This window comes from Streptomyces sp. NPDC047706 (genome assembly GCF_043204795.1).
Taxonomy (GTDB): domain Bacteria; phylum Actinomycetota; class Actinomycetes; order Streptomycetales; family Streptomycetaceae; genus Streptomyces.
The window spans coordinates 1-89029 of the sequence record NZ_JBIDCW010000032.1; the positions used below are offsets into that span (position 1 = coordinate 1).

The window sequence follows — 89029 nt, forward strand, 5'->3', positions numbered from 1 at the left end:
GGGGCTGCTGCACACGCAGGCCCTGCTCGCGCTCGCCCGGCGCCGCGTCGACGTGCTGTGGGCGATGCTGCGTGACAAGAGACTGTTCACCCCCGACCCACCGGTCACGCAGACGGCTTGACTTCGTCATTGAGATTCTCCTTCGCTGCTGTCACTGCCGCCTGCGCGGTCGGGGGCGGCGCCGTGGCCGGGACGGCGACCGCCGCCGCGCGCCCATCCGTCGCGGTAGGCCGCCATACGGTCGCGTACGAGTTCGGGGGTGCGCCGGTCGTCGTCACGGGGGGCGGACGACTGCTGCGGGTCCGAGGGGCGTCGCTCGCGCAGTTGCGGGGCGAGGCTGGCCTGCCGTACCCGGCGGGGCAGGTCCTCGGATCCTTCGTCGGGGTCGGGGGGGCGGTGCAGGCGCAAGGCGGTGACTCCGGGGGGCGGGGTTTCGGGGCCGGTCTGCGCCGGGTCCGGGGCGGGGGCCACCAAGGCGGGCCGGTCACCGGTGGTCGGGACGACTTCCTGGTGGAGGGGGCCGCCTGGCACGCGCGCGTACTCGTGTTCCGGGTCCGCAGCCTGGTTGCTGTAACGTTCCGGCACGCCGCTGTGCAGCAGGGCGGTGGGCAGCAGAACGACCGCGGTGGTACCGCCGTAGGGGGAGGTGCGCAGGTGCACCTTGATCTCGTGACGTGCGGCGAGCCTGCTGACGACGAAGAGGCCGAGCCGGTCGCTGTCGAACAGGTCGAGGGCTTCGGACTGGGCGATACGGCGGTTGGCCTCGGCGAGGGTGTCGTTGCCCATGCCCAGGCCGCGGTCCTCCACCTCGATGGCGTAGCCGTTGCCCACGTGTTCACCGGTGACGCGCACGCGCGTGTGCGGGGGTGAGAACTGGGCGGCGTTCTCGACGAGCTCGGCCAGCAGATGGGTCAGGTCGGCGACGGCGGCGCCGATGACGAGGGCCGCGGGGAGCTGCCGTACCTCCACGCGTGCGTAGTCCTCGATCTCGGAGACGGCCGCGCGGACCACGTTGGTCAGGGAGACCGGCATGCGCCAGGCCCGGCCGGGGGCCGCGCCGGAGAGGATGATCAGGCTCTCGGCGTGGCGCCGCATCCGAGTGGTGAGGTGGTCGAGCCGGAACAGGTCGCTCAGTTCGTTCGGGTCGTCGGAGCGGCGTTCCATGCTGTCCAGGAGACCCAGCTGACGGTGGACGAGGACCTGGCTGCGGCGGGCGAGGTTGACGAACACGCCGGAGATGCCGCTGGCGAGTTCGGCGCGTTCCACGGCGGCGCGCAGCGCGGCCCGGTGCACGGTGCCGAGGGCCTCGGCGACCTGCCCGACCTCGTCCTCGGCGGGCGGCCCGGGCGGTGCCTCGGCCCGGACGTCGATCTCCTCCCCGGCGCGCAGTTTGCGCATGGCCTCGGGGAGTTTGCGCCGGGCGATCTCCAGGGCGCTGTTGCGCAGGCTGATCAGTTCGACGACGAGGCCGCGCCCGATGCGCACCGAGATGACGAGGGACGCGGCGACGGCGGCGAGGCCGAAGAGAACAGCCGCGCCCGCGGGGGTGAGCAGACCACGGGCGAAGGGGTCGGCCCGGTCGGCCACTCCCCGGGCGGCGTCCTGCTCGATGGTGCGCATACCGTCCTGTACGCGCGCGTGCGCGGGAGCCCACGTGGTTTCGGGCGCGGCCTTGATCGCAGCGGATCCCGGCCCGCTCGTCAGGACCTTGTCCTCGATGGCGAGCATGGCCGCGTAGTCCCCGCCCTCGGCGAGTTGGCGCCAGGCGGCGCGTTCGTCGCCGCGCAGGTCTGCGACGGCGGCGTCGGTGAGGGCGCGGCGGGTGTCGACCGCGCCGGTGAAATGCCGCATCCGCTCGCCGTCCAGGCGGCCCGCGAGCCGGCCGCTGGACAGCAGCACGTCCTCCCTGGCCAGGGCCTCACCCGCGCGGGAGAACTCCAGCAGCACGCGCACGTCGGAGCCGAGTTCGGCGTCCTGGATCCCGGTGAGGGCACCGCCCACGCCGAAGGCCGTGGAGATGGTCTTCGTGTACTGCTCGTAGGCCTCGTCCCACCCGGCGCGGCGGTCCAGCACATCGGCGCGCAGCGTCCGCAGTCCCTCGGTACCGGCCACGAAGGCTTCCAGCCGCTGGGCGACTCCCTCGGGCAGTTCCTGTCCGTCGGCGACGGTGTTGCGATCGCCGAGCCGCAACTGCCCTACGGCCTGGTCCGTGCGCTTGGCGAGCCGCTGCAGCTCGCCACTGGCCCCGGCCGAAGGGTCGGTTGCGTGCCGGACGGCGGCGGCGCGCTCGGCCTGGAGCGCGGCCACGGTGGCGGCGACTGGGGCGCGGACATCGGAGTCCACGCGCTGCAACTGCCGCAGCCCGGCGATGTCCTGAACGGTGCTGACGGTGGCGTATGCCCACAGGGCCAGCAGTGACACTACGGGCACCATCAGCAAGCAGACGATCTTGGCGCGCACGGTACGCGGGCGTATGTGCCAGTGCTCCCCCGCGCGCGTGGGTCCACCCGTCACGTCGGTGTCGGGGGTGTCCTGCGGGCTTTCGTCAGCCGGTGGTCCGGCGTGGGCGCGGCGGCCGCGCGCGGGGGACGGGGGCGGCGTCTCGGCGCCTGTACCGGAATTCCTACGGGGGGTACGCATGGCCTCCTCGTTCGGAAGGGGGTTCGGGTGCGGTCCGGTAGAGGTCGCGCCGTCAGTGGGCGCCGCTCCCGAGGGGCCGCTGGGCCGATGCGGATGCCTCGCGCTCCCCGGCTGTCGGTGACAGCGCCACGAAGGCGGAGGTCAGGAAGAGATAGGACCCGAGGCCGACGGCGAGGGGGAAGACGAACTGCATCGCCGTGGCCCCGGGCAGCACCTCGCTGGAGGGCGTGACCTGCACGCGCACCGCGAACATCCCGGTGTAGTGCATGCTGCTCACGGCCGCGCCCATGACGAGGGAGGCGACGGTGACCGCGACGGGCGACTTGATGTTGAGCGCCGCCCACAGGGCCGCGGTCGCCGCCACGACGGCGATCACGACGGAGAGGGCGACCCGCATCGGGTCGTACGACACGTCACCGTGCAGGCGTACCGCCGCCATGCCCAGGTAGTGCATGCTCGCGACGCCCAGCCCGGTGGTGAGGCCGCCGATGAGCAGCGCACGGGCCCGGTCGCGGCCGTAGCCGACCGCGAACACGCCGGCGCAGACGACGATCATGGCCACGAGCAGGCTGAGGACGGTGAGCGGTACGTCGTAGCGGATCTCGGTCCCGCTGACGCTGAAGCCGAGCATGGCCACGAAGTGCATGGTCCAGATGCCGGTGCCGATGGCCGAGGCAGCCGTGATCAGCCAGTTGCGGCGCGAGCGGCCGGTGGCGCCTAGCGCCCGGACCGTGCAGCGCAGGCCCAGTGCGGCGCCGGTGCAGGCCATGACGTACGACAGTACGGGGGTCAGCCAGCCCAAGGCGGCGTGGTCCAGGTGTCCCATGGCCAAGGGACGCTAGCGGGGGCACGGGAGCACAAAGGGGGCGCATTTCGAAAGGTGTTGGAATATGACACAGATATGTACCTGAACGATCGCGTCCCGCTCGAACATGTGCGTCGGGGCGTCCTCCGTGCCAGTGAGGGATCATGACGAACATGAGCGACGACCGCACGCACGTCCAGGAGTTCTTCGCGGCCCGCGCGGCCGACTGGGACAGCCGGTTCCCCGACGACGGCCCCGCCTACGCGGCCGCGGTGGCCGAACTAGGCCTGCGGGAGGGCGACCGCGTTCTCGACGCGGGCTGCGGCACCGGACGTGCCCTGCCGCAGCTGCGCGCGGCCGTGGGCGCCTCGGGGGTGGTCCTCGGGGCCGATCTGACTCCGGCCATGCTGCAGGCCGCCGTACGGGCCGGACGGGACCGTGACGGGCGGCTGCTGGTAGCCGACGTGGCGGCGCTGCCACTGCGCTCGGAGTCGCTCGACGCGGTGTTCGCGGCGGGCCTGATCGCCCACCTGCCCGACCCGGCGCGGAACCTGCGGGAGTTGGCGCGCACGGTGCGCCCCGGCGGCAGGCTCGCCCTCTTCCACCCGATCGGCCGCGCGGCCCTCGCCGCACGGCAGGGCCGTCACATCACCCCGGACGACCTGCGCGCCGAGCCCAATCTCGGGCCATTGCTGGCGGGTTCGGGCTGGACCATGACGTCGTACGTCGATCAGGACAACCGATTCCTCGCGCTGGCCGTCCGGGAGGACTGACCACCCCCGGCACTTCACCGCGCCTTCCCTCTTCTGCCGCCGCGACTCCAACCCTACGTTGAGTAGCAGCGGGTGGGCGTCGGGCGAGGCAAGCCGCGAAGGGGGAAGGTGGTCACTGTGTTCGACAGGGTTCGCAAGCTCTGGGCCGGATTCCGTGAGACGGCACGCGAGGAGCGGACGTCGGGCCCGGACCGGCGTGCGCACAATCTCTTCGAGGCCGCGGCGGCGTACGTGTCAGCCTGCGCGGAGGACGACCAGGACCGCATCGACGAGGCGGCGGGGTGGGTGTCGCCCGAGGCGTTGTCGTTCGGGGTGAACGAGCTGGCGTGCCGGGCCGTCATCGCGCTGGCCCGGGAGCGCGACCAGTCGCCGCGGACGGTCGCACGCGAGCTGCTGGGGCTGCCGGCGGTGTGAGGGACGGGCGGAGGACGGTCGTCTTGGCCCTGTCCGGGCGGACAACCGCAGGTCCGGTGGTACGCGGAGTCGTGACAAGCGGCTTCCGCTCGCACTAGGGTGCGCGCCGATGGACGAACCCCTGGGGAGGCTGGGATGGCCGGGACGGATGCGGATGCCGTCGCCGCCGAGGACGACGCGCTCTACGTGCTCACTGCGGTGCTGTTGACGCCGGCGCGTTTCCCGAGCGTGCTGGGCGACGACTACCCCGAGGCCTGTGCGGCCCTGGGCATCGCGCCGCTGGCCGACGGGTACGGGCTCGTGTTCGGCCAGGACGGCGAGGGCGCGCGGTGGACGGTCGTCACCGACGACGTGTCGCTGGTCGCGGTCGCCATCGCCTCCTGGGACTGCGGCATGGAGTACCACCTCTCTCCCGACGAGGGGTCCGTCGTCGCCGCCCTGCCTGGCTGGCCGCTGGCGGTCGCCGTCGCGGCTCCCGGCGTGCCCGCGCCGCACGATCCTGACCCCGAGGTGGCGGGCTGCGCGCCGCTTTCGCCGCCGGACACCACGGGCTGGGGCTCGGCCCAGCGCCGGCTCGGGGCGGACGAGATCGCGGTGCAGTGGTCGTCGTGGCGGGAGCAGATCGACGACAAGGAGTTCGTCGTCCCCCAAGGCGACTCCGAACCCGCCCCGGACGAGCAGGCCGGCCCGGAGCGCAGGGCGATCCGGCGCGTCCTCGCGGAGGCCCACGCGTACGTCGACACCCCGCCGCCCCTGGGCCGGGTCCGGTCGTCCTTCGCCACGGGCGACGCGCGCACGCTGCGCGCGGACGGCCCGGGCTGGTCGCTGGTGGCGAGGACGGACGACATGGCGTTCCTGCTCCTCGACGAGAAGCCCGGCGAGGTACTGCCGGTGGGTCGGGGGCCCAAGCTCCCCGCGCTGCTGGAGGCACTGGACAAGATGGCGGTGCGGCCGACCTGAAGGTGTGCAGCAACGGCGAGGTCTGCCGTATCGGCCTCCTGGCCCTGCCCGGCATCCGACACCCGAGTAACCGCAAGGGTCCCAGTGTCCTCGCCAGTCTCAAGATCTCCGGATGCAGCAGCAGCGAGGTCTGAAAACACGGCGTGCCGAGGGTCGCCTTGCGCCGGCTGTGCCCGGCCTCCTGCAGCCGACGACCGCCGGACCTCCTGCCCTGCCGGACGTCACCGGCCTGCTGCATGCGGGTGTCCTGCATGCGGACGCTGCCCCGGGCACGGCCCCCGTACGCAGCAAGGGGCTCCACGACCTGTGTCGGACACCCATGCCTGAGCTGAACGGCATGTGGTGCCAGTCCATGGAAGACACGCGGCGCCCGCCCCACGATGGGCAGCCCGCGGCTCGGCGTCTGTGCCGTGCCCTGTCGTCACGTCCTGGAGGCCCGCATGCGTCCGTCCCCCGGCGTCCCCCTGCTCGCCGCCGCGCTCCTGGCGGGTGCCCTCACTGCGCCGGCCCCGGCCCTTGCCCAAGGGGGCGGGGGCGCCCACTGCACGCGTCAGGACCGCGTGCGGGTGCCGGGCGCGGCCTTGCAGCAGGCGGCCTGTCTGGATGACCTGACCACCACCGGTCTCGCCGGTACCCCGTACACCGACCTGGCCGACCAGGCGGGGCTGACGGCGCAAGCCACGCGCACGCCGTCCGGCGTGCCGGGGCTGCAGGTCGACGGGTACTTCCCGGACTCGTCCCGCTTCAACGCCACGCACGGCTGGCGGCATGACGCGCAGTTCGTCATACGGCTGCCGGACCGCTGGAACGGCGGCCTGGTCGTCACCGGCGCTCCGGGCACCCGCAGGCAGTACGCGACGGACAGGGCGATCTCCGACCGGGTACTGGCCCAGGGTTACGCGTACGCCGCGACCGACAAGGGCAACAACGGCACCGACTTCTATCGCGACGGCGAGCGGGCCGGGGACGCGATCGCCGAATGGAACGCCCGCACGACGCAGCTCACGCGCGCGGCGCGCAAGGTGGTCGCCCAGCGCTACGGCCACGCCCCGCACCGCACCTACATGACGGGCATCTCCAACGGCGGCTACCTGACGCGGTGGCAGTTGGAGAACCATCCGGAGCTGTACGACGGCGGGGTCGACTGGGAGGGCGCCCTGTGGACGGCGGAAGGCCCGAATCTGCTCACTTCGCTGCCCACGGCGGTGGCGCGGTCGTACGGCTCGGCGTCGGACGAGGACATGTACGGCGTGGGCTTCGCGCCTGAGTCCGAGTTCCTCTGGTCGTACCACGAGAAGGCCTACTGGGGTGTCACGCAGAAGACCTATCGTGCGGAGTTCGACCCGGCGTACGACCCGGATTGCCCCGGACCCTCGGCCGGGACCACTCCCGAGGAGATCCTCGCGCCCTGCACGTCCGACGCGACCTACCACTACGCCTCGCGCCCGGCCTCCGTCCGTCGTGCCGTGGCCCGGGTGGCGCTGACCGGGCGCATCGGCAAGCCGCTGATCACGTTGCACGGGGACATGGACGCGCTGCTGCCCAAGGCCACCGACTCGGACGTCTATGCCCGCATGGTCGACAGGCGGGGGCGGGGGCCGTTGCACCGCTACTACACGGTCCAGGGCGGTACGCACGTCGACGGGCTGTACGACACCCATCCCGACCGGCTGCGGCCGATCCTGCCCTGCTACCGATCGGCCTTCGATGCGCTGGTCGCGTGGGTGGAGCGGGGGGTCCGGCCGCCCGCGGACCGGACCGTAGGACGGCCCGCGGACGGTGACGTGGTCGACAGGTGTGCGCTGGACGACGGGGCCGCACCGGGCCGGTAGCCCGTCAGCGACCCAGCTCCTTGCGCGTGACCCGGCGCAGCCTACGGCGCTGCGACGGGTCCAGCGTGAGGTACGCGGCGGCCGGGACGCCCAGCACTATGAGCAGCGCCGCCCACCAAGGCAGCCAGATCAAAAGGATGAGCCCGACCGCCACACCCCCTGCGGCGATCTTCGCGTTCTTCGACATGTGTGTCGCCTCCTTCGCGGCCACGGCCGCTCTCTGTATCTGAAAACGGGCTCGCGTTTCCGGCGGTTCCGGCCGCAGCCCTGAGACGCACCCTGAGAGATCCCTGATACTCGCCCCCTAGCCACCCTGAGAGTCCAAATGTAATCAGGGTCATATCTCAAGCATGCCGGGCAGCTCGAGGAGGTGCTGTAATCCCGACGACCTTGCCCGACTAGTCAAACTTGAGGAATGCGGCCATATCTGTGCAGAGGATTCCCACGGCAACCACCTCCGAAATCTCCGAACTGGCCCAGTGCTGTGCTGTATTCGTCCCCGGTGACCCGGCCCGCACCGGCCGCGTCGCCTTCTGGCGCCCCGACGGCACCGCGGCGCCGGTCGTGAACGGCGGCACCGTCGAGGAACTGACCGTCGTACTGCCCGGCGCCGACGGCTTGGAGCGGGTCGACGTGCCCGCCGTCGTGCTGGCCGTGCGCGCGGCACTGCCGGTCCTCACGCGCGCGCGTGCCACAGGGCACGGACACCGGGCGGCCGTGTTCTGGGGCGCCGCCGCCGTGCTGGGGCTGCAGTTCGTGGCCCGGGGCCTGCTGCTGCCCGGTCTGTCGCACGGCGACAACGACGCCTGGCGTGCGGGGCCGCTGCGCGCCGAGGACATCGAGGGCGTTCGCCGGCTGGCCGCCGCGCTGCCGCCCGAGGCGCACGCCGTACCGCTGGACGGCCCGGGGCCGCCGCGGCTGCCCCACCCGGAGCGCCTGTTGCGGGCCTTCCTGGACGCGGTCGCCGACACACTGCCCCGCTCGCCCGCCGCAGCGCTCGTCACAGGCGGCCCGGCCTACGCCGTACCGGAGCCGCAGCATCTGCCCGAGCTGCGGCCGTGGGCCGCGGACGTGGCCGCCGGGCACGACTCGGGCGTTCGGATATCCCTGCGCATCGACGCGCACGGCCTGACGACGGAGGCAGACAAGGCACCGGCCTTCCGGGCGGTGCTCCAGTTGCACAGCGTGAGCGACCCCTCGCTCGTCGCGGACGCCGCACAGGTGTGGGCCGGGACGGGCCCCACCGGCCGGGCCTTCGGACCCCGCGCGCGGATGGACGCGCTGCTCGCTCTGCGACGCGCGGCGCGGGCCTGGCCCGCGCTCACCCCGGTGCTGTCCGCCGCCGTGCCGGACGCCGTCGATCTCACCGACGAGGAGGTGACCGAGCTTCTCGGGGAATACTCGGCGGCCCTCGCAGGCGCAGGCGTCGACGTGCACTGGCCCCGGGAGCTGGCCCGCGACCTCACCACCCGCGCGGTGGTCGGCCCGCCGGACGACGACGAAAGGGCCCCCGCGCGGCTCTCCCGGGACACGCCGTCGTTCCTGTCGGCGGACGCGCTCTTCGCATTCGACTGGAGGTTCACGCTGTGCGAGCGGCAACTCACGCGCGAGGAGCTGGACCAGCTCGCCTGGGCGAACCGGCCCGTGGTGCGGCTGCGGGACCAATGGGTGCTGATCGACCCTCAGGAGGTGCTTGGCGCCCGCGCGCAGCAGGACCGCAAGATCGCGCCACTCGACGCGCTCGGGGCCGCTCTGACGGGCTCGACCGAGGTCGACGGCCGCCGGGTCGAGGTGGAGCCGACCGGCTGGCTGGCGGCGCTGCGGCAACGGCTGGCGGACCCGGAGGCGCAGGAACCGGTCGAACAGCCGGCCGCGCTCGCCGCCGAACTGCGCGACTATCAGCGGCGCGGGTTGTCATGGCTGGCCCGGACGACGTCCCTGGGGCTCGGCTGCTGTCTCGCCGACGACATGGGGCTCGGCAAGACGGTCACCTTGATCGCCCTGCATCTTCACCGGCAGTCCGACCTCTCGGCCGCCGGTCCCACCCTCGTGGTCTGCCCGACGTCCCTGATGGGCAACTGGCAGCGGGAGATCGAGAGGTTCGCGCCCGGCACACCGGTGCGGCGTTTCCACGGATCCCGGCGTGGCCTGGACGGCGTGGCCGACAGCGAGTTCGTCCTGACGACGTACGGCACGATGCGGCTCGACGCGCGGCGGCTCGCGGAGGTGCCGTGGGGGCTCGTGGTCGCGGACGAGGCCCAGCATGTGAAGAACCCGTTCTCGGCGACCGCGCGGGAGTTGCGGTCCATCGGGGCACGCGCGCGCGTGGCGCTCACCGGCACGCCTGTCGAGAACAACCTCTCGGAGCTGTGGGCGATCCTCGACTGGACCACGCCGGGGCTGCTCGGTCGCCTGGGCACATTCCGGAGCCGGTACGCGCAGGCCGTGGAAGGAGGCCAGGACCCCGCCGCCGCGGAACGGCTGTCCCGGCTCGTACGGCCGTTCCTGCTGCGCCGCCGCAAGTCGGATCAGGGCATCGCGCCCGAGTTGCCGCCGAAGACGGAGACCGATCGCGCGGTGTCACTCACCACGGAACAGGCGGGGCTCTACGAGGCCGTGGTGCGCGAGACCCTCGCGGAGATCGCGAACGCCGGCGACATGGCCCGGCGCGGGCTCATCATGAAACTGCTGACCGGCCTGAAGCAGATCTGCAACCATCCGGCGCAGTACCTCAAGGAGGAGGCACCGAGAATCGCCGGGCGCTCGGGGAAGCTCGAACTGCTCGACGAGTTGCTCGACACGATTCTCTCCGAGGAGGCGGGCGTTCTGGTCTTCACCCAGTACGTGGCCATGGCCCGGTTGATCGAGCGGCACCTGGCGGCCCGCGGCGTGCCCTCACAGTTCCTGCACGGCGGCACACCCGTCCCCGCGCGCGAGGCGATGGTACGGCGCTTCCAGGACGGTGAGGTTCCCGTGTTCCTGCTGTCGCTGAAGGCGGCGGGCACGGGCCTGAATCTCACGCGGGCCGAGCATGTCGTGCACTACGACCGCTGGTGGAACCCCGCGGTCGAGGCGCAGGCGACGGACCGCGCGTACCGCATCGGGCAGGACCGGCCCGTGCAGGTGCACCGGCTGATCGCCGAGGGAACCATCGAGGACCGCATCGCCGAGATGCTGAACCGCAAACGGGAGCTGGCCGACGCCGTGCTGGGCTCCGGTGAGGCCGCGCTCACCGAGCTGAGCGACGCGGAACTGGCCGATCTGGTGGAGCTGCGAGGGGCGACGCGATGAATCAGTACGACGAGACGGAGCGCACGTTCGCCGCGTTGCCGCCCGCGCGCGGGAGGGGCTTCGCACTCACCTGGTGGGGCCGGGCGTGGCTGAAGGCCCTGGAGGACGCGGCTCTGGACACCGCGCAGGTCAAGACGGGCCGTCGGCTCGCGCGCGCGGGAGCGGTGGGCGCGGTGTCGGTGCGGCCGGGGCGGATCACGGCGGTGGTGCAGGGCCGGGAAGATACGGCGCACCGGGCCGATGTGCTGCTGGACGAGCTGTCCGCCGCGCAGTGGGACCGCTTCCTGGAGATGGCCGTCGAGCGGGCCGGGCATGTCGCGGCACTGCTCGACCGGGAGATGCCTCCGCATCTGGTCGAGGACGCGGCGACGGCCGGTGTCGAACTGCTGCCCGGCATGGGCGATCTGGAGCCCACCTGCGACTGCGGCGCCTGGGACCACTGCGGGCACACGGCGGCGCTGTGCTACCAGGTGGCCCGCCTGCTCGACGAGGATCCCTTCCTCCTGCTGCTGATGCGCGGGCGCGGCGAACGGGCACTTCTCACAGACCTGCAGAACCGCACTGCGACGCCGGCGCAGGAGAGGCCCGAGGAGCGCAGCGAGCCGGAGGGGGTGGACGCCTTGGAGGCGTTCGCTGCCGGGGACATCCTGCCTTCGTTGCCCGCTCCGCCAGGACTCCCGGCGGAGCCGGGCCTTCCGCCCACTGTGGACACCGAGGCCCCACCGGTGCCCGGTGTCGAACCGGCCGCCCTGGAGTTCCTGGCCGCCCGTACCGCGGTGGCGGCACACCGTCTGCTGTCCGAGGCGCTGCGGGCAGGCGTCGCCGTCGAGGAGCTGACGATGTCGCAGGACGCCGTACGGCTGGCTGCGGGTGCTCCCGAGCCACCCCTGGCGGACCGGCTCGCCGAGGGGTCCGGGCGGAGCCCGGACGAGCTGGTGGCAGCCGTGCGGGCATGGCAGTACGGCGGGGTGGCCGGGCTGTCCGCGCTCGAAGAGGAGTGGGCCGTCCAGGGCGAGGCACTCGCACGCGCGCGTGCCGCCCTGGAAGCGGCCTGGGACGACGGCGAGCGCCCGGCCCTACGCGCGGAGGGCAATCGGTGGACGGTCGTCGGCGCACCGGGCCAGCTGCGGCTGGGGCGCGACGGTCGCTGGTGGCCGTACCGGAACGAAGCCGGCCGCTGGGTGCCCGTGGGAGGAGGGGACCAGGACCCGGCGACCGCGCTGGCGGCGACGGAGGATGCGCCGGAGTCCTGTCCGATTCGGTTCCCCGCGCCCCCGGGCGCCGCATTCATCTAAGGCAGATCGTCGACCGGGAGGCCGGAAAGCAGGGACTCCAGATCGCTCGGCACCTCGGTCGGTATGCCGCTCGGCAGCTTTGTGGGGAACTGCGACGGAAGCGACGGCAGTCCGCTCGGTAGCCGGGTGGGCAGCTCGGTGGGCAGGTTCAAGGTCGGCTCCGCGGACGAAGTGCTGGTGTCCGGCTTCCCGTCCGGCGATTCGTCGCTCCCTGATCCTGTCAGAACCACCACCGCGACAACGACCGCGACCGCGACGAGCACTGCCACGGCCAGGAGGACCGACGTGCGTCGCCGTCGCGGAGGAACGGATCCGAACTCAGTGGTGGGTGGTCCGAAATCGCCGCCCGAAGGCGGCGTGTCACCCGGGGGGCCGGGTGGCTGAGGCGGTACGGGCGGCATGGCCATGGTGACAGGTTCCCGAAACCGCCGCCCTGGCCGCGACCCCCACGCGGACGTTGACACCGGCTCATGCCGTGGAGGGCACGATTCCGTGGCAATCCGCGCGGAGATCACGCCAGGGAAGCCTCAGCCGCGCGCACCCAGCAGATGGTCCATCGCAAGCTGGTCGAGCTGCTCGAACGCCATCCCGCGCGCGGCGGCCGCCTCGACGTCGAACTCCTCGAACGCCGTGCGGTCGGCGAGCAGGGCCTGCAGGCCGTCCGTGGCCGTGGGCCGGGCCAGCTCGTCGAGGCGGGAGGCGCGCAGGGCCTCCTGGACCTCGGGATCGGCGCGGAAGGCGGCCGAACGCTCCTTCAGGATGAGGTAGTTGCGCATGCAGCCCGCGGCCGAGGCCCACACGCCGTCGAGGTCCTCGGTCCGCGGCGGCTTGAAGTCGAAGTGGCGCGGGCCGTCGTAACCGGCGCTCTCCAGGAGGTCGACCAGCCAGAAGGCGGAGCGCAGGTCGCCGGCGCCGAAGCGCAGGTCCTGGTCGTACTTGATGCCGGACTGGCCGTTGAGGTCGATGTGGAAGAGCTTGCCCGCCCACAGGGCCTGCGCGATGCCGTGCGGGAAGTTCAGTCCGGCCATCTGCTCGTGCCCGACCTCGGGATTGACGCCGTACAGCTCGGGCCGCTCCAGGCGCTCGATGAACGCCAGGGCGTGGCCGACGGTGGGCAGCAGGATGTCGCCCCGCGGCTCGTTCGGCTTGGGCTCGATCGCGAAGCGCAGGTCGTAGCCCTGTGAGGTGACGTACTCGCCGAGGAGGTCGAACGCCTCCTTCATGCGGTCGAGGGCAGCCCTCACGTCCTTGGCGGCACCGGACTCGGCGCCCTCGCGCCCGCCCCAGGCGACGTAGGTGCGCGCGCCCAGCTCCGCCGCCAGGTCGATGTTGCGGATGGTCTTGCGGAGCGCGTAACGGCGGACGTCCCGGTCGTTCGCGGTGAAGGCGCCGTCCTTGAAGACGGGGTGCGTGAAGAGGTTGGTGGTGGCCATCGGGACGGTCATGCCGCCGGCGTCCAGGGCCTGGCGGAAGCGCTTGATGTGCGACTCGCGCTCGGTGTCCGAGCATCCGAAGGGGATCAGGTCGTCGTCGTGGAAGGTCACTCCGTGGGCACCGAGCTCGGCCAGGCGCTGCACCGACTCGACGGGGTCGAGGGCACGCCGCGTGGCGTCGCCGAACGGGTCCCTTCCCTGCCAGCCGACGGTCCACAGGCCGAAGGTGAACCTGTCCTCGGGGGTGGGCTGGTAGTTCATGCCGCGGCTCCCTTGCTCGCTAGCGACTGTCGCACACGACTATTTCGTCATGGCGGTTTACAAATTAGTATGCGAACGCATCTCTGGGAAGAGACCGCCGCGTCCGTGGACTGTGTCTCGTCCGTGGGAAGAGACACAGGTGTCTCCCCCCGAGAGATGAGCCGCGAAGATCCAGGCACCAGCCGCACAAGCAGGGAGAGCCCGATGTCAACAGCCGAGGGTCCGCTCGTCGTCGGCGTGGACACGTCCACCCAGTCCACCAAGGCGCTGGTCGTCGACGCGGCCACCGGCGAGGTCGTGGCGAGCGGTCAGGCGCCGCACACGGTCACCTCCGGCGGCGGCCGGGAGAGCGATCCGCGGCAGTGGTGGGACGCCCTGTGCGAGGCACTGCGCCAGTGCGGCGAGCCCGCCCACGAGGCCGCGGCGGTGTCCATCGGCGGCCAGCAGCACGGTCTGGTCACTCTCGACGGCCGGGGCGAGCCGGTACGCCCCGCCCTGCTGTGGAACGACGTGCGCTCGGCACCGCAGGCGCGCCGGCTGGTCGAGGAGCTGGGGGGCGCGAAGTTCTGGGCGGACCGCACGGGTAGCGTGCCCGCCGCGTCCTTCACCATCACCAAATGGGCCTGGCTCGCGGAGCACGAGCCGGACGCGGTACGCGCCACCAAGGCGGTACGGCTCCCCCACGACTACCTCACCGAACACCTCACCGGGCAGGGCACGACCGACCGAGGCGACGCCTCAGGCACCGGCTGGTGGGCCTCCGGCAGCGAGTCGTACGACGAGGAGATCCTCGCGCGCGTGGCTCTGGATCCGGCACTGCTGCCCCGTGTCGTCCGGCCCGGCGAGGTGGCGGGCACCGTGCGGGACAGCCACGACCTGCCGTTCTCGAAGGGCACGCTGGTCGCGGCCGGCACCGGCGACAACGCCGCCGCCGCGCTGGGCCTGGGGCTGCGCCCCGGCACTCCCGTCATGAGCCTGGGAACCTCCGGGACGGTCTACGCGGTGTCGCGGCGCCGCCCCACCGACCCGACCGGCACGGTGGCGGGCTTCGCCGACGCGCGCGGAGACTGGCTGCCGCTGGCATGCACCCTGAACTGCACGCTCGCCGTCGATCGCGTCGCGGCCCTGCTCGGCCTGGACCGCGAGGCCGTCGAGCCCGGCACGGGCGTGACCCTGCTGCCCTACCTGGACGGCGAACGTACCCCCGACCTCCCGCACGCCTCGGGGCTGCTGCACGGCCTGCGGCACGACACCACCGCCGGTCAGCTCCTCCAGGCGGCCTACGACGGTGCCGTACACGCCCTGCTGGGCGCGCTGGACCTGGTGCTCGACGAGGACGCCGACCCCTCGGTGCCGTTGCTGCTGATCGGCGGCGGCGCCCGGGGCACGGCCTGGCAGCAGACCGTACGACGCCTCTCGGGGCGCCCCGTCCAGGTCCCCGAGGCCAGGGAACTGGTCGCGCTCGGCGCGGCTGCCCAGGCGGCCGGGCTCCTCACCGGCGAGGACCCGGCCGCGGTCGCCCGGCGCTGGAACACCGCACAGGGACCGGTGCTGGACGCGGTCGAGCGGGACGAGAAGACGCTGACCAGGATCTCCGGGGTACTCTCCGACGCGGCTCCGCTGCTGGAGCGGAGCGCCGGGAACCGTTGAGGTGACGGAGACCGCCGTGGCGACCCAGCTGACCGAGCTGACAGAGCTGACCGACTGAGGCCACGGAGAAGGACGGGGCATGACCGCACCGCTGCACAAGGATCATCCGGCCGGTCCCGGACGCGCGCTGCCGGACACCCAGCAGGGCATGCGACGCCGCAACCTCGCCCGGGTGATGCATACCGTCGGCGCGGAGGGCCCGCTGTCGCGGGCCGCGGTGGCCTCGCGCATCGGCCTGACCCGTGCGGCGGTCTCCACCCTGGTCGACGAACTCGTCCGCTCCGGCCTGCTGGAGGAACTGGGCCCCGAACGCCCCGGCCGCGTGGGCCGCGGCCGACCCGGTTCCGCCCTCGCGGTCAGCGGGCGGGGGCCTGCCGGAATCGGGGCGGAGGTCGGCGTCGACCACCTCGCCGTCTGCGCGGTCGACCTGCGCGGAGAGGTGCGCGCGCGAGTCGCACGGCACGGCACCAACCGCGACCGCTCCCCCGAGCCGGTGATCGAGGAACTTACCGCGCTGATACGCGGGGTCCTCGCCGAAGCGGAACGTGAGGGACTGTGGCCCGCGGGGCTCGCGGTGGCGGTGCCCGGTCTCGTGGCGCGTGACGCCCGCACCGTCGTACGGGCCCCCAACCTCGGCTGGCACGACACCGACCTGGGTTGCCTGCTGCCGGCGGAGCTGCCGCTGACCGTGGACAACGAGGCCAACTTCGGCGCGCTGGCCGAGCTGTGGCTCGGCGAGGGCACGCCGCGTGACTTCGTGCATGTGTCGGCCGAGATCGGTATCGGCGCGGGCGTGGTCGTGGACGGCCGTCTGCTGCGCGGAACCCGCGGATTCGCGGGCGAGCTGGGGCATGTGCCGGTCCGCCCGGACGGGCCGGAGTGCACCTGCGGCGGGCGCGGGTGCCTGGAGCAGTACGCCGGCGAGGAGGCGGTGCTGCGCGCGGCCGGCCTGGAGCCGGGTGAGGACCGCGTCGGACTCCTCGCCGGGCGGGCAACGGAGGGGGACGAGGAGGTGCGGCGCGCCCTGCGCGCGGCGGGGGAGGCGCTCGGCGTGGCGCTGACCGGGGCCGTGAATCTGCTGGACCCCGAGAGTGTGGTTCTGGGTGGTGCGCTCGCCGGGCTCGCGCCGTGGCTACTGCCTTCGCTGCGGTCCGAACTGTCCCGCCGCACGACGGGGCCTGCCTGCCCGGTGTCCGTGTCACGGCTGGGTTCTGAGGGACCGTTGCTGGGGGCCGCACACTGGGTGGTGCGCGGGGTGCTGGATGATCCGGCGGGGGTGCGGTCGGTGGGCTGACGCCTTGCGTAAGCCTTTTCAGCGGGTTCAGCGGGTTCAGCGGATGCCCGGGTGCTGCGGATGCCGCGGGTTCTGCGGGTTCTGCGGGTTCTGCGAACTCTTGGAACCCTGCCCACCACCCGTTCGGGTGAGCGAGTTTTCCACAACGCCGCGGTGATCCACGGATCGGCGGCGCGGCCTCCAGCCAACCGCCCCGCGCCGTACCGTGATTCACGTGAGGCGCGGTTTCGGCAGGCAGCCCTCCCTGTTACCCGCTTCCCTGTTGCCCATTGCCCCGATGCCCATTGCCCTGACGCCCACTTCCTCCCACCGACCCAGCCGAGAGGCGAATACGCATGGAACGAGCAAGGCCGCTCCCCCGCCGGCGACGGATCCTCAAAGGCGCCGCGTTGGCCGTCGTCCCCTACGCGCTGCTGCCCGGACCCAGGGCCGGTGCGCAGACACCGGCTCCCGACCACCCGCTCGCGGAGTGGCAGCCGGCGAGTCCGGCCAACTACACGGAGGCCGACCGTCCGGTCACCCATGCCGTCGACCTGGTGGTCATCCACGTCACGCAGACCGACTACTCCGGGACCCTGGCCGTCTTCCAGCACCCCCGCAAGCAGGTGTCCGCGCACTACGTCGTCCGGTCCGGCGACGGACATGTGGCGCAGTGCGTCCGTGAGTCCGACATCGCCTGGCACGCGGGAAGCTGGGAGCACAACACACGCAGCATCGGCATCGAGCACGAGGGCTGGGTGGACCAGCCCGGCTACTTCACGGACGCGATGTACGCCCGGTCGGCCGCCCTCACCGCGGCGATCTGCACGAAGTACGCAATACCCAGGGACCGTGCCCACATCATCGGCCACCACGAGATACCGGGCAGCGACCACACCGACCCCGGCGCGCACTGGGACTGGCCGCGCTACCTGAGGCTCGTCGCCTCGGCCCCGCCAGCCCCGACAGCCCCGACCGACTCCGCCCACCGCGTCTGACCGATACACCTCGCACCAGCCCACGAGGAACGCCCTGCCACCACCGCCCCAAGCGTCTGGCCTCCGCCCACGACCGCATCAACCAATCTCTGCCGCCGCAGCGGCCGGCAGCTGCAACCGCGCACCCTGACGCATCAGTTCCTGCTGGACGAGGGCATGCGGCACCTCACGTGGGCTGCGCCTGATCCGGGTGGCCAGCGCGGCGCAGACTCCGGCCGCCTGGCCGGTCGCCATGGCGATGGGCATGACGCGGTAGGAGGAGTGCGCCACATGGGAGCCGGAGATGCAGCGGCCCGCGACGAGCAGGTGGTCCGTGTCGCGTGGCAGCAGACAGCGCAGCGGGATGTCGTAGAAGCGGCCGCGGGGGACGCGTTTGAGGACGGTTCCGCTGCCCCGGGGGTTGTGGATGTCGACGGGATAGGCGCCGTGCGCGACGACGTCGGGAAAGGAACGCGCCGCCAGGATGTCATGTCCGGTGAGGTGGTAGTCGCCGAGGATGCGGCGGGTCTCCCGTACACCGATCTGGGTGCCGCTCTGCACGACGTACGACTCCGCGAAGCCTGGGACACGCCGGCGCAGGAACTGGCCGATCTGTTCCATCTGGCGGCGGGCGACGTACTCGGCGCGGCTCAGGTCCCACACGTCGATGCCGAGCGCGTGGGTGACACGTGTGCTGTTGATGCTCACCTCGCGGGGGTGCGGGGTGCCGAAGAAGAGGATGTCCTCACGGGGAAGGCGCAGTTCGCCCTCCTTGGTGGCCTCCTCCACGAGGTCCCACAGGCCGTGTACGCCCCGCCACTGGTCGGGGTGCTCGCGGACGTACTCGGCGAACCGGGGCCTCATCATGTCCACGACGCGGAACATCAGCGTCATCGGCTGCACCAGCCCGTCCTCGGGCCTGCCGATCTCGCAGGGCGCTCCGCAGGCGGCGGCCACGTCACCGTCGCCCGTGCCGTCGACGACCACGTCGGCGTCGATCACCACCGGGCCGGACTTGGTCTCGAACACGACCCGCCAGCCGTCGTCGAGTGGCAGCGCCGAGGAGGCGAAGGAATGGAAGAGCATGCGGACGCCGGCCTCGTCGAGCAGGTCGAGAAGGACGAGTTTGTAGATCTCGGGGTCGAACGGCACCGTGTAGCCGGTCTGGAGGGAGGGCGGGATGCAGCCGCCGCGCTCGTTCAGCCGGTCAAGCAGTTGCCAGAGGAAGCCGGCGACCACGGCCTCGCCCTCGCCGTGATCGGTGGGCAGCAACTGGTCGCCTTCCTCGCCCGGCCCGGTGAAGACCGCCTGCTTCTGCTCGTTGTGGAAGGACATCAGCGGCATCACGAGGGCGACGGTGGCGTTGCCGCCCAGGAAGCCGTACCGCTCCACGAGCACCACGTCGGCGCCGGCGTCGGCCGCGGCGCACGCCGCCGCGGTGCCGGCCGGTCCGCCGCCGATGACCAGGACCTCCGTCCGCCCCCCGTGCTGCGCCTCGCGGGGCGGCAGGGTGACGGTCCGCGGCTGGGGAGGTCGTTGAAGGATCGGCATCGGTTCTTCCCGTCGGAGATGTTCCGAAGGCGGTGGGCCCGGCGCGCGTCAGGTCACCGTTCCGGTACCCGGCTGGAGCAGGTGCAGGCCGGTCCTTTCGACGTCCGCCATCGCCTCCGGCCGCTCGTCCAGGGCGTCGAGGACCACGGTGCAGCGGACACAGGTCTCCCGCGCGGCACCACGCAGCGACTGGACACGCGCGCCGAGATCGTCGCGGCGTTGCGGGAACTCGTCCCAGAGCCGGTCCACCTCGGCCAGCAGCAGTCCCGCCTGCTCGCGCGCCACACCGACCAGCGCCGGTGCTCCGATCCGGCGGGAGAAGTCGAAGACCTTGCCGGAGTACGGCAGCGGCAGCACGGGCAGCCCGGAGAGCGCGGCGAAGATCACGAAGTGCAGGCGCATACCGACTGCGAGGTCGAGGTGGTTCATGAAGCCGAGGACCTGGCCGGGGCTGTAGACCCTGTGCAGGATGCGGCCGCGGTCCGGTGCGGTCATCCGGGAGAGCACGCCGTGGGCGTGGTGGACGTCCTGACGTTCCATCGGTACGAAGACCACGTGGGCGTCGAGCCGTCGTACCAGGAAGTCCGCCACATCGGCGAGGAGTGCGTGGTAGTCGCTCTCGTCGAGTTTCTCCGCGGCCCGGCCCGGCTCGCGGACCGACATCCCCACCAGCCGGGTGTCGGCGGGGATGCCTTCCTGCCGCATCATCTGTTCGGTGAAGGGCTCCGGCGGCAGCAGCAGCGCCGGGTCGGCGGTCACCGTGACCTCGCGTTCGAGCCCGGCCTCCTCCAGCACGAGCCGAGACTCCTCGTCCCGTACGACGACCTCGTCCATGGCGGACAGCACGGCGCGTACGGCCTCCCGGTCCTCGGCCTCGCGCAGCGGGCCCGCGCCGACGGCGTACCCGAAAGTCCGCACCCCCCGCGCCTGGGCGGCGCCCACCAGCCGCAGATAGCGGCGCGCCTCGCCGTCGTAGAGAATGCCGCCGCCCCCGAGTACCAGCAGGTCCAGGCCCGAAAGGACATCGAGGATCTGTTTCTGCGGTACGCCCTCCCAGTCGACCACCTCGTCGGCGGCGGGCTGGTGGATGCGGGTGTGCTCGGCGTTCCGGCTGAAGACGACGAGCCGGGCCTGCGGGCGGTGGGTGCGCAGGCAGCCGAGGACGCAGGTCAGGATGGCCTCGTCGCCGAGGTTGAAGCCGCCGTAGGAGCCGAGCAGGCCGATACGCGGCCCCGGTCCTGCGGGTCGGTAGGGCTGTGTGGTGATGGTCATCCGGAACTCCTGTCCAAGGAGCTGACGAGCAGTTCGGGTCCGGGACAGCTGCGGGGCACCGCGGAGGTCGGGGCGGCGCCTGATGAGTCGCTGTGGTCGCTGTCGCGGGCCGGGGCCGGGTTGCCTCACCCGCGCATGGGAAACCCCCAGGCGAGGAGAAACCCCTCGACCAGGTACTTTCCGACAGGCAGCGTCATCCTTTCACGGGATCGGGCACGCCACCATCGCAGCGCTGGGCCCACCCGGCGGGACGGCGCCGGCGCAGCGACGACCAAGGATCCCGTCCCGGCGCAAGGCACCCGACAGACCGTCCTCGTCACGTACAGGGGAGACCTGAATGACCACCGCGGCCTCACGTTGCCGGGAGCACGCCGTCGTCACAGGCGGCGCGGGATTCGTCGGCTCGCATCCGAGCGCCGCGCTGCTGGACTCCGGTGCGGCGGGCACCTGCGTGGCCGGCCGACGACCCGGCGGCAAGCTGCCCGGACATCTCGCCGGCGCGCGACAAGCTCGGCGGGGAGCCGGGGGTGGACGCTGAGGACGGCCTGCGGCGCACGATCGACCGACTCCGCGCGGCGTACGGCGGACACTGATGCGGACGTACGGCGGAAGCTGAGGCACCCGGGCCGAGGGCAGCGCCCCGCGCGGCCCAGTCCGGCACCGCCGACGGCACCCTCATGGCATCGTGTCCGCTGCCGGCGGTCCGCCGCCGTGCTCCGCCTCGGGGCCGCTGGAGAGGGCCACGCCCGGCCGCAGGCACGCGAAGTGGGCGATGGTCCGCTTGAACCCGTCCTGCCAGGACACCCTGGGCATCCATCCGAACAGCTCGGAGGCGAAGGAATGGTCGGGCCGCCTCCGGCCGGGATCGGACGGATGGGCCGTGCCGAACACCAGCCCGGCGCGGGAACCGGTCAGGTCGATCACCCGGCGGGCGATCTCCTGGACCGTCGTCTCGTCCCCACCACCGATGTCGACCGGCCGCAGGGACCGGCTCGCGGCGACCCTCAGCACACCCTCGGCCACATCGTCGACGTAGCACAGGGAACGGGCGCCCGTGCCGTCGTCGGCCACGATGACCGGAACACCCGCCAGGGCCTGCTCCACGAGGGCCGGGATCGACAGGGGACCGTCCGCCCGCATCCGCGGACCATAGGTATCGAACAGACGCACGATCCCCACGTCCGCGCCGTGTGCGGCGGCGTACGCGACGGTCAAGGCCTCGGAGAAGCGCTCGGCCACGTCGTACACCTCGCACGGTGCGTCGGCATCGGGCTCATACCGCGCCCCATCCGGGCGTGCGGCCTCCCGAGGGTCTCCGCACACGTGGCCGGTCGAGGCGAGCAGGAAACGCGCTCCCGCCCGGCCCGCCACGGCCAGCGTGTTGCGGGTGCCGAGCGCGGCGGCGTCCAGCGCTTCCAGCGGGCGGTCCCGGCAGTCGGCCGGTGAGGCGGGGCCGGCGAAGTGCAGGACAAGGTCGTAGGGCCCGCCCAGGATGTCCGGGACACCGGGGTCCGTGACGTCCAGCTCCAGGAACCGGAAGCCCGGGCGGGCGCCGAGGTGCCGGACGTTGTCCGCCGACCCCGTCGACAGGTTGTCCACGCAGTCGACACCCACACCGCTTTCAAGCAGACGTTCGCACAGGTGAGAGCCCAGGAAGCCGGCCCCGCCGGTCACCAGGGCCCGACGCCGGCCGGGACGCGTCACCGGCACCGCGGAAACGGTCATCGTCGCCATGGCCCGACCTTCCCTCCGCCGCTGAGGCAAACGCCCCTGGCCGAAGCCCCGTGCCGTACGCCACTCCCGGCGGCGGCCCGGGTGCCCCACCCGGGCCCTTCATACTCGGCCGCCCGCGACGCCCGTGCCACACGAGCCCCGGCTTGACGACGGCGGGCGGTGCCGCTGAGGGGACCCGGATCGCGCCGGAGCACGGTGGCTGCGGAAGTGCGCGGTGGGCGAGCCCGTGAGGGTACGGCAGCGGCTGGTGGCGCCGGCGTCGCGGATCGCGTACCGCTTCGCCCTGGGTGGCTGCCCGTTGCTGGGGGGTGGACGGCCGCTGCCCGGCCTGGACGACCGGACGGCGGTCGTGCGCACGGCCGTGTGCATCGCGGACGGCGGGCGGCGGGTGCTGCTCCTCACGGTGGACGGCGCCCCCGCGTAACGCACCGGACTGACGGTCGCGGAGGTGGCGGACACGATGCGGCGGCTCGGCTCCGTGCATGCCTGCAGCCTGGACGGCGGCTCCTCGACGCCGGTCGCCGGCGCCCCGGGCGCGAGCACCGGTGCGCAACCATCCCAGCGGTGGCGTGGAACGCCCGGTGCCGAAGGGGATCGGGGTCTTCTACGGCGACTGACGCTCAGGAACACGCGGGCCTCATGGTCTGAGACCGCTCACGATGTCGGCCGTGGCGGTCAGGCCGCTGTGGATGGTCGGGGCGATACTCGAACCCGCCAGGTAGAAGCCGAGAAGCAGGCAGACGATCGCGTGCGTGAGCTTGAGCCCCCCGTTGCGCACGAAGATCACCGCCAGGATGAACAGAAGCAGCACCACAGAGATGGAAATGGCCATCGTCAACCTCCTCCGCCACGTCCGCTTCGCGGCGTTCGGCCGCAAGTGTGGCGTAGCGGAGGGTTTCTCCGGGCGGCTGACCTGTCCCCCGAAAGTGTGGTGTCCGTGACCGACGGACGTGCGAGGTCTACGCCTGGTGGGCGTCCAGGAACGCCTCCAGACCGAGGAGGTCGTCGGTGTTGACGAAGTCGACGTCCGCGGCGAGCAACTCGGTCCACAGCGCGTCACGTTCCGGCCCGGCCGCGTCGGGCGTGGCCCAGAACCGCACCTTCTGCCCCCGCGAGTGGGCCGCCCGCGTGATGCCGCGCAGCTTCTGCCGCTCGGCCGCCGGGAACTCGCCCGCGCCCCGCCAGGTGAAGTTCAGCGTCCAGTTGTCGCTGATCAGCGGGATGAAGGAGGCGGGCGCCGGGCTGCCGAGGTCGGCCAGCCGGCCGTCGTAGAAGGCGCGGCGCACCTTCTGCGCGGCCAGCGGTACGCGCGCCGCCCGGTCGCCGGAGACGACGGCGGTGACCGGTCCGGCCAGGACCTTGCCGTGGGCGTACGTCGTGAACAGGTGCCGGTAGCGGCGCAGATGCCGGTCGAGTTCGAGGTAGGTCGAGGCACCCTCGGTCTTGATGTCGATCAGCAGCTGCAGCGAGCCGCGGTGACCGCGGTACACCGATCCGCGGTTGGCCCTGACCCGGGCGGCGAGCCTGTCGAGGTAGAGGGACTCCAGGGTGCGTGCCGGGTCGAGGTCCTCGGGGTCGTGGGCGACGAGGAGCTGGTCGCCCACGAGGTGGATGTCGGCCTCGACACTGCCGAAGCGGTGGTCGAGGGCGTCGAGGAGCGGGCGGGGGTGCTCGTAGTCGTTGTGCGCGTGGGCGCGCCACAGCGGCCGCGGGGGACGGGGACGGTGTGTGCGCTCGTCCGCCAGCGCGCTCGCGCCGGGCAGGGCGACCGCACCCGCGAGGGCGGCGCCGAAGGTGGTGAGGGCTCTGCGACGGGTGGTGACGGCCATGCTCTGCCTCCCTGGTGGGGCGGGGAACCGAAGGGGGATGCTCCCGGTCGAGCGGAGTGCGAGACTGGGGGAGAGTATGCGGCTCGCCTCCCTTCAACTGGCAGGAGGGGAAGGATGAGTTGGCCGGACCGCCGCGATGAGTTCACTTCACCGGCGCACCCGCACCGAAAAGCCCGCCCCAGGTGGGGCGGGCTTTCCTCAGGGTTCCCGCGCGCTTCGGCGGCTCTTTCCCGCTGTGTCTCAGGGGGCTTGAAGGTCCACCAGCTCCGCCAGCGCCGCCCGGTGGGCGCCCGCGGTACCGTACGCCAGGGAGTCCGCCTTGGCCCGCTTCAGATACAGGTGTGCCGGGTGCTCCCAGGTCATGCCGATACCGCCGTGCAGTTGCAGCGCCTCCTCGGCGGCGCGCACGGCCACGGGCGCCGCGTACGACTGGGCCACCGCCACGGACACGTCGACGTCCTCCCCTGTCGCCAGCGCGTCCGCCGCGGCTCGTGCCGCGGCTCGCAGATGGACGACCTCCAGCCAACGCTGGGCGAGCCGGTGCTTGAGCGCCTGGAACCCGCCGACGGGCCGGTTGAACTGCTTGCGCTCCTTCAGGTAGCGGACGGTCTCCGTCAGCGCCCAGTCGGCGAGCCCGAGTTGTTCGGAGGCGAGCAGTCCGGCGCCGGTCCGCAGGGCGCGGCGGACGGCCGGCTCGGCGTCGCCGAGGCGACGGCCCGCGACACCGTTCAGCGCGACGGCCGCGAGGGGCCGGGTGAGGTCGAGGGAGATCTGCGCGGTGACGGTGGCGGCCGAGGCGTCGACCGCGTACAGACCGCCGTCGTCCGCGGGCACCAGCAGCAGATCGGCGCCCGTGGCGTCGGCGATGCCTGTCAACTCACCGTGCAGTGTGCCGCCTTCGAACCGTACGGTGGCGAAGGCGACGCCGGGAGCGGTGTGCAGGGCGACGGCGAGCGCGCCGACCCGTGTCGCGGACGCCAGCTGCGCGAGCAGGTCGTCGGCCCCGCACTCCAGCAGCGCCTCCGTCGCGACGACCGCGCTCGTCAGATACGGCACGGGCGCGACCGCCCGCCCGAGTTCCTCCAGGACGACGGCGACCTCCCGGTGCGAGGCGCCCTGGCCGTCCAGCTCCTGCGGGATCAGCAGACCCGCGAGACCCATTTTGTCGGTGAGCGTCTTCCACAGCGGGACGTCGTGCGGGGTGTCCGACTCGGTGCGCGCGATCACCCCGGCCGGGTCGAGGCGGTCGGCGAGCAGATCCCGCACCGCCGACCGCAGGGCCTCTTCCTCCTCGGAGTAGAGAAGATCGGTCATCGGGCGAGGTCCTTCCAGGCGACGTCCTTGTCGGTACGGGGCTCGGCGGGCAGTCCGAGGACACGTTCGGCGACGATGTTCAGCAGGACCTCGCTGGTCCCGCCCTCGATGCTGTTGCCCTTGGAGCGGAGATAGCGGTAGCCGGCGTCGCGGCCGGTGAAGTCCACCAGCTCGGGACGGCGCATGGTCCAGTCGTCGTACAGCAGCCCCTCGGCGCCGAGGAGTTCGACCTCCAGGCCGCTGATCTCCTGGTTGAGGCGGGCGAAGGCGAGCTTCATGCCGGAGCCCTCGGGGCCGGGCTGTCCCGCGACGAGCTGCTGCCGCAGCCGTTCGCCGGTGAGCCGGGCGACCTCCGCCTCCGTCCAGAGGGTGAGGAGCCGCTGGTGGAGATCGTGGGTGCGCAGTTCCGGGCGCTCGCGCCAGGTCCTGGAGACCGGGCCGATCATGCCGCCCTCACGGGGCAGCCGCATGCCGCCGATGGAGACGCGCTCGTTCATGAGGGTGGTCTGCGCGACGCGCCAGCCGTCGCCGATCCCACCGAGGCGGCGCGCGTCCGGGATCCGGACATCGGTCAGGAACACCTCGTTGAACTCGGCCTCGCCGGTGATCTGGCGCAGCGGCCGCACTTCGACACCGGGGTCGGTCATGTCGCAGATGAAGTACGTGATGCCCTGGTGCTTGGGCACGTCCGGGTCGGTGCGGGCGATGAGGATGGCCCAGCGAGCGGCGTGCGCGCTGGACGTCCACACCTTCTGCCCGTTGACGATCCAGGCGTCGCCCTCACGCACCGCCCGGGTGCCGAGCGCGGCGAGGTCGGACCCGGCGCCGGGCTCGCTGAACAGCTGGCACCAGACCTCCTCCCCCAGCCACAGCGGCCGCAGGTACCGCTGCTTCTGCTCGTGGGTGCCGTACTGGAGAATCGTGGGCGCGGCCATGCCCAGGCCGATGCCGATCCGCCGCGGGTCGTTGTCCGGCGCGCCCGCGGCCTCCAGCTCGGCGTCCACGACGGCCTGGAGCGCGCGTGGGGCACCGAGTCCGCCGAGGCCCTCGGGGTAGTGCACCCAGGCGAGCCCGGCGTCGAAGCGGGCCCCCAGGAAGCCGGCGCGGTCCGTGGCCGCGGGTGGGTGCTCGTCCAGCAACTCCCGGGTTCGTCGGCGCAGTTCGGCGGCGTCGGTCATGTGGTGGATCCGTTCTCCAGGACGACGGCGACCCGGCCGGTGGTGACCCCGTCGGCGACCCGCTGTACGGCGGCCGCGGCTGCGCCCAGCTTCACCCGCTCGCTCACCAGGGGCTTGATCGCGCCCCGGGCGGCCAGTTCGGTGAGCTGCTCGTGGCAGTGCTGGACCAGCTTCGGGTTCTTGGTGTTGTACAGGCCCCAGTGCAGTCCGAGGACCGAGTAGTTCTTCACGAGGGCGTGGTTGAGCGCGGGGCTCGGGATCGTGCCGCTCGCGAAGCCCACGACAACGATCCGGCCCTCGAAGGCGACCGTCTTGGCGGACTGGGTGTACGCGTCGCCGCCCACGGGGTCGTAGATCACGTCGGCGCCCCGGCCGCCGGTGGCCTCCTTCACGGCCGCGACGACGTCGTCGGCACGCCGGTCGATCACGATGTCGCAGCCCAGCTCACGGGCGACTGCGGCCTTCCCGGCGCCGCCGACGACGCCGACGACCGTCGCTCCGGCCGCCTTGCCGAGCTGGACGGCCGCGCTGCCGACCCCGCCGGCGGCGGCGTGGACGAGCAGGGTCTCGCCGGCCTCCAGCCGGGCCCGCCGGTGCAGGCCGAACCAGCCGGTCTGGTAGCCGATGTGCAGGGCGGCGGCCTCCGCGTCGTCCAGGGCGCCGGGCGCGGGCAGCAGGGCGGCGGCGTCGGCGACGGCGTACTCGGCGAAGCCGCCGTGGGGCAGCGCGGGGTTGGCGATCACGCGGCGGCCGTCCTCGGTCTCGCCGCAGATCTCCACGCCGGGCGTGAAGGGCAGCGGGGGCCGGACCTGGTACTGCCCCCGGCACAGGAGGGCATCGGGGAAGTTGATGTTCGCGGCGCGCACCTTCAGCAGCACCTGACCGTCGCCTGGAGTGGGCGCCGGGACGTCACCGAGGCGCATCACCTCGCTCGGCTCGCCGTTCTCGTGCACCTGCCATGCCTGCATGCGGGGCCTCCACGGGGGATTGCGTCGTCTGACCGGGTCCATCGCATACTAAGCGGTCGCTTGCCACGCTGGGAACAGTCGGGCAGGTCACGCCCGGCCCGGCAGCACGGGAACCGGCGTCCGACGTCACCTGCCCGGCAGCACGGGACCGGCGTCACACCTGCCCGACAGCACGGGAACCGACATCCGACCGACATCCGACGCACCTCCCCGGCAGCACGGGAGAAACCGCCGCCGGCGTCACCCCTCCCCAGCAGGACGGGCTCGGACGGCCTGCGGCGTCACACCCGCCCGGCCGCACCGGGGACCGACCGTCGCGTCACGCCTGTCGCGGCCGTGCCCGCACGTGCATCCGCTCCCCCTGCGGCCCGAACAGGCTCAGGAACTCCACCGGCCCCTCCCCCGTCGACCCGAACCAGTGCGGCACCCGGGTGTCGAACTCGGCCGCCTCCCCCGCCGTGAGCACCACGTCGTGCTCGCCCAGCACCAGCCGCAGCCGCCCAGAGAGCACATACAGCCACTCGTACCCCTCGTGGGTCCGCGGCTCCGGTTCGAGACTGCGCTGCGGCTCCAGCACCTTGAACGCCTGGAGCCCGCCCGGCTGGCGGGTGAGCGGCCAGTGGACGCGCCCGTATCTCTCGATCGGCTGGGCCCGCACCCGTGGATCGCCGACGGCGGGCGCGCCGACCAGTTCGTCCAGCGGCACCTGATGGGCCTGCGCGATCGGCAGCAGCAGCTCCAGACTGGGCTTGCGCAGGCCGGACTCCAGCCGGGAGAGCGTGCTCACCGAGATGCCGGTCACCTCCGACAGCCCGGACAGCGTCACCTCCCGCTCCTTGCGGATCCGCCGCAGCCGCGGCCCCACCCCTGCCAGGACATCGTCGGTCGTCATGCCGCCATTGCAGATTCGGCAAACACATTTGTCAATCCCGCAGCGTCCGCGCGACTGTCTCCGTGGAGGTGGTCACCATGACCGGAACAACCGGGTCCTACGAAGTGGTCGTCGTCGGCGGCGGCGCGGCGGGCCTGTCCGCCGCGCTCGTCCTGGGCAGGGCCAGGCGCCGCACCCTCGTCGTCGACGCGGGCGAACCACGCAACGCGCCCGCCGCGCACATGCAGGGCTATCTGTCGCGGGACGGCATGTCGCCCGCCGAGTTCCTCGCGACCGGCAGGGAGGAGATCGGGCGGTACGGCGTGGAGCTGGTCCGGGACCGGGCGGTGGACGTCACCCGGGGCGAGGACTTCGCGGTGGAACTGGCCGGCGGCCGGACGGTGCGCGCCCGGCGCCTGGTCGTCACCACCGGCCTCACGGACGAACTGCCGGCCGTGCCCGGCGTCGCAGAGCGGTTCGGCCGGGACGTGCTGCACTGCCCGTACTGCCATGGCTGGGAGGTCCGCGACCAGGCGTTCGGTGTCCTCGCCACCGGTATGCAGAGCGTGCACCAGGCGCTGATCGTCACCCAGTGGTCGAAGGACGTGACGTTCTTCCTGCACCGGCTCACCGAGGAGGACCTCTCCGGCGACGACCTGCGCCGGCTGGCCGCGGCCGGGGTCGAGGTGGTGCCCGGTGAGGTCGAGGAGCTGGTCGTCGTCGACGACCGGCTCACCGGGGTGCGGCTGGCGGACGGCACGGTCCACGACCGGGAGGTGGTGTTCACCGCGCCCCGGGCCGTTCCGCAGACCGGCCTGCTGCAGCGGCTGGGCGCCGAGCTGAGCGAGACCCCGTTCGGCGCGTACGCCGTGGTGGACGCGACCGGACAGACGACGGTGCCGGGCGTGTGGGCCGCGGGCAACGCCACCGGCTTCGCCGAGCAGGTCGTGAACGCGGCGAGCGGCGGGTACCGCGCGGGCGCCACCATCAACGGGGAGCTGCTGATGTCCGACCTCGACGCGGCCGTCCAGGTGTAGGCCCCCCGTCCCCGGTGCACCATGACTGCATGCTGCTGACCCGGCTCGCCGACGTGTCCCGGGAGGTCGCCGTCACCTCGGCGCGGTCCCGCAAGATCGCCCTGCTCGCCGAGTTGTTCCGGGAGGCGGAGCCGGACGACGTGCCGGTGGTCATCCCCTACCTCGCGGGCCGGCTGCCGCAGGGCCGGCTCGGCATCGGCTGGAAGGTGCTCGGCCGCCGGGTGGAGCCGGCCTCCGCCCCGAGCCTGACCGTGCGCGAGGTGGACGCCCGCCTCACCGCGCTCGGCGAGGTCACCGGCACCGGCTCGCAGGCGGAGCGGGCCCGCCTGGTCGGCGAGCTGATGGGCGCCGCCACCGAGGACGAGCAGCGCTTCCTGACCGGCCTGCTCACCGGCGAGGTCCGCCAGGGCGCGCTGGAGGCGGTCGCGGTCGAGGGCCTGGCGCTGGCGACCGGGGCGCCGGCCACGGACGTGCGGCGGGCGGTGATGCTGGCCGGGTCGCTGCAGGACGTCGCCCAGGCACTGCTCGCCGACGGGCCCGAGGTCCTGGACCGTTTCCGCCTCACCGTGGGCCGCCCGGTCCTGCCGATGCTCGCGCACACCGCGTCCTCGGTGACCGAGGCGATCGGCAAGCTCGGCGCCTGCGCCGTCGAGGAGAAACTGGACGGCATCCGGGTCCAGGTCCACCGCGACGGCGGCGACGTACGCCTCTACACCCGCACCCTCGACGACATCACCGACCGGCTGCCCGAGCTGACCTCCGCCGCGCGGGAGCTGCGCGGGGAGCGGTTCGTGCTGGACGGCGAGGTGATCGCCTTCGACGAGGAGGGCCGGCCGCGCTCGTTCCAGGAGACGTCCGGCCGGGTCGGTTCGCGGGTGGACGTGGCCACGGCAGCCCGGGCGGTCCCGGTCTCCCCCGTCTTCTTCGACGCGCTGTCCGTGGACGGCCGCGATCTGCTGGACCTGCCGTTCACCGAGCGGCACGCGGAGCTGGCCCGGCTGGTCCCCGAGCCGATGCGGGTGCGGCGCACCGTGGTGTCGGGCCCCGACGACGTGCCCGGCGCCGAGGCATTCCTCGCCGAGACCCTGCGGCGCGGTCACGAGGGCGTCGTGATCAAGGCACTGGACGCGCCCTACAGCGCGGGGCGGCGCGGTGCGTCCTGGCTGAAGGTCAAACCCGTGCACACCCTCGACCTGGTGGTCCTGGCCGCCGAGTGGGGCCACGGCCGCCGCACCGGCAAGCTCTCCAACCTGCATCTGGGTGCCCGCACGGGCGACGGCGGCTTCGCGATGCTCGGCAAGACGTTCAAGGGCATGACCGACGCCATGCTGGCCTGGCAGACCGAGCGGCTCCAGGAGCTGGCCGTCGGCTCCGGGGGCCATGTGGTGACCGTACGGCCCGAACTCGTCGTCGAGATCGCCTACGACGGCCTGCAGCGTTCCACCCGCTACCCGGCCGGCGTCACCCTCCGCTTCGCGCGTGTGCTCCGCTACCGCGAGGACAAGCGGCCGGAGGACGCCGACACCGTGGAGACGGTGCTGGCCACGCACCCGGAGGTCCGGCCGTGAGGTCACGGCACAGCGCGGGCCTGCTGCTGTTCCGGCTCACCGACGACGGCCTGGAAGTGCTGCTCGGCCACATGGGCGGGCCGTACTGGTCCCGGCGGGACGCGGGGGCCTGGACCGTACCGAAGGGCGAGTACGACCCCGAGGAGCCCGCCTGGGACGCGGCCCGCCGGGAGTTCCAGGAGGAGCTCGGGCTGCCGCCGCCGGACGGCGAGGCGGTGCCCCTCGGGGAGGTCCGGCAGACCAACGGCAAGACCGTCGCTGCCTGGGCGGTGGAGGCCGACCTCGATCCCGGTTCCGTCGACCCCGGCACCTTCACGATGGAGTGGCCGCCGAAGTCGGGACACACCCAGGAGTTCCCCGAGCTCGACCGGGTCGCGTGGTTCGGCCTGGACCGGGCCCGCGAGGTGATCGTCAAGGCGCAGTCCGCGTTTCTGGACCGGCTGGCGGAGCACTCGTCGCGAGGATGACCCGCACGCGTTGCGGCGCCCACCGCCGCGCGGGAAGGTCGAAGCACAGTCGCTCCCCAGGAGGTCAGCCATGCCCATTGCGACGGTGAATCCGGCGAACGGCGAGACGATCAAGACGTACGAGGCCATGGGCGCCGAGGAGATCGAGCGCCGGATCCAGCTCGCCGAGGCCACGTTCCGCACCTACCGGGAGAGCGGCTTCGCCGACCGCGCGCGGCTGCTGAACCGGGCGGCGGATCTGCTGGAGGAGGACCAGCAGGACATCGCCCGCGTCCTGACCACCGAGATGGGCAAGCCGGTCAGGCAGGCCCGCGCCGAGGCCGCGAAGTGCGCCAAGGCGATGCGCTGGTACGCCGCGAACGCCGAGCGCCTGCTCGCCGACGAGGAACCCGCCCGGTCCGACGTCGAGGACTCCGGCGCCTCCCGGGTCCGGGTCCGCTACCGGCCGCTCGGGCCGGTCCTCGCGGTGATGCCGTGGAACTTCCCGCTGTGGCAGGTGATCCGCTTCGCGGCGCCCGCGCTGATGGCGGGCAACGTCGGTCTGCTCAAGCACGCCTCGAACGTGCCCCAGACGGCCCTCTACCTGGAGGACCTGTTCCACCGGGCGGGCTTCAGCGAGGGCTGCTTCCAGACCCTGCTCATCGGCTCCGCCACGGTCGACGAGATCCTGCGCGACGAGCGGGTCCGGGCGGCGACCCTGACCGGCAGCGAGCCCGCGGGCCGGGCGGTGGCCTCCACCTCCGGGGAAATGATCAAGAAGACGGTGCTGGAGCTGGGCGGCAGCGACCCGTTCCTCGTGATGCCGTCGGCCGACATCGACCGGGCTGCCCAGGTCGCGGTGACGGCCCGGGTGCAGAACAACGGGCAGTCGTGCATCGCCGCCAAACGGTTCATCGTGCACACGGACGTCTACGACGCCTTCGCGGAGCGCTTCACCGAGGGCATGAAGGCGCTGAAGGTCGGCGACCCGATGGCGGAGGAGACGGAGGTCGGCCCACTGGCCAGCGAGCAGGGCAGGGCCGATCTGGAGGAGCTGGTGGACGACGCCAGGCGCAGCGGTGCGACGGTGCTGTGCGGCGGTGAGCGGCCCGAGGGCGACGGCTGGTACTACCCGCCGACGATCCTCGCCGACATCACCCGCGAGATGCGCATCCACCGCGAGGAGGCGTTCGGGCCGGTCGCCACGCTGTACCGGGCGGGCGACCTGGACGAGGCGGTGCTGATCGCCAACGACTCGCCGTTCGGCCTGAGTTCCAACGTCTGGACGCGCGAGGAGGCCGATGTCGACCGCTTCGTCCGGGACCTGGAGGCGGGCGGTGTCTACGTCAACGGGATGACCGCCTCCCACCCGGCGTTCCCGTTCGGGGGTGTGAAGCGGTCCGGGTACGGGCGTGAGCTGTCCGGGCACGGAATCCGCGAGTTCTGCAACATCACGACCGTATGGCACGGAGCGTGAGGGTTACAGGGCTACGATCCCCTTTGTGAACCGCGAAGTGACCCTGCCTCTGATCGTCGACGACCGCGGTACCTTGCAGGTGGCCGCGTCCGACGTGAGCAAGCTGCTCCGCACGGTGGGCGGCAGGTGGCTGCGTCTCGTCGAGGCCGGGCAGGAGGGTCTGGACGAGGACACCGTGGCGACGCTGACCATCGAGCTGGCCAAGCTGGCCGACCGGATCGACGTGGCCTGTATCGCGCACAGCAGCGGAGCCGGGTCGTAGCACCGTTTTCCTGCGCCTTTCGTGGGCCCGCGGGGGTCCGGGACCGAAATCCGTCATCGCCTGTACGGAGTAATCCGGCGAGAGATCGTGGCGCTCCCGGGTGATCGTGGGTTTACACCTTCTCGGAGGTGAACCCCCTTCTGACCGGGGCTCAAGAGCTTCCGGACGGCGAAAGCAGGCACGGTTCATGGCGACTTTGTGCAGACCCTCGGTGTCCGTTCCAGAACACGTGATCACGATGGAAGAGACGCTGGAGCTGGCACGCTCCCGCCACGCGGACCATCCCCAACTTCCGCTGGCCCTCCGGCTGATCGAGAACACCGGCGTGCGCACCCGGCACATCGTGCAGCCGATCGAGGAAACCCTCAAGCACCCCGGCTTCGAGGCGCGCAACAAGATCTACGAGTCCGAGGCCAAGGCCCGGGTCCCGGCGGTCGTGCAGCGGGCCCTCGACGACGCGGAACTCCTCACCAGCGACATCGACGTGATCATCTATGTGTCGTGCACGGGCTTCATGATGCCCTCGCTCACGGCCTGGCTGATCAACGAGATGGACTTCTCCAGCACCACCCGCCAGATACCCATAGCCCAGCTGGGCTGTGCGGCCGGCGGCGCGGCGATCAACCGGGCCCACGACTTCTGTATGGCCTACCCGGAGTGCAACGTGCTGATCGTGGCGTGCGAGTTCTGCTCGCTGTGCTACCAGCCCACCGACATCGGCATCGGATCGCTGCTGTCCAACGGCCTGTTCGGCGACGGCGTGGCCGCCGCCGTGGTCCGCGGCCGCGGCGGCACCGGTGTGAAGCTGGAACGCAACGGGTCGTACCTGATCCCCAAGACCGAGGACTGGATCTCGTACGACGTGCGGGCCACCGGCTTCCACTTCCTGCTGGACAAGCGGGTGCCCGGCACCATGGAGCCACTCGCCCCGGCCCTGCACGAACTGGCGGGCGCACACGGCTGGGACGCCTCCGACCTGGACTTCTACATCATCCACGCCGGCGGTCCCCGCATCCTGGACGACCTGAGCAAGTTCCTCCAGGTCGAGCCGCACGCCTTCCGGTTCAGCCGGGCCACCCTCACCGAGTACGGCAACATCGCCAGCGCCGTCGTCCTGGACGCGCTGCGCAGGCTGTTCGACGAGGGCGGCGCGGAGCACCGGGCGCGCGGGCTGCTGGCCGGGTTCGGGCCCGGCATCACCGCGGAGATGTCCGTGGGGCGCTGGCAGATCGACGAGCCGGCGTGACATGAGCCGGGAGCCGCTCACCGGGGCCGCGCCCCGTCCGGCAGTGACCTGCGCCGGATCCGTCCGGAGTGGACTTCGACCCCAGGCTGGGGGCACTGACGGACGAGGGGCCGGTCACCCGGGTGCGGCAGCCCTACGGCGAGCACCGGGCCTGGCTGGTGACCCGCCACGACAAAGTGCGGAGCGTGACCGACCACCCCGGTGCAGCCGCGAGGCGGTCATGGACCGGCCGGTCCCCCGGCCGGCGTCCGGCTTCGGGCCGTACTACTGCGTGGGCGGCCGGGCCGGCGCCCCTTCCCGGCCGGCTGCCGGGCCCGCGGCCGGCGGTACCGCCCGAGGAAGTGCCCTTCAGGAAGGGCACGTTGATCCGCGGGCCCGAGGCCCTGCCCGTGACCTGGTGAGGTGAGCACATCGTGACCGCTACCGAGGGACTGGTGGTACCGCCGGGCGACGGCCGGATCGTCGAGACACCGGCCCAGCACGTCACGTTCAAGGTGACCGGCACGCACTCGCGGATGGCGTCCACCTTCGAGGTGATCGTCCCTCCCGGGTTCGACGTCGGCGCCCATGTGCACACCCGCAGCGAGGAGCTGTTCTACGTCCTGGAGGGCGAGCTGGACGTGCTCGCCTTCGAGCCGCATGTCCGGACCCCCGACAACTGGCAGAAGTGGGAGTCCGGTTCGGGCAACCGGGTGGTCCGGGCGACCCCGGGCACGGTCATCGTCGTGCCACCCGGCTGCCCGCACGCGTTCGCGAACCCGACGGAGAGCCCGGCCAAGATGTTCTTCCAGGCGTCCCCGCCACCGGACCACGAGCGGTACTTCGAGGAACTGCTGGAGATCCTGCGCGACGGGGGCCCGCCGGACCACGCGGCGATCGAGGCACTCCGGGCGAGGTACGACATCGAGCAGCTGACGCCGCTCAGGCACCGTTAGCGGATGGGCATCCCCGAGACCGTCCGCGCGATCACCAGGCGCTGGATCTCACTGGTCCCCTCGAATATCGTGTAGATCGCGGCGTCCCGGTGCATCCGCTCCACCGGGTACTCACGGGTGTATCCGTTGCCGCCCAGTATCTGGATCGCCTGGGCGGTGACCTTCTTCGCCGTCTCACTGGCGAACAGCTTGGACATGGACCCCTCGGCCGCCGTGAACGGCTTGCCGCTCACCGCCATCCAGGACGCCCGCCACACCAGCAGCCGCGCCGCGTCGATGGACGTGCGCATGTCCGCGAGCTGGAACGCCACGCCCTGGTTGTCGATGATCGGCCGGCCGAACTGCTCACGGGTCGTCGCGTAGTCCAGCGCCACCTCGTAGGCGGCCCGGGCGGTGCCCACCGCCATCGCGCCGACGGCCGGACGCGACGCCTCGAACGTGGCCATCGCCGCGTTCTTCACGCGCTCCCCGCCCCCCCGTGCCCGCTCACGGGCGCGCGCCAGCCGCTCGTCCAGCTTCTCCTTGCCGCCGAGCAGGCAGGAGCCGGGCACGCGGACGTTGTCGAGGATCACCTCGGCGGTGTGGGAGGCGCGGATGCCGTGCTTCTTGAACTTCTGCCCCTGGGAGAGTCCCGGGGTGTCCGGCGGGACGATGAAGGAGGCGTGGCCCTTGGAGCCGAGCTCCGGGTCGACCACCGCGACGACCACGTGGACGTTGGCGATGCCGCCGTTGGTCGCCCACGTCTTCGTACCGTTGACGACCCACTCGTCCCCGGCCTCGTCGTACACGGCACGCGTGCGCATGGAGGCCACGTCGGATCCGGCGTCGGGCTCGGAGGAGCAGAAGGCGGCGACCTTGACATCGTTGGCATCGCCGTACATCTGCGGGATCCAGGTGCCGATCTGCTCCTCGGTGCCGTTGGCCAGCACGCCCACCGCCGCGAGGCCGGTCCCGACGATCGACAGGGCGATGCCGGCGTCTCCCCAGAAGAGCTCCTCCATGGCCATCGGGATGCCGAGGCCGGTGGGGTCGAAGTACTGCTGCGCGTAGAAGTCGAGGGAGTAGATGCCGACCTTGGCGGCCTCCTGGATGACCGGCCAGGGAGTCTCCTCACGCTCGTCCCATTCGGCGGCCGCGGGGCGGATGACGTCGGCGGCGAAGCCGTGCAGCCAGTCCCGGACCTCCCTCTGTTCGTCGTTGAGCTCCATGGTGAACTCGGCCATGTCCCCTCCAGCGGCGCACATGCATGTTACTTGCGGTAACGCAGTCTGTTACCGCTGGGTAGGCGAAGTCAACTCACTGCGGCCCCTCGGCAGCCCGTTCGAGGCTCTGGGGGTGTTGAGTGTTAGTTTGCGCAGGCGTCACCGATTCAGCACGGGTGGGGAGAGCACATGGACACCACGCAGCGGACCGAGCAGCAGCGGTCCGCCGACCGCCGACGGCGCGAGCTGCTGGAGGCCGCCGACCGCGTCGTGCTGCGGGACGGTCCGCAGGCGTCGATGAACGCCATCGCGGCGGAGGCGGGCATCACGAAGCCGATCCTCTACCGCCACTTCGGCGACAAGGGCGGGCTGTACGCGGCGCTGGCCAAACGGCACACCGACGCGCTGCTCGACTCGCTGCGGGCGGCGCTGGACGCCCCGGCGGAGCGGCGCGAGCGGGTGGAGGCCACCCTCGACACCTACCTCGCGGCGATCGAGGCGCGGCCTCAGGTGTACCGCTTCCTGATGCATCCGGCGGAGGGCTCGCCGGGCGACCAGGGCTTCGACGTGGGCAAGCACTCGGCGCCGCTGCTGCGGCGGATGGGTGAGGAGCTGGCCCAGGTGATCGAGGAGCGGCTGGATCTCGGGCCGGAGAGCCAGCGGCTGGCCCGGGTCTGGGGACACGGGATCGTGGGGATGATGCATGCCGCCGGGGACTGGTGGCTGGGGGAACGGCCCTGTTCGCGGAGCGAGTTGGTGCGGTGTCTGGCCGATCTGCTGTGGGGCCGGCTCGCCGCCGCGGGGGACCGGGTCGGGGGGCCTGGCTTCTGACGGCCTTGTGCCGGGGGCGGGGAGCTGTCGCGCGGTCCCGCGCCCACGGGGACGCCTTGTCACCGGCGCCATGAGGCCCGGGTCACTTGCCGCATCAGCCGTCCGTGGCGCCAGCCCCGGACCCGGTCCGCGTACACCGTGCCGTCCAGGTGGTCGCACTCGTGCTGCAGACAGCGGGCGAAGAAACCGGTGCCGTGGATCGTGACCGGGTCGCCCGTCACCGTGACGCCCTCCACCACCGCGTGGTCGTGGCGCTCCGTGCCCGCCTCCAGGCCCGGCAGGGACAGACAGCCCTCCGGGCCCCGGATCACCACTCCGTCCGCCACGACCAGACGCGGGTTGACCACATGCCCCAGGTGCCGTACGTCATCGTCGTCGGGGCAGTCGAAGACGAAGACCCGCAGCGGCTCGCCGACCTGGTTCGCGGCCAGGCCGACGCCCTGGGCGGCGTACATCGTCGCGAACAAGTCCTCCACGAGGCGGGAGAGTTCGGGGCCGAAATCGGTGACTTCCGTGCAGGGTGTGTGCAGGACGGGGTCGCCGAGCAGGGTGAGGGGCCGGACACGCCCGTGAGCGCCCGGGATGGAGCCTTGTCGCATGCCGGCAAGGGTACGGTCCTCGCTGGCGCGCTCCCAGCGCGCGGGGATCGTGACGGTGCCGCGATTCGGGCAGGTGAGTGGATCTCGATAGGCTGAGGCGTCACCACGTTGCCGGATGCTACGGCGCGGCGCGTACGCAAGGAGGATCGAGAACTGATGGCAGGCAACTCGGACCCGCTCTCGCCGCGGGCCAAGCTGGCCGTGACCGCGGGCAAGGCGGTCGCCGCGGCATCGCGCGCAGCGGGACGCGGCAGCGGTTCGGTGATCGGTGGCCGGGTGGCCCTCAAACTCGATCCCGACCTCCTGGCCCGGCTCGCCCAGAACCTGGACGTGATCCTGGTGTCGGCGACCAACGGCAAGACCACCACGACACGGCTGATCGCCGAGGCGCTGCGCGCGGCGGGCCCCGTGGTGTCCAACGCGCTCGGCGCCAACATGCCCGCCGGGATCACCTCGGCGCTGGCCGGCGGCTCGGACGCCAAGTTCGGTGTCATCGAGGTCGACGAGAAGTACCTGGCCGGTGTGGCCCGGGACACCGGCCCGAAGTGCATCGCGCTGCTGAACCTCTCCCGCGACCAGCTCGACCGTGCCGCGGAGACCCGGATGCTCGCGGAGAACTGGCGCGAGGGGCTCGCCGGCACCAAGGCCGTGGTCGTCGCCAACGCGGACGACCCGCTGGTGGTGTGGGCGGCGTCGTCGTCCCCCAATGTGATCTGGGTCGCGGCCGGGCAGATGTGGAAGGACGACGCCTGGTCCTGCCCGTCCTGCGGCGGTGTGATGCGCCGCCCCGGCGACGACTGGTTCTGCGGCGAGTGCGGCTTCCGTCGCCCCACGCCGAGCTGGGCGCTCTCCCGGGACCACGTTCTCGACCCGCACGGCTCGGCCTGGCCGATCCACCTCCAGCTTCCGGGCCGCGCCAACAAGGCCAACGCCACCTCCTCGGCCGCCGTCGCCGCCGTGTTCGGGGTGCCGCCGCAGGTCGCCCTCGAGCGGATGTACCAGGTGCAGGCGGTGGCCGGACGGTACGACGTGGTGCAGTTCATGCAGCGCGACCTGCGGCTGCTGCTGGCCAAGAACCCGGCAGGGTGGCTGGAGACGTTCTCCCTGATCGACCCGCCGCCCACGCCGGTGATCCTGTCCGTGAACGCGCGCTCCGCCGACGGCACGGACACCTCGTGGCTCTGGGACGTCGACTACACGCGGCTGACCGGCCACCCGATCTTCGTCGTCGGTGACCGCAAGCTCGACCTCGCGGTGCGGCTGGAGGTGGCGAACCAGCACTTCCAGGTCTGCGAAAACCTCGACGAGGCGGTGCAGAAGGCCCCGCCGGGCCGGATCGAGGTCATCGCCAACTACACCGCGTTCCAGGACCTGCGCCGCCGCGTCGGCAACTGACAAGACTTCAGGGGACTTTCGTGAGCGACAACCAACTGCGGGTCGTCTGGATCTACCCGGACCTGCTCAGCACGTACGGCGACCAGGGCAACGTCCTCGTCGTGGAGCGCCGGGCCCGGCAGCGGGGCCTGGACGTGGCCCGGCTGGACGTGCGCAGCGACCAGCCCATCCCGACGTCCGGCGACATCTACCTGATCGGCGGCGGCGAGGACCGGCCGCAACGGCTCGCGGCCGAGCGGCTGCGCCGGGACGGCGGTCTGCACCGGGCCGTGGAGAACGGGGCGATCGTGTTCTCCGTGTGCGCCGGGTACCAGATCCTCGGGAACGAGTTCATCAACGACCTCGGCCGGCGTGAGCCCGGCCTCGGCCTGCTCGACGTGGTCTCGACGCGCGGCGAGGGCGAGCGGTGCGTCGGTGACGTGCTCGGCGACGTCGACCAGCGTCTGGGCCTGCCCCCGCTGACCGGCTTCGAGAACCACCAGGGCATCACCCACCTCGGCCCCACGGCCCGCCCGCTCGCGCGGGTGCGGTTCGGCAACGGCAACGGCACGGGTGACGGCACGGAGGGCGCGTACAACGACACGGTCTTCGGCACCTACATGCACGGCCCTGTGCTGGCCCGGAACCCGCAGATCGCCGATCTGCTGCTGAAGCTGGCGCTCGACGTCAACGCGCTGCCGCCGACCGACGACCGCTGGTACGAGGCGCTGCGGGACGAGCGCATCGCGGCGGCGCAGCAGCAGCCCGCCTGAGGCGCTCCCGCACGGTTGCAGCACCGCTCGGCAAGCCCGTCTGACGGGGCGTCCGCACAGGTGAGCGCGGTCGTCCAGCAGTCGGACGCACGGTTCGGTCCCGCCCCCCTGTGCCGCTAGGGTGGCGGGGATCGAGCCGGACAGCGTGGTCCGGACCCGGCCCACGTCGAGAAGGTATTACGGGCTATGCGCATTGGTGTCCTCACCTCCGGCGGCGACTGCCCCGGTCTGAACGCCGTCATCCGGTCCGTCGTGCACCGCGCCCTCGTCGACCACGGCGACGAGGTCATCGGGTTCCGGGACGGCTGGAAGGGCCTCCTGGAGTGCGACTACCTCAAGCTCGACCTCGACGCGGTGGGCGGCATCCTCGCCCGCGGCGGCACGATCCTCGGCTCCTCCCGGGTCCGTCCCGAACATCTGCGGGACGGCGTGGAGCGGGCCAAGGGGCATGTGCGGGAGCTCGGCCTCGACGCCATCATCCCGATCGGCGGTGAGGGCACCCTGAAGGCGGCCCGGCTGCTGTCGGACAACGGGCTGCCCATCGTGGGCGTGCCGAAGACCATCGACAACGACATCGCCGTCACCGACGTGACGTTCGGCTTCGACACCGCCGTGACCGTCGCGACCGAGGCGCTGGACCGGCTCAAGACCACCGCCGAGTCCCACCAGCGCGTGCTGATCGTGGAGGTCATGGGCCGGCACACCGGATGGATCGCGCTGCACTCGGGTATGGCTGCGGGCGCCCACGCCATCGTCGTACCGGAGCGGCCGTTCGACATCGACGAGCTGACCGCGAAGGTCGGCGAGCGGTTCGAGGCGGGCAAACGGTTCGCGATCGTCGTCGTGGCGGAGGGCGCCAAGCCCCGGCCCGGCACCATGGCGTTCGACGAGGGCGGCAAGGACGTCTACGGCCACGAGAGGTTCGCGGGGGTCGCGCGGCAGCTCTCCGTCGAGCTGGAGAACCGGCTCGGGAAGGAAGCGCGGCCGGTCATCCTCGGGCATGTGCAGCGCGGTGGTACGCCGACCGCGTACGACCGGGTGCTCGCCACGCGGTTCGGGTGGCACGCGGTTCAGGCCGCGCACCGGGGCGAGTTCGGGAAGATGACCGCGCTGAACGGGACGGACATCGTGATGGTGCCGCTGGCGGAGGCCGTGGAGACGCTGAAGACGGTGCCGTCGGACCGGTACGCCGAGGCGGAGTGCGTGCTGTAGCAGTCCGGGTGCCGGTCGGCATCCGGCACTGCCCCCGGTCGAAGGCGCGGCCGGGGGCAGTTCTAGTCTTGGGGCGGACAGACAGCACAACCCGCACGAAACAGGAGCCGTCGCATGGATCACAGCGGGCACGGCATGACCATGGACTTGCCGCCGTTCACGCTGGGGCGAGGGCTTCAGTGGTCGGCGGAGCCGTTCTTTCTCGTGGCCTGCCTGCTGGGGCTCGCGCTGTACGGGTGGGGTGTCGTCCGGCTGCGGCGGCGCGGGGACGGGTGGCCGGTGGGGCGGACCGTGTCCTTCGTCGCCGGTGTGCTGACCATCGGGATCATGATGTGCACCAAGCTGAACGACTACGGCATGGTCATGTTCAGCGTGCACATGGTGCAGCACATGGTGATCAGCATGCTGTCGCCGATCCTGATCCTGCTCGGTGCGCCGATCACGCTCGCGCTGCGGGCGCTGCCGCCGGCCGCCCGGGGCCACAAGGGGCCACGGGAGCTGCTGCTGGCGCTGCTGCACAGCCGGTACATGCGGATCGTCACGCATCCCGTGTTCACGATCCCGCTGTTCATCGCGAGCCTGTACGCGCTGTACTTCACGCCGATCTTCGACTTCCTGATGGGCTCCCAGCCGGGGCACATCGCGATGATGGTGCACTTCCTCGCCACCGGCCTGGTGTTCTTCTGGCCGATCATCGGCGTGGACCCGGGGCCGCACCGGCCCGGCCACCTGATGCGGATGCTGGAGCTGTTCGCGGGCATGCCGTTCCACGCGTTCTTCGGTATCGCGCTGATGATGGCGTCGACGCCGATGGTCGCCACCTACGCCGATCCGCCCGCCTCGCTCGGTATCGACGCGCTCGCCGACCAGAACGCGGCCGGCGGCATCGCCTGGGCGTTCAGTGAGATCCCGTCCGTGCTGGTGCTGATCGCGCTGCTGTTCCAGTGGCACGCCTCGGAACAGCGTCAGGCCCGGCGCAAGGACCGCGCCGCCGACCGGGACGGCGACAAGGAACTCGAGGCCTACAACGCCTATCTGGCCTCACTGAACGCACGCACCCGCTGACCTTCGAGTCCCGGCGCGCGGGGGCCGCGCGGTCATCCGCGGGCGGTGGTGGCCGCGCACGGCCTGCCGGCGCACGAGGGCCTGCCGAACATCGTGATGGACATCGTTGCGGCGTCCTTCCTGGGCGTGCCTGTTTCGAGGCGGCCGGACGTCGGCCGTCTGCCTGGTGCCGGGTGGGCACGGCCCGGTGCACGGCCGCTCGGCGCCGTCGAAGGGTGGCGGCGAGCGCGCGCCGTCGCCTGAACAACTGTTCGAAACAGGACGCCCGGACCGGCCTCCTGCGAAGGCGCGCGCGACGGACAGATGCTCGGATTCACTCGACTGGGCCAATGGCCGATGCTCGCCGAGGCACTGAGCCGCCCCGACGCGGGGTGCGCGCGGAGGGCGACGCCGGACGACCACGGAATCGCCCCTTGCGGCTGCCGGGCCGGTTCCTGGACGGGCGGGTGCCCTTGGAATTCCGGCACTCATTTCGCCGTCTGCCCCGTCCGGAGGCAGAACGGGGGCACCATGGAGGGAACGAACCATGAGGAGGGTGTTGCGATGCCCGGTTCCACGGACGGTTCCACGAAGACGATGGGGGTGCTCACCGTAGGCGGCCTGGTCGTGGTGACCGCCTACACGGTGGCGCTCGGCAGCAACGGCTGGCTGTGGTTCGGCTGGGTCGTGCTGGGCCTGATAACCCTCGGGATGGTGGCCACCCGGAGCACCTGACGAGGCCGGTTCACTCGCGGGTGAGCCGCCCCGCGGAGTGCACCCCCGGCTGATACTTCGGCAGCCGGGCGGTGACCTTCATCCCCGCGCCGACGGCGGTCTCGATCACGAGGCCGTGGTCGTCGCCGTAGACCTGCCGCAGCCGGTCGTCCACGTTGGACAGCCCGATGCCGCCCGACGGGCTGACCTCCCCGGCGAGGATGCGGCGCAGCAGGTCGGGGTCCATACCGGCGCCGTCGTCCTCGATCACCACGAGGGCCTCGGCGCCGGTGTCCTGGGCGGTGATGCTGATGTGGCACGTGTCGGCCTTGCCTTCGAGGCCGTGTTTGACCGCGTTCTCCACGAGCGGCTGCAGGCAGAGGAAGGGCAGGGCCACCGGCAGCACCTCGGGCGCGATCTGGAGCGTGACGGAGAGGCGGTCGCCGAAGCGTGCCCGGACGAGCGCCAGGTAGTGGTCGATGGCGTGGAGTTCGTCCGCGAGCGTGGTGAAGTCGCCGTGCCTGCGGAACGAGTAGCGGGTGAAGTCCGCGAACTCCAGGAGCAGTTCGCGTGCGCGCTCGGGGTCGGTGCGGACGAACGAGGCGATCACCGCGAGCGAGTTGAAGATGAAGTGGGGCGAGATCTGGGCGCGCAGGGCCTTGATCTCGGCCTCGATGAGGCGGGTGCGTGACTGGTCCAGGTCGGCGAGTTCGAGCTGTACGGAGACCCAGCGGGCCACCTCGCCGGCCGCCCTGACCAGGACGGCGGACTCGCGGGGCGCGCAGGCCACGAGGGCGCCGTGCACCCGGTCGTCGACGGTGAGCGGGGCGACCACCGCCCAGCGCAGGGTGCAGTCGGGGACGTCGCAGGTCAGGCGGAAGGCCTCGCCGCGGCCGGCCTCCAGGGGGCCGGTCAGGCGTCGCATGATCTCGGCGCGGTGGTGGGCGCCCACGCCGTCCCAGGCGAGCACGTGCGTGTCGTCGGTGAGGCACAGGGCGTCCGTGCCGAGCAGGGAGCGCAGCCTGCGGGCGGATCTGCGGGCCGTCTCACCGGTGAGGCCGGCCCGCAGCGGGGGCGCGGCGAGAGAAGCGGCGTGCAGGGTCTGGAAGGTGGCGTGCTCGACGGGGGTGCCGAGGCCGCCGAGGCTCTCGGGGCGGGCCGTGCGCCGGCCCAGCCAGAAGCCCGCGGCGAGCAGCGGGAGCACGGCGACACACAGCCCGGCGAGGAAGCCGCTCATGCCGTCCCCTCCCCCTCAAGGTCCCCATGGCGTTGCGAACCGTGCGCGCGGCCGGTCATGCCTTCACCTCCGCCCGGACTTCCTCCGGCAGATGGAACCGCGCCAGGATCGCCGCCGTTCCCGCCGGGACCCGGCTCGCGGTGGCGAGCGAGACGAGGACCATCGTGAGGAAGCCCAGCGGTACCGACCACAGCGCGGGCCAGGCGAGCAGGGCGTGCAGCGGCCCCGGTCCCGGGAAGCCCGCCATGGTCGCGGCCACCGCCAGGAAGGCCGAACCGCCGCCGACCAGCATCCCGGCCGCCGCGCCTGGCGGGGTCAGCCGCCGCCACCAGATGCCGAGCACCAGCAGCGGGCAGAAGGACGACGCCGACACGGCGAAGGCCAGCCCCACCGCGTCCGCCACCGGCAGCCCACCGACCAGCACGCTCGCCGCGAGGGGCGCCGCCATCGCGAGGACGGTGCCGAGCCGGAAGTGCCGCACGCCCCGCGAGGGCAGGACGTCCTGGGTCAGTACGCCCGCCACCGCCATGGTCAGCCCCGACGCCGTGGACAGGAAGGCGGCGAAGGCCCCGCCCGCGACCAGCGCGCCGAGCAGATCGCCGCCCACGCCGCCGATCATGCGCTCCGGCAGCAGCAGCACCGCCGCGTCCGCGTCGCCGGTCAGGGTGAGTTCGGGGGCGTAGATGCGGCCGAGGGCGCCGTACACCGGCGGCAGCAGGTAGAAGCCGCCGATCAGGGCGAGCACGGCGACCGTCGTCCGGCGGGCGGCGACGCCGTGCGGGCTGGTGTAGAAGCGGACGACGACGTGCGGCAGGCCCATGGTGCCGAGGAAGGTGGCGAGGATCAGTCCGTAGGTGGCGTACAGCGGACGGTCCTCGCGGCGCTCTGCCCGTGACGGCGCCATTCCGCCGCCGCTCGCGGTGTCGGCCGTGGGAATGGGGGTCCCCTTGTCGAAGGTGAGGCGGGTGCCCTGGTCGATGCGGTGGGTGCCGGCCGGGAGGTCCAGCCGCCGCTCCTCGTACCTCCGTCCGTCGACCGTGCCGCTGACCGTCACCGTCAGGGGGCTGTCGAGCCGCAGGTCGAGGCTGTCGTCGACGCGGACGGCACGTTGTTCGCGGAGGGCGGCCGGTTCGTCGAAGGCGTCGCGGGGGGCGCCGTCCCCCTGCCAGGCGAGGACGAGGAAGAGCGCGGGCACCAGCAGGGCGGTGAGCTTCAGCCAGTACTGGAAGGCCTGCACGAAGGTGATGCTGCGCATGCCTCCCGCGGCGACGATCGCGGTGACCACGACGGCGACGATGATCCCGCCCAGCCAGTCGGGCGCCCCGGTCAGTACGGTCAGCGTCAGGCCCGCGCCCTGGAGTTGGGGCAGCAGGTACAGCCAGCCGACGCCGACCACGAAGGCGCCCGCGAGCCGCCGTACCGCCGGGGAGGCGAGGCGGGCCTCGGCGAAGTCGGGCAGCGTGTAGGCGCCGGAGCGGCGCAGCGGAGCGGCGACGAACACGAGGAGGACGAGATATCCGGCGGTGTAGCCGACCGGGTACCAGAGCATGTCCGGACCCTGGACGAGGACCAGTCCCGCGATGCCGAGGAAGGACGCCGCCGAGAGGTACTCCCCGCTGATCGCGGCGGCGTTCAGACGGGGGCCGACGGTGCGCGAGGCGACGTAGAAGTCGGAGGTGGTCCGGGATATGCGCAGACCGAAGGCGCCGACGAGGACGGTGGCCAGGACGACGAGGGCGACGGCGGGGACGGCGTAACCGGAGTACAAGGGCCGTCGTCCTCAGCGGTCCTCGACGAGGCGGACGAAGTCCCGTTCGTTGCGTTCGGCGCGGCTCACGTACCAGCGGGCCAGGAGGACCAGGGGCGCGTACAGGCAGAAGCCGAGGACCAGCCACTCCAGGCGGCGGGCGTCGGGGGCGGTCGCGAACACCAGCGGCAGGGGTCCGACGAGCAGGACGAGGACGGCGGACACCGTCAGTGCGGCGCGGAGTTGGGTGCGCATCAGGGAGCGGACGTAGGTGTGACCGAGAGTGGTCTGCTCGTCGATCTCGGTCTGCGGGCGGTAGTAGCCCGGGGCACGGCGCGCGCCACGGCGTGGGCCGGTGACGACGACCCGGCGTTCGGTGGGTTCCTGGGGCACCGTCACGCCCTCCTCATGAGCAGGTCCCGCAGCTCACGGGCGTGGCGGCGGCTGACCTGGAGTTCCTCGGCACCGACCAGGACGCAGACCGTGCCCGCGTCCAGGCGGAGTTCGCCGATGTGCCGCAGGGCGACCAGGTGACGGCGGTGGATGCGGACGAAGCCGCGCGAGCGCCAGCGGTCCTCCAGGGCGGACAGCGGGATGCGCACCAGGTGGCTGCCCTTGGCGGTGTGCAGCCGGGCGTAGTCGCCCTGGGCCTCGACGTGGGTGATGTCGTCGACGGCGACGAAACGGGTGACGCCGCCGAGTTCCACGGGGATGTGGTCGGGGTCGGGCTCGTGCACGGGGATGCGCGCAGCGGTGCCGCGCCGCTCCGCGGCCCGGCGTACGGCTTCGGCGAGGCGCTCCTTGCGGACCGGTTTGAGGACGTAGTCGACGGCTTTGAGGTCGAAGGCCTGGACGGCGAAGTCCTCGTGCGCGGTGACGAAGACGACCAGCGGGGGCTGGGCGAAGCCGGTCAGCAGACGGGCCAGGTCGAGACCGTCGAGGCCGGGCATGTTGATGTCGAGGAAGACGACGTCGATGGCCTCGGGTCCGTCCGGTCCGCTCTCCAGGGCGCGGGTGATCCGGCGCAGCGCCTCGGTCGCGTCGCCGGCGCCCTCCGCGCTGCCGATCCGCGGGTCCGCGTTCAGCAGGTACACGAGTTCCTCGAGGGAGGGGCGTTCGTCGTCGACAGCCAGGGCACGCAGCATGAACGTGGAGTCTAGGAGCAATTCGTACGCCTGCACACGTCCCGGACGTGGACGTTCTCGCTGGATACAGTGCCCGCATGAACAGCAGGCCGGCGCCCTTCGACGAACTGGACCGGAAGATCATCACCGCGCTGATGGCGAACTCCAGGACGAGCTTCGCCGAGATCGGCGCGGCGATCGGGTTGTCGGCGACCGCGGTGAAGCGCCGGGTGGACCGGCTGCGGGAGACCGGCGTGATCACGGGGTTCACGGCGACCGTGGAGCCGTCGGCGCTGGGCTGGCGTACCGAGGCGTACGTGGAGGTGTACTGCGAGGGCGCGGCCCCGCCGCGGCGGCTGGCCGAGGTGGTGCGGGGCTATCCGGAGATCGCGGCCGCGATGACGGTGACGGGGGGCGCGGACGCGCTGCTGCACGTGCGGGCCCGGGACGTGGAGCACTTCGAGGAGGTGCTGGAGCGGATCCGTACGGAGCCGTTCATCCGCAAGACGATCAGCGTGATGGTGCTGTCCCATCTGATTCCGGAGAGTCCGGAGGCGGGTGCGAGTCAGCCCGCGCCGGAGCGCGCACCAGACGTGCGCTGAGCTCGAGAACTACGCAGCATTGCTGCGTAGACACGCAGCTTTTGTTTCTTGTCGCGCGTCTGCGCCGTTTCTACCGTGGTGTCACCCCCAGTCGACACCGCAGGAAGCGGAGGGACCCCTCTGTGTCCGAAACCCGTGTGCCGCGCCGGCGGCGCTTCCTCGTCTGCGAACCCAGACACTTCGCCGTGCAGTACGCGATCAACCCCTGGATGCATCCCGACGTCCAGGTCGACGTCGGTCTCGCCCAGGAGCAGTGGCGGACCCTGATCCGCGTCTACGAGGACCACGGCCACACGGTCGACTCCGTGCCGCCGGTGCCGGGTCTGCCGGACATGGTCTTCGCCGCCAACTCGGCGGTCGTCGTCGACGGCCGCGTCTTCGGCTCGCTCTTCCACGCGCCCGAGCGGCGCCCCGAGTCCACGCACTACGACACCTGGTTCAAGGGGGCGGGCTTCGACGTCTACCGCCCCGAGAACGTGTGCGAGGGCGAGGGCGACCTCGTCCCGACGGGCCGGTTCGTGCTGGCAGGCACCGGATTCCGCACGACCCGCGAGGCACATCGCGAGGTGCAGGAGTTCCTCGGTGTGCCGGTGATCTCCCTGACCCTGGTGGACCCGTACCTCTACCACCTCGACACGGCGCTGTTCGTGCTCGACGAGGAGAACATCGCGTACTACCCGGAGGCCTTCTCGCCCGGCAGCCGTGAGGTGCTCGCGCGCCTGTACCCGGACGCGGTGCTCGGCACCCGGGAGGACGCGATGGCCTTCGGGCTGAACTCCGTCTCCGACGGACGCCACGTCTTCATCTCACCCCGCGCCGAGGGCCTCGCCGCGCAGCTCGCCGACCGCGGTTACGTGCCCGTGCCGGTGGACCTGTCGGAGTTCCACAAGGCCGGCGGGGGCATCAAGTGCTGCACCCAGGAAATCCGGGAGATCCGTTCATGACCGCACCCGCCCGTACCCGCGACTCCGCCGAGCTGATCCGCGCCGAGGAGCCGGTGCTCGCGCACAACTACCACCCGCTGCCCGTGGTCGTGGCAAGCGCCGAGGGCACCTGGGTCCAGGACGTCGAGGGCCGCAGGTACCTCGACATGCTGGCCGGCTACTCGGCCCTGAACTTCGGCCACCGCCACCCCGCCCTGATCGACGCGGCCCACCGCCAGCTCGACCGCCTCACCCTGACCTCCCGGGCCTTCCACAACGACCGGCTGGCCGACTTCGCGGAGCGGCTGGCCGCGCTGACCGGCCTGGACATGGTGCTGCCCATGAACACGGGCGCCGAGGCCGTCGAGAGCGGCATCAAGGTGGCGCGCAAGTGGGCGTACGACGTGAAGGGCGTCCCCGCCGACCGGGCGACGATCGTGGTCGCCGCGGAGAACTTCCACGGCCGTACGACGACGATCGTGAGCTTCTCGACGGACGAGACGGCACGGGCCGGCTTCGGCCCGTTCACGCCGGGATTCCGGATCGTGCCGTACAACGACCTCGCCGCGCTGGAGGCGGCGGTCGACGAGACGACCGCGGCGGTGCTGATCGAGCCGATCCAGGGCGAGGCGGGCGTGCTGATCCCGGACGACGGCTACCTGGCCGGCGTGCGGGAACTGACCCGGCGCAAGGGGTGCCTGTTCATCGCGGACGAGATCCAGTCCGGCCTCGGGCGTACGGGCCGGACGCTCGCCGTCGAGCACGAGGGCGTCGTCCCCGACATGCTGCTCCTCGGCAAGGCGCTGGGCGGGGGCATCGTGCCGGTGTCGGCGGTGGTCGCGCGCCGTGAGGTGCTCGGGGTGCTGCGGCCGGGTGAGCACGGTTCGACGTTCGGCGGCAACCCGCTGGCCGCCGCGGTCGGTACGGCGGTCGTCGAACTGCTTCAGACGGGGGACTTCCAGCGCCGCGCCGCGGAGCTGGGCGTGGTGCTGCGGGGCGGCCTGGAGGAACTGGTCGGCAAGGGCGTCGTGGGATTCCGGGCGCGGGGGCTGTGGGCGGGCGTCGACATCGACCCGGCGATCGGCACCGGGCGCGAGATCAGCGAACGCCTGATGCGCGAGGGCGTCCTGGTGAAGGACACCCACGGGTCCACCATCCGGCTGGCCCCGCCGCTGACCGTCACCGGCGAGGAGCTGCGGTCGGCACTGGATGCGTTGGGGACGGTGCTCGGCCAGGCCTGAGGGGCGGGGCGGCGCGGGCCGGAGGCACCTTCGCGGTCCCGCCCGCGCCGCCCGTTCCGCTCCCCCGCGCCGCGCGTTCCGCTCCTCCGTGCCGCGCCGCGCCGCACGTCCCGCTCCCTCCCCGGCCGTGCACCGTCGGCCCGCCCCCTGCCGGGCCGTACGGCACCGCCACCGTGCGGCCCCACCTGGTCCTGGACCTTCCCCGGCCCTGGACCTCCCGGGACCGCACCACACCGCCCGGCACCCCGTTCCGCCGGACCGCCCCGGGACCGCACCACACCGCCCGGCACCCCGTTCCGCCGGACCGCCCCGCGCCGGCCGCACCGCCTCAGAGGCCTCCACCCGCCGCACCGGCCGCACCGTCTCAGAGGCTCCCCACCGGCCGCGCCGCCCCACCGGACCACCCCCCGCCGCCACACCGCCGTCACCGCGCAAGCCCACACCACCGCTCCCCTCAAGGAGCCACCCCGGCCACCGCTTGCCCACCCGCTCCTCCCGGTGGCGGGCGCTCACGCGGCAGCCCCGCCCCCGCAGGGGTGAAGATGGGGGCAAGAGGTGGTAGACCACTCTCAGCGACAGAGAGGTCAACGGTGGGCACATACGAGGAGCGCGACGTCGACCGTCGGCCGTTCGACGTGGCGGACGCCGCTCCCGTCCTGCTCGACGCCCGGGGCGTCGTGACGAGCTGGACCAGGGACGCCCAGCGCCTGCTGGGCTACCCGCCCGCCGAGGCCGTCGGCCGTGGCATCGCCGAACTGCTGGCCTCCGAGGACGCCTCGCGGGTGCCGGAGCTGGTCGAGCGGTGCCGAAGGGAAGGCGGCTGGGCGGGCCTGCTGACCGCCCGGCGCGCCGACGGCTCGCCGCTGCGCGTGATGGTCCGGGTCACCTCGGCGCTGGAGACTCAGGGTCCGTCCCGCTGGCTGGTGCTGATGTCGGAGCTGGCCGGGGCTCCCGGCTGGGACATGAGCCGCACCATGCTGGAGCAGATGGTGACCCGGTCCTCGGTCGGCGTAGCGATCGTCGACACCGACCTGCGCTTCGTCTGGTCGAACCCGGCTCTCGCCCAGTTCGGCGGCGGCCCGCCCGACCGCAGGCTGGGCCTGCGACTGGCCGACATCCAGCCGGGCCTGGACACCGAGGCGATCGAGGCGCAGATGCGGCACGTACTGGCGACCGGCGATCCTGTCGCCGGCTACGAGCTCGTGGGCCACGTGCGCGCCGCCCCGTTCCGCGAGACCGCGCAGATGATGTCGTTCACCCGGCTCGACGACGGGCACGGCCATCCGATGGGCGTGTACTACACCGTCCAGGACATCACCGACCGGCACCGCGACCGCCGGCGCCTGGCCCTGCTCGACCGGGCGGGCGAGCGCATCGGCCGCACTCTCGACATCACGGTGACCGCGCAGGAGCTGGCCGACGTGGCGGTGCCCGAGCTCGCCGACTTCGTCACCGTCGACCTGCTGGAGTCGGTGCTGCGCGGCGGGGAACCGGAACCCGGGCCGCCGAGCGACACGGACCGGGTGCCGCTGCGCCGGGCGGGTCAGCGCTCGCTGGACCGGACCGTGCTGGACGCCGTCGTGGGGATCGGCGAGGTGGCGACGTATCTCGCCGGGTCACCGCCGATCCGCTCCCTGACGACGGGCATGCCCTGGCGTGAGGCACGGCTCGACCCGCTCGCCGAGGAGTGGACCACGGAGACACGCGGCGGCCGGCGGTCCATCTTCCTGGAGCTGGGCCTGCACAGCGCGATGATCGTGCCGATCCGCGCGCGGGGCGTCACCCTCGGCGTCACCACCTTCTTCCGGCGCCGCCGGCACGAGCCCTTCGACGAGGGCGACCTGAGTCTGGCCGAGGACCTCGTCTCCCGGGCGGCCGTCTGCGTCGACAACGCCCGGCGCTACACCCGCGAGCGTGACGCGGCCCTGGTGCTGCAGCGCAGCCTGCTGCCGCACCGGCTGCCGGAGCAGGCAGCCGTGGAGGTGACGGCCTGCTACCGGCCCGCCGACGAGCTGACCGGCATCGGAGGGGACTGGTACGACCTGATCCCGCTCTCGGGGGCGCGGGTCGCCCTGGTGGTGGGCGAGGTGGCCGGGCACGGCATCCAGGCGGCCGCGGCCATGGGACGGCTGAGGACCGCCGTACGCACCCTCGCCGCGCTGGATCTGAGGCCGGAGGAGGTGCTCGGCCATCTGGACGACCTGGTGGCCATGGGAGCCCCCGACGACGGTGTCGTACCGGACGCGGGCGCTGCCGACGGCTGGCAGGGCGGACCGCTGGGGGACGGTTCCGTCGGGTCCGGCTGCCTGTACGTCGTCTACGACCCGGTCGAGGGGCGGTGCACGATGGCCGCGGCGGGGCATCCGGCGCCGGCGGTCATCGGGGCCGACGGCAAGGTCGTGTTCATGGATCTTCCGCAGGGTCCCCCGCTCGGCGTGGGCGGACCGCCGTTCGAGTCGGTGGAGGTGACGCTGGCGGAGGGCAGCACGCTCGTGCTGCACACCGACGGGCTGCTGGCCAGCGGCGACGAGGCGTGGGCGATCGACGTGGGCCGGGACCGGCTGCGGGCTGCGCTGGAGCGGCCGGCGCCCTCGCTCGAACAGCGCTGCCGGGCGGTGGTCGACGCCCTGGTGCCCGCGCGCCCCTACGACGACGTGGCCCTGCTGCTGGCACGCACCCGGCTGCTCGGCGCCGGCCAGGTGGCGAGCTGGGAGCTGCCGGTCGACCCTGCCGTGGTCGCCGACGCCCGCAGGACGGCCTGCCGGCAGCTGTCCGAGTGGGGGCTGGACGAACTCGCCTTCACCACAGAGCTGGTGGTGAGCGAGCTGGTCACCAACGTCATCCGGCACGCCGTCGGCCCGATCCGGCTGCGGCTGATCAGGGCGGGCACACTGGTCTGCGAGGTGTTCGACAGCGGCGCCACCGCACCGCATCTGCGCCATCCCCGCACCACGGACGAGGGCGGGCGCGGGCTGCTGCTGGTCTCGCAGCTCACCCAGCGGTGGGGTACCCGGTTCGTCCCCGACGGCAAGGTCATCTGGGCGGAACAGCCGCTGACGGGCCTTCCGGACTGACGCGGCGGGCCCGTCACCGTCCTGGCGAGGAAAGCCGGGGACCGTCCGGCCGGGCCCGCACTCCTCACCCGGAGCAGCGCCGGCCGGCTGCCGCCGGTGCCGGTGCGCACCGGCGGACGCGCCGGGTTCACCGGCGGCCGGCGACACCGGCGGCACCGTGCCGACCGGCGTACGGCTCCGGCCGTTCCTCCGCCTGCTACGGCTTGCGTGCCACCGCGCCGTACATGGCGATGTCCTCGTCGAGGATGCCCTCCTCGCCCGTGCCGTCCGGGCGCCACTTGTGGACCTGGACGATGCCGGGTTCGACGAGTTCCAGGCCGTCGAAGAACCCGTGGGCCTCGTCGAGGGTGCGCAGCCGCATCGGCATGTTGCGGGCGGCGTACTCGCGGGCGACGCGGCCCACCTCCTCCGGCGCGAACTCGGCCGTGCCGATGGACATCGCCAGGTAGCTGCCCGAGGGCAGCTGCTCCAGGAGGCGGCGGACGATGGCGACCGCGTCGTCCTCGTCCAGGATGAAGTGGACGATCGCGATCACGGTGAGGGCCACCGGCTGGGTGAGGTCGAGGGTGTCGCGCAGTTCCGCGGCGTCCAGGATGGTGCCCGGGTCGCGGAAGTCGGCCTCGATGTAGGCCGTCCGGCCCTCGGGGGAGCTGGCGAGCAGGCCCTGGGAGAGGGTGAGGACGATCGGGTCGTTGTCGACGTAGACGACGCGCGACTCGGGCGCCACCGCCTGCGCGATCTCGTGCAGGTTCGGTGAGGTGGGTATGCCGGTGCCGATGTCCAGGAACTGGCGCATGCCCGCCTCCTCGGCGAGCCAGCGCACGGCGCGGTTCATCCAGTCGCGGTTGGCCCGCATGTGGATGGGCAGGGCGGGCCACTCGCGGGACATGGCGTCGCCCGCCTCCTGGTCCGCGGGGTAGTAGTCCTTGCCACCGAGGATGTAGTCGTAGATCCGCGCGGAGTGCGCGTTCTCGGTGTCGATGCGGTCGGCCGGCCATCCGTTGTCAGGCAACGCCGTGTCTCCCATTCGGGTCGGGGGGTGCGGGGAACGCTCAGCAACATCAATGGGGGCGATGAGCCCGGGAACAGGTGAGGAGAGCGCGTCGGACGAGGGGACGATCAGAGCAGGAAGTCGGCCTCGCCCGACTTCACTCCCGTCAGGAAACTCGACACCTCGAGGGGTGTGAAGACCAGCGCCGGTCCCTCGGGGTCGGTCGACTGACGGACGGCGACCCGCCCGTCGGCGAGTTTCAGCACTTCCACACAGGCGCCTCCGGCGTCGTCGCTCCACGGCTTGGACCAGCCCTGGGCACCCAGTTCGGGGGCGGGGATGCCGTTGTGTACGGGGCGTGTGGGGTGGTGCACGTCAGAGCTCCTTGCGAATAGCGCCGAGTTGGGCCTCGGTCTTGCCGGCGGGCGCCGCCTGGGCGCCCAGCCGGTCCAGGGCCTCGCGGTACACCACGACGTCGTCGCTTTTGTCCAGGTAGACCGCGCCCACCAGGCCGTTGAGATAGACGATGTCGGGCAGTTCACGCGCCCGGAACCGGAAGAGGTGGAACGCGCCCGCCCGCATGGCCGGGTGCGGCCCGTTCGAGAACCGCATGATCTGCACGGTCACATGTGGCAGCCGGTTCATCTCGATCAGATGGTCGACCTGCGCGCGCATCACGTCCGCGCCGCCGACCGGCCAGCGCAGCACGGTCTCGTCCATCACGACCCACAGTCGCGGCGGCGCCTGACGGCTCAGCAGCTCCTGGCGCCGCATCCGCAGCGCGACCCGGCGTTCGGTCGCCTCGGCCGGGGCGTGCGGGTTGCCGGCCCCGAGCAGCGCGCGGGCGTAGCTCTCCGTCTGCAGCAGCCCGTGCACGAACTGGTTCTCGTAGGCGCGGATCTGCAACGCCGCCTGCTCCAGGCTCAGATACGCGGCGAACCAGTCCGGCAGCACGTCCCGGTAGGTGTGCCACCAGCCGCGCTTGTTGGCCTCCCGGACCGACTTCAGGAACGTGTCGATCTCCTGCTGGTCCGTCACGCCGTAGATCTGGAGGAGCTTCTCCGCGTCCGGGAGCCGGAGGCGGGCCACCTTGGCGGCCTCCATCCGGCGGATCGTGGAGTGGCTGACGCCGATGGCCGCGCCCGCCTGCTCGTAGGTCAGTCCGGCCCGGGTCCGCAACTCCTCCAGTTGTCTGCCGAGGATCATGCGCAGCACGGAGGGGGCGCCGCCCCAGTCGGTCTCCGCGGTCACGCCCTACCTCCTCACACCGTCGGCTCCAGGGCCACCGTCTCACGCGGTCACTTGTGGAGTGTCATTCGATCGTTTCCCGGCGAGAGCAGCATGCACCTGGCCAATTGCAATTTTCAACTTGCCGCTTGCGAGCGGTTGTCGGCGAGTGCAACAGTGGGATCACTGTCCCCGGCTCTCCGAACAGGGCGGCGGACCGGTCCAGTTGGGGGAGACCCGGTCACAACGCGCTGTCGGGCGGCGCGGTTCGCACCCCCGTCCCCACCCCGCGCAGCCAGCCGGTGCGACAGCAGTACGGCGATGACGCACATGGCAGACGAAAGGCGTACGGCATTGGCTCCGCCCTCCCTCCCCCACCCACTGGACCACCTGCCCGGCCACGGACTGCCCGACCGTCCGCCCGCCGCACGACAGACACTCCAGCCGTCCGCCGCCTGCCCCCTGCCGCTGCCCGGCCCGGAGCTCACGCTCGGGGCGCCGTCGAAGGCGGCACCCTCCCCGCCGGCATCCGCGGGCGGGTTCACCGGTCGACTCCCCGGGCCGCCTGGCCCGGGCCGGCTCGCCGCCGGGGACCGGACCGCCCACCGCGCGCACAGCTTCGTCCTGCCGGCGGCCCCGGAGTCGGCCGGTGCGGCCCGACAGGCCGTGCGCCGGACACTTACGTCGTGGCACTCCCACCCCGACGACGTCGACAACGCTGTCCTGGTCACCTCGGAGCTGGTCACCAACGCCGTGACGCACTCGGGCAGCGAGCGGATCGTGTGCCGGCTGCACTCCACCGGGCTCCGGCTCCGCGTCGAGGTCGAGGACCAGAACCTCGGCTCCACCCTCCCGGCGCCCCGGCAGGCCTGCCCCGACGACGAGAACGGCCGCGGGCTGCTCCTCGTCGAGGCGGTCTGCGACGGCTGGGGAGCCGGACCCGCCCCGAACGGTTCCGGACGCATCGTCTGGGCCGAGCTGACGACCTCCTTCCTCCACCCCTTAACGAGCGTCCCCACCGCACCCCCCGCCCGGTCCGTCCCCCACTCGGCCGAAGGACCCGCACCGCATGTTCCGACCGCACAGCCGTGACCCGCACCCGTACCGCTCCGCGGCGACGCTCCGCCCCACGCCCGTCCGGCGTGAGCCGTCCCGCCTCCCGATCCCCCCGCAACTCCCCACGAGCCTCGGGTACGACGCCGTGGGAACTCCCCGGGAACACGGTGAGAGCATCCTCGACGCCCTCCCCCGGGTGGGCTGCGTCTTCGCCGACGACCGGCACTGGTGGTGGATCGTCCCGTCCGGATCGCACATCGGCATCACCTGGCCGCCGAGCACCACGTACGCGATCGGCGCCCGGATGGGCGACCCGTCCTGGACGGTCACCCGGCCGCGGCCGGGCACGAGCCACCCGCGCCTGATCCACTCCCCGATGGACGGCTCGCCCTACACGCCTCCGATACCGCTGTACTTCCTCACCTGCCGCCTCACCGGCAGCAGCCCGCGCTGGTCGCTCGGCGCCACCGAATGAAGAGCCACCGGTACGACGCACACCCCCGGTGTCGTACCGGTTTCCCACCCTCCCGCCCGCGCCTAGACTGACACCTCACGACGTGCTGGTTGACCTGCGAGAACGCTGCGGGGCGCCGAACCGACGGAGTGAGGAGCCACCCGTTGTTCTACCACCTGCTCAAATACGTCCTTCTCGGCCCGCTTCTGAGACTGGTCTTCCGGCCCCGGATCGAGGGCCTGGAGCACGTGCCGACGTCGGGGCCGGCGATCGTCGCGGGCAACCATCTGTCGTTCTCGGACCACTTCCTGATGCCGGCGATCCTCAGGCGCCGGATCACCTTCCTCGCGAAGGCCGAGTACTTCACCGGGCCCGGCGTCAAGGGCCGGCTGACAGCGGCGTTCTTCCGCAGCGCCGGGCAGATCCCGGTCGACCGCTCCGGCAAGGACGCCGGTCAGGCCGCGATCCGCGAGGGCCTCGGGGTGCTGGGCAAGGACGAGCTGCTCGGCATCTACCCGGAGGGCACCCGCTCGCACGACGGCCGCCTCTACAAGGGCAAGGTCGGCGTCGCGGTCATGGCCCTCAAGGCCGGGGTCCCGGTCGTCCCGTGCGCGATGATCGGCACCTTCGAGGCCCAGCCGCCGGGCAGGGTCGTGCCCCGCATCCACCCCGTCGTCATCCGCTTCGGCCGGCCTCTCGACTTCTCGCGCTACGCCGGCATGGAGAACGAGAAGGCCGTCCTGCGCGCCGTCACCGACGAGATCATGTACGCCATCCTGATGCTGTCCGAACAGGAGTACGTCGACCAGTACGCGGCCGTCGTCAAGGCGGAGTCCGCGCGGCAGGCGGAGCAGCGGGAGCGGAGGTTCCGGCGGCTGCCGCTCAGCTGACCTCTGCTCTCAGCCGAACTCCCTGGCCCGCCAGGTCGTCGCGGCCTACGGTCGCCTCATGGGACGTGCTGTGGTGATCGGAGCGACAGGCCAGATCGGGCGCCCGGCGGTGCGGGCACTCGCACATGACGGCTGGGAGGTGACGGCCGCTTCCCGGCGCGGCGGTCGGGACGCGGCCTGGCCCGCGCACGTGCGGGCGGCACGGCTGGACCGGGACGACGACGCGGCACTGGCAGCGCTGGTCGGCGAGGGTTCGCTCGCCGGATCGTCACCCGAACGACGCCAGCGCCTCGTCCAGCGTGCGCCGCAGGCGCAGCGCGTCCCGCGCGACAGCTGTCACCAGCACGGCGGGCCCCGCGAGCGGCAGCACCGCGGCGCCCTCCCCCAGTACCCGGACCGCCGCCGGGCGCTCGGCGAACTCCGGGCGTACGACGACCAGTTGCCCGACGGCACGATGACCACCGAGCCCCGCCGGGCCGTCCCAGCCACCCGGGGCGCCCGGACCGCAGGACAGCTCCTGGTCGAGGACGGTCCGCCCGGCGACCCGCACCGACAGACGGCTGGTGAGCCGTCCGGGTTCCTCACCGGCGCGGCCGAGCACCTGCTCCTCACGCAGGACGAGACGGGCGGCCGGGCCGAGATCGGCCCGGATGCGCACGTACAGGTCACTGTCCCGAGCGGCGATCAACTGCTCGGGCAGCCAGTGCAGTTCGCCGCCGTCGGCCACGGTGAGGCGGACGTCGTAGCGGGCCCCGCCCTTGGCCTGCCCCGGCAGCGCGAGGGTGGCGGCGGCCGACCCGACGCGCAGCCGGGCGCCCGTCTCCACGGCGGCCTCGACCACGAGGTGGTCGCCACCGAGGGGGCCGCTCATCGCACCGACCAGCACCACCCGGGCCTCGCCCGCGCTCCCCCGCGTCCGGCGCGGCGCCAGCGGCCCCTCGCCCGCCAGCACGGGCAGCGCCGTTCCGCCCCGTCCGTCGGGGCGGGCGGCGATCCGGGCGGTGGCGCGCACCCCGGTCGCCGTCGCACTCACGCCGTCCACGAGGCGAGTCGCCCGCGCACCCACTCGGCCACGTCCCGCACGCCGGCGTCCTCGCGGAGCGACTGGAACACGACGGGCAGTTCGGCGCGCTGGGCCTTGGCGTCGGCGGCCATCCGGGCCAGGTCGGAGCCGACGTAGGGGGCGAGGTCGGTCTTGTTGACCACGAGCAGGTCGGCGGTGGTGACGCCGGGGCCGCCCTTGCGCGGGATGTCGTCTCCGCCGGCCACGTCGATGACGAAGACCTGCGCGTCGACGAGGCCCTTGGAGAAGGTGGCGGTGAGGTTGTCCCCACCGGACTCGACCAGGATCAGGTCCAGCGGCCCGGCCTCGTCCTCCAGGTCCTCGACGGCTTCGAGGTTGGCGGAGATGTCGTCCCGGATCGCGGTGTGCGGACAGGCCCCCGTCTCCACCGCGGTGATCCGCTCCGGCGGCAGCACGGCCTCCCGCAGCAGGAACTCGGCGTCCTCGCGCGTGTAGATGTCGTTCGTGACGACGGCCAGGGAGAGCTCGTCTCGCAAGGCCCGGCAGAGCGCGGCGACGGTGGCGGTCTTCCCGGATCCCACGGGCCCCCCGAGCCCGATCCGCAACGCCCGCCGCCGCCCGTCACCCCGGTACGCGTCGGCGCTGACGGCACCGGGGCCGTCGTGAAAGTGGTCGAGATGCATGAAGGCTCCTTCTGGCGGGGCTGAGACGGACGGCCTGCCCGGCGTTCACGGGACGAGGCCGTCGAAGCGGGAACGGGAGCACGGGGCGCGGCCTCGTGGGGGGACACAGGCAGAGGTCCCTGGGGTGGCCCCGGCGCGGGGACCCAAGCGGCGGCAGCCACGGGATGGGACCGGTAAGGGCAGGGGAGCAGGACATGCTCATGACGCGAACAACCGCACGCCCCACCCCGCATGCACCTCCGCCCCGATCTCCAGCAGCGGCGCCGAAGCCGCGGGCAACGCGTCGGCCCCCTCGTGGACGACACCCCGCGCCACCTCCCCAGCCCGCTGCGCGACGCGGTCCACCTCCGGCGCCAGCCGGGCCAGCACCGCGGACGCCTCGAACGGATCCAGACTCAGCAGCCGCACCGTCGCACCGGCCGGCCCACTCACACACTCGTACGCCGCGCAGTGGGCGGCATCGGCCTCCCCCAGCCCCGCCGCCCGCGCCGCGAGCCCCAGCACCACCGGCTGATGCGCCCCCTTGGGAAACGCCCGCGCCACGGCGTCGAGCTCACCCGACGGCCAGGTGGCCCGCGCGGCCCGCAGCAGTTGCCGCCCCAGCCTGCGCGCGGCGACCCGCAGCGCCGGTGACGGCGTCCGCGCGTCCGCCGCGGCGTCCAGCTCCGCCGGATCGACACCGAGCGCCGCCGCCGCGGCGAGGGCGGCCGACACCAGCCCCGCCGTGTGCAGCCGGCCCCGGCAGAAGGCCTCCAGGCTCCTCGCGTCGGAGACCCGCCCCGCCTTCACCGCGGCCTCGGCCCCGCCGGAGTGCGCGTGCCCCCCGGCGGGGAACCGGCCGTCGGCCAGGACGAGAAGCGCCGTCCGTGACATCCCAGCACCTCGTCTCAGAACAGGAAGTAGCGCTGAGCCATGGGAAGTTCGGCGGCCGGCGCCGCCTCGACCAGTTCCCCGTCGATACGCACGGCGAAGCTGTCGGGGTCGATGCGCACATCGGGCCGGGCGTCGTTCTCACGCATGTCGGCCTTGGTCACGCCGCGCGTCGAGTCGATGGCGACGAACCGCTTGCCGAGCCCGAGCCGCCCCGGCAGCCCGTCCTCGACGGCGAGCGGCGCCACGAAGTTGAACGAGTTCGAGCCCGGCGCCCGCCCGATCGCCCCGTACATCGGCCGGGGCAGAATCGGCTGCGGCGTCGGAATCGACGCGTTGGCGTCGCCCATCTGCGCGTAGGCGATCTGCCCGCCCTTGAGGACGAGGTGCGGCCTGACACCGAAGAAGGCCGGCTCCCAGAGCACCAGGTCGGCGAGTTTCCCGGGCTCCACGGAACCCACCTCGCGCGCGAGGCCCTGCGCGAGCGCCGGGTTGATCGTGTACTTGGCGACATAGCGACGTACCCGGCGGTTGTCCGCCCGTCCGTCACCGGGCAGCGCGCCCCGCCGCCGCTTCATCACATGGGCGGTCTGCCAGGTCCGCATGACGACCTCGCCGACCCGGCCCATCGCCTGTGAGTCCGACGAGATGATCGAGATCGCGCCCAGGTCGTGCAGTATGTCCTCCGCCCCGATCGTCGAGGGCCGGATCCGGGACTCGGCGAAGGCCAGATCCTCCGGCACCGCCGGGTTGAGGTGGTGGCACACCATCAGCATGTCGAGGTGTTCCTCGGTGGTGTTGACGGTGAAGGGCCGCGTCGGGTTCGTCGAACTGGGCAGCACATGCGGCTCGGAGACGACCGTCATGATGTCGGGAGCGTGCCCGCCGCCCGCGCCCTCGGTGTGGTAGGCGTGGATGCCGCGCCCGGCGATCGCGGCCAGTGTGTCGCCGACGAAGCCGGCCTCGTTGAGGGTGTCGGTGTGGATGGCGACCTGGACGCCGGTCCGCTCGGCGACGGTCAGCGCGGCGTCGATGACGGCCGGGGTGGAGCCCCAGTCCTCGTGCAGCTTCAGGCCGAGTGCGCCGCCGCGGATCTGCGACAGCATCGCCTCGTGGGAGACGGTGTTGCCCTTGCCGAGGAGGCCGACGTTGAGCGGGTAGTGCTCCATCGCCTCCAGCATCCGGGCCAGATGCCAGGGTCCGGGCGTGACCGTGGTCGCCTTGGAGCCCTCGGCCGGTCCGGTGCCGCCGCCGACGAGGGTGGTGATGCCCGCGGACAGCGCCTCGTCGGCGATCTGCGGGCAGATGAAGTGGACGTGCGCGTCGATCGCCCCGGCCGTCACGATCCGCCCGTTGCCCGCGATGACCTCGGTCTCCGGTCCGACGACCAGCTCCGGATGCACACCGTCCATGGTGTCGGGGTTGCCCGCCTTGCCGATCCCGGTGATCCGGCCGTCGCGGATGCCGATGTCGGCCTTGACGATTCCCCAGTGGTCGATGATCACGGCACCCGTGACGACGGTGTCGGGCGTGCCCTCCGCGCGCGTGGCACGGGCCTGGCCCATGGACTCGCGGATCACCTTGCCGCCTCCGAACACCGCCTCGTCACCGGCGAGTCCGGGCCCTCCGCTGCGGTCCTCCTCGATCTCGACGAGCAGATCGGTGTCGGCGAGCCGGATGCGGTCGCCGGTCGTCGGCCCGAACAGGTCGGCGTACGCGGCACGCGGGATCTCAGGCATCGAGGGCGCCTCCGGTCTCCCCGCGCAGTCCGGGCACCACGCGGGCGCCGGCGATCGGGACGAGTTCGACGTCGACCGGGATGCCGGGCTCGAAGCGTACGGCCGTACCGGCGGCGACGTTGAGCCGCTTGCCGCGCGCGGCGGCGCGGTCGAACTCCAGGCCGGGGTTGGCCTCGGCGAAGTGGTAGTGGGAGCCGACCTGGACGGGCCGGTCGGCGGCGTTGAGCACGGTGAGGCGGGTGACCGCGCGCCCCGCGTTGCAGGCGATCGGGCCGTCGGCGAACAGGATCTCTCCGGGAATCATCGCGTCACCCTCAGACGATCGGGTCATGGACGGTGACGAGCTTGGTGCCGTCCGGGAAGGTCGCCTCGACCTGGATGTCGTGGATCATCTCGGGGATGCCCTCCATGACGTCGTCCCGGGTGAGCAACTCGCGTCCGGAAGACATGAGTTCGGCGACGGTGCGGCCGTCCCGCGCGCCTTCGAGGATGTGCGAGGTGATGAGGGCGACGGCCTCGGGGTGGTTCAGTCTCAGCCCGCGGGCGCGACGCTTCCCGGCGACGTCCGCCGCGACGTGGATCAGCAGCCTCTCCTGCTCGTGCGGGGTCAGTTGCACGTGCCACCTCACATCCTCGCTCCGGGCCGTGCGGGGCCCGGTTGCCGCCGCCACCGGCCGAACTCCCCGGCGGCGTGGAGGGGCACGCTAGTTGGCATGCGTTTCGGGCACGTTAACCGAACTGTGCCGCCTGGAACGCCGTGAGCAGCGCCGTCGCCGGCCCCGCGGCGCTCCCGGGCCCCCACCGGGACGGCCGTCTGCGCGGGACGCCGGTGCCGCTCGGCAACCTGTTGGCCCTGGCTCTCGTCTGAGGGGCGGCGGTGGGGCCGGGCAGCACGCCGGAGTCCTGACCGGGTCCCCGCAGGGCGCGGGCGGCCGGCCGGGAGGACGCGCCGGCAGGCTGACCGCGGACCGGCCCCGCTCCCTGCCGTGACGGACGGGGCACACGGCCTTCGCGCGTGCCGGGGAGGTGCCGCGACGAGGCACCTGGCCCGCGGTGCTCCGCCGCGATGCCGGACCGCTGCCGCTCACGGGGCGCGGTCGCCGCCTCGCGCACGGCGGAGAGGTCGACCGGGTCGTCCCAGGCCGCAGGGCCACCCGCACCGCGCCGGGCGCGAGGTGTGCCGGGGATGCCGCCACCCGGCCTGCCGCCGCTGCCCGCCCTCACCCGCGCCGAGGGCGAGTTGATCGACCGCGACCTGGACGTGGTGGACGTGCTCGGGCGCATCAACCCGGCGCGCGACGGGGACACGCGTCGTGGACGGCGGGCCGCTGGGGCGCTGGTGCGCTGGTGCGCTGGTGCACAAGGCTGTCGAACCGTGCGACGCGCTCGCGCCTACGCGCCGGCGGGGCGGGACCGAACTCCACGCACGGACTCCCGCGCGGGCGCTGCGCGTGCTGGACGGTGAACGCCGGGCGGCGCGTGTCACCGTTGCGCCGCGCTCCGACAGATGAGGCAGGGCTGATCCACGGCCCGGCGACCGGCATCGCAAGGCGACGCGGCGGGATGTCCGGGTGGGAGTTGAAACGGACCAAAAGGACTACCGCCGTCCGGAGGACCTTCACCTCCCTTTTCAGGACCCTTGCGGTTGCGCAACGAGACCTGTCTCGGGGCGGAATGGGACCTTCCACCGCTGGTCCGGGGCGGCGTGGTGCCCTTGACACCTGTTCGCACATCAGCTTGTCCACCCGAACGGGTGAGTGGTGAGTAACACCACAAATCCCCGGTTGCGTTGGGATTTTCGGACTTCCGTGAGTCAAGATCCCTGACTGACGACAAGCCCCCGCCACCGCGGCGGGGCGGTCCGGGCGGACGCCGAGTCCTGCCGCCGCCCGGATGACCGGTCGACAGGAGTGGATCGGCAGGAGTGGAGGACCCGAGCACGACGGGTCGCCGGAGCGCAGTTTCCGAGCGTCCCTTGGGGTGAAGCCGCGGCAACGCGGCCGGGCAACTTCGCCAGCCCGAATCCGACAGGTCATCCTTCACAGGCGGCTGACGAAGGGTTGCGCATGACCGCGCTCAATCGTGTCCCGTCGCTGATGGCCCGTGCCGGTACGGCCTCGGCCCTCACGCTGGTCGCCGTGGGCGGCTCCGTGGTGGCTCCGGGCGTCGCCCAGGAGGCCGCGGCCGCCACGCCCGCGACGAAGGCACTCCAGATCGCCGCCTCGAAGAAGGGCTCCCCCTACAGGTGGGGCGCCACAGGGCCGCGCAGGTTCGACTGCTCCGGGCTGACGCTGTACTCGTTCAAGAAGGCGGGCAAGAAGCTGCCCCGCACGGCCGCCCAGCAGTACAACAAGACCCGCCACATCGCTGCGAAGAGCCGTAAGGCCGGTGACCTCGTGTTCTTCCACTCGGGGTCGAACGTGTACCACGTCGGGATCTACGCCGGGAAGGGGAAGATCTGGCACGCCCCGAAGACCGGGGACGTGGTGAGGCTGCAGAAGATCTGGACGAAGAGCGTCTGGTACGGCCGGGTCAAGTGACCCGCGGGCGGCGGTGGCGGCGCCCGGAGGGGACGCCGCCGCTTCGCCCATGACGCAGGCTCAGCCCGACTCCAGCGGCAGGATCGCGCCGGGCACCGTGGGCGCGGCGCCCGTGCCACCCGCCCATCAGGGCACGGGCGGTGGACGGCCGGTGGCCGAGCCGGTCCACGACCAGGGCCGGCGCCGGAAACCACACCGGGGCGAGGGCCACGATGATCAGCGCCGGCGGCGGGGCCCGGGGCACCGGCCGGGACGAACTGCGGCAGCAGGGTTCAGCGCATGGGTGACGGCGCCCTCGCGCAGCGGGTGCGCGGCGGCCGGGATCGGTGCCCCGCCGGAGCCCGTACGTGGCCGTCGTAGGGCTCACAGGGCCCGTAGGGTCCCGCAGCCCGAGGTGGAAGCACGTACGCCGCCGCCGGGCGGCCGCAGGGCCCGGTGAGGCGCGGGCACAGCGGCGGGACCGCCGCCACGCCGGCCGCGACGGGCGTCGTTTGCGGCACAGCCCGCCCGCGATCCCCAGGGCCCGCTGTCCGCGGGCGAGGCGCGCCGCACTCCGGGTCGCCCACCGCGCCGGTGGTACGGCTCCCGCTGCGGACGCCTCCCGCCCTTGCTGCGCGGCGCCTTCGGCCGAGCCCAGCAGCCCCGGCGGGCACCCACGGCTCCCGCCGGGCCCCGGCCGCTCCGACACCGTGCCGACCTGGCCCCACCCGGCCGCCCGGGACACGGGCCCGGCCTCCTGCCCCACCCACCCCGGCCACGTATGCCGATCCCGCCCGCAGGCCCAGCCGGGACACCTGACCCGCCCGGCCCGACCACGGGCGATCCCGTCCGGGTCGTGGGCCTCGGCCTCCGGCCGCGCGCCGGACCGCGGCTGCCATGTCGCCCGCGCCTGTCCTGAGCATGCGGCCCCGGAAGGCCATGGCCCCTACTGGCCCGCCAGCGGGACCGTGCCGGCCGGTACCGTCCAGGGCAGTTCGATGGAGACCGTCTTGCCGCCCTCGCGGGTCGGGCGGACTCTGAGGCGGCCGCCGCACTCCGCGGTGAGCCAGCGGATGATGACCATGCCCCGGCCGTTGTCCTGCTGAACGGCGGCCGGAAGGCGCTTGGGGAATCGCGGGTGGCTGTCGGTCACCCCGATGCGCAGCCGCTCGTCGCGGTCGAGCTGCATGGCGACCGTGAAGGTGGGTGACTGTCCCAGGGTGTGCTGGACGGCGTTGGTGGCGAGCTCGGAGACGATGAGCCGGATCGTGTCGGCCACCTCGGTCTCCGGTGGCAGACCCCATTCCGCCAGGGTGCTGACGACGTAGGTGCGGGCTGTGGCGACCGAGGCGGGATCGCTCGGCAGAGTGACGGATGCTTCCAGATGGTCTGCCATGGCGACGTCGTCCCTTTCCCACGGGACCGCAGTCCGACACGGAGCGGATGGTTCGAGTACGGTCCCGGACTGGTGCTTCTTCGCCAGACTGCCACTCAAAGCCCGGTAGCGGTGGCGATCCACCAAGATATGCATATATCTGTCGCTCGAAGCGGTGAACTCTGCGACGGCAGAGCGTATTTGGGCGGCTCGGAAGGAGTAAGGAGTAGCCCATGCAGCACGGTCCCGTGGTGCGCCGCCGGAAACTGGGCGCCGAATTACGCACACTGCGAGGCCGCGCGGGCCTCACCAGCGGTGATGCGGCCCGGCTGGTGGGCTGGCACCAGTCGAAAGTGAGCCGGATCGAGACCGGCGCCAGCGGCGTGAAACCGGCCGATGTGCGGTTGCTCCTGGATGCCTACGGGGTTGACGATGCCCGACTGAGGGATCTCCTGCTGGCGTTGGCGGGCTCCGGCGGCGGTCACGGCCGCGACCACTGGTGGCACGCCTACAAGGGTGTACTGCCGCCCACCTACCGTGACTTCATCAGCCTGGAGTCGCAGGCCGGCGCCATGCGCACCCTGGAGACCTCCGTCGTCCCGGGTCTGCTCCAGACCCCCGAGTACGCGCGCGCCGTGACCCGGGCCGCGGTCGAGGGTCTGGACGAGGACGGTCTGGACGCCCTGGTCGAGGTACGCCTGGCCAGGCAGGACGTGCTGCGCTCGCACCCCCCGCTGGCGCTGAGCGCGGTGCTGGACGAGGCGGTGCTGCGCCGTGAGGTCGGCGGCCCGGAGGTGATGGCGTGCCAGCTGGAGCGGCTCCTGGACGCGGCCCGGCTGCCCCAAGTGCGGCTCCAGGTGCTGCCCTTCGCGGCGGGGGCGCACATCGGCGTCACCGGACCTTTCGTTATCTTCTCATTTTCGAGCACTTCTGATCTGGATGTTGTGGTTCTCGACCACTTGACGAGTAGCCTCTACCTCGAAAGGAAAGAAGACGTAGAGGCCTACACCGAGGCCTTCAACGCCCTTCAGTTCCACGCCCTTTCGCCCGAGGAATCGTTGGACTACATCGCCGGGATAGGTGACGGCGCGTAAGGAGGCACCATGACCGCACTGCCTCGGAACGTACCTTCCAGCACTCAACTGCTCGGTGTGCACTGGCTGCGCAGCAGCTACAGCACCGGCGCCAACAACTGCGTCGAGACTGCCCGGCCGGCCCTGGGCCCGTGCGCCGGACTGCTCGCCGTACGCGACTCCAAGGACCCGGCCGGACCCGCGCTGCTCTTCTCCCCCGGGAGCTGGGCGGGGTTCACGGCTCACCTCTGACCGGTCCTGCCTGCTTTCACACGCGATCCGCCCGTCGGGGCAGGATCACCTGATCAGTTCCGCACAGCGCGACGCACGGCCGTGGTTCGCCGACTCATGGTCGCGTGTCGCCGATGACTCGTACAGCGCGTTCGATCTGGTCCCCGGAGAGGTCCGCGCGGGCCGTCAGCCGCAGCCGGGAGATGCCGTCGGGCACGGAGGGAGGTCGGAAGCAGCCCACGGCGAGCCCCTCGGCGCGGCAGTCGGCCGCCCAGCGCACGGCACTCTCCGGGGACGGCGCGCGCACGGAGACGACCGCGGCGTCCGGCCGTACCGCCGCCAGCCCGAGGGCCGTCAGCCGGCTGTGCAGCTCACCCGCCACCGCCCGCGCCCGCGCCGCCCGCTCCGGCTCACCGCGCAGCAGCCGCAGCGCCGCGAGGGCCGCGCCCGCGGCGGCCGGAGCCAGACCTGTGTCGAAGATGAACGTCCTGGCCGAGTTGACCAGATGGTCGATCACGCGGGCCGGACCGAGCACGGCGCCGCCCTGGCTGCCCAGCGACTTCGACAGCGTGACCGTGGCGACCACGTCGGGCGCGCCCGCGAGCCCTGTCGCGTACGGGACCCCCCGGCCGCCGTCGCCGAGCACGCCGAGACCGTGCGCGTCGTCCACGACCAGCCCGGCGCCAAGCTCCCGGCACGCCTCGGCCACAGCGGTGAGAGGCGCCTGGTCCCCGTCGACCGAGAAGACCGTGTCGGACACGGCGACCGCCGGGCCGTCATGCGTGTGCAGCGCCTTGCGCACCGCCTCCGGGTCGGCGTGCGCGACGACCTGCGTCGTGCCGCGGGCCAGCCGGCAGCCGTCGATGAGCGAGGCGTGGTTGCCCGCGTCGGAGACGATCAGCGACCCGTGCGGCGCCAGCGCCGTGACCGCGGCGAGGTTGGCGGCGTAACCGGAGGAGAAGACGAGGGCCGCCTCGAAGCCGCAGAAGCCGGCCAGCTCGCCCTCGAGCTCCGTGTGCAGTTCCGTGGTGCCGGTGACCAGGCGTGAGCCGGTAGCCCCGCCGCCCCACGTGCGCGCGGCACGCGCGGCTCCCTCGACGACCTCGGGGTGCCGGGCCAGCCCCAGATAGTCGTTGCTCGCCAGGTCCAGCAGCGGCGAGTCGGCGGGGCGGGGACGCAGGGTGCGTACGAGTCCGGCGCCACGGCGCAACTCCGCCTGCTCGTCGATCCAGCCGAACGCCATGGGGTCCGTCCTCCGTGCTTTTGTAGGCAGTGGACAGACACTAGCGGTACCCAACGCTGCCCAGGGTGTGGCAATACCCACACGCCACGCGGCAGGGGTTGTACGAAGTCTCCTCTTGGCCGGAAGCGGTGGATTAGGACAGGATCACTGCATGGACCTGCTGAACACGCTGGTGGACAAGGGGCTTCGGCGCGAGACGCCGACCCGCGAGGAAGCACTGGCCGTCCTCGCCACTTCCGACGACGACGTACTCGATGTGGTGGCCGCGGCCGGGAAGGTGCGCCGCCACTGGTTCGGCCGACGGGTGAAGCTCAACTACCTCGTCAACCTCAAGTCGGGCCTGTGCCCCGAGGACTGCTCGTACTGCTCCCAACGGCTCGGCTCCAAGGCCGGGATCCTGAAGTACACCTGGCTGAAGCCCGGCGAGGCCTCCGAGGCCGCCGCCGCGGGGCTCGCGGGCGGCGCCAAGCGGGTCTGCCTGGTCGCCAGCGGACGTGGACCGACGGACCGGGACGTCGACCGGGTCTCCGAGACGATCAGGACCATCAAGGAGCAGAACGAGGGCGTCGAGGTGTGCGCCTGCCTCGGCCTGCTCTCCGCCGGCCAGGCGGAACGGCTGCGCGAGGCCGGCGCGGATGCCTACAACCACAACCTCAACACGTCCGAGGGAACGTACGCGGACATCACGACCACCCACACCTACGCCGACCGCGTCGACACCGTGCAGAAGGCGCACGCGGCCGGGCTGTCGGCCTGCTCCGGGCTGATCGCGGGCATGGGCGAGTCGGACGAGGACCTGGTCGACGTCGTCTTCGCGCTGCGTGAGCTGGACCCGGACTCGGTACCGGTCAACTTCCTGATCCCGTTCGAGGGCACGCCGCTCGCCAGGGAATGGCACCTCACCCCGCAGCGCTGTCTGCGGATCCTCGCGATGGTGCGGTTCGTCTGCCCCGACGTCGAGGTGCGCATCGCGGGCGGCCGGGAGGTGCATCTGCGCACCATGCAGCCCCTGGCCCTGCATCTGGCCAACTCCGTCTTCCTCGGCGACTACCTCACCAGCGAGGGCCAGGCGGGCAAGGCAGACCTGGAGATGATCGCCGACGCCGGGTTCGAGGTGGAGGGCGCCGATCAGGTGACGCTGCCCGAGCACCGCGTGGGCGGCGGGTGCGGGTCGCGGGACAGCGGGCAGGGCGAGGGCTGCGGATCTCATGAGGACGTCGGGTGCGGGTCCCGCGGGGACGCCGGGTGCGGGTCTCACGAGGGGGGCGGAGTCTGCGGTTCCGCACCTGCCGCGCAGGCCGCCGAGCCGCGTACGGACCTGGTCGCGGTGCGCCGCCGGGGTGCCGGAACGGACCTCGCGCCCAATGCCTGACCTGCCCCTGCCGGAGCTGCTGGACCTCGACCGGCGGCACGTCTGGCATCCGTACGGCCCCATGCCCGGCCGGCAGGAACCGCTCGTCGTGGAGTCGGCGAGCGGGGTCCGGCTGCGGCTCGCGGACGGCTCGGGCGAGCTGATCGACGGCATGTCGTCCTGGTGGTCGGCGATCCACGGCTACAACCACCCGGTGCTGAACGAGGCCGTGCGCGAGCAGTTGTCGCGGATGAGCCACGTGATGTTCGGGGGGCTCACGCACGAGCCGGCGGTACGGCTCGCGAAGCTCCTTGTCGACATGTCACCCGAGGGTCTGGAGCATGTGTTCCTCGCCGACTCCGGGTCGGTGTCGGTCGAGGTCGCGGTCAAGATGTGCCTGCAGTACTGGCGATCGCTCGGCCGGCCGCAGAAGCACCGCCTGTTCACCTGGCGGGGCGGCTACCACGGCGACACCTGGCAGCCGATGTCGGTGTGCGACCCCGAGGGGGGCATGCACGAGCTGTGGACCGGGGTGCTGCCGCGTCAGGTCTTCGCCGACGCGCCGCCGGCCACGTACGAGGAGTCGTACGCGGAACATCTGCGCGCCGCGATCGAGCGGCACGCCGGCGAACTGGCCGCCGTCGTCGTGGAGCCGGTGGTGCAGGGTGCGGGCGGCATGCGGTTCCACTCCCCCGCGTATCTGCGGGTACTGCGCGAGGCGTGCGACGCGCACGACGTGCTGCTGGTGTTCGACGAGATCGCGACCGGCTTCGGCCGGACAGGTGAACTCTTCGCGGCCCGGCACGCGGATGTCACGCCCGACGTGATGTGCGTGGGCAAGGCGCTGACCGGCGGATACCTGACCATGGCGGCGACACTGTGCACGGCGCGGGTGGCCGAGGGCATCTCGCGGGGCGAGGTGCCGGTGCTCGCGCACGGGCCGACGTTCATGGGCAATCCGCTGGCGGCGGCGGTGGCCTGCGCCTCGATCGAGCTGCTGCTCGGGCAGGACTGGCGCACGGAGGTCAAGCGGATCGAGGCGGGACTGCGGGAGGGGCTGGCGCCGGCCACGGAGCTTCCGGGCGTACGCGAGGTCCGGGTCCAGGGCGCCATCGGCGTCGTCCAGCTCGACCACGGGGTGGACATGGCGGCGGCGACGCGCGCGGCCGTGCGCGAGGGCGTGTGGCTGCGGCCGTTCCGCGACCTCGTCTACACCATGCCGCCGTACATCACCCGTGACGCCGACCTGGCACAGATCGGGCACGCGGTGTGCGCGGCCGCGCGGGAGGGATGACATGGCGATCCTGGTGATCACGGGGACGGGCACGGAGGTCGGCAAGACCGTCACCACGGCGGCGGTCGCCGCGTCCGCGCTGGCCGCGGGGCGTTCGGTCGCCGTCCTGAAAGCCGCTCAGACGGGCGTACGGCCCGACGAGCGCGGGGACGCCGAGGAGGTCGCGCGGCTGGCGGGCCCCGTCGCGGCCGGCGAACTCGCACGCTACCCCGAGCCGTTGGCGCCCGGCACCGCGGCCCGGCGGGCCGGGCGGGCGCCGGTCCATCCGCACGAGATCGCCGAGGCCGCCGCCAAGCTGGCCACCGAGCACGATCTGGTGCTGGTGGAGGGCGCGGGCGGGCTGCTGGTGCGGTTCGACCCGGCGGGCGGGACGCTGGCGGACGCGGCCGGGTTGCTCGCGGCGCCCGTCCTCGTGGTGACCGCGGCCGGGTTGGGGACGCTGAACACCACCGAGCTGACGGCGCGTGAAATCCGCACCCGGGGGCTCGACCTGGCGGGAGTGGTGATCGGCAGCTGGCCCGCCGAGCCGGATCTGGCCGCACGCTGCAATCTGGCGGACCTGCCGGAGGTGGCGGGCGCGCCCCTGCTGGGAGCGCTGCCGGCGGGGGCGGGGGCAGCGGCCCCGGAGACCTTTCGGAAGAAGGCACCGGGGTGGCTGGCGCCGCGGCTGGACGGCACATGGGACGCGGAGGCGTTCCGGGTACGCGAGGGGCCGCGGTCGTTCCGGTGAACCCTGGCGGGCAACGGCCCGGGGACTTCTCCCCCACCGCGCGCGGGTGGCGGTGAGTCCACCGGGCCAGGGCGGCGTACGAGGGTGACGTCAGCCGCCGGGGCCCGTACGACGCGGTAACGAGGGCGGCTGCGCCGTCGAGGCGCCATGTGCCGGGGGCCAAGCCTCAGCGGGTGCAGTCGACGGCGTCCGTGGGGTGAGGCGCCCGGCGTCGGCGGCTGCGCCACGTCCAGCGAGGTACCCGCGACTTGCCGGTGGGGGTGCAACGGGCGCTTGCGGGGGACAATCCCGGTATGGCCCGTCCTGCCCGGGAGGTTTCCATGCCGCTTCGGTCCGCCCGCACCGGCAAGGTGGCGCGGGATGCCGTGCACCACCCGCTGTTCGCCCGCTACTACGCCCGCGTCAGTGTGGCCGCCGAGACCCGGATGGGCATGGGCGGGGTACGGGACCGGCTGCTCGCCGGGCTGTCCGGGCGGGTGATCGAGATCGGCGCGGGCAACGGCCTGAACTTCGCGCACTATCCGGGCACCGTCGCGGAGGTCGTCGCCATCGAACCGGAGCGCGGTCTGCGCAAGCTGGCGGTGGAGGCCGCCCTGCGCGCCGAGGTGCCCGTCGACGTGGTGCCGGGCGCCGCGGAGGCGCTGCCGGTCAAGAGCGAGGGCTTCGACGCGGTGGTGCTGTCGCTGGTCCTGTGCAGCGTGCGGGACGTGCCGCGCGCCCTCGGCGAGGTACGGCGAGTGCTGCGGCCGGGCGGCCAGGTGCGCTTCTTCGAGCACGGGCGGGGCGGCGGCCGCGCCATGGGCTTCACGCAGCGCGCGCTGGACCGGACGCTGTGGCCGCCGCTGAGCGGCGGCTGCCATCTGTCCCGGGATCCGCTGGGCGCGATCCGGGACGCCGGGTTCGAACTCGGCCCGTACCGGCGGCTGCTGATGCCGGAGCGGGGGCCGGTGCTGCCCACGTCGTTCTGCGTGCTGGGCACGGCTTGGCGGCCGCCGCAGTAGGCGGGTTCCTCACAGGCTCCACTGGCGCAGCTCGCGCGCGATGTCGTGCACCGACGCCTCGCCGCTCTTGACCAGCCGGGCCAGATCACGCACCTGCTCGGGCGAGGTGACGACCTTGGCGCCGCTCGCGACGAGATAGGCGTACGCCACGGCGGAGGCGAACAGGGCGTTGGAACGCTCCAGCGCCGGCACGTGGATCAGCAGCTGGAGCAGCGCCGCGGCGCGGGTGTGCGGGGTGTCGTAGACGGGGATGTCGAAGATCTCGGCCTGGTGGCGCGCGACGGCGGCGACCAGGGCTCCCCAGTCGGTGACCTGAGGGTCCCCCGGCGTCTTCTGTTCCGCGAGCATCAGGAGCCAGGCGAGGTCGATGGTGAGGTCGCTCAACGGATCAGCGGCGACCTTCGCTCGCGCGGCCGTCACGGCCTGCCGTCACATGGCTTCCGCCCACGCGGCCCTCGCGGTCGGTGCCGAACTCCTCGGCGAAGACCGACTCGTACTGCTTCATGAAGTCGGCGGCCGCCTCCACGAAGGTGTGGCCGACCTCGCCGGTGTCCTGCTTCACCAGTTCCTCGATGTAGCGGTTGACGCTCATCCCGCGCGCGAGGGCGCGTTCGCGTGCCGCGCGTGCGGTGTCCTCGTCGACGCGGACGTTCAGCTGGGTCTTGGCCATACCTCGAAGCTAGCGCCCATGCGCTAGCACGGCAAGGGAACCTTGCGGCCATTTTCCGTGCCCCTTACACGCGCACCACGGGCACGACCTCGGCAGGAGAACACCCGGGACCTCCGGGGGATACCGCCTGTGCCGCGCGTCACACTACTGTCTGCCCAAGCTGGGAAGCCGTCCGTGCGGTACCCGGGACGTCCACGCGCGAGGAGCGACCTAGGAGGCACCCTTGTCCACACCTGCCGCGAAGCACGCCCCCGAGCACGCCTCGTCCGGCGGGGTCGCCGCCCGCACCCGGGGCCTGACCAAGGCGTACGGCTCGGGCGAGACGACGGTGCTCGCCCTCGACTCGGTGGACGTCGACATCACGCGCGGGCGCTTCACCGCCGTGATGGGCCCCTCGGGCTCCGGCAAGTCCACGCTCATGCACTGCCTGGCCGGGCTCGACACCGTCTCGGCGGGTCAGGTGTGGCTCGGCGACACCGAGATCACCGGGCTGAAGGAGCGTGAGCTCACCCGGCTGCGCCGGGACCGGATCGGGTTCATGTTCCAGTCGTTCAACCTGATCCCGACGCTGAACGCGCTCGAGAACATCACCCTGCCCATGGACATCGCGGGCCAGAGGCCCGACCAGAAGTGGCTGGACCAGGTCGTCGACACCCTTGGACTGCGGGACCGGCTGGGGCACCGCCCGTCGCAGCTGTCCGGCGGTCAGCAGCAGCGCGTCGCCTGCGCCCGCGCCCTCGCCTCCCGGCCGGAGCTGATCTTCGCCGACGAGCCGACCGGCAACCTCGACTCGCGCGCGGGTCTGGAGGTCCTCGCCTTCCTGCGGGAGGCCGTGGACGGACTCGGGCAGACCGTCGTCATGGTCACCCACGACCCGGGCGCCGCCGCCCACTCCGACCTCGTGCTGTTCCTCGGCGACGGACGGATCGTCGACGAGATGGAGCGGCCGACGGCCGAGGCGGTGCTGGAACGCATGAAGCGCTTCGACGTGATCCGCCGTCAGCACGACGACGGCACACACGCCCAGGGAGAATGAACCGGTGCTCAAGGCGACGCTCAGAAGCTTCCTCGCCCACAAGGGGCGGCTGCTCCTCTCCGCGCTGGCCGTACTGCTGTCCGTCGCGTTCGTCGCGGGCAGCCTGATCTTCTCCGACACCGTCAGCCGCACGTTCGACCGGCTCTTCGCGTCGACCGCGGCCGATGTCACCGTCAGCCCCAGGCAGAACCTCGCCGAGGCTGTGCCGTCCGGCGCCACGGCGACCCTGCCGGCCGCACTCGCCGAGCGGATCGCCCAGGTCGACGGCGTGGCCGCCGCCCGCGCCGAGGTCGAGGTCCAGAACATCACCGTCGTCGACGACCGCAACGAGTCGGTGAGTCCGACGAGCGGTGCCCCCACGCTCGGCAACAACTGGAACCCGACCGACCGCAGCCCCGTGGAGCTGACCTCGGGTCATGTGCCCCGCGGGCCGGACGAGGCACTGATCGACTCCGAGACCGCCGAGCGCAGCGGCGTGGGCCTCGGGGACACCCTGAACGTGATCGCAGCACCCGGCTCGTTCAAGGTCGAGGTGGTCGGTCTCGTCACCTTCACCACCACCAACCCCGGCGCCGCGCTGCTGTTCGTGGACACGCCGACCGCGCAGACCAAGTTCCTCGGCGACCCGGCGGGCGCCACCGCCGTCACCGTGGACGCGGCGCCGGGCGTCAGCGACGAGATGCTCGAAGAACGCGTGGAGAACGCACTCGGCACCGGCCGCTACGACGTCCGTACCGCGGGCGAGAAGGCCCAGTCGGACGTCGAACAGCTCGGCGGCTTCCTCGACGTCATCAAGTACGTGATGCTCGGCTTCGCCGGGATCGCCGTGCTGGTGGGCGTGTTCCTGATCGTCAACACCTTCTCCATGCTGATCGCGCAGCGCACCCGAGAACTGGGCCTGCTGCGGGCGCTGGGCGCCGACCGTCGCCAGGTCCGCCGGTCGGTGCTCACCGAGGCGGTGCTGCTCGGCCTGGTGGGCTCGACACTGGGTCTGGCCGCCGGTATCGGTCTTGCCGCCGGGCTGATCGAACTGATGGGCCTGCTCGGCATGAACATCAAATCCACCGAGATGGTCGTCGGGTGGGCGACCCCGGTGACGGCGTACGTCGTCGGTGTCGGGGTCACCTTCGTCGCCGCGTACCTCCCGGCCCGCCGCGCCGCCTCCGTGTCGCCGATGGCGGCGCTCGCGGACGCCGAGGTCGCCGGGGTGGGACGGCCGCTCAGGATGCGTGCGATCGTGGGCACGGTCGTCGGGGTGGCAGGCGCGGCCGCACTGGTGGGCTGCGTGGTGTCGTCCGACATCGGGTCGGCTGCCTCGCTGCTGGGCCTCGGCGTCGTCCTGACGCTGGTCGCGACCGTGATCGCGGGACCGCTGCTGGTGCGGCCGGTGATCCGGGTGCTGGGCGGGTGGTTCCCGGCGCTGTTCGGTTCGATCGGGCGGATGAGCCAGCGCAACGCGCTGCGCAATCCCCGTCGTACGGGTGCCACCGCGGCCGCGCTCATGGTGGGGCTCGCCCTGGTCGGCGGGATGTCGGTGGCGAGCGCGTCGATGACGAAGTCGTTCGACGAGCAGATCGACCAGACGCTGGGCGCGGACTTCGTGCTCCAGAACGCCAACTTCGTGCCCTTCCCGCAGGAGGTCACCGAGCGGGTGCGCGGGACGGAGGGCGTCGGCCTGGTCGTGCGCTCGCGGTTCGCGCCGATCGCGGTGACCCTTCCCGACGGCGGCCGGATCGAGACGACGGCGGCCGGATACGACCCCAGGCTCGACGAGGTCGCCAACGTCACCTACGCGCAGGGCGACAGCGCCGCCGCGCTGGCCCCCGGGCGGATGGCGATGGACCGGGACTTCGCGCGCGAGCACGGTCTGAGGGTCGGCAGCACGGTGCCCGTCGAATTCCAGGGCGGCCGGGAAGCCGAACTGACCGTCGGCGCGCTGACCGACCAGGAGTCCTCCGAGGGCTTCGGCATGCGGGGCGGGATCTACTTCGGCCTCACCGCACTGGAGCGGTACGCGCCGGGCGCACAGGACTCCGCGCTGTACGTCAACGGCGCGCCCGGCACGGCCGCGGACGACCTGCGCGACAGCCTGGAGGGCACGCTGGAGGCGTATCCGCAGGTGCAGGTGCGGGACCTGGCCGACTACAAGCAACTCGTCAACGACCAGATCGCGGTCCTGCTGTACCTGGTGTACGCCCTGCTCGGGCTGGCCATCGTCATCGCCGTGCTGGGCGTGGTCAACACCCTTGCCCTGTCCGTCGTGGAGCGCACGCGGGAGATCGGACTGCTGCGGGCGATCGGGCTCGCCCGGCGGCAACTGCGACGGATGATCCGGCTGGAGTCGGTCGTGATCGCGGTGTTCGGCGCAGTGCTCGGGCTGGCGCTGGGGCTGGTCTGGGGCCTGTGCACCCAGCAGGTGCTGGCGCTGGAGGGCATGACCGCGCTGGCGATCCCCTGGGGCACCGTCGTCGCGGTCGTGATCGGCTCCGCCGTGGTCGGAGTCGTGGCCGCGCTGCTGCCGGCACTGCGCGCGTCGCGGATGAACGTACTGGCGGCGATCGCACACGAGTGAGAGCGGCACGCCGACCAGCGGAGCCACGCGGGACGGGCGTACGACCGACCGGGGGTGGCCGACCACGCCACGCGCACGGCCGCCCTCACAAGCGAGCACCGGCGGTGGCCCCCGGGCACGCGCGACGCGACGGGCGCGGCCATCCCGCACACGAGCACCGAGGGCCCCAGCAAGGCACGGGGCCCCGGCGGGCGCGGCCATCGCACCGAGCACCGAGCACCGGTGGGAAGCAGTCGCAGCCCGCGACCCCAGCCATCACACACGAGCACCGGCGCAAAGCCCACAGGGCGCCCGGCGCGGCGGGCGCGGCCATCACCCCGAGCACCGGCGGGCGCGGCCAAGCACCCGTGGGTGGTCAACCAGCCGGCACGGCGCGATCACAGGAGGCCATGGCCGTACCGCACGCCCGACCGCACCGGTCCGGCCACTCGGGCCCGCCCGGCGTGCCAGGTGTGGCGGTGAGCCGTCGGCCGGGCGGCGGGCCGCTGTGGTGCCTGTCCGCATGCTGGAATTCAGGGGCGGTGCGGTCCCCGGCGGTGATGGGATCGGGCGATGACCGACCCCCGGATCCGGGCCGCGACGCCCGACGACCTGGACGATGTGCTGGCCTTCTGGAAGACCGCGGCCGAAGGCACCAGCATCAGCGACGACCGTGACGGCGTGGAGCGGCTGGTCGACCGCGATCCCGGGGCGCTGATCCTGGCCGAGCGGGCGGGCGGACCGGTCGGCACGGTCATCGCGGGCTTCGACGGCTGGCGCTGCCACCTCTACCGTCTCGCCGTGCATCCGGCGCACCGACGCCAGGGCATCGGCGGCGCGCTGCTGACCGCCGCGGAGGAACGTTTCGCACGCCTCGGCGGCCGCCGCGCGGACGCGATGGTGCTGACCCGGAACGAGACCGGGCAGCGCGCGTGGCGGGCGGCGGGGTACTCGTCGGAGGAACAATGGCGGCGCTGGGTGAAGCCGCTGACCGGCTTCTGACGTCCTTGCCGATCTTCTACCCTGAAATGGCCACTCGGTTCTGCCGGAACCGGCATACGTGAAAGGTGTGAGCGTCCGCCCATGGGCGAGCCTCCCCGTGCCAGACATCGCGCGATCCTCACCGCCCTGCCGGATCATGGGACGGAGGTGACCCGATGACCGAAGTGCTCCTCCTGTTCGTGGCGATCCTGCTGTCGCTCGCCTGTGGTGCCTTCGTCGCCGCCGAGTTCTCCCTGACCACGGTCGAGCGCGGCGACCTGGAACGAGCCGTGGAGCGCGGCGACCGCGGCGCCGCCGGCGCCCTCAAGGCCGTACGGAACCTCACCTTCCAGCTCTCCGGCGCCCAGCTCGGCATCACCGTCACCAACCTGGTGGTCGGGATGCTCGCCGAGCCGTCCATCGCCCGGCTCATCGCGGGGCCGCTGCGCGGCATGGGCGTCTCCTCGTCCATGGCGTCGTCGATCGCGCTGGTGCTGGGCACGGCCCTGTCGACGGTGTTCCTGATGGTGGTGGGCGAGCTGGTGCCCAAGAACTGGGCGATCTCCTCGCCGCTGGCCGTGGCCCGGCGGGTGGGCAACGCCCAACGCTGGTTCAGCGCGATCTTCCGGCCGTTCATCACCCACCTCAACAACACCGCGAACCGCATGGTGCGCCGCCTCGGCATCGAACCGGCGGAGGAGCTGGCCTCCGCGCGCGGGCCGCAGGAGCTGGCCGCGCTGGCCCGGCACTCGGCCCGGGAGGGCGCCCTGGAGCCGGACACCGCCGAACTGTTCGTCCGGACCCTGAACCTCGCCGGCCTCTCCGCGCAGAACGTGATGACGCCGCGCGTGCAGGTCGTCGCCCTGGACGCGCAGGCGACCTGCGAGGACGTGGCGAACGCGACCCGCGCCACGGGCCTTTCCCGCTTCCCGGTCTACCGCGGCAGTCTCGACTCGGTCGTGGGCACCGCCCACATCAAGGACATCCTGACCGTGCCCGCGGAGCGCCGGCCCCGGGTGCGGGTCGCCGACATGATGCGCGAACCGCTGCTCGTCCCCGAGTCGCTGACGGTGGACCGGCTTCTCGACCGGCTGTCCGGCAAACGCACGATGGCCGTGGTCATCGACGAGTACGGCGGTACGGCGGGCGTGGCGACCCTGGAGGACATCGTCGAGGAGGTCGTCGGCGAGGTGCGCGACGAACACGACCCGCACGAGACGCCCGACCTCGCCCCGGTCGGCGCCGACGAGGACGGCCACGCCCTGTACTCGGCGGACGGCGCCGCCCGCATGGACCAGCTCGCGCGCGTCGGCCTGCGGCCGCCGGAGGGGCCGTACGAGACGCTCGCCGGCCTCGTCGCGGCGGAGCTGGGCCGTATCCCCGCCGTCGGCGACAGCGTCGAGATCGCCGGATGGCGGCTGGACGTGCTGGACGCCGGGGGACGCCGGGCCGCGCGCGTGCTGCTGCACGCGCCGCTCGACGACGAGACGGACGAGAAGGGGGCGCGGGCATGACCGTCGTACAGCTGCTGATCGGTCTGGCGACGCTGGTGGTGAACGCCTTCTTCGTGGGCGCCGAGTTCGCGCTGATCTCCGTGCGCCGCTCCCAGATCGAGCCGTACGCCGAGCAGGGCGACCGGCGCGCCAAGAGCGTGCTGTGGGGGCTGCAGCACGTGTCCGCGCTGATGGCGGCCGCGCAGCTCGGCATCACGCTGTGCACCCTGGTCCTCGGTGTCGTCGCGGAACCGGCGATCGCACATCTGCTCGAACCGGTGTTCCACGCGGCGGGTGTGCCGAGCGGTGCCGGACACGCGGTTTCCTTCGTGATCGCCCTGACGCTTGCCACGTATCTGCACATGCTGCTCGGCGAGATGGTGCCGAAGAACATCGCGCTCGCCGAGCCGGTGCGCAGCGCGCTGCTCCTCGGCCCGCCGCTGGTGGCGCTGTCCCGGGCGCTGCGCCCGGTGATCTTCACGATCAACGCCTTCGCGAACGGACTGCTGAAGCTGCTGCGGATCGAGACGAAGGACGAGGTCACGGCGACCTTCTCGGATGCCGAGCTGGCCCGGATGGTCAAGGACTCCGGCGCGGCGGGGCTGCTCGACGACCGGGCGCAGGAGCGGCTGCACGACGCCCTCGAGCTGGGGCGCCGGCCCGTGCGCGACGTCGTGCTTCCGCTGGAGCGCGTCGTGTACGCGCGCATGGGGGTCACCCCGGAGGAGCTGGAGGGGCTGTCGGCCCGGACCGGGTTCTCGCGTTTCCCGGTGGTGGACGAGGGGCGCCGGATCGTCGGCTATCTGCATGTGAAGGACGCGCTGGACGCCTCCCCGCGGGACGTGCCGTTCCGGTTGCGGGACATGCGGCCCATCGCGCGCGTGCGGGAGACCACGCCGCTGGACGACGTCCTGACCGCGATGCGGGGCAGCCGTACGCACGTGGCGGCCGTGCTGGGCTCCGACGGTCGGCTGGCGGGGCTGGTGACCATGGAGGACGTACTGCGGGAGCTGTTCGGGCAGTGGGCGTGAGGCCGAGGCGCACGCGGTCCCGGGAGGTGACCGACCGCCGGGTATGCGCCTCGGGATACCATCTCCGACGCCATGGAGACGAACCCCTCACCCACGTACAGCAGCCTCGTCGCGGTCGGCGACTCCTTCACCGAGGGCATGTCGGACCTGCTCCCCGACGGCACCTACCGGGGCTGGGCCGATCTGCTCGCGGCCCGGATGGCCGTCCGCACGCCCGGCTTCCGGTACGCCAACCTGGCCGTGCGCGGCAAGCTGATCGGGCAGATCGTCGACGAGCAGGTGCCCGTGGCGGCCGCGATGGGCGCCGATGTGATCACCCTCGTCGGCGGGCTCAACGACACCCTGCGGCCCAAGTGCGACATGGGGCGGGTGCGCGGACTGCTGGAGGAGGCCGTGGAGCGGCTGGCCCCGGCCTGCAAGCAGCTGGTGCTGATGCGCAGCCCGGGGCGCCAGGGCCCGGTGCTTCAGCGGTTCCGGCCTCGGATGGAGGAACTGTTCGCCTGCGTCGACGAGCTGGCCGCGCGGCACGGCGCGGTGGTGGTCGACCTGTACGGCGCGGCCTCGCTCGGCGACCCGCGCCTGTGGGACGTGGACCGGCTGCACCTGACGGCCGAGGGGCACCGCCGCGTCGCGGAGGCGGTCTGGCAGGGGCTCGGGCACGAGGCCGAGGACCCGGACTGGCAGGTGCCGATGGCGGCCGCACCGCCGCCCGGGTGGGTGACGCGGCGGGCCGCGGACCTCCGGTTCACCCGGCAGTACCTGCTGCCGTGGATAGGACGCCGGCTCACCGGACGCTCCTCCGGGGACGGCCTCCCGCCCAAGCGTCCCGACCTGCTGCCGTACGAGGACCTGGCGTAGGCGCGGGACCACGCGGATGACTGCTGGGGAGGGTCCGGAGCTGCTCGGCCTGGTCCCGGAGCCGCGTGGACGGACGCTCGCCCGCCGGCGTGCGCCGGAGCCGTGCCCCGCGGACGTACCGGCCGAACGGGCCGACGCGGCCGGCTGACGATCGTCTCGTAGGTTCCGACGAACCCACCCGTGGCGCCGGCCTGCACAAACCGCCAGTAGAATCCGGTTACGTGACTTCTGCGCCCGCCAAGCCCCGCATCCCCAACGTCCTCGCCGGACGCTACGCCTCCGCCGAGCTCGCCACGCTCTGGTCGCCCGAGCAGAAGGTGAAGCTGGAGCGGCAGCTCTGGCTCGCCGTGCTGCGGGCCCAGAAGGACCTCGGCATCGAGGTGCCGGACGCGGCGATCGCCGACTACGAGCGCGTCCTGGACACCGTCGACCTGGCCTCGATCGCCGAGCGCGAGAAGGTCACGCGGCACGACGTGAAGGCGCGGATCGAGGAGTTCAACGACCTCGCGGGGCACGAGCACGTACACAAGGGCATGACGTCCCGCGACCTCACCGAGAACGTCGAGCAGCTGCAGATCCGGCTCTCGCTGGAGCTGGTACGCGACCGCACGGTGGCCGTCCTGGCACGGCTCGGCCAGCTCGCCGGGGAGTACGCCGAGCTGGTCGTGGCCGGCCGCTCGCACAACGTCGCCGCGCAGGCCACCACCCTGGGCAAGCGTTTCGCGACCGCCGCCGACGAGCTGCTCGTCGCGTACGGCCGCGTCGAGGAACTGCTGGGCCGCTACCCGCTGCGCGGCATCAAGGGCCCGGTCGGCACGGCGCAGGACATGCTTGACCTGCTGGGCGGGGACGCCTCGAAGCTGGCCGAGCTGGAGCAGCGGATCGCTCAGCACCTGGGCTTCTCGCAGGCGTTCACCTCGGTCGGCCAGGTGTACCCGCGCTCGCTGGACTACGAGGTCGTGACCGCGCTCGTGCAACTGGCCGCCGCCCCCTCGTCGCTGGCGAAGACGATCCGGCTGATGGCCGGGCACGAGCTGGTGACCGAGGGCTTCAAGCCGGGCCAGGTCGGTTCCTCCGCGATGCCGCACAAGATGAACACGCGGTCCTGCGAGCGCGTGAACGGCCTGATGGTGATCCTGCGCGGCTACGCCTCGATGACCGGGGAGCTGGCGGGCGACCAGTGGAACGAGGGTGACGTGTCCTGCTCGGTGGTGCGCCGGGTCGCGCTGCCGGACGCGTTCTTCGCGCTGGACGGGCTGCTGGAGACGTTCCTGACGGTGCTGGACGAGTTCGGCGCGTTCCCCGCGGTCGTGGCGCGTGAACTGGATCGCTACCTGCCCTTCCTGGCCACGACCAAGGTGCTCATGGCGTCGGTGCGGGCGGGTGTCGGCCGCGAGGTCGCGCACGAGGCGATCAAGGAGAACGCCGTGGCGTGCGCCCTCGCGATGCGTGAGCAGGGCGCCGAGCGCAACGAGCTGCTCGACAAGCTCGCCGCCGACGGGCGCATTCCGCTCGACCGGGCCGGGCTCGACGAGCTGATGGCCGACAAGCTGTCCTTCACCGGTGCCGCCGCCGACCAGGTCGGAACCGTTGTCGGCCGGATCGAGGAGATCGTCAAGCAGCGCCCCGGGGCCGCGGGCTACACGCCGGGAGCGATCCTCTGACGCGCTTCACCCCCCAGGAACTCGAGGCCGCCCGCGACCGGCTCGTCCCCGATGTGGTCGCGGACGGCCTGCGCGTGCTGTTCTGCGGCATCAATCCCGGTCTGATGACCGCGGCGACGGGCCACCACTTCGCCCGCCCGGGCAACCGCTTCTGGCCGGTGCTGCACCTCTCCGGCTTCACGCCACGGCTGCTGAAGCCGTCCGAGCAGGGTGAGTTGCCGTCGTACGGACTCGGCATCACGAACGTGGTGGCGCGGGCCACGGCCCGTGCCGACGAGTTGAGCGCCGAGGAGTACCGCGAGGGCGGGCGGCTGCTGACGCTGAAGGTGGCGCGGCTGCGGCCGCGCTGGCTGGCGGTGGTGGGGATCACCGCGTACCGGGCCGCCTTCGACGACCGTGGGGCGCAGGTGGGGCCACAGGTCCGGACGATCGGGGACACCCGGGTGTGGGTGCTGCCCAACCCCTCCGGGCTGAACGCGCATTGGACGGCCGGGACGATGGCGGAGGAGTTCGCACGGCTGCGGATGGCCTCGGAGAACCAGCACGCCCGCTGAGAGCCCGCACCGCGATCGGCGGCCCGTCACTCGGGTTCCACCTCCGTCACGACGGCCACCAGGCGGGCCCCTGCCGTGCCGGCGGCGTGGGCTACTCCGAGCGCGATCCACCGGCCCGTGCCGGGCGCCTCCCATATCCGCAGGTCGTCCGCCTGGGCGCTGATGCTCGCCCAGGGCTCCGGTATCTCCTCACCCCGCTCGCCGCGCACCCGGAGGGTGAGCATGCCCCACGGCGGGGTCGCTCCCCATCGTTCGTCGAGCAGCTGGGCGATTCCCTCCCTGAAGGCTTCGACGTCGTCGGCCGTGCGCTCCCCCTGCACGCAGTCGGGATCCGCGGCTCCCCACTCCGCGACGAAGTAGCCCGGTCCGCCTCGGCCGACGTCCGACCAACCGTGCTCCGCCGGGAAGGGGCGGGAGCACAGCCGGTCAATCGTGTCCAGGCACCGCGCGATGTTCATGTCCCCAGTAAACCTGGCACCACTGACATATGGCGGCGTGTCAGGCGTCCCGCCGCCGTAGGCTCCACGCGCCCGCCGCCAGCGCCACCACCGTCCACACGGCGGTCACCGCCAGCCCGGTCCACGGTCCGAGGGTGCCGTCCCATGTCTCGTGCAGGACGATTCGGCCGGCTCGGTCCGGCATGAACTCCACCGCCCCGCCTGCCGCGTCACCGATCACGAACGACACGATCAGGATGAACGGGACGAGGATGCCGAGCGCGGCGGTGCCGCTGTGCAGCAGGGCGGTGAGTCCGGCGGCGAACAGCGCCATCAGCATGAGGTAGACCCCGCCGCCGGCCACGCCGCGTACCTGCTCACCGGCAGTCAGCCCGGCGGCGGCGTCGCCCATGGCGCTCCGCCCCGCGGCGAGTGACGCTGCGGTCGTGAGCAGCCCGACGAGCAGTGTCGGCAGGGCGATTGCCGTCAGCTTGGCCGCGAGCCAGCGACTTCGCCGCGGTGCTGCGGCAAGCGCGATACGGAGCGCGCCCTCCTGGTATTCCGCGGCGACGGCCATGGCGCCGAAGGCGATGGCGGCGATCTGGCCGAGCAGGAGCCCCGACAACGCGTGGGAGAGCGGGTCGAACTCCGGGTCCGGCGTGCCGGGGATGCCGGCCAGCGCGGAGAACACCGTGGACACGGCGCACAGCGCGAACAGCGTGCTGTACAACGAGCGGAGCGTACGGATCTTCAGCCACTCGGCCTGCAGGACGGGAATGAAGGGCATGGTCAGGCCTCCCGGGCTTGGGCGGTGAACTCGGTCTCGGTCGCGGTCAGGTCGAGGTAGGCCTGCTCCAGCGTGCCTCCGTCGGTGGCGAGTTCGAGGAGGGGCACCCGCGCCTCGGAGGCCAGGCGGCCGATGTCCTCCACGCGCGCGTGGCCGACGCTCCACGCTCCGCCCTCGGTCTCGGCGCACGCGTAGCCGTGCCGGGCGAGCACGTCCTTCAGCGCGGCCGGATCCGAGGTGCGCACCCGGACCCCGGGTCGCACGCGCGCGTCGATGAACTGCCGCAGGGGCATGTCCGCGAGCAGCCTGCCACGTCCGAGGACGACCAGGTGGTCGGCGAACGACGCCGTCTCGTTCACCAGATGGCTGGAGACCAGCACCGTCCGTCCCTCGTCGGCGAGACGGCGCAGCAGGCCGCGATCCAGACGATGCCTTCGGGGTCGAGGCCGTTCGACGGCTCGTCGAGCATGATCACGGCCGGGTCGCCGAGCAGGGCCCCCGCGATGCCGAGGCGCTGACGCATGCCCAGGGAGTACGTCTTCACACGGCGGCGTGCGACCGGGGCGAGCCCCGTCTCCTCCAGCACCTCGTCCACGCGGCGCACCGGAAGACGGTTGGCCGCCGCCAGCGTGCGCAGATGGTCGCGACCGGTGCGGGACCCGTGCGCGGCACCGGCGTCGAGCAGGGCGCCCACCTGGCGCAGGGGCTCGGGGTAGGACATGTAGGGGCGGCCACCGACCGTTGCGGTACCCGAGGTGGGCCGGCCGAGGCCGAGGACGAGCCGCATGGCCGTGGACTTTCCGGCGCCGTTGGGGCCGAGGAAGCCGGTGACGCGGCCCGGCTCGACGGTGAAGGTGAGGTGGTCGACGGCGCGTCGGGAGCCGTACTCCTTGGTGAGGTCCTGGACGTGGATGCTGGTCATGGCGCCAGCCTGGCCGGTGGGTGGGGCCGTCCTCCTCCCCCGCCCGTGGAGATCGTCTCCCCCGCCCGGGGGAGGTGCGGTGTCAGTGGTGACTGGCACGATGGCGAAACGGGCCGATTGCTGCGCCCCTTGCTGCGGGGGACGACGTACACACGCCTGCTGCACCTGTGGGTGCCCATGTTCCTGGTGAGCGTGTGGCTCTTCATCGACATGTCGAGGCCGTGGGTGCCCGCGCTGCTGGTGGTTCCCGTCGGGCTGATCCCGGCCGTGCGGATGGGCGAGGGCGTGCAGGCGCAGTTGCTGCTGCTGCCGCCAGATGAGCGGGACTCGGGGATCTCCACGGCTCATTCGCCGACCTGGCGGGACCGGTGGCGCACGGTGCTGTGGCTGGAGATCCGGCTGGTCCTCGGCGCCGCGGCCGTGTACGCGACGGTCTGGCTGCCCGTCACCTCCGTCGACCTGGTGTCGACGGCGCTCGGGCATCCGCAGCACGACGACAACCCTCTGCTGTGGCACCTCGATCCCCCGTGGCTGTACGGCGTCCTGGCGCCGCTGCCACTGATCGCGCTGTATGCGACGGTGCTCGGCCTCGGCCACGTGATCACGGCGGTCGCGCGCCGTCTCCTCGGCCCCTCCGCGGCCGAACAGCTCGCCGCGCTGGAGGAGCGCACCGAGCAGCTTCTCGAACGCACGCGCATCGCGCGCGAGTTGCACGACTCGATCGGCCACGCGCTGACCGTCGCGGTGGTGCAGGCGGGCGCGGCGCGGGCGGCTGGTGATCCGGCCTTCACCGAGCGGGCGCTGGACGCCATCGAGGAGACCGGGCGGGCCGCACTCACGGACCTGGAGCGGGTGCTGGGCGTCCTGCGTGAGGCGGAGCGCCCGGTGAGTTCCCGCCCCACGCTCGTGGACGCCGAGCGGCTGCTGGAGTCGGCGCGGGCGTCGGGGGCGAAGGTCGACGCCGAGGTGACGGGCGCTGTCGATGCCGTCCCGGGACCCGTCTCGCGTGAGGGGTACCGCATCCTTCAGGAGTCGCTGACCAACGTCCTGCGGCACGCGGGAGCCGTGCCGGTCCGCGTGCGGATCGAGGTGTCGCGGGGCACCCTGGCCCTCGACGTCCGCAACCCGCTGCCGGCCGCGCCGCCGGGCCCGGGGCAGGGCAGCGGCCTGCGAGGCATACGCGAGCGCGCGGCGCTGCTCGGCGGGCGGGCCCGCACGGGTCCGGCCGAGGGTGACTGGCAGGTGCGTGCGGAGCTGCCGCTGCGCTGATCTACGCTGGCCGGATGCCGCTCAGCGTTCTCCTTGTCGACGACGAACCTCTCGTACGGGCGGGTCTGCGGGCCGTGCTGGAGGCACAGCCCGGCATCGAGGTCGTCGGCGAGGCGGCCGACGGGGCGGCGGTGATCCCGCTGGTGCGGCAGTTGCGGCCGGACGTGGTCGCCATGGACGTACGGATGCCGCTGATGGACGGCATCGAGGCCACGCGCGCGGTGCTGCGGACGGTCGACGAGCCGCCGAAGATCCTCGTGGTGACCACGTTCGAGAACGACGAGTACGTCTATGCGGCGCTGCGCGCGGGGGCCGCCGGGTTCCTGCTGAAGCGGGCCCGGCCGGCCGAGATCGTGCACGCGGTGCGCCTGGTCGCCGAGGGCGACTCGCTGCTCTTCCCTGCGTCGGTACGGCAACTGGCCGCGGAGTACGGCGACAGCGGCGGGAACCTGGCGGCGCGGGCGGCGCTGGAGCGGGCGCGGCTGACCGAGCGGGAGGCGGAGGTGCTGAGGCTGATGACCCGCGGACTGTCCAACGCGGAGATCGCCGGGCAGCTGGTCGTCGGAACGGAGACGGTGAAGTCGCATGTCAGCGCCGTGCTGGCGAAGCTCGGGGCGCGGGATCGCACGCAGGCGGTGATCACGGCGTACGAGTCGGGCTTCGTCTCGCCCGGCTGAGGACACCCGCCGGCGGATTGGGGGGCTCCGGCACTCGCCGCTGTCCGCCGGTGCCGAGTACGATCCGGCCAACACGCGCACGAGCTGGGAGGACGGACGTTGGGGCAGCTGACCGGCGGGGATCCCTCGCTGCTGCGAAGGATCAATTCCGCGGTGGTGCTGCACGCGCTGCGTGCCACGGACTGCGCGACGCTGACGGAGATCACCCGGGTGACCGGCTTGTCCCGGCCGACCGTCGAGGGTGTCGTCGAGGGCCTGATCGAGGCCGGTCTCGTGGTGGAGACGGCGGCGGAGGAAGGTGCCGCACGGCGCCAGGGGCGACCGGCGCGGCGGTTCCGGTTCCGTGCCGAGGCAGGGCACCTGCTGGGTCTGGAGATCGGGCCGCACCGGGTCGCCGCGCTGCTCGCGGACCTGGACGGACGGATCGTCGGGGCGCAGGCCAAGGACATCGACGAGACCGCGCACGCCGACGAACGGCTGGAGCGGCTGCGCACCGCCGTCGCCGAGTTGCTGCGCCGGGCCGGTGTCGCGCGGGGCTCGCTGCGGGCGGTGGGGGTGGCGACGCCGGGAATCGTCGAGGCCGACGGGACCGTACGGCTGGGCACGGCGCTGCCCGGCTGGACGGGGCTGCGGCTGGGGGAACGGCTGGGCCGCTCATTCAAGTGCCCGGTGCTGGTGGAGAACGACGCCAACGCGGCGGCGGTCGCCGAGCACTGGAAGGGGTCGGCCACCGACTCCGACGACGTGGTGTTCGTGCTGGCGGGGCTGAGCCCCGGCGCGGGCGCGCTGATCGGCGGGCGGCTGCACCGGGGATACGGCGGGGCGGCGGGTGAGATCGGCGCGCTGCATCTGCTCGGCCGGGAGGCGACGCCGGAGACGCTGCTGTCCACGACGGACGAGCCCCTGCATCCGCTGGACGAGCAGGCGGTCGCCAAGGTGTTCGCACAGGCCCGCGAGGGCGATCAGCGGGCGACGGCCGCCGTCGACCGGTTCATCCAGCGGCTCGTGCACGACGTGGCCGCGCTCGCGCTGGCCCTCGACCCGGAGCTCGTCGTCATCGGCGGCTGGGCGGCGGGGCTGGACGGCGTACTGGAACCGCTGCGGCGGGAACTGGCGCGTTACTGCCTGCGGCCGCCGAAGGTCACGCTGTCGCTGCTGGGTGAGGCGGCCGTGGCGACCGGGGCGCTGCGGCTGGCCCTGGACCACGTGGAGGAGCAGTTGTTCGCGGTCGAGGGCACGGTGACGGCGCGGGGGGGGGGGGGCGGCCCCCCCCCCCCCCACCCCCCCCCCCCCCCCCCGGGGCGCCCCCGCCCCCCCCCGCGCCCCCCCCGGCGCCCCCACAACAAACACCCCGGGCGC

General features: G+C 72.5%; 83 protein-coding genes, 5 pseudogenes and 1 riboswitch. Of the genes and pseudogenes, 52 read left to right on the forward strand and 36 right to left on the reverse strand.

Features of this window, described 5'->3' with window-relative positions:
• A pseudogene (locus ACGF8A_RS29900) lies at positions 1 to 121 on the forward strand (IS110 family transposase); the annotation flags it as partial.
• A 5-nt stretch (positions 122 to 126) separates the two neighbouring features.
• On the opposite strand, the gene ACGF8A_RS29905 reads toward ACGF8A_RS29900, so the two are convergent.
• Both ACGF8A_RS29905 and ACGF8A_RS29910 read right to left on the reverse strand, forming a co-directional pair.
• Positions 127 to 2640 (reverse strand): nitrate- and nitrite sensing domain-containing protein, encoded by a 2514-nt coding sequence (locus ACGF8A_RS29905; RefSeq protein WP_393113335.1) that lies wholly within the window; start codon positions 2638 to 2640, stop codon positions 127 to 129.
• Positions 2641 to 2692: 52 nt separating this feature from the next.
• Complete coding sequence (locus tag ACGF8A_RS29910; protein ID WP_393113336.1) at positions 2693 to 3466, reverse strand: MHYT domain-containing protein; 774 nt, start codon at positions 3464 to 3466, stop codon at positions 2693 to 2695.
• A gap of 152 nt (positions 3467 to 3618) precedes the next feature.
• Here ACGF8A_RS29910 and ACGF8A_RS29915 point away from each other — a divergent pair, with 152 nt between their 5' ends.
• From ACGF8A_RS29915 to ACGF8A_RS29930, 4 genes are all read left to right on the forward strand, one after another.
• A complete protein-coding gene (locus ACGF8A_RS29915) occupies positions 3619 to 4218 on the forward strand; it encodes a class I SAM-dependent methyltransferase (protein ID WP_393113337.1) in 600 nt (199 codons plus the stop codon).
• Between the two features lie 117 nt (positions 4219 to 4335).
• Positions 4336 to 4632: a hypothetical protein gene (locus ACGF8A_RS29920; protein WP_393113338.1), complete on the forward strand. Its 297-nt coding sequence runs from the start codon at positions 4336 to 4338 to the stop codon at positions 4630 to 4632.
• Between the two features lie 135 nt (positions 4633 to 4767).
• Positions 4768 to 5592 (forward strand): hypothetical protein, encoded by an 825-nt coding sequence (locus ACGF8A_RS29925; protein ID WP_393113339.1) that lies wholly within the window; start codon positions 4768 to 4770, stop codon positions 5590 to 5592.
• A 440-nt stretch (positions 5593 to 6032) separates the two neighbouring features.
• A complete protein-coding gene (locus ACGF8A_RS29930) occupies positions 6033 to 7424 on the forward strand; it encodes a tannase/feruloyl esterase family alpha/beta hydrolase (RefSeq protein ID WP_393113340.1) in 1392 nt (463 codons plus the stop codon).
• Between the two features lie 4 nt (positions 7425 to 7428).
• Here the strand turns inward: ACGF8A_RS29930 and ACGF8A_RS29935 are convergent, their stop codons facing one another.
• A complete protein-coding gene (locus tag ACGF8A_RS29935) occupies positions 7429 to 7611 on the reverse strand; it encodes a hypothetical protein (RefSeq protein ID WP_189704020.1) in 183 nt (60 codons plus the stop codon).
• A gap of 242 nt (positions 7612 to 7853) precedes the next feature.
• Between ACGF8A_RS29935 and ACGF8A_RS29940 the strand changes: the two genes are divergently transcribed.
• Together ACGF8A_RS29940 and ACGF8A_RS29945 are read left to right on the forward strand one after the other, a co-directional pair.
• Positions 7854 to 10715, forward strand: coding sequence for a DEAD/DEAH box helicase (locus tag ACGF8A_RS29940; RefSeq protein ID WP_393113341.1), 2862 nt, complete (start codon positions 7854 to 7856; stop codon positions 10713 to 10715).
• Complete coding sequence (locus tag ACGF8A_RS29945) at positions 10712 to 12010, forward strand: SWF or SNF family helicase (protein WP_393113342.1); 1299 nt, start codon at positions 10712 to 10714, stop codon at positions 12008 to 12010. Before ACGF8A_RS29940 ends, ACGF8A_RS29945 begins: the two co-directional genes overlap by 4 nt.
• Here the strand turns inward: ACGF8A_RS29945 and ACGF8A_RS29950 are convergent.
• Both ACGF8A_RS29950 and xylA read right to left on the reverse strand, forming a co-directional pair.
• Positions 12007 to 12279 carry a hypothetical protein gene (locus ACGF8A_RS29950; protein ID WP_393113343.1) on the reverse strand — a complete coding sequence of 91 codons (273 nt, stop codon included), beginning with the start codon at positions 12277 to 12279 and terminating at the stop codon, positions 12007 to 12009. The two genes, ACGF8A_RS29945 and ACGF8A_RS29950, sit on opposite strands and share 4 nt — an antisense overlap.
• Positions 12280 to 12537: 258 nt before the next feature.
• Positions 12538 to 13704, reverse strand: coding sequence for a xylose isomerase (xylA, locus tag ACGF8A_RS29955; protein WP_393113344.1), 1167 nt, complete (start codon positions 13702 to 13704; stop codon positions 12538 to 12540).
• A 204-nt stretch (positions 13705 to 13908) separates the two neighbouring features.
• On the opposite strand from xylA, the gene xylB reads away from it, so the two are divergent.
• The 3 genes from xylB (at position 13909) to ACGF8A_RS29970 (ending at position 17625) form a co-directional block, all read left to right on the forward strand.
• A complete protein-coding gene (gene xylB / locus ACGF8A_RS29960) occupies positions 13909 to 15354 on the forward strand; it encodes a xylulokinase (RefSeq protein WP_393113345.1) in 1446 nt (481 codons plus the stop codon).
• A gap of 79 nt (positions 15355 to 15433) precedes the next feature.
• On the forward strand, positions 15434 to 16648 hold the full coding sequence (locus ACGF8A_RS29965; RefSeq protein WP_393113346.1) for an ROK family protein: 1215 nt from the start codon (positions 15434 to 15436) through the stop codon (positions 16646 to 16648).
• A gap of 335 nt (positions 16649 to 16983) precedes the next feature.
• The gene (locus ACGF8A_RS29970) at positions 16984 to 17625 is read left to right on the forward strand and encodes an N-acetylmuramoyl-L-alanine amidase (protein ID WP_393113348.1); all 642 of its coding nucleotides are present in this window, start codon (positions 16984 to 16986) and stop codon (positions 17623 to 17625) included.
• 78 nt (positions 17626 to 17703) lie between these two features.
• Here ACGF8A_RS29970 and ACGF8A_RS29975 read toward each other — a convergent pair whose 3' ends face one another.
• The 3 genes from ACGF8A_RS29975 to ACGF8A_RS29985 form a co-directional block, all read right to left on the reverse strand.
• Positions 17704 to 19155, reverse strand: coding sequence for an FAD-dependent oxidoreductase (locus ACGF8A_RS29975; RefSeq protein WP_393113349.1), 1452 nt, complete (start codon positions 19153 to 19155; stop codon positions 17704 to 17706).
• Between the two features lie 48 nt (positions 19156 to 19203).
• Positions 19204 to 20427: a polysaccharide pyruvyl transferase family protein gene (locus ACGF8A_RS29980; protein WP_393113350.1), complete on the reverse strand. Its 1224-nt coding sequence runs from the start codon at positions 20425 to 20427 to the stop codon at positions 19204 to 19206.
• Positions 20428 to 21102: 675 nt separating this feature from the next.
• Entirely contained in the window at positions 21103 to 22161 is a 1059-nt protein-coding gene (locus tag ACGF8A_RS29985) for an NAD-dependent epimerase/dehydratase family protein (RefSeq protein ID WP_393113352.1), read from the reverse strand.
• 184 nt (positions 22162 to 22345) lie between these two features.
• On the opposite strand from ACGF8A_RS29985, the pseudogene ACGF8A_RS29990 reads away from it, so the two are divergent.
• Positions 22346 to 22778 (forward strand): annotated as a pseudogene (locus tag ACGF8A_RS29990) (phosphodiester glycosidase family protein); the annotation flags it as partial.
• 20 nt (positions 22779 to 22798) lie between these two features.
• On the opposite strand, the gene ACGF8A_RS29995 reads toward ACGF8A_RS29990, so the two are convergent.
• The 6 genes from ACGF8A_RS29995 to ACGF8A_RS30020 form a co-directional block, all read right to left on the reverse strand.
• Complete coding sequence (locus ACGF8A_RS29995) at positions 22799 to 22993, reverse strand: hypothetical protein (protein ID WP_365445044.1); 195 nt, start codon at positions 22991 to 22993, stop codon at positions 22799 to 22801.
• Between the two features lie 127 nt (positions 22994 to 23120).
• On the reverse strand, positions 23121 to 23990 hold the full coding sequence (locus ACGF8A_RS30000; RefSeq protein ID WP_393113353.1) for a phosphatidylinositol-specific phospholipase C/glycerophosphodiester phosphodiesterase family protein: 870 nt from the start codon (positions 23988 to 23990) through the stop codon (positions 23121 to 23123).
• Between the two features lie 240 nt (positions 23991 to 24230).
• Positions 24231 to 25304 (reverse strand): acyl-CoA dehydrogenase family protein, encoded by a 1074-nt coding sequence (locus ACGF8A_RS30005; protein WP_393113354.1) that lies wholly within the window; start codon positions 25302 to 25304, stop codon positions 24231 to 24233.
• The gene (locus ACGF8A_RS30010) at positions 25301 to 26482 is read right to left on the reverse strand and encodes an acyl-CoA dehydrogenase family protein (RefSeq protein ID WP_393113355.1); all 1182 of its coding nucleotides are present in this window, start codon (positions 26480 to 26482) and stop codon (positions 25301 to 25303) included. Before ACGF8A_RS30010 ends, ACGF8A_RS30005 begins: the two co-directional genes overlap by 4 nt.
• Positions 26479 to 27450 (reverse strand): NADPH:quinone oxidoreductase family protein, encoded by a 972-nt coding sequence (locus ACGF8A_RS30015; RefSeq protein WP_393113356.1) that lies wholly within the window; start codon positions 27448 to 27450, stop codon positions 26479 to 26481. The genes ACGF8A_RS30010 and ACGF8A_RS30015 overlap by 4 nt, the downstream gene beginning before the upstream one ends.
• A gap of 319 nt (positions 27451 to 27769) precedes the next feature.
• The gene (locus ACGF8A_RS30020; RefSeq protein ID WP_393113357.1) at positions 27770 to 28342 is read right to left on the reverse strand and encodes a helix-turn-helix domain-containing protein; all 573 of its coding nucleotides are present in this window, start codon (positions 28340 to 28342) and stop codon (positions 27770 to 27772) included.
• A 77-nt stretch (positions 28343 to 28419) separates the two neighbouring features.
• Here ACGF8A_RS30020 and ACGF8A_RS30025 point away from each other — a divergent pair, with 77 nt between their 5' ends.
• The 7 genes from ACGF8A_RS30025 to ACGF8A_RS30055 all read left to right on the forward strand — a co-directional run bounded on the left by ACGF8A_RS30025 (position 28420) and on the right by ACGF8A_RS30055 (position 35292).
• Positions 28420 to 29358, forward strand: a complete 939-nt coding sequence (locus ACGF8A_RS30025) for an NAD(P)/FAD-dependent oxidoreductase (RefSeq protein WP_393113358.1) — start codon at positions 28420 to 28422, stop codon at positions 29356 to 29358.
• A gap of 29 nt (positions 29359 to 29387) precedes the next feature.
• The gene (locus ACGF8A_RS30030) at positions 29388 to 30926 is read left to right on the forward strand and encodes an ATP-dependent DNA ligase (protein WP_393113359.1); all 1539 of its coding nucleotides are present in this window, start codon (positions 29388 to 29390) and stop codon (positions 30924 to 30926) included.
• Positions 30923 to 31393, forward strand: coding sequence for an NUDIX domain-containing protein (locus tag ACGF8A_RS30035; RefSeq protein WP_393113360.1), 471 nt, complete (start codon positions 30923 to 30925; stop codon positions 31391 to 31393). Before ACGF8A_RS30030 ends, ACGF8A_RS30035 begins: the two co-directional genes overlap by 4 nt.
• Positions 31394 to 31463: 70 nt before the next feature.
• Complete coding sequence (locus ACGF8A_RS30040; protein WP_393113361.1) at positions 31464 to 32849, forward strand: NADP-dependent succinic semialdehyde dehydrogenase; 1386 nt, start codon at positions 31464 to 31466, stop codon at positions 32847 to 32849.
• Positions 32850 to 32874: 25 nt separating this feature from the next.
• Positions 32875 to 33111, forward strand: a complete 237-nt coding sequence (locus tag ACGF8A_RS30045) for a DUF6213 family protein (protein ID WP_393113363.1) — start codon at positions 32875 to 32877, stop codon at positions 33109 to 33111.
• 106 nt (positions 33112 to 33217) lie between these two features.
• Positions 33218 to 34357, forward strand: a complete 1140-nt coding sequence (locus tag ACGF8A_RS30050) for a type III polyketide synthase (protein WP_393113426.1) — start codon at positions 33218 to 33220, stop codon at positions 34355 to 34357.
• Between the two features lie 413 nt (positions 34358 to 34770).
• Positions 34771 to 35292 carry a cupin domain-containing protein gene (locus tag ACGF8A_RS30055; RefSeq protein WP_393113364.1) on the forward strand — a complete coding sequence of 174 codons (522 nt, stop codon included), beginning with the start codon at positions 34771 to 34773 and terminating at the stop codon, positions 35290 to 35292.
• Here the strand turns inward: ACGF8A_RS30055 and ACGF8A_RS30060 are convergent.
• Positions 35289 to 36515 carry an acyl-CoA dehydrogenase family protein gene (locus ACGF8A_RS30060; RefSeq protein ID WP_393113365.1) on the reverse strand — a complete coding sequence of 409 codons (1227 nt, stop codon included), beginning with the start codon at positions 36513 to 36515 and terminating at the stop codon, positions 35289 to 35291. The two genes, ACGF8A_RS30055 and ACGF8A_RS30060, sit on opposite strands and share 4 nt — an antisense overlap.
• 168 nt (positions 36516 to 36683) lie before the next feature.
• Between ACGF8A_RS30060 and ACGF8A_RS30065 the strand changes: the two genes are divergently transcribed.
• A complete protein-coding gene (locus tag ACGF8A_RS30065) occupies positions 36684 to 37325 on the forward strand; it encodes a TetR family transcriptional regulator (RefSeq protein ID WP_393113366.1) in 642 nt (213 codons plus the stop codon).
• Between the two features lie 59 nt (positions 37326 to 37384).
• Here the strand turns inward: ACGF8A_RS30065 and def are convergent, their stop codons facing one another.
• Positions 37385 to 37924, reverse strand: coding sequence for a peptide deformylase (gene def, locus ACGF8A_RS30070; protein WP_393113368.1), 540 nt, complete (start codon positions 37922 to 37924; stop codon positions 37385 to 37387).
• A gap of 156 nt (positions 37925 to 38080) precedes the next feature.
• Between def and ACGF8A_RS30075 the strand changes: the two genes are divergently transcribed.
• The 5 genes from ACGF8A_RS30075 to ACGF8A_RS30095 all read left to right on the forward strand — a co-directional run bounded on the left by ACGF8A_RS30075 (position 38081) and on the right by ACGF8A_RS30095 (position 43062).
• Positions 38081 to 39319 (forward strand): MurT ligase domain-containing protein, encoded by a 1239-nt coding sequence (locus tag ACGF8A_RS30075; protein ID WP_393113369.1) that lies wholly within the window; start codon positions 38081 to 38083, stop codon positions 39317 to 39319.
• A gap of 20 nt (positions 39320 to 39339) precedes the next feature.
• Positions 39340 to 40071 (forward strand): type 1 glutamine amidotransferase, encoded by a 732-nt coding sequence (locus ACGF8A_RS30080; RefSeq protein ID WP_393113370.1) that lies wholly within the window; start codon positions 39340 to 39342, stop codon positions 40069 to 40071.
• Between the two features lie 186 nt (positions 40072 to 40257).
• Complete coding sequence (locus ACGF8A_RS30085; RefSeq protein WP_393113371.1) at positions 40258 to 41283, forward strand: 6-phosphofructokinase; 1026 nt, start codon at positions 40258 to 40260, stop codon at positions 41281 to 41283.
• A 114-nt stretch (positions 41284 to 41397) separates the two neighbouring features.
• Positions 41398 to 42348 carry a cytochrome c oxidase assembly protein gene (locus ACGF8A_RS30090; RefSeq protein WP_393113372.1) on the forward strand — a complete coding sequence of 317 codons (951 nt, stop codon included), beginning with the start codon at positions 41398 to 41400 and terminating at the stop codon, positions 42346 to 42348.
• 543 nt (positions 42349 to 42891) lie between these two features.
• Entirely contained in the window at positions 42892 to 43062 is a 171-nt protein-coding gene (locus ACGF8A_RS30095; RefSeq protein ID WP_107093849.1) for a hypothetical protein, read from the forward strand.
• Between the two features lie 10 nt (positions 43063 to 43072).
• Here the strand turns inward: ACGF8A_RS30095 and ACGF8A_RS30100 are convergent, their stop codons facing one another.
• The 4 genes from ACGF8A_RS30100 to ACGF8A_RS30115 are packed head-to-tail and all read right to left on the reverse strand — an operon-like array spanning position 43073 to position 47170.
• A complete protein-coding gene (locus ACGF8A_RS30100) occupies positions 43073 to 44278 on the reverse strand; it encodes a sensor histidine kinase (protein WP_393113374.1) in 1206 nt (401 codons plus the stop codon).
• A gap of 55 nt (positions 44279 to 44333) precedes the next feature.
• Complete coding sequence (locus ACGF8A_RS30105; RefSeq protein ID WP_393113375.1) at positions 44334 to 46046, reverse strand: cation acetate symporter; 1713 nt, start codon at positions 46044 to 46046, stop codon at positions 44334 to 44336.
• Positions 46047 to 46058: 12 nt separating this feature from the next.
• Positions 46059 to 46418: a hypothetical protein gene (locus ACGF8A_RS30110; protein ID WP_393113428.1), complete on the reverse strand. Its 360-nt coding sequence runs from the start codon at positions 46416 to 46418 to the stop codon at positions 46059 to 46061.
• Positions 46419 to 46420: 2 nt separating this feature from the next.
• The gene (locus tag ACGF8A_RS30115) at positions 46421 to 47170 is read right to left on the reverse strand and encodes a LytR/AlgR family response regulator transcription factor (protein ID WP_393113377.1); all 750 of its coding nucleotides are present in this window, start codon (positions 47168 to 47170) and stop codon (positions 46421 to 46423) included.
• 77 nt (positions 47171 to 47247) lie between these two features.
• On the opposite strand from ACGF8A_RS30115, the gene ACGF8A_RS30120 reads away from it, so the two are divergent.
• The 4 genes from ACGF8A_RS30120 to ACGF8A_RS30135 all read left to right on the forward strand — a co-directional run bounded on the left by ACGF8A_RS30120 (position 47248) and on the right by ACGF8A_RS30135 (position 52989).
• A complete protein-coding gene (locus ACGF8A_RS30120; RefSeq protein WP_393113378.1) occupies positions 47248 to 47751 on the forward strand; it encodes an Lrp/AsnC family transcriptional regulator in 504 nt (167 codons plus the stop codon).
• 122 nt (positions 47752 to 47873) lie between these two features.
• Positions 47874 to 48695 carry a dimethylargininase gene (ddaH, locus tag ACGF8A_RS30125; protein WP_393113379.1) on the forward strand — a complete coding sequence of 274 codons (822 nt, stop codon included), beginning with the start codon at positions 47874 to 47876 and terminating at the stop codon, positions 48693 to 48695.
• Positions 48692 to 49915, forward strand: coding sequence for an ornithine--oxo-acid transaminase (gene rocD, locus ACGF8A_RS30130; RefSeq protein WP_393113380.1), 1224 nt, complete (start codon positions 48692 to 48694; stop codon positions 49913 to 49915). Before ddaH ends, rocD begins: the two co-directional genes overlap by 4 nt.
• A 590-nt stretch (positions 49916 to 50505) precedes the next feature.
• Positions 50506 to 52989: a SpoIIE family protein phosphatase gene (locus ACGF8A_RS30135; protein ID WP_393113382.1), complete on the forward strand. Its 2484-nt coding sequence runs from the start codon at positions 50506 to 50508 to the stop codon at positions 52987 to 52989.
• Between the two features lie 196 nt (positions 52990 to 53185).
• On the opposite strand, the gene ACGF8A_RS30140 is transcribed toward ACGF8A_RS30135, so the two are convergent.
• The 3 genes from ACGF8A_RS30140 to ACGF8A_RS30150 all read right to left on the reverse strand — a co-directional run bounded on the left by ACGF8A_RS30140 (position 53186) and on the right by ACGF8A_RS30150 (position 55231).
• The gene (locus tag ACGF8A_RS30140) at positions 53186 to 54001 is read right to left on the reverse strand and encodes an SAM-dependent methyltransferase (RefSeq protein ID WP_393113383.1); all 816 of its coding nucleotides are present in this window, start codon (positions 53999 to 54001) and stop codon (positions 53186 to 53188) included.
• Positions 54002 to 54108: 107 nt separating this feature from the next.
• On the reverse strand, positions 54109 to 54354 hold the full coding sequence (locus ACGF8A_RS30145; RefSeq protein ID WP_393113384.1) for a DUF397 domain-containing protein: 246 nt from the start codon (positions 54352 to 54354) through the stop codon (positions 54109 to 54111).
• 1 nt (position 54355) lies between these two features.
• The gene (locus tag ACGF8A_RS30150) at positions 54356 to 55231 is read right to left on the reverse strand and encodes a helix-turn-helix domain-containing protein (RefSeq protein WP_393113385.1); all 876 of its coding nucleotides are present in this window, start codon (positions 55229 to 55231) and stop codon (positions 54356 to 54358) included.
• A 306-nt stretch (positions 55232 to 55537) separates the two neighbouring features.
• Between ACGF8A_RS30150 and ACGF8A_RS30155 the strand changes: the two genes are divergently transcribed.
• The 4 genes and pseudogenes from ACGF8A_RS30155 to ACGF8A_RS30170 form a co-directional block, all read left to right on the forward strand.
• A complete protein-coding gene (locus ACGF8A_RS30155; protein ID WP_393113386.1) occupies positions 55538 to 56299 on the forward strand; it encodes an ATP-binding protein in 762 nt (253 codons plus the stop codon).
• Positions 56277 to 56738 (forward strand): hypothetical protein, encoded by a 462-nt coding sequence (locus ACGF8A_RS30160; protein ID WP_393113387.1) that lies wholly within the window; start codon positions 56277 to 56279, stop codon positions 56736 to 56738. Before ACGF8A_RS30155 ends, ACGF8A_RS30160 begins: the two co-directional genes overlap by 23 nt.
• Positions 56739 to 56881: 143 nt before the next feature.
• Positions 56882 to 57607 (forward strand): lysophospholipid acyltransferase family protein, encoded by a 726-nt coding sequence (locus ACGF8A_RS30165; RefSeq protein ID WP_393113388.1) that lies wholly within the window; start codon positions 56882 to 56884, stop codon positions 57605 to 57607.
• 70 nt (positions 57608 to 57677) lie between these two features.
• A pseudogene (locus ACGF8A_RS30170) lies at positions 57678 to 57860 on the forward strand (NAD-dependent epimerase/dehydratase family protein); the annotation flags it as partial.
• 15 nt (positions 57861 to 57875) lie between these two features.
• On the opposite strand, the gene ACGF8A_RS30175 reads toward ACGF8A_RS30170, so the two are convergent.
• The 6 genes from ACGF8A_RS30175 to ACGF8A_RS30200 form a co-directional block, all read right to left on the reverse strand.
• Positions 57876 to 58649 (reverse strand): urease accessory protein UreD, encoded by a 774-nt coding sequence (locus tag ACGF8A_RS30175; RefSeq protein WP_393113389.1) that lies wholly within the window; start codon positions 58647 to 58649, stop codon positions 57876 to 57878.
• Entirely contained in the window at positions 58637 to 59314 is a 678-nt protein-coding gene (gene ureG, locus ACGF8A_RS30180) for an urease accessory protein UreG (RefSeq protein ID WP_393113391.1), read from the reverse strand. The genes ACGF8A_RS30175 and ureG overlap by 13 nt, the downstream gene beginning before the upstream one ends.
• 198 nt (positions 59315 to 59512) lie before the next feature.
• Positions 59513 to 60187: an urease accessory protein UreF gene (locus ACGF8A_RS30185; protein WP_393113392.1), complete on the reverse strand. Its 675-nt coding sequence runs from the start codon at positions 60185 to 60187 to the stop codon at positions 59513 to 59515.
• Positions 60188 to 60201: 14 nt separating this feature from the next.
• A complete protein-coding gene (locus ACGF8A_RS30190; protein ID WP_393113394.1) occupies positions 60202 to 61923 on the reverse strand; it encodes an urease subunit alpha in 1722 nt (573 codons plus the stop codon).
• Positions 61916 to 62227, reverse strand: a complete 312-nt coding sequence (locus ACGF8A_RS30195; protein WP_393113395.1) for an urease subunit beta — start codon at positions 62225 to 62227, stop codon at positions 61916 to 61918. The genes ACGF8A_RS30190 and ACGF8A_RS30195 overlap by 8 nt, the downstream gene beginning before the upstream one ends.
• A gap of 10 nt (positions 62228 to 62237) precedes the next feature.
• The gene (locus tag ACGF8A_RS30200; protein WP_393113396.1) at positions 62238 to 62540 is read right to left on the reverse strand and encodes an urease subunit gamma; all 303 of its coding nucleotides are present in this window, start codon (positions 62538 to 62540) and stop codon (positions 62238 to 62240) included.
• Between the two features lie 569 nt (positions 62541 to 63109).
• Here ACGF8A_RS30200 and ACGF8A_RS30205 point away from each other — a divergent pair.
• Together ACGF8A_RS30205 and ACGF8A_RS30210 are read left to right on the forward strand one after the other, a co-directional pair.
• Positions 63110 to 63434 (forward strand): annotated as a pseudogene (locus tag ACGF8A_RS30205) (hypothetical protein).
• A gap of 349 nt (positions 63435 to 63783) precedes the next feature.
• A riboswitch (cyclic di-AMP (ydaO/yuaA leader) is annotated at positions 63784 to 63986 on the forward strand.
• 3 nt (positions 63987 to 63989) lie between these two features.
• On the forward strand, positions 63990 to 64463 hold the full coding sequence (locus tag ACGF8A_RS30210) for a C40 family peptidase (protein ID WP_393113397.1): 474 nt from the start codon (positions 63990 to 63992) through the stop codon (positions 64461 to 64463).
• A gap of 925 nt (positions 64464 to 65388) precedes the next feature.
• Here ACGF8A_RS30210 and ACGF8A_RS30215 read toward each other — a convergent pair.
• A complete protein-coding gene (locus tag ACGF8A_RS30215) occupies positions 65389 to 65838 on the reverse strand; it encodes an ATP-binding protein (protein ID WP_393113398.1) in 450 nt (149 codons plus the stop codon).
• 212 nt (positions 65839 to 66050) lie between these two features.
• Between ACGF8A_RS30215 and ACGF8A_RS30220 the strand changes: the two genes are divergently transcribed.
• Entirely contained in the window at positions 66051 to 66911 is an 861-nt protein-coding gene (locus tag ACGF8A_RS30220; protein WP_393113399.1) for a helix-turn-helix domain-containing protein, read from the forward strand.
• A 9-nt stretch (positions 66912 to 66920) separates the two neighbouring features.
• A complete protein-coding gene (locus ACGF8A_RS30225) occupies positions 66921 to 67142 on the forward strand; it encodes a DUF397 domain-containing protein (protein ID WP_393113400.1) in 222 nt (73 codons plus the stop codon).
• 94 nt (positions 67143 to 67236) lie between these two features.
• Here the strand turns inward: ACGF8A_RS30225 and ACGF8A_RS30230 are convergent, their stop codons facing one another.
• Positions 67237 to 68364: an 8-amino-7-oxononanoate synthase gene (locus tag ACGF8A_RS30230; protein ID WP_393113401.1), complete on the reverse strand. Its 1128-nt coding sequence runs from the start codon at positions 68362 to 68364 to the stop codon at positions 67237 to 67239.
• A gap of 151 nt (positions 68365 to 68515) precedes the next feature.
• Here ACGF8A_RS30230 and bioB point away from each other — a divergent pair, with 151 nt between their 5' ends.
• The 4 genes from bioB to ACGF8A_RS30250 all read left to right on the forward strand — a co-directional run bounded on the left by bioB (position 68516) and on the right by ACGF8A_RS30250 (position 72740).
• Positions 68516 to 69736, forward strand: coding sequence for a biotin synthase BioB (gene bioB / locus ACGF8A_RS30235; RefSeq protein WP_393113402.1), 1221 nt, complete (start codon positions 68516 to 68518; stop codon positions 69734 to 69736).
• Positions 69729 to 71009, forward strand: a complete 1281-nt coding sequence (locus tag ACGF8A_RS30240) for an adenosylmethionine--8-amino-7-oxononanoate transaminase (RefSeq protein WP_393113404.1) — start codon at positions 69729 to 69731, stop codon at positions 71007 to 71009. The genes bioB and ACGF8A_RS30240 overlap by 8 nt, the downstream gene beginning before the upstream one ends.
• Before the next feature lies 1 nt (position 71010).
• A complete protein-coding gene (bioD, locus tag ACGF8A_RS30245) occupies positions 71011 to 71739 on the forward strand; it encodes a dethiobiotin synthase (RefSeq protein WP_393113405.1) in 729 nt (242 codons plus the stop codon).
• A 320-nt stretch (positions 71740 to 72059) separates the two neighbouring features.
• Complete coding sequence (locus tag ACGF8A_RS30250; RefSeq protein WP_393113406.1) at positions 72060 to 72740, forward strand: class I SAM-dependent methyltransferase; 681 nt, start codon at positions 72060 to 72062, stop codon at positions 72738 to 72740.
• 9 nt (positions 72741 to 72749) lie between these two features.
• Here ACGF8A_RS30250 and ACGF8A_RS30255 read toward each other — a convergent pair whose 3' ends face one another.
• Together ACGF8A_RS30255 and ACGF8A_RS30260 are read right to left on the reverse strand one after the other, a co-directional pair.
• On the reverse strand, positions 72750 to 73124 hold the full coding sequence (locus tag ACGF8A_RS30255; protein ID WP_393113407.1) for a fic family toxin-antitoxin system, toxin component: 375 nt from the start codon (positions 73122 to 73124) through the stop codon (positions 72750 to 72752).
• 4 nt (positions 73125 to 73128) lie between these two features.
• A complete protein-coding gene (locus ACGF8A_RS30260; protein ID WP_393113408.1) occupies positions 73129 to 73410 on the reverse strand; it encodes a toxin-antitoxin system HicB family antitoxin in 282 nt (93 codons plus the stop codon).
• Between the two features lie 223 nt (positions 73411 to 73633).
• Here ACGF8A_RS30260 and ACGF8A_RS30265 point away from each other — a divergent pair, with 223 nt between their 5' ends.
• From ACGF8A_RS30265 to mug, 9 genes are all read left to right on the forward strand, one after another.
• Positions 73634 to 74446: an ABC transporter ATP-binding protein gene (locus tag ACGF8A_RS30265; protein WP_393113409.1), complete on the forward strand. Its 813-nt coding sequence runs from the start codon at positions 73634 to 73636 to the stop codon at positions 74444 to 74446.
• 4 nt (positions 74447 to 74450) lie between these two features.
• Positions 74451 to 77018 (forward strand): ABC transporter permease, encoded by a 2568-nt coding sequence (locus tag ACGF8A_RS30270; protein ID WP_393113410.1) that lies wholly within the window; start codon positions 74451 to 74453, stop codon positions 77016 to 77018.
• A gap of 552 nt (positions 77019 to 77570) precedes the next feature.
• Positions 77571 to 77999 carry a GNAT family N-acetyltransferase gene (locus ACGF8A_RS30275; RefSeq protein ID WP_393113411.1) on the forward strand — a complete coding sequence of 143 codons (429 nt, stop codon included), beginning with the start codon at positions 77571 to 77573 and terminating at the stop codon, positions 77997 to 77999.
• 155 nt (positions 78000 to 78154) lie between these two features.
• The gene (locus ACGF8A_RS30280; protein WP_393113413.1) at positions 78155 to 79492 is read left to right on the forward strand and encodes a hemolysin family protein; all 1338 of its coding nucleotides are present in this window, start codon (positions 78155 to 78157) and stop codon (positions 79490 to 79492) included.
• Positions 79489 to 80502: a hemolysin family protein gene (locus tag ACGF8A_RS30285; RefSeq protein WP_393113415.1), complete on the forward strand. Its 1014-nt coding sequence runs from the start codon at positions 79489 to 79491 to the stop codon at positions 80500 to 80502. Before ACGF8A_RS30280 ends, ACGF8A_RS30285 begins: the two co-directional genes overlap by 4 nt.
• Before the next feature lie 72 nt (positions 80503 to 80574).
• The gene (locus ACGF8A_RS30290) at positions 80575 to 81360 is read left to right on the forward strand and encodes an SGNH/GDSL hydrolase family protein (protein WP_393113416.1); all 786 of its coding nucleotides are present in this window, start codon (positions 80575 to 80577) and stop codon (positions 81358 to 81360) included.
• Between the two features lie 16 nt (positions 81361 to 81376).
• Positions 81377 to 81508, forward strand: a complete 132-nt coding sequence (locus tag ACGF8A_RS30295; protein ID WP_393113417.1) for a hypothetical protein — start codon at positions 81377 to 81379, stop codon at positions 81506 to 81508.
• 73 nt (positions 81509 to 81581) lie between these two features.
• A complete protein-coding gene (gene purB, locus ACGF8A_RS30300; protein WP_393113418.1) occupies positions 81582 to 83024 on the forward strand; it encodes an adenylosuccinate lyase in 1443 nt (480 codons plus the stop codon).
• The gene (gene mug, locus ACGF8A_RS30305; protein WP_393113429.1) at positions 83021 to 83578 is read left to right on the forward strand and encodes a G/U mismatch-specific DNA glycosylase; all 558 of its coding nucleotides are present in this window, start codon (positions 83021 to 83023) and stop codon (positions 83576 to 83578) included. Before purB ends, mug begins: the two co-directional genes overlap by 4 nt.
• A gap of 26 nt (positions 83579 to 83604) precedes the next feature.
• Here the strand turns inward: mug and ACGF8A_RS30310 are convergent, their stop codons facing one another.
• The 3 genes and pseudogenes from ACGF8A_RS30310 to ACGF8A_RS30320 all read right to left on the reverse strand — a co-directional run bounded on the left by ACGF8A_RS30310 (position 83605) and on the right by ACGF8A_RS30320 (position 85724).
• Positions 83605 to 84036 carry a hypothetical protein gene (locus ACGF8A_RS30310; RefSeq protein WP_393113419.1) on the reverse strand — a complete coding sequence of 144 codons (432 nt, stop codon included), beginning with the start codon at positions 84034 to 84036 and terminating at the stop codon, positions 83605 to 83607.
• A 40-nt stretch (positions 84037 to 84076) separates the two neighbouring features.
• Positions 84077 to 84802, reverse strand: a complete 726-nt coding sequence (locus ACGF8A_RS30315) for an ABC transporter permease (RefSeq protein WP_393113420.1) — start codon at positions 84800 to 84802, stop codon at positions 84077 to 84079.
• A gap of 2 nt (positions 84803 to 84804) precedes the next feature.
• Positions 84805 to 85724, reverse strand: a pseudogene (locus tag ACGF8A_RS30320) (ATP-binding cassette domain-containing protein).
• Positions 85725 to 85841: 117 nt separating this feature from the next.
• On the opposite strand from ACGF8A_RS30320, the gene ACGF8A_RS30325 reads away from it, so the two are divergent.
• From ACGF8A_RS30325 to ACGF8A_RS30335, 3 genes are all read left to right on the forward strand, one after another.
• Positions 85842 to 86993: a sensor histidine kinase gene (locus ACGF8A_RS30325; RefSeq protein ID WP_393113422.1), complete on the forward strand. Its 1152-nt coding sequence runs from the start codon at positions 85842 to 85844 to the stop codon at positions 86991 to 86993.
• A gap of 14 nt (positions 86994 to 87007) precedes the next feature.
• Positions 87008 to 87670: a response regulator gene (locus ACGF8A_RS30330; RefSeq protein WP_393113424.1), complete on the forward strand. Its 663-nt coding sequence runs from the start codon at positions 87008 to 87010 to the stop codon at positions 87668 to 87670.
• Between the two features lie 99 nt (positions 87671 to 87769).
• Positions 87770 to 89029 (forward strand): ROK family transcriptional regulator (locus ACGF8A_RS30335; protein WP_393113425.1); only part of this gene is annotated, 1260 nt, incomplete at its 3' end.

Bases quoted from the DNA above. Each gene is read 5' to 3' on its own strand.
- ACGF8A_RS29910 (WP_393113336.1), bottom strand. From the start codon at position 3,466: ATGGGACACCTGGACCACGCCGCCTTGGGCTGGCTGACCCCCGTACTG.
- ACGF8A_RS30020 (WP_393113357.1), bottom strand. From the start codon at position 28,342: ATGACGACCGACGATGTCCTGGCAGGGGTGGGGCCGCGGCTGCGGCGG.
- rocD (WP_393113380.1), top strand. From the start codon at position 48,692: ATGACCGCACCCGCCCGTACCCGCGACTCCGCCGAGCTGATCCGCGCC.
- ACGF8A_RS30275 (WP_393113411.1), top strand. From the start codon at position 77,571: ATGACCGACCCCCGGATCCGGGCCGCGACGCCCGACGACCTGGACGAT.
- ACGF8A_RS30075 (WP_393113369.1), top strand. From the start codon at position 38,081: ATGGCAGGCAACTCGGACCCGCTCTCGCCGCGGGCCAAGCTGGCCGTG.
- ACGF8A_RS29995 (WP_365445044.1), bottom strand. From the start codon at position 22,993: ATGGCCATTTCCATCTCTGTGGTGCTGCTTCTGTTCATCCTGGCGGTG.
- ACGF8A_RS30015 (WP_393113356.1), bottom strand. From the start codon at position 27,450: ATGCAGGCATGGCAGGTGCACGAGAACGGCGAGCCGAGCGAGGTGATG.
- ACGF8A_RS30310 (WP_393113419.1), bottom strand. From the start codon at position 84,036: ATGAACATCGCGCGGTGCCTGGACACGATTGACCGGCTGTGCTCCCGC.
- ACGF8A_RS29935 (WP_189704020.1), bottom strand. From the start codon at position 7,611: ATGTCGAAGAACGCGAAGATCGCCGCAGGGGGTGTGGCGGTCGGGCTC.
- ACGF8A_RS30280 (WP_393113413.1), top strand. From the start codon at position 78,155: ATGACCGAAGTGCTCCTCCTGTTCGTGGCGATCCTGCTGTCGCTCGCC.
- ACGF8A_RS30030 (WP_393113359.1), top strand. From the start codon at position 29,388: ATGCTGCTGACCCGGCTCGCCGACGTGTCCCGGGAGGTCGCCGTCACC.
- ACGF8A_RS30095 (WP_107093849.1), top strand. From the start codon at position 42,892: ATGCCCGGTTCCACGGACGGTTCCACGAAGACGATGGGGGTGCTCACC.
- ACGF8A_RS29970 (WP_393113348.1), top strand. From the start codon at position 16,984: ATGGAACGAGCAAGGCCGCTCCCCCGCCGGCGACGGATCCTCAAAGGC.
- ACGF8A_RS29925 (WP_393113339.1), top strand. From the start codon at position 4,768: ATGGCCGGGACGGATGCGGATGCCGTCGCCGCCGAGGACGACGCGCTC.
- bioD (WP_393113405.1), top strand. From the start codon at position 71,011: ATGGCGATCCTGGTGATCACGGGGACGGGCACGGAGGTCGGCAAGACC.
- xylB (WP_393113345.1), top strand. From the start codon at position 13,909: ATGTCAACAGCCGAGGGTCCGCTCGTCGTCGGCGTGGACACGTCCACC.
- ACGF8A_RS30285 (WP_393113415.1), top strand. From the start codon at position 79,489: ATGACCGTCGTACAGCTGCTGATCGGTCTGGCGACGCTGGTGGTGAAC.
- ACGF8A_RS30195 (WP_393113395.1), bottom strand. From the start codon at position 62,227: ATGATTCCCGGAGAGATCCTGTTCGCCGACGGCCCGATCGCCTGCAAC.
- ACGF8A_RS30010 (WP_393113355.1), bottom strand. From the start codon at position 26,482: ATGACCGACGCCGCCGAACTGCGCCGACGAACCCGGGAGTTGCTGGAC.
- def (WP_393113368.1), bottom strand. From the start codon at position 37,924: ATGCGACAAGGCTCCATCCCGGGCGCTCACGGGCGTGTCCGGCCCCTC.
- ACGF8A_RS30025 (WP_393113358.1), top strand. From the start codon at position 28,420: ATGACCGGAACAACCGGGTCCTACGAAGTGGTCGTCGTCGGCGGCGGC.
- ACGF8A_RS30240 (WP_393113404.1), top strand. From the start codon at position 69,729: ATGCCTGACCTGCCCCTGCCGGAGCTGCTGGACCTCGACCGGCGGCAC.
- ACGF8A_RS30120 (WP_393113378.1), top strand. From the start codon at position 47,248: ATGAACAGCAGGCCGGCGCCCTTCGACGAACTGGACCGGAAGATCATC.
- ACGF8A_RS30005 (WP_393113354.1), bottom strand. From the start codon at position 25,304: ATGACCGATCTTCTCTACTCCGAGGAGGAAGAGGCCCTGCGGTCGGCG.
- ACGF8A_RS30100 (WP_393113374.1), bottom strand. From the start codon at position 44,278: ATGAGCGGCTTCCTCGCCGGGCTGTGTGTCGCCGTGCTCCCGCTGCTC.
- ACGF8A_RS30330 (WP_393113424.1), top strand. From the start codon at position 87,008: ATGCCGCTCAGCGTTCTCCTTGTCGACGACGAACCTCTCGTACGGGCG.
- ACGF8A_RS30260 (WP_393113408.1), bottom strand. From the start codon at position 73,410: ATGGCCAAGACCCAGCTGAACGTCCGCGTCGACGAGGACACCGCACGC.
- ACGF8A_RS30160 (WP_393113387.1), top strand. From the start codon at position 56,277: ATGTTCCGACCGCACAGCCGTGACCCGCACCCGTACCGCTCCGCGGCG.
- ACGF8A_RS30295 (WP_393113417.1), top strand. From the start codon at position 81,377: ATGACTGCTGGGGAGGGTCCGGAGCTGCTCGGCCTGGTCCCGGAGCCG.
- ACGF8A_RS30190 (WP_393113394.1), bottom strand. From the start codon at position 61,923: ATGCCTGAGATCCCGCGTGCCGCGTACGCCGACCTGTTCGGGCCGACG.
- ureG (WP_393113391.1), bottom strand. From the start codon at position 59,314: ATGCATCTCGACCACTTTCACGACGGCCCCGGTGCCGTCAGCGCCGAC.
- ACGF8A_RS29915 (WP_393113337.1), top strand. From the start codon at position 3,619: ATGAGCGACGACCGCACGCACGTCCAGGAGTTCTTCGCGGCCCGCGCG.
- ACGF8A_RS30250 (WP_393113406.1), top strand. From the start codon at position 72,060: ATGCCGCTTCGGTCCGCCCGCACCGGCAAGGTGGCGCGGGATGCCGTG.
- ACGF8A_RS29980 (WP_393113350.1), bottom strand. From the start codon at position 20,427: ATGACCATCACCACACAGCCCTACCGACCCGCAGGACCGGGGCCGCGT.
- ACGF8A_RS30115 (WP_393113377.1), bottom strand. From the start codon at position 47,170: ATGCTGCGTGCCCTGGCTGTCGACGACGAACGCCCCTCCCTCGAGGAA.
- ACGF8A_RS30210 (WP_393113397.1), top strand. From the start codon at position 63,990: ATGACCGCGCTCAATCGTGTCCCGTCGCTGATGGCCCGTGCCGGTACG.
- ACGF8A_RS30290 (WP_393113416.1), top strand. From the start codon at position 80,575: ATGGAGACGAACCCCTCACCCACGTACAGCAGCCTCGTCGCGGTCGGC.
- ACGF8A_RS29985 (WP_393113352.1), bottom strand. From the start codon at position 22,161: ATGGCGACGATGACCGTTTCCGCGGTGCCGGTGACGCGTCCCGGCCGG.
- ACGF8A_RS30215 (WP_393113398.1), bottom strand. From the start codon at position 65,838: ATGGCAGACCATCTGGAAGCATCCGTCACTCTGCCGAGCGATCCCGCC.
- ACGF8A_RS30230 (WP_393113401.1), bottom strand. From the start codon at position 68,364: ATGGCGTTCGGCTGGATCGACGAGCAGGCGGAGTTGCGCCGTGGCGCC.
- ACGF8A_RS29975 (WP_393113349.1), bottom strand. From the start codon at position 19,155: ATGCCGATCCTTCAACGACCTCCCCAGCCGCGGACCGTCACCCTGCCG.
- ACGF8A_RS29965 (WP_393113346.1), top strand. From the start codon at position 15,434: ATGACCGCACCGCTGCACAAGGATCATCCGGCCGGTCCCGGACGCGCG.
- ACGF8A_RS30315 (WP_393113420.1), bottom strand. From the start codon at position 84,802: ATGCCCTTCATTCCCGTCCTGCAGGCCGAGTGGCTGAAGATCCGTACG.
- ACGF8A_RS30185 (WP_393113392.1), bottom strand. From the start codon at position 60,187: ATGTCACGGACGGCGCTTCTCGTCCTGGCCGACGGCCGGTTCCCCGCC.
- ACGF8A_RS29905 (WP_393113335.1), bottom strand. From the start codon at position 2,640: ATGCGTACCCCCCGTAGGAATTCCGGTACAGGCGCCGAGACGCCGCCC.
- ACGF8A_RS30220 (WP_393113399.1), top strand. From the start codon at position 66,051: ATGCAGCACGGTCCCGTGGTGCGCCGCCGGAAACTGGGCGCCGAATTA.
- ACGF8A_RS29945 (WP_393113342.1), top strand. From the start codon at position 10,712: ATGAATCAGTACGACGAGACGGAGCGCACGTTCGCCGCGTTGCCGCCC.
- ACGF8A_RS30060 (WP_393113365.1), bottom strand. From the start codon at position 36,515: ATGGCCGAGTTCACCATGGAGCTCAACGACGAACAGAGGGAGGTCCGG.
- ACGF8A_RS30225 (WP_393113400.1), top strand. From the start codon at position 66,921: ATGACCGCACTGCCTCGGAACGTACCTTCCAGCACTCAACTGCTCGGT.
- ACGF8A_RS30040 (WP_393113361.1), top strand. From the start codon at position 31,464: ATGCCCATTGCGACGGTGAATCCGGCGAACGGCGAGACGATCAAGACG.
- ACGF8A_RS30000 (WP_393113353.1), bottom strand. From the start codon at position 23,990: ATGGCCGTCACCACCCGTCGCAGAGCCCTCACCACCTTCGGCGCCGCC.
- ACGF8A_RS30090 (WP_393113372.1), top strand. From the start codon at position 41,398: ATGGATCACAGCGGGCACGGCATGACCATGGACTTGCCGCCGTTCACG.
- ACGF8A_RS30085 (WP_393113371.1), top strand. From the start codon at position 40,258: ATGCGCATTGGTGTCCTCACCTCCGGCGGCGACTGCCCCGGTCTGAAC.
- bioB (WP_393113402.1), top strand. From the start codon at position 68,516: ATGGACCTGCTGAACACGCTGGTGGACAAGGGGCTTCGGCGCGAGACG.
- ACGF8A_RS30065 (WP_393113366.1), top strand. From the start codon at position 36,684: ATGGACACCACGCAGCGGACCGAGCAGCAGCGGTCCGCCGACCGCCGA.
- xylA (WP_393113344.1), bottom strand. From the start codon at position 13,704: ATGAACTACCAGCCCACCCCCGAGGACAGGTTCACCTTCGGCCTGTGG.
- ACGF8A_RS29930 (WP_393113340.1), top strand. From the start codon at position 6,033: ATGCGTCCGTCCCCCGGCGTCCCCCTGCTCGCCGCCGCGCTCCTGGCG.
- ACGF8A_RS30155 (WP_393113386.1), top strand. From the start codon at position 55,538: ATGGCAGACGAAAGGCGTACGGCATTGGCTCCGCCCTCCCTCCCCCAC.